Origin of the sequence: Neisseria sp. RH3002v2f, from assembly GCF_014596375.1 — a bacterium.
Classification (GTDB): Bacteria; Pseudomonadota; Gammaproteobacteria; order Burkholderiales; family Neisseriaceae; genus Neisseria; species Neisseria cinerea.
Genome location: NZ_MAYZ01000023.1, coordinates 55,469 through 153,962, shown reverse-complemented (window position 1 = coordinate 153,962; position 98,494 = coordinate 55,469). Strand labels below are relative to the sequence as shown.

Sequence of the window (98,494 nt, the reverse complement as noted above, 5' to 3'; positions counted from 1 at the left end):
GGTGCATAACTGGCTTAAATATAAAGAAGGATTTTCTGAGCAATTAGTTGATTTTTGCTTAGAAAAAATGGAATTGCAAAATAATGCTGTAATTCTTGATCCTTTTGCAGGTTCAGGTACAACAAATTTTGTCTGCCAGACAAAAGGAATTAATTCTGTAGGATTTGATATTTTACCTACTTCAGAATTAGCAATTAAAGTAAAATCAAACATAAAAAATTTCAATATTACAGAATTAAAAGCAATATTATACGAGTTAGAAAGTTTAAGGATACCTTACAACTTCAAAAATTACTTAGAATACATTCCAATCACAGATGGAGCTTACCCTAGAAAAACTAATATAGAATTGGCATTTATAAATAAATGGATTTCGGAAAATAAATATTCTGAACTATCTAACAGTTTATTACAATTATGTATTGTTAACTCACTAGAAGATATAAGCTATACAAAAAAAGATGGACAATATTTACGATGGGATTACCGATCAACAAAAGTTAAAAACCAAAATGCATTACGCATAAAAAAAGGGAAAGAGCAATTAAAAACAAAATTAGACAAAGGAGAATTACCCTCTGCTTTTGAAAGAATTAAAATAGAATTTTTAAAAAAAATAGATGATATATATAACCATCAGAAATCTGATAACAAATATGGTAATATTCTGTTTTTACGAAAGAATGTGTTATTTGAACTTCCTAAATTCATGGAAAATTCATTAGATGGTGTAATCACCTCCCCGCCATATTGTAATAGATATGATTACACAAGGAGTTATGCCCTTGAATTAGTTTACTTAGGTTTAAATAATTCCGAAATTAAAAATCTAAGGCAAAACTTATTAACATGTACTGTTGAAAATAAATCAAAAGAGAATGATTTACATAATATATATAAAGACATAGGAGCACTAGATAGATATGAATTTGTAAAATCAATTTTACTATCTAATAAAGCTTATAGTGAAATTATTGAAGCTTTAAATTCAAGAAAAAATAATAATGACTTAAATAACAATAATATTATATCAATGGTTAAAAACTATATTTTTGAACTAGCTATTTTATATTCAGAAATATTCAGAGTATGTAAAAATGGGGCAAAAGTATATTTTGTTAATGATAATGTAAGATATGGAGGAGAGGTAATTCCTATTGATTTTTTATCATCTGAAATTGCAGAAAATTTAGGATTTAAGGTTTCCAAAATATTCTGTATCAAACAGCAGAAAGGAAATAGTAGTCAACAGATGAAAAAATTTGGAAGAGTTCCTCTAAGAAAAAGTATCACTGAATGGATTGTACAAAAATCGTAATACATACAATTAAACCGAGCAAGCTGTAGCCTGCATATCCAACCAACCGCATGCGTGGCCTTCGCCACACACCCTACCTATAAAAGGGAACCTCAAAACCAACACGTAGGGTGTGTGCAGTACGCACGCATGCGGTTGCTTGATTGACGGTTTGCCATTTCAACTTTTAACTTCGTTGAAGCTAGCGCTTTCAGACGACCTCAAAGGTCGTCTGAAAGCGTCAAATTTAACAAAGTTAAAACCTTAAACAACAAACCATTCCTTCTCCAACACCCAAACCACAAACAAAAATCCTATGGCGCGTTATCGCAGAAACTTCATTGCCGGCGGCACATTCTTTTTCACCCTAAAACTCGCTGATCTATATCGGTATAAGATTGTCTAATATATCCGATCCTTACCTATCGTAAAATCATACGCCGATGTTTAAACGGTTCAACCGGACATGCCTGAATAACAGGGTTGATTGGCCAATATAAAACTGCACTTCGGAAACCGGAGTGCAGTTTTATTTGCTTAGTTTATATTTGACGGTTTAATGCGAGGCGTCAGTATGAACGGTCAGTTTTCCATTCATAGCATCATCAAGTTTATCCTTGTCTAAGGATTTCTCCCAACGGGCAACCACAATGGTAGCACAAGCATTACCCACCAGGTTGGTCAGCGCCCTACATTCGGACATAAAGCGGTCGATACCCAAAATCAGCGCCATTCCTTCTACCGGCAAGCTGGGGACAACAGACAGTGTTGCCGCCAAGGTAATAAAACCTGCACCGGTTACACCTGCCGCACCTTTTGAACTGAGCATTGCCACCAACAACAAAGTAATCTGTTGAGTGATAGTCAAATCGGTATTGGTGGCCTGTGCAATAAACAATGCGGCCATGGTCATATAAATATTGGTACCGTCAAGGTTAAAGGAATATCCTGTAGGGATAACGAGACCGACCACAGACTTCTTACAACCTGCTGCTTCCATTTTTTGCATCAATGTCGGCAGTGCGGCTTCTGAAGAGGAAGTTCCCAGTACCAGCCACATTTCTTCTTTAATATAACGGATCATTTTTAAGATGGAGAACCCGTTGTAACGTGCCACCGCACCAAGGACAAAAACGACAAACAATAATGATGTTAGATAGAAAGTGGCCACCAAAAGAATCAGATTACTGATGGAATGCAGACCATATTTCCCAACGGTGAACGCCATAGCACCTAATGCCCCCAACGGTGCGGCCTTCATCAATATAGAAACCACTTTGAACATCGGGGTTGTTGCCGCCAGAAGCAAGTCAGTGATAGGACGCGCTTTCTCGCCTACGGAAGCAAGAGAAATACCGAATAAGACGGAAACGAATAAGACTTGCAGAATATTACCTTCCGTCAGGGGGCTGACCACCGTAGTCGGAATAATATTCATCAAAAAACCAACCAAGGTGCTGTCATGTGCTTTCTCAACATATTCCGAAACCTTTTCGGAATGCAATGTAGCGGGGTCAATATTGAGTCCTGCCCCAGGTTGGACAATATTGGCGACTATCAGGCCAATAACCAATGCAAGAGTCGAAAAGGTAAGGAAATAAAGCATTGCTTTACCCGCAACGCGACCAACCGACTTCATATCATTCATACCGGCAATACCGGTAACAACGGTCAGGAAAATAACCGGTGCAATAATCATCTTGACCAGCTTGATGAACGCTTCCCCTAAAGGCTTCAAGCTTTCCCCGAAATGAGGAAAGAAATTGCCAAGTATAATACCGATAATGATGGCAACGATAACTTGGAAATACAGGCTGTGATAAAATTTCGGCCGGCCTTGCGGGAGTTCTGGCGTATCTGGAGCAGTATGCAGCATAGTGTGTCCTCTCTTAATATTCAGTTCTAATTTGAAATAAAATGTAATTTACCCACTAATTTAAAAAATACAACACAATTTAAAAAAATACAACATAATTCAAACGATACTTTATATCTTTATGAGTTTAAATATATAAAAATTTAAAATTGTTAACGATATGGGAAATTTTGATATTTTCCTCCCTTCCAAACAGCAATGAAAAGCAAGACGTAACCTGCCTCTCCAAGCCGCCTTACCATGCCGTACCTTATATTTCGGTAACGACCCGCTTGAAACTTTATGCCGCTCAAACCTATTAAACATATGCTGAATCAAGATAAACCAAATGCCGCCTAAAACCAGATTTCCGGTTTCAGACGGCATTTAATCTTTAATCAATCAGATGATTGATTTACACCAAACCTTTTGCTTTCAACACTTCCAGCATGGTAGTGCCCAACTCGGCAGGGCTGCGGGTGTAAGCGATACCGGCTTTTTCGAAAGCGGCGAATTTTTCCTCGGCAGTACCTTTACCGCCGGAGATAATCGCACCGGCGTGGCCCATGCGTTTGCCTTTAGGAGCGGTAACACCAGCAATGTAACCTACAACAGGTTTGGTTACGTTGGATTGGATGTATTCGGCTGCTTCTTCTTCCGCAGTACCGCCGATTTCACCGATCATGATGATGGCGTCGGTATCCGGGTCTTCTTGGAAAAGTTTCAGTGCGTCGATTTGGTTCATACCCGGAATCGGGTCGCCACCGATACCGATACAGGTTGATTGACCCAAGCCCAGTTTGGTGGTTTGTGCCACGGCTTCGTAAGTCAATGTACCGGAACGGGAAATAATACCGATGCGGCCCGGAGTGTGGATGTGGCCCGGCATAATACCGATTTTGCACTCACCCGGAGTAATCACGCCCGGGCAGTTAGGGCCGACCAAGCGGGTACCGTTGCCGTTGGTTTCCAAGTAACGTTTGGCTTTGAGCATGTCCAAAGTAGGCACGCCTTCGGTAATCACAACGACCAAGCCTACGCCTGAATCAACTGCTTCAACGATAGAGTCCAAAACAAACGGAGCGGGAACGTAAATTACAGATGCATCCGCGCCAGTTTCTTTAACGGCTTCTTTCATGGTGTTGAATACAGGCAGGTTCAGGTGGGTTTGACCGCCTTTGCCCGGGGTAACGCCGCCGACAACTTTAGTGCCATAAGCCAGAGCTTGTTCGGAGTGGAAAGTACCGTTTTTACCGGTGAAACCTTGAACCAATACTTTGGTGTCTTTATTAATCAATACGCTCATTCTTTTCTCCTTAGGCGTTTACGGCTGCAACAATTTTTTCGGCTGCGTCATTCAGGCCGTCTGCAGAAGTCAGTTTCAGACCTGATTCGTTCAGGATTTTCGCGCCGAGTTCGGCGTTGTTACCTTCCAAACGAACAACGACAGGAACGTTGACGTTGATTTCTTTAACGGCTGCCACGATGGCTTCCGCAATCATGTCGCAACGTACGATACCGCCGAAGATGTTGATCAATACGCCTTTAACGGATTTGTCTTCCAAAATCAGTTTGAACGCTTCAACCACGCGGTCTTTGGTTGCGCCACCGCCAACGTCCAAGAAGTTGGCAGGTTGGCCGCCTTTGAGTTTGATGATGTCCATAGTAGCCATCGCCAAACCGGCACCGTTAACCATACAGCCGATATTGCCTTCCAGGGCAACATAGTTCAGGTCGAATTCGGAAGCTTTCAGCTCACGTTCGTTTTCTTGAGATTTGTCGCGCAATTCAGCGATTTTTGGCAGGCGGTAGAGCGCGTTGCTGTCGATGCCGATTTTGCCATCCACGCAGGCGAGCGCGCCGTTTTCGCGAACTGCCAGTGGGTTTACTTCAAACAGGGCGAAGTCGTTTTCGATAAACGCTTTGTACGCGCCAGTCATCAGTTTGACAAACTCGTTGATTTGTTTGTCTCTCAAGCCCAGTTGGAAGGCAACTTCGCGAGCTTGGCAAGGTTGCAGACCGACCAGCGGATCAACGGTTACTTTGAAGATTTTTTCTGGAGTTTCGGCAGCAACTTTTTCGATTTCCACGCCGCCTTCGGTAGAAGCCATGAATGTAACGCGGCGGGTAGAACGGTCAACCACTGCGCCCAAGTACAGCTCGGTTTGAACAGGATACATGTCTTCGCAAACCAAAACGCTGTTGACAGGTTGACCGTTGGCATCGGTTTGGTAAGTTACCAAGTTGGTGCCAATCAGGCTTTCAGCCACTTCTTTGGCTTCTTCGCGGCTTTTAACGACTTTTACGCCGCCCGCTTTACCGCGGCCGCCGGCATGTACTTGTGCTTTGACAACAGCGAATTTGCCGCCCAATTTGTCGTAAGCTGCAGCGGCTTCTTCGCCGTTGTGCGCCAAAATACCGCCTTGTACGGGCAAACCGTAGCTAGCCAGCAGTTCTTTAGCCTGATACTCGTGTAGATTCATGGATTTCTCCTTAAGGTGAGTGGGTTTTAGGAATCGCCCTGCGGACAATCCTATATTTTCAGACGGCACTATTGTTTACTGAAAGGCAGCCACATCCGCGCCAACAAATACATAACCGCGCCGCCTACTCCGAGAATAAAAAAGACGATGCCTTTTTTACGCGAATTCGGGCAGAGCAGGTAAACGGCAAGGCTGAAACTGATAAACAACAATGCCACGCGCCAAACCAATTCTTTATCTTTGAAACGGTTGAGCGTATAAGTTTCGGTCATCATCACATACATCTGCCACAATGCGGCCATACACATGCTGATGATGCCCATCGGTATAAACAGGATACCGATTACTTCTTTATTCATAATTAAATGCTGTCTGTGAATTTAATCTTAAAAAATCAAATCATATAGTAGATTAGAATACTATTTTTTAACACAGACTTTATTCCAAATTTTTGAGAATTCACTACTTTTCATATTCTCCCCTTCAAGAGCAATTAAATTCTCATTTACAACAATGTACCGAGTAAATCCAGTATAACCACCAAAACCATTTTTAGAATTTACTTCCCCACACTGTCCATCTTGATTCTTAAATTCAGCCGAATCGGGGTCTTTTAAACTATTACGCACCAAAGATTGTGATATCACTGTAATTTTTTGATGTTTCTCAAATTCTTCTCGTTCTTTATCTTTTCTTGCTTCTTCGGCATTTTTTTCAGCCCTAACTTTAGCTATTTCTGCCTGCTCTTCCGGTGTTAATTCTTTTTTCGGGATTGAACACATAGCAACAACAAATAATACAAAAACTCCAACACCTATTACTTTAATTTTTTTCTTTCTTTCGGTCTTAATTTTATCTTCAATTTTACGTTGATGGTAAAGTTTTGTTCTTTCTTCATCATTCTCTGGTTCATCATATAAAGCTGTTTTAATAGTCTTCAAAAAAGAATCGCTTTTTTCAATGAGCATTTTCCTACCATCGAACAGCTTGATTTCGATAACATCACCATCTGTCACTTCATAAGATTGAATATCGAGTAGCGCAATTTTTCCTATTTTAGGTATTGTAATGAAATTTTTATCAAATCTAGCTTTACAAGACTGAAAACTTCCCGCGAGTATATTAATATATGCCATAAATATCTTTCATCAATAAAAATTAACCTATGAAATTTCACTTCAAATACAACAATAATTTATACCAAAGAATAGAATCTATCAAAAGTCTAATTTAAATCAAAAATATTTTCCGAATATTCATCTTTCCGAAAAGGTCGTCTGAAACTTTTTCAGACGACCTTTTATGCTTTACTTGACCTGATTAGCCATGCAAAGCGCGTTTGTCGGCCGCCAATGCAGCTTCGTGAACCACTTCGGACAAGGTTGGGTGGGCATAGATAATGCGGGCGATGTCTTCGCTGCTGGCGAAGAATTCGAGCGCAGTCACGCCTTCGGTAACCAATTCGCTGACAACCGGGCCAATCATATGTACGCCCAAGATGCGGTCGGTTTTGGCATCTGCCAACACTTTAACCGTACCCTTGGCTTTGCCCATTGCCAATGCGCGACCGTTTGCACCGAAACCTGAAGTACCTTTTTTGTACTCCACGCCTTCGGCTTTGAGCTGCTCTTCGGTTTTACCCACCCAAGCGATTTCAGGATCGGTGTAAATAACAAACGGTACGTTGTTGAAGTCGATATGCGGTTTTTGACCGGCAATGCGCTCGGCAACGGCAACGCCTTCGTCGCTGGCTTTGTGTGCCAACATCGGGCCGCGAACCACGTCGCCGATTGCCCATACGTTAGGCAGGTTGGTACGGCATTCGCCATCTACTTTGATAAAGCCGCGTTCGTCTTTTTCTAAGCCTACGGCTTCGGCGTTCAGGCCTTTGGTGTTTGGAATACGGCCGATGGCAACAATCAGTTTGTCGAATACTTCGGTTTTGGCTTCGCCGGCAGCAGTTTCGTAAGCAACGGAAACGCCTTTGCCTTCAGATTTGATGTCGCCGATTTTCACGCCCAATTCAATGCTCAAGCCTTGCTCTTTGGTGAAGTATTTGAAGGCTTCTTTGGCGATTTGTTGGTCGGCGGCAGCCAGGAAGGTCGGCGCAGCTTCAAGAATGGTAACTTCTGCACCCACGCGGTTCCATACGGAACCCATTTCTAAACCAATCACGCCTGAACCGATCACGCCGAGTTTGGCAGGCACTTCGGTCAGGTTCAATGCGCCTTCGTTGTCCAATACGTTCACGTTGTCGATAGCGACTTGTGGCAGCGGACGCGGTACGGAACCGGTCGCTACGATGACGTGTTTGGCTTCGATAACGGTTTTCTCGCCTTTGTTATCGACTTCGATTTGGTAAGCATCGCCATTTTTACCGGCAAAGGAAGCCGTACCGAACAGGCTGGTTACTTTGTTTTTTTGGAACAGGAATTTCACGCCGCCGGTCAGTTTGGTCACGATGGCATCTTTGCGCTCAATCATTTTGGCCGCGTCGAATTTTACGTCGCCGACAGTGATACCGTGTTCGGCAAATTCGTGTTGCGCAGCGTGGAAATGTTCGCTGGATTGCAACAGGGCTTTAGAAGGGATACAACCTACGTTCAAGCAAGTACCGCCCAATGCAGGGGCATTGCCTGCTTTGTTAACGCCTGCGTCAACGCAAGCGGTTTTGAAACCCAGTTGCGCGGCACGGATAGCGGCAACGTATCCGCCCGGGCCTGCACCAATCACTACTACATCATATTGAGACATTGTGTCATCCTTTGCTTTTGCAGTATCTCAAAATAAAAACGATACTTTTTGTTTCTTTTTTATTTTGAATGACTGCGTTTTGATGGTTTTAAGAAAAGGCCGTCTGAAAGTCCATATCTGTCGATTCATTCAAATCAAATGTTTCAGACGGCCTCAATCGTTCGTTGAGCCTATTGTAGCACGATACTACATTACGCTACATCTAAATAAAAATTCAGACGGCCTTTTCATTAACAAATAAAAGGCCGTCTGAAACGATTACAGATCCAACAACAGGCGGGCTGGGTCTTCCAACGCGTCTTTAATGGCTACCAAGGTCAATACAGCTTCGCGGCCGTCGATGATCCGGTGGTCGTAAGACAGAGCCAGATACATCATTGGACGGACAACAACTTGGCCGTTTTCAACCACAGCGCGCTCTTTAGTGGCGTGCATACCCAAAATTGCAGATTGAGGCGGGTTGATGATTGGAGTAGACATCATAGAACCGAAGGTACCGCCGTTGGTAATACTGAATGTACCGCCGGTCAGATCTTCGATAGCGATTTTGCCGTCTTTGGCTTTTTTCGCGTAATCAACAATTGCTTGTTCGATGTCGGCAATGCTCATTTGGTCGGCATCGCGCAGGATTGGCACAACCAAACCGCGTGGGCTGCCAATTGCGATACCGATGTCGAAGTAGCCGTGGTAAACGATGTCTTTGCCGTCAACAGAAGCATTCACAACCGGGTATTTTTTCAGGGCGGCAACAGCGGCTTTAACGAAGAAGGACATAAAGCCCAATTTCACGCCGTGTTCTTTCTCGAATTTTTCTTTGTACTTCGCACGCAAGTCCATGATTGGTTTCATGTTGACTTCGTTGAATGTAGTCAGAATGGCGTTTTCTTGTTGAGAAGCCAAGAGGCGTTCTGCAACACGGGCACGCAGGCGGCTCATTGGTACGCGTTCTTCAGGACGTGCGCCGGCAGGAAGTGCAACAGCAGGAGCAGCGGCTACGGCAGGTTTGGCAGCGGCATTTTGTACGTCTTCTTTCAATACGCGACCGTCACGGCCGGAACCTTGCAATGCGTTCACGTCAACACCGGTCTCGGCAGCCAGTTTCGCAGCGGCAGGCATAGCGGCGTTGTTTTGTGCAGCAGCAGGAGCGGCAGCCGGGGCTGCTTCTGCAGGAGCGGCTGCAGGTGCTTCAGCAGCGGCAGTAGCAGCTGTATCGATACGAGCCAAAACTTGGTCGGCAACAACGGTTTCACCGTCTTGCGCTACGATTTCAACCAATACGCCGGCTTGTGGAGAAGGGACTTCCAAAACCACTTTGTCAGTTTCGATATCGATCAGGATTTCGTCACGGGCAACTGCTTCACCAACTTTTTTCTTCCATTCCAAGAGCGTGCCTTCAGATACGCTTTCAGACAGCATAGGTACTTTTACATCAATAATCATTTTGTGTCTCCAATGGCCCTTTCAGACGGCCTGTTGTGTGTTTTTAATTCTGCATATGGGCATTCCGCCTGATCAGCCTCAGACGGAATGCTACTTGGTTTATAACGCCAAAGCGTCTTCAACCAATTGTTTCAATTGAGCAATGTGTTTGCTTGAGTAACCCACTGCAGGCGATGCACTGCTTGGACGACCGGCATAAGACAGTTTTTGCTCTTCGCTGATAACGTCTTCGATGCGGTGGCGGATTTGGTAGAACGCGCCTTGGTTTTTCGGCTCTTCTTGCGCCCAAACCACAGATTTTGCATTCGGATATTTCGCCAGTTCAGCTTTAACCTCTTCGTATGGGAACGGATACAGCTGCTCAACGCGAACAATCGCAACATCATCTTCCAGTTTACGCTCGACACGACCGGCTTCCAAGTCATAGTAAACCTGACCGGCACACAATACCACACGTTTCACGCTGTCGTTGCTTGCGCGTTCGGCAGTATCGCCGATAACCGGACGGAAAGTCGAACCTTCGGTGAAGTTTTCCAGCGGGCTCATTGCACCTTTGAAGCGCAACAGGCGTTTGGACATGAAAATCACCAGCGGTTTACGGTATGAACCCAAGACTTGACGTTGCAAGAGGTGGAACATTTGCGACGCTTCAGACGGCATGATGACTTGCATATTGTTCTCAGAACACAGTTGCAGCCAACGTTCTACGCGTGCAGAAGAGTGCTCAGGGCCTTGACCGTCGTAACCGTGCGGCAGGATGGTGGTCAGACCGCACAAACGACCCCATTTGGTTTCGCCTGAAGACAGGAATTGGTCAATAGTCACTTGCGCGCCGTTGGCGAAGTCACCGAATTGAGCTTCCCAAATGGTCAGCTTATCAGGAGCGGAGCAGGCAAAGCCGTACTCGAACGCCATCACGGCCTCTTCGTTCAAAATGGAGTCGATAACCAGGAACTCGCCCATGCCTTCGCCCATATGGCGCAGAGGAACATAAGTACCGTCGTCCCATTTTTCGCGTTTTTGATCGTGCAATACTGCATGACGGTGTGAGAATGTACCGCGGCCGGAGTCCTCACCGGAGATACGTACGCCATGACCTTTGGTTACAAGGCTTGCGTATGCCAAGGTTTCGGCCATACCCCAGTCGATGGCTTGTTTACCAGATGCCATGGCTTTACGCGCTTCAATCACACGTTTCGCAGTCGGATGCAGGGCAAAGCCTTCCGGCACGGCGGTAAATTTCTCGGTAAGACGCTCAATATCTGCGGCAGGCAAACCGGTTTCGATGTGTTCGCGCCAATCTTTGCCTTGGTATTTGCTCCAATCGATTTGTGTACGTTGGAAGTTGCTCAACGTTGTTTGCTCAACGTGTTCGCCTTTGTCCAAAGCATCGCGGTAGGCTTGGATGTAAGCGTCAGCCTCAGCTTGGGTTACCACGCCTTCGGCAATCAGTTGCTCGGTGTACAAAGCACGCGCACCCGGGTGTTGCGATACTTTTTTGTACATCATCGGTTGGGTCAAGGTCGGATCATCGCCCTCGTTGTGGCCCCATTTACGGTAGCAGACAACGTCGATCACGATGTCTTTATGGAATTTTTTGCGGTAATCCAAAGCGGCTTGGATGGCAAAGCAAACGCGTTCAGGATCATCGCCGTTCACATGGATAACCGGAGCGGAAACCATTTTCGCGATATCGGTACAGTGTACGGTTGAACGGGTATCGCGGATATCAGAAGTGGTAAAGCCGATTTGATTGTTGATCACGATGTGAACCGTACCGCCGGTGGTATAACCGCGTGTTTTAGACAGGTTGAATGTTGCTTGGTTAACACCCAAACCAATAAATGCGGAGTCACCGTGAATCAATACCGGCAAGACTTTATCGCGTCCGTTTTCGCCCAAACGTTTTTGTTTGGCGCGTGCAGAACCTTCCACTACCGGGTTAACAATTTCCAAGTGGGATGGGTTAAATGCCAAAGAAACGTGCATCGGACCATGCGGAGTGGCGATGTCGGAGCTGAAGCCCATGTGGTATTTTACGTCGCCGCTAGGCAATTTGATTTCGGCACGGCCTTCAAACTCAGCGAACAAATCGCCGGGTTTTTTGCCCAAAATGTTAACCAAAACATTCAGACGACCACGGTGTGCCATACCGATGATGACTTCTTCCACACCGTCTTTACCGGCGTTTTGAATCAGGTAGTTCAAACCGGCAATCGCACTTTCGCCGCCTTCTACACCAAAGCGTTTTTGACCGACATATTTGGTATGCAGGTAGCGCTCCAGAGTTTCGGCAGCAGTCATTTCTTTCAAGATACGGCGTTTTTGTTCAACGTTGTAGCTTGGCGTAGACAGCACGCTTTCAAAATAATTGCGAACCCAGCGGCGCTCTTCGGTATTTGGGATGTAGATGTACTCTACCGCGATATGACCGCAGTAGGTTTGTTTGAGGTTGCTGATGATTTTGGAAAGAGGCAGTTTGCCCTGACCGGAAAAATCGCCCTCGCCCATATTGAATTGAACCGCCATATCGGCATCTGACAAACCATGGAACTTAGGATCGAGAGCTTCGATATTTTGAGGTGGGATACGTTTGAGCGGATCAAGTTGGGCTGCACCCACGCCTTGTATACGATAGGCAGAAATCAGACGCAGAACGCTGACTTGCTTTTTCATCATTGCCTCGTCCACACCGCCCGCAACGGCTGCGGCAATTTTCTTTTTAGCCAAAGTGGCAAATGATTCACGAATCGGTATGTGGGCAACATCGACAGCGGCTGCACCGGGCTGCTTGCTCAAATCGGTAAAATACTGCTTCCATTTCTCATCCACCGAATCGGGATTTTCCAAAAAACTCTCGTACAACTCCTCAATATAGGGTGCATTCGAGCCAAACAGATAAGAGAAATTGAGTTTTTCATCCATCATGGCGTGCGCTCTTTTCTTTAAAATATAAACAAAGGGTAGAAGTCCGCGTCCTGACGGCGGAACTTATGCCGTCTGAAAAGACACTTCATTCTACCCTATTTCAAACCGGATTGCTTGCATTAGTTTCATCCGACTACAACGACACTAACCCGACAAACAATCCGACTTTCCGATATTTCTTATCCAACAATATATTAATATAAACTATCTATCATTTACAGATACATAATCCCGACGCGCCGAACCGGTATAAAGCTGACGCGGACGACCGATTTTTAGTGCCGGATCGCTAATCATTTCATGCCAATGCGAAATCCAACCCACGCTGCGCGACAGGGCGAAGATAACGGTAAACATTTCAGTCGGGATTCCCAATGCGGACAGGACAATGCCGGAATAGAAGTCGACGTTTGGATACAGCTTGCGCTCTACGAAGAACGGATCTTTAAGGGCAATTTGTTCCAATTCCATTGCCAGCTTGAATTTCGGGCTATCTTCCAAACCCAATTCTTTCAGTACTTCGTAACAGGTTTCACGCATGATACTGGCGCGCGGATCCATGTTGCGATACACGCGGTGACCAAAGCCCATCAAACGGTATTTGCGTTGTTTCACACCTTCCATGTATTCGGCAACATTAGCTACATCGCCGATTTCGTCCAGCATCTTCAACACAGCTTCGTTTGCACCTCCATGTGAAGCACCCCACAGGCAGGCAATACCGGCAGCAATGCAGGCAAACGGGTTTGCACCCGAAGAACCTGCCAGACGGACGGTGGAAGTCGATGCATTTTGCTCATGGTCTGCATGGAGGATAAAGATGCGGTCGAGCGCGCGCGCCAAAACTGGGTTGGGTTTATAATCTTCACACGGTGTAGCAAACATCATGTGAAGGAAGTTTTCAGAGTAAGAGAGATTGTTTTTCGGATAATTGAACGGCAAACCGTTGGAGTAGCGGTAACACATTGCCGCGATTGTCGGAATTTTGGAAATCAAACGGTAAATTGCGATTTTTCGGTGTTCGGGATTGGTAATATCCAGACTGTCTTGATAGAACGCAGACAGTGCGCCGACCACACCGACCATCATCGCCATCGGATGCGCGTCACGTCGGAAACCACGGAAGAACCAAGTCAGCTGTTCATGTACCATCGTATGGCGGCTGACAGTGGTATCAAATTCTTTTTTCTGCTCAGCTGTAGGCAGTTCGCCGTAAATCAACAGATAGCAAACTTCCAAATAATCGGATTTTTCGGCCAGCTGCTCGATAGGATAACCACGGTAATACAACAGACCTTCATCACCATCAATATAAGTGATTTTGGATTCGCAACTTGCAGTTGACACGAACCCGGGGTCGAATGAAAACAGACCTGTATTTTTAGTCAACGTACGGATATCAACCACATCATGGCCGATACTTGCTTCCAATACCGGCAGCTCCAAAGCCTCTTGAGTTGAGGTAGTAAGTTTGACAGATTTAGACATTCTTAAAACTCCTTTGTAAGTTGGGGCTTTCGTTGCCGCATAAGCGACACGGTCTTTTTTCAGACGGCCTCCGTATGGAAAGGGCTTGTTCGGATCGGTATCGCAAACAAGCCCTATAATACATTATGCCTGTCTGATTTTTTCAAGCATAGGAATCAGGTGCTTCCTGTCCGTTGCCGAATGCCCGTTAATCAAGGCAAGTAATTCTTGATCTTGAAATTCAAGGATTTCGCAAAATTCAGATAACTCCTGATCACTCAAGTGCTCAAATTCTTTTTCCATAAACCTGCCGAAAATCAAATCTAATTCCAACAATCCACGGCGGGTTTGAAAACGGATTTTCCGTTTGGCAATATCGTCAAAAACCATCATTTCTTAAACGGCTCGTTTCAACATAATCTCTTTAATCTTACCGATGGCTCGGGTCGGATTCAAGTGTTTAGGACATACGTCTACGCAGTTCATAATGGTATGGCAACGGAACAGGCGGTATGGGTCGTTCAGATTATCCAAACGCTCATTAGTGATGGTATCACGGCTATCCGCAATGAAACGGTAAGCATTCAGCAAACCGGACGGACCAACAAATTTATCAGGATTCCACCAGAATGACGGGCAGGCAGTCGAACAGCAGGCGCACAAAATACATTCGTACAAACCGTCTAACTCTTTACGCTCTTCCTGAGTTTGCAGACGCTCTTTATCAGCATCAATCGGGTTATCGTTGACAACATAAGGTTTGATGGAGTGATACTGTTTGAAGAATTGGGTCATATCCACAATTAGGTCACGGATAACAGGCAGACCTGGCAGAGGACGGATTTTAACCGGCTGTTTCAAGCCACGCAGATCGGTCAAACACGCCAAGCCGTTTTTGCCGTTGATGTTCATACCGTCAGAACCGCAAATACCTTCGCGGCAAGAACGGCGGAAAGACAATGTATCATCTTGCGCTTTCAGGCGCACCAAAGCATCCAAAAGTTTAACGTCGGTCGGTTCCAATTCCAATTCGTAACGTTGCATATAAGGTTTAGCATCAACGTCCGGATTGTAACGGTAAATTTCAAAACTCATTTTTTCCATGAGAAGTGTTCCTTTCTCATAAACTGTCCAATAATTTTGTATTATGGATTCAGACAGTTCAATGTGGGTATCGTCAGGTTTCAGACGGCCTCTAAGATAAAGGCCGTCTGAAAACACATCAATAAACGCGTTTGGCCGGTTTGATATATTCCACGCTCAAAGGCTTGGTATGTACCGGTTTATAAGACAAAGTATTGGTGTCCGAATGATACAGGGTATGTTTCATCCAGTTTTCGTCATCGCGCTCAGGATGGTCATCCGAAGCGTGCGCGCCGCGTGATTCTTTACGTGCTTCAGCAGATACCAAAGTCGCCTTCGCCACTTCAATCAGGTTATCCAATTCCAAAGCTTCGATACGCGCGGTATTCCACACTTTGCTCTTGTCTTTGATTTCAGTACGTTTTACACGCTCGGCAATCGCCATAACCTGTTTCACACCCTCTGCTAAAATCGCATCGGTACGGAACACGCCGGCGTGCAATTGTACAGAGCGTTGCAGCTCACGACGCAATGCATCAACGTTTTCACCATCGGTTTGGCTGTCCAAACGCTCGATACGTTGGCGGGTCAACTCACCGGCATTAGCAGGCAGAGGTTTCCAGTCGCTTTGCTCTTTGATGAATTTAATCATGCTGTCGCCGGCAGCTTTACCGAATACCACCAAGTCTAACAAAGAGTTAGTACCCAAGCGGTTTGCACCGTGTACGGAAGCACATGCACACTCACCTGCTGCATACAGACCTTTTACAGGCACTTCGTAATCTTCACCTTGCGGAACAACAACTTCACCGTGATAGTTGGTCGGAATACCGCCCATCATGTAGTGGGTAGTCGGCACAACAGGAATTGGGTCTTTAATCGGGTCAATACCGGCAAACTGGATGGAAATCTCGCGGATGCCTGGCAGTTTTTCCATAATTTTTTCTGCGCCGATATGGTCGATTTTCAGCAATACGTGGTCTTTATTTTTACCGCAACCGCGACCTTCGTAGATTTCCATTGCCATCGCACGGGAAACCACGTCACGGGAAGCCAAGTCTTTTACAGTCGGAGCGTAACGTTCCATAAAGCGTTCGCCATCGGCATTCAACAAAATACCACCCTCACCGCGCACACCCTCGGTAATCAATACACCGGCACCGGCTACACCGGTCGGGTGGAATTGCCAGAATTCCATGTCTTCCAACGGAATACCTGCACGGGCACAAATGCCCAAACCATCACCGGTATTCATATAAGCATTGGTAGAAGAAGCATAAATACGACCGCCACCACCGGTAGCAAACATCACAGCTTTAGCGTGGAAAATATAAACTTCGCCGGTTTCCATTTCCATGGCAGTTACACCGACTACGTCGCCGTTTTCATCACGAATCAAATCTTGTGCTGTCCATTCCACAAAGAATTGTGTATTGGCACGGACGTTTTGTTGGTACAAAGTATGCAACATCGCATGGCCGGTACGGTCGGCAACTGCACATGCACGTTCTACCGCACGTTTACCGTGTTCGGCAGTATGACCGCCGAAAGGACGTTGGTAGATTTTACCGCTTTCCACACGGTCAAAAGGCATACCCATGTGCTCCAACTCAATTACGGCTTCAGGCGCAGCGCGACACATAAACTCAATCGCATCTTGGTCACCCAACCAGTCGGAACCTTTTACGGTATCGTACATATGCCAATCCCAACGGTCTTCCTGCACATTACCCAATGAAGCAGAAATACCGCCTTGAGCCGCTACAGTATGAGAACGGGTTGGGAATACTTTAGACAAAACAGCACAATTCAGGCCGGATTTAGACAATTGGAGGGCTGCGCGTAAACCTGCACCACCACCGCCAACAATCACGGCATCAAACTTGCGAACAGGAAAACTCATATTTACCCCCAGATTACTTTAACTGAATATACCAAGCAGCCGACCAACCAAACGATGGTGGCAACTTGTAAAAACAAACGCACGCCGAAAGGCTTAATGTAGTCCATCCACAAATCGCGGATACCTACCCATGCATGCAGGAATACGGCCAAAAAGCTCACTTGGGTAAAGACTTTCACCCAAGTTTGATTGAAAAACGCCTGCCATGCCGAATATTCTTTAGGCAACGTGAACAGAACAACCAATAGAACTACGGTGTATATCAACATGATGACCGCAGTTGCACGCTGCATTGCCCAATCGCGCAAACCGTAATGCGCGCCTGTCAATTTACGTTCTACCATAATAAAGCTCCCAAAACGACAGTCAAAACCAATGCAGAAGCAAATACGGCTTTAGCGGTATTACGTGCAGTATTCAGCTCCAAGCCTTTATGCGCATCCAAAAACAGAAAACGGATACCGGCAAAGAAATGGTGCAAATACGCCCACAGCACGCCGAGTAAGATTAATTTGACCAAGGGATGGGAAATAATGGAACGGTAAGTCTCAAATGCGGATTCTTGGCTTAAGGTACCTGACAGGAAATAAAGTAGGAAGGGCAGCATGATAAACAACCCGACACCACTGATACGGTGAAGAATGGAAACTATCCCGGGTATCGGCAGACGGATTTTCGGTAAATCCAGATAAACAGGACGTGATTTGACAGACATAGTCAATTCCTCTGTAGTTATGATATCAACTCAAAAACCGTAAACCCAGTGCTACACTGGGTTACATAAACGTTAATTTACCTGTTTTATCTCATTTTGAACAGCGTATTTTAAAAACAAACTAATAAATTTTAACAAACACACATGAAAACAGTAAATTAAAGAACAAATTTCTAATTTGCACTATTTGCTTTATCAGGGACATCAACATCAAATTCAATTACTGGGAAATAAAATGCCGTCTGAGAAATTTCAGACGGCATCCTTCATGTATCAATCAAATTTTTAATTTAGCGTCGGCATCACGCAATGCAGTACGCAAACCTTCCTCGATAACAGGATGGTAGAACGGCATATCCAGCATTTGTGGAACGGTCATCTTCATTTGATGCGCCCATGCCAACAGGTGCGCCAAATGTTCAGCGGCAGGGCCTACGATTTCCGCACCGATGAAGCGGCCGGTTGCTTTTTCGGCATACAGGCGCATATGGCCCTTGTTTACCAGCATCACGCGGCTGCGACCTTGGTTTTTAAACGATACTTCGCCGATGACAAATTCGTCTGGCTGGTATTGCGCGGCAACCTGCGCGTATTTCAAACCGACAAAGCCGATTTGCGGACTGGTGAACACCACGCCGATGGTGCTGCGGCGCAAACCGCCGCCGATATTCGGATAGCGGCCCGCGTTGTCGCCGGCAATCTTGCCTTGGTCGGCAGCTTCGTGCAGCAAAGGCAATTGATTGGACGCATCGCCCGCGATGAAAATATGCGGAATACTGGTTTGCATGGTCAACCGATCGGCAACAGGTACGCCGCGCGCGTCTTTATCGATATTGATGTTTTCCAAACCGATATTGTCAACGTTCGGACGGCGGCCTACGGCTGCCAGCATATATTCGGCAACAAATACGCCTTTTTCGCCGTCTTGCTCCCAATGTACTTCTACATTGCCGTCTGCATCGAGCCTGACCTCGGTTTTAGCATCCAAATGCAGTTTCAATTCTTCGCCGAACACGGTTTTCGCCTCGTCTGAAACGACAGGGTCGGAAATACCGCCGATGATGCCGCCCAACCCGAAAATCTCGACTTTCACGCCCAAACGGTGCAATGCCTGACCCAGTTCCAAACCGATAACGCCCGGTCCGAACACGGCAACGCTCTTAGGCAGCGTATCCCATGAGAAAACGTCGTCGTTGATAATCAAACGGTCACCCAAAGACTGCCACTGCGGCAGGATAACGGGACGCGAGCCGGTAGCAATCACGAAACTTTTTGCCGTGATTTGGGTATGGTCGTCGATTTGGACGGTATGCTCGTCGATAAATTTAGCCGAACCCATAATGCGTTTGTCGGCAGGCCATTCTTCCACATCGGCAACGACAAAGCCGACAAAACGGTCGCGCTCGGATTTAACGCGCTGCATCACTTCTTCGCCATTGACGATGATACTGTCTTTGTCCAAATGCACGCCGAACGGGTCGGTATGCAATGCGTGATGACGCGCCTCTGCGGCGGCAATCAAGAGTTTGGAAGGCATACAGCCCACGCGCGCGCAGGTTGTGCCGAACACATTGTTTTCAATCAGGTAAACATTATCCGAATGTAAACGGGCATTGCGAAACGCACCCATGCCGGCAGTACCGCCGCCGATCACGACTACATCTGCTTGAATTTTTTTCATATCCTGTCCTTCCAATTTTGCCTGAAACGCCAATGGCACAAGGCATATCAGCTTCAAATACGTTTAAATTTTCTAAATTAATAGCGTAAACCAGGCAAACAAAGGATAATTCCTTTTAAATACAATAATATTCAAATCCACCTGTAAATATAGAGTTATCCGGAACAGTAGTGTAGGACCGCCCGAATAACTCTATTCAGCATATCAGACAGTTTTAATCGAACTGCCTTAGCGTAAAACAGCTATTAGTTTTTAGCCAAGTAAGCTTCCAAATCTTCGCTGCCGCCGATGTATTTACCGCCAATGAAGACTTGAGGAGCAGTCATCTTGCCGGTAATGGCGCGTACGGAAGTAACGGTTGCATCTTTGCCCAATACGATTTCTTCGTATGACAAACCTTTGTCTTGTAAAGCTTGTTTGGCTTTAGCACAGAATTGGCAACCTGGTTTGGTGAAAATTGCCACAGACTCTTGAGCTTTCCAGTCAGGAGCAATGTATTTCAACATAGTGTCAGCGTCAGACACTTTGAAAGGATCGCCTGGTTCTTCAGGTTCGATAAACATTTTTTCAACCACGCCGTCGTTAACCAGCATGGAGTAACGCCAAGAACGTTTACCGAAGCCCAAGTCTTCTTTGCCGACCAGCATGCCCATGCCTTCGGTGAATTCGCCGTTGCCATCAGGAATCATGTAGATGTTGTCAGATTCTTCTTCGGCAGCCCAAGCGTTCATCACGAAAGTATCGTTTACAGATACGCAGTAGATTGCATCAACGCCGTTTTCTTTGAACGCGCCGAACAATTCATTGTAACGCGGCAAATGGGAAGAAGAGCAAGTCGGAGTAAATGCGCCGGGCAGAGAGAATACGACTACTTTTTTGCCTTTGAACAAATCGTCAGTAGACACATCTTTCCAAGTGTCACCGACGCGGGTGCGGAATACTACGGAAGGTACTTTTTGACCGGTACGATCTTGCAAAGCCATTTTGAGCTCCTTAATAGATAGGTTTAAGAAATGATTGTGAATTGATTTGGGCATTCTACCCCGAATAAGTTGATTTGTATAATTTATAGTTCAAATAATATTAATTATTCAAAACTATTAATTACCGACCTCGACCAACTTCTTACAGTATATAAAGCCATGCCTAAAAAAAACAAGTCTTATTTGAGAAAAATTCTTAAAAACTCCCCTACGCTCATTTGAAAACAGAAATGCCGTCTGAAAAGTATTCAGACGGCATCCGATTACGTTATTCCTGCTTATTTAGCTAGTTCGGCACGCAGTTTGTGGGTTACGTTCATCATCACTTGGAGTTGTTCCAGAGTTTCTTTCCAACCGCGTGTTTTCAGACCGCAGTCTGGGTTCACCCACAGGCGTTCAACTGGCACAACCTCGATGGCTTTGCGCAACAGGTGCTCAACTTCAGCTTCAGTCGGTACGCGTGGGCTGTGGATGTCGTAAACACCCGGGCCAATGTCGTTCGGGTATTTGAATTCGCCGAACGCGGTCAAGAGCTCCATGTCGGAACGTGAAGTTTCGATGGTGATGACATCGGCGTCCATAGCGGCGATGGCAGGCAGGATGTCGTTGAACTCGGAGTAGCACATATGGGTGTGGATTTGTGTGCTGTCTTCGCAACCGGTAGAGGACAGGCGGAAGGATTCGCCGGCCCAGTTCAGGTAGGCATCCCAATCGGCGCGTTTCAAAGGCAGACCTTCACGGATGGCAGGTTCGTCGATTTGGATGACTTTGATGCCTGCTTTTTCCAGATCCAATACTTCATCGTTCAGGGCCAGTGCGATTTGTTTGCACACGGTAGAGCGAGGAATATCGTTGCGAACGAAAGACCATTGCAGAATGGTTACAGGGCCGGTCAACATACCTTTCATCGGGCGTTTGGTCAGGCTTTGTGCGTAAGTAGACCAAGCCACGGTCATGGCTTCAGGACGGCTTACGTCACCGAAGATGATAGGTGGTTTAACGCAGCGTGAGCCGTAGCTTTGTACCCAGCCGTATTGGGTGAATGCAAAACCGCTCAACAATTCGCCGAAGTATTCAACCATGTCGTTACGCTCGGCTTCGCCGTGTACCAGTACGTCCAAGTCCAGTTTTTCTTGCTCTTCAACCACCAAGGCGATTTCTTTTTTCATCGCAGCTTCGTAATCGGCGGCAGACAGTTCGCCTTTTTTGAAGGCTGCACGTGCTTGGCGGATTTCGGTAGTTTGCGGGAAAGAACCGATGTTGGTAGTCGGCAGCAGAGGCAGGTTCAACCATGCTTGTTGCGCTTTGATACGGTCGGCAAATGGAGATTTGCGTTGGTCTGCGTTGGCAGGCAAATCGGCCAAGCGTTTGGCAACGTCTGCACGGTGGATTTCGCTGCTGTTGGCACGGGAGTCGGCAGCAGCTTGGCTGGCGGCCAGTTCTTCGGCAACAGAATCACGGCCTTCGTTCAATGCGGCTTTCAGAACGCGCAATTCTTGGGTTTTTTGCAGGGTGAATGCCAACCAAGAGTACAGATCAGGTTTGTTGGCTTTCAGTTTTTCTTCAACTGACAAGTCAAATGGAGTGTGCAGCAGAGAGCAAGAACTGGAAATCCACAAACGGTCGCCCAGTTTGGCTTGCAGAGGCTCGACAGTTTCCAAAACTTTGTTCAGGTTGGCGCGCCAAATGTTGCGGCCGTCGATAACACCGGCAGACAGAACTTTGTCGTAGTCGGCAAATGCGTCCAGTTGCTCAGGAGCGCGTACCAAGTCGATATGCAGGCCGTCAACAGGCAGGGATTTCAACAATGCGGCGTGTTCGGCAACAGAACCGAAGTAAGTGCTCAGCAGGATTTTGGCGCTTACTTTGCTCAAAGTGGCATAAACGTCTTTGTATGCTTCTACCCATTCTTTAGGCAGGTCAACAGTCAAAGCAGGCTCGTCGATTTGAATCCACTCTGCACCGGCTTCAACCAAAGCAGTCAGGATTTCAACGTAAACAGGTAACAGTTTAGGCAACAGGCTCAGACGGTCGAATTCAACAGCGCCTTTTTCTTTACCCACCCACAGGAAAGTCAGAGGACCAACAACGGTCGGTTTGGCTTTCAGGCCCAAAGCTTGGGCTTCTTGCAGTTGTTGAACGTAGTGTTTGGCGTTGGCTTTGAATTCGGTATCGGCGTGGAATTCAGGCACCAAGTAGTGGTAGTTGGTGTCGAACCATTTGGTCATTTCGATAGCGAATTGATCTTTGTTACCACGGGCCAGTTGGAAGAATTGTTCCAAAGACAGGTTTTGGCTGTCGAAGCCGAAGCGGGCAGGGATGGCACCGGTAGCAACTTGCAGGTCGAGGATGTGGTCGTAGAAAGTGAAATCGCCTGCGGCAACGTAATCAGCGTTGGCAGCAGCTTGGTGTTTCCAGTTTTTCTCGCGCAAGTCTTTAGCAACAGCCAGCAATTCTTGCTCGCTGATTTCTTTGCGCCAGTATTTTTCTTGGGCGAATTTCAATTCGCGGAAGGCGCCGACACGCGGGAAGCCTGAGAAATGTAATGTTGTCATGTTGAACTCTCCAGTTGGATTTTGTAAGGACCGGTTCAATCCGAATCGGCCGGTATTGTAAATCAGAATGGCTTGGATGGGGCGGTGTTTTGCTTTTTTAGATACCTTAGATGCCGTCTGAAACTGTTTGATACGGCTTTAAGGGCGCACGCCTAAAATATGGCAGATGGCGTAAGTCAGCTCGCTGCGGTTAAGCGTATAGAAGTGGAAATCTTTCACGCCTTCGCGGGACAGGACTTTGACCATATCAATGGCGATACTTGCCGCCACCAGATTGCGCGTACCTTGGTCATCGTCCAAACCTTCATACATTTGCGACAGCCATTTCGGGATTTTGACATTGGTTACCTGCGCCATTTTGCCGAGCTGCTTGAAGTTGGTAACAGGCAGGATGCCGGGGACGATTTCCACATCGATACCCAACATCACGCAGCGGTCGCGGAAGCGCAGGTAGCGCTCTACATCGAAGAAGAATTGGGTGATGACGTGGTTTGCGCCCGCATCGATTTTGCGTTTCAGATTAATCAGGTCGGCTTGTGCGGATTTCGCTTCGGGATGTACTTCGGGGTATGCTGCTACGGAAATGTCGAAGTCGGCGACGGAGCGTAATAGCTTAACCAAGTCTTCGGCGTAAAACGGTTTTTTCTCATAACCGGCCGGCTCGTCTCCGCGCAGGGCGACAACCCGGCGGATGCCGCTGTCCCAATAATCTTTGGCAATTTGGCGCAATTCGTCGGGAGAAGCGTCGATACCGGTCAGGTGCGGGGCTGCTTCCAAGCCGGTTTCTTGCTTAATGCGTTTGACGATGCCGTGTGTGCGGTCGCGTTCGCCGGAGTTGGCGCCGTAGGTTACGGATACGAACTTGGGATGCAGGGTTTGCAGACGGTGGATGGAGTCCCACAGCATGGTTTCCATTTGCTCGTTTTTCGGCGGAAAAAATTCAAACGAAACGTTGATGTCGCCTTTCAAATCGGAAAGGCTGTTATTTAACGCATTGATTTCTTTTGCGTAATTCATGGCCGCGTACCTTTTATTATCTTTTATATGATATTTCAGCCAACATAATAAAGTTGCTCCAAACATGAGTCAATTTCAAAATTTTCAGACTTATCATGAAAATTTCTAATATATTACAAAAATAGTTAAATTTCCTTGTACAGACCTTCTAAACTATGCTAGAGTTTGTTATGTTATAACACTCCAAGCAAGGCAATATATGAAACCGAATATTCATCCTGACAATTATCGAACCGTTCTTTTTTTCGACAGCAGCGCCAATGAAGGCTGGCTGATTCGTTCTTGCGCCGAAACACACGGAAAAACGATGGTTTGGACAGACGGCAAAGAATATCCGCTCTTTTCCTTAGATACTTCCTCTTCCTCACATCCCGTCTATACCGGCAAACAGCGTAACGTCAATACTGAAGGCCGTGCCAGCAAATTCAACCAACGTTTCCAATCCGTAATGTCATCGTTTAGAAAGGACAAATAATGCAGGTTCTGTCTTCACTCAAAACCGCCAAACAACGCCACCGCGACTGTCAGATTGTCAGACGTAAAGGCAAAGTTTACGTTATCTGCAAAAGTAATCCGCGTTTTAAAGCACGCCAACGCTGACCCCCTACCCTTCCTGCTTCGGTTGTAAAGCCCCTCCTACCGCAAGCCCTTTTCAAATATGCCGTCTGAAACATGAAAATAGCGTTTCAGACGGCATATTTTCCGTCAATACGAATCCGGAATGTGTTTGAAATACAGCATGACCAAATACCAAAACAGCGTCGCGGCGGCTGCGCCAAGCAGTACCCATGCGCTGATTTTGGCGACATCGCGCAGGGCGCGTTTTTGCTTGCGGCTGAAGAGGCGGTTGATAATCAGCGCGGCAAGTGCGAAAAAGAAAAAAATACGGAAAAGTCTGCCTATCATATCGGGAAGCGGGGGAGGTCGTCTGAAAAAGTATGGTTCGGGCACGGCGGCATGGGGACGGATGTTTGAGCGCGTCAGGCTGCTTGTCCGACCGTGTCAAAAAGTCATGCCGTTTGCTATATAATAACGCTTTTCGCCGCATTTGTTGGAACAGGATATGAGTCAAAATGCCTCGGTGGGCATTGTAACGCCCCAAAAAATTCCGTTTGAGATGCCGCTGGTTTTGGAAAACGGTAAAACTTTGCCGCGTTTCGATCTGATGATTGAAACCTACGGCGAGCTGAATGCCGAAAAAAACAACGCGGTTTTAATCTGCCATGCGCTGTCGGGCAACCATCATGTTGCGGGCAGGCATTCGGCGGAGGATAAATATACGGGCTGGTGGGACAATATGGTCGGACCCGGCAAACCGATTGATACAGAACGTTTTTTCGTGGTCGGTTTGAACAATCTGGGCGGCTGCGACGGCAGCAGCGGACCTTTGTCGATCAATCCTGAAACGGGTAGGGAATACGGCGCGGATTTTCCTGTGGTTACGGTGAAGGACTGGGTAAAATCCCAAGCCGCGCTTGCCGATTATCTCGGCATCGAACAATGGGCAGCGATTGTCGGCGGCAGCTTGGGCGGTATGCAGGCTTTGCAGTGGACGATTTCCTATCCCGAGCGCGTGCGCCATGCTTTAGTGATTGCGTCTGCGCCGAAGCTGTCCACGCAAAATATCGCGTTTAACGATGTGGCGCGTCAGGCGATTTTGACTGACCCCGATTTTAACGAAGGACATTACCGCAGCTACAATACCGTTCCCGCACGGGGCTTGCGGATTGCTCGCATGATGGGACACATTACGTATCTTGCCGAAGACGGCTTGGGCAAAAAATTCGGACGCGACTTGCGTTCCAACGGTTATCAATACGGCTTTGGCGTTGAATTTGAAGTGGAATCCTATCTGCGCTATCAGGGCGACAAATTCGTCGGACGGTTCGACGCCAACACTTACCTGCTTATGACCAAGGCTTTGGACTATTTCGATCCGGCGGCGGATTTCGGCGACAGCCTGACCCGCGCCCTGCAAAATGTGAAAGCGAAATTTTTTGTCGCCAGCTTCAGTACCGACTGGCGTTTTTCGCCCGCGCGTTCCAAAGAGCTGGTGAAAGCGCTGATTGCCGCGCACAAGCCGGTGCAGTATATCGAAGTAAAATCCAACCACGGCCATGACGCCTTTTTGATGGAAGACGAAGCCTATATGCGCGCCGTAGCGGCTTATATGAACAATGTGGACAAGGATTGCCGATCATGAACTTGCGCGACGATTTACAGTTGATTTACGACTGGATTCCCGAAGGCAGCCGCGTCTTGGACTTAGGCTGCGGCGACGGCGAATTGCTGGCGGCTTTGGTGGAACACAAAAAATGCAGCGGCTACGGCATCGAAATCGATACCGACAGCGTCATCGCCGCCATGTCGCGCGGCGTGAACGTCATTCAAGCCGATTTGGAGCAGGGTTTGGCGGAATTTGGCGACCAGACCTTTGACGTTATCGTTTTGAGCCAAACCATCCAAGCCATGCAGAATACCGAGAAAATCCTGCGCTGCCTCATGCGCGTGGCAAAACAGGCGATTGTCAGCTTCCCGAATTTCGGCTACTGGCGCAACCGTTTCCAAATCGCCATCGGCGGCCATATGCCCGTCTCCGAACGCATGCCCTACCATTGGTACGACACGCCGAATATCCATTGGTGTACGCTCAAAGACTTTGATTTATTGTGCGCCAAAAACAAAATCCGCGTCCTCGAACGCGCCGTCATGGCGGGCAACAAACAGGTCAAACATTTCCCCAACCTTTTGGGCAGCTTGGCGTTTTACCGCGTTGGGTAAGATAGGCTGAGAACCTTGTTGGTATAGTGGATTAAATTTAAACCAGTACGGTGTTGCCTCGCCTTGCCGTACTATTTGTACTGTCTGCGGCTTCGTCGCCTTGTCCTGATTTAAATTTAATCCACTATAATAACGAGGTTCTTCCGTTGTACTAACAAGAGGCCGTCTGAAAAATGAAATATCAGATTTTCAGACGGCCTCTTTAATGTTGGAAACAATAGAATGAAAAACAAAACTCCATCACTTTTCTTATTGGTTGCGGCAATCATGCTGACCGCATGTTCTCCGAGCAAAGAAGATAAAACCAAAGAAGTCGGCGTATACGCTGCTTCGTCCTCCGCGTCATCAGCTCCTTCCCAAACCGATTTGCAACCGACCGCATCCGACCCTGATAACGTCAAGCAGGCAGAAAGCACGCCTCCTTCAAATTGCACCGGCCTGCATCAGATTAGCGGCATTGATGATTTTGTCAGCCAGGTTGCCGAGAATATCGATTCCAGTTGTTTGTTTGAACGCAGCCCTAAAGAACTGGCGGCGATTTGGGGCATCCCCGGCGGAGATGATCCCCTGAAGCAGGCAATTTTCCCCGATATGGATACGGACGATCCTCAAAACGCCGATAAATTAATGGAGGTAATCGATCAGATGGCAAAAGGAGGACAGGGCTATAATCAGCAGGCGGTAGTATCGGCGATACAAAAAATGGAAGCACTCAGGCAGCGGGATACACTGGTTTTATCAACAGGTAAGGGAACAATCCAAGGCACGGACCAGCCGCCCAGGACAACGCGCCATTTCGGCATAGAAGCAACGCCGGCATATCTTGAGAAACACGGCGGCGGTTTTGGCGGCAATTTCCAAAACATCAGCCAACTGCCCGGATACTTGAGGATTCGCGGGAAAATTTTGGAGGATCAACGGATATTCCGCCTGTTCAACCGCGACCGTGACCCTGATAAGCCTTATCTGGAAATGACGTTTGACGAAAACGGGAAAATCACGCAGATTACCGTATATGAAAATGTTGCCAATCCGATAAGCGGCATTCATTTGATGTAACACCCTAAAGCCCGTACACCGCGTCTGCCCGATGGCGGACGGTACGGGTTTCTTTCAATCCTGTACGGCTTTGTCTTGTTCTGAAAACAACCCGGGATAGAGACGGCCGTTGATGTAAAAATGCCGTCTGAAAACCTTTCAGACGGCATTTTTCAAGTAGGATATCAGGCGCGTTTGCGGAATTCGCCGGTACGGGTATCGATTTCGATTTTGTCGCCGTTTTCGATGTAAGACATCACTTGGATTTCAGTGCCGCCGACCAGACGTGCAGTTTTCATCACTTTGCCGGAAGTATCGCCTTTAACGGCAGGCTCGGTGTATTCGACTTCGCGTACGATGATGGTAGGCAATTCTACGGAGATAGGGTTGCCTTCGTAGAAGGTCACTTCGCATTGGTCTTCCATGCCGTCAACGATGAATTTCAACGCGTCGCCGATGTTGTCGGCTTCGATTTCGTATTGGTTGAATTCTTCGTCCATGAAGACGTACATAGGATCGGCAAAATAGCTGTAAGTACAGTTTTTGCGGGACAGGATGACGACGTCGAATTTATCGTCGGCTTTGTAAATGGTTTCGGAAGCGGCACCGGTCAGCAGGTTTTTCAGTTTCATGCTGACTTTGGCGGAAGAGCGGCCGCCTTTGATGTATTCGGTTTTTTGAACGACCATAGGATCGTTGCCGACCATGAATACGTTGCCGGCGCGCAGTTCTTGTGCTGTTTTCATTGTGATTTCCAATCAAATCGGTTGTAAATAAACGCGCTATTTTAGCTTATTTTTTTATGCTTTGAAATAAAGGCGGCGAGTTTTTCAGGAGCTGACGGCTGATCGAAAAGATAACGGCTCCACTCCTCTGCGCCTTGCCGCCAGTCGTTTTGATGTTGATGCAGGGTTTGCCAACATTCGAGGCGTTGTGTTGCGGATAATGCCTCTCCGCCGTTGAGGTCGTTTGAAAGGCGGCGGTGTGCCGATGCGGTTTCGGGCGAGTAGAAACCATGCGCCCTATCCCAAAAGGCGTGGAGTTTGTCGAGATGGACATGCTCGTCTTGCGGGTAGATGTGCCAAAAGAAAGGTTTGCCGGCAAGCTGCGCGCGGACGAAACTGTCTTCGCCGCGTATCACGGCACAGTCGGCAAGGTGCAGCAGTTGGTCGAAATCCTGTTGCGGCACGAAAGGGATTTTGACGAGGCGGACAGAGGTCGTCTGAAAAACATCGCCGTCGTTTTGCAGGGCGTTTTGCGGAATGACGCCGCTTTGTTTGAGGCAGTCGATGATTTGCGTCCCCGCCAGCAGCAGGGTCATCGGGCTGCCTGCCTGTTGCCACATGTCCAGCCACTTCGCCCAAATATCGCTCCGATAGCCGAAAAGCAGCCATTCGGGGGCATTTTTTTCAGGAAGCATCAGTCGCTCTCGCAGGGCTTCGGTATCAAAACGGACGGCATCACGATAATCGCGTTCGCGTATCAGTCCGCCGCTTTTTTCGCTGAAACCCATAAACCAAAAATATTTTTGAACACCCTCCTGCGGCGAAGGCATCAGGTGCAGCCTTTCGTTGCTTTCTTCCGCGCTCAAATATTCCCAATTCAGCCAAAGCGGTTTGTGTTGGCGGATAATGTTCAACAAATTTTCAGGCAGGTCGCAGGCAAAAGTTTCGATGACGACATCGGGAATAGGCGCTGTATCAATGTCCGCCGCTTCGGGATGCCAAGTGCGGACATGAATATCCTGATGAACACAGGGGATATCGGACAAATCGGGGCAAAGCGCACGCAAGGCGGACACATCGTCCGTCCACAAATGCACCTGCCAACCGAGTTCACGATGCAAAACACGGGCAAGCCGCAGGGAAACGCCGATGTCGCCGAAATTGTCGATGACGTTGCAAAAAATCCAACAAACAGGAAAAGCGTATGTATTCATAAAAGACTTGAGGCCGTCTGAAATCCGTTTCAGACGGCCTTTTCAAAACTAAAACGCGCCGAAATAGTGGAACAAATACACAATCAGCAAAATGATCGGAATAAACAGCAACATGGTTTGACGTTTCAAATCAAACTCTTGCTTCAAATGATGCTTGATGGTTTCAAAGAGGATAAATTTAAACAGAAACGTTGCTTCGCAGGCAAGAATGATGCCGTTGATTAAGTGTTGCGCCGCGTCGTCGGGCGGATTGGCGGCGAAAACGGCAAGCGTCGCCAAGGGTATCAGGCAGACGGCAAGCCAGCGGACAAGCAGGTTTCGGAACATCGCAAGGCTTCCAAACAAAAAAAGCAAAACGCCATTATCGCCTCAAGAACGTACCTTGTCTAACGGCAGCATCGGGCATAGACTGTCGGCAATGCCGTCTGAAATGCGCATCAAAAGGAGAAATACATGAACAAAACCAAACAGGACATTTTTGAATACAACCTCCGCTGGGCAGAAGAACAGTTGCGGCACAACCCTCATTTTTTCGAGACGCTCTCCGCAAATCAAACACCTGACTACCTCTACATCGGCTGTTCCGACAGCCGCGTTACTGCCGAAGAAATGATGGGCATGAAGCCGGGCGAGGTATTCGTCCACCGCAACATCGCCAATATGGTCAACCCTCTGGACATCAATGCTGCCAGCGTGGTCGGCTACGCGGTCGATCATTTGAAAGTCAAGCACATTGTCGTCTGCGGACACTACAACTGCGGCGGCATCAAAGCCGCCATGCAACCCTGCGACTACGGCGCGTTGAACCCGTGGCTGCGCAACATCCGCGACGTGTACCGGCTGCACCGCGAAGAGCTGGACGCGATTGACGACGAAAACATACGCTACGACCGTTTGGTCGAACTGAACGTTCAGGAACAATGTATCAACATCATCAAAATGGCGGAAGTCCAAAAACGCTATCTGAACGAGCATTATCCTACCGTCCACGGCTGGGTGTTCGATATCTGCTCCGGCAGGCTGAAAGACCTGGGTATAGATTTCGAACGAATTTTGAAAGACATACAAAAAATCTACGACCTCACCGACAGACAATGGGCAGTTCCGCAAACCAAAATATAACGTCGGCACGCTTTCCGCTATAATCCGCATTTTCGCAACCCTGAAACATCATGCCGATTCCAAAAGCCTTTGCCCTCTTGGGCCCGACCGCCGGAGGAAAAACCGCGCTCGCCCTCAAAATCGCCGAAACCCTGCCGGTCGAAATCATCAGCCTCGATTCCGCACTGGTCTATACCGGTATGGACATCGGCACGGCGAAACCGTCTCATGCCGAGCTCTCCTTTGTACCGCACCACCTTATCGACATCATCCCGCCTACCGAATCATACAGCGCCGCCCGCTTTGTCGAAGACTGCACGCGCTTGGTCGGGGAAATTTCCTCACGCAGCAGGTTTGCCCTTATTGTCGGCGGTACGATGATGTATTTCCGCACCCTGACCCAAGGTTTGAACGATTTGCCCGAGGCCGATGCCTGCCTGCGTGCCGACTTGGACGAACAAAAACAGATGTACGGCTTGGATTTTCTCTACCGCACCCTGCAAAAAGTCGACCCTGAAACAGCATGCCGTCTGAAACCGAACGATAGCCAGCGTATCGGACGCGCTTTGGAAGTTTATTACTTAACCGGCAAACCGATGAGTGCGCACCTTGGCAGCCCAACCTCCCATACGCTCCCTTTTGATTTGCATACCACCGCCCTGATTCCCGAAAACCGCGCCCGCCTGCATGAAAACATCGCCCAGCGTTTCCACCTGATGCTTGAACAGGGCTTTATCGGCGAAGTAGAAAACCTGCGCCTACTCTATCCCAGCCTGACCGCCGACTCCCCTGCCATACGCTGCGTCGGCTACCGTCAGGCATGGGAATATCTGGACGGAAAAACCGATTTCCCGGCATTTGTCGAGAAAGGCATTGCCGCCACGCGCCAACTTGCCAAACGCCAACTGACTTGGTTGCGCAAAACACCTTTAGACTGCGTTGCCGACCCGTTTTCAGACGGCACTTCATGCACACGCCTGATTGAGGCGGCAAAACGGTTTTTCGGCGCATAAACCATGCTGACCACACCGCCGCTCGCCCCAAAAACCCTTGCAGCCCTCCACCGTCTGGGCATACGCACGCTTGCCGACCTGCGTCAGACCGGTGCGGTTCAAACCTTCTTGTTATTGAAGGCATCGGGTTTGACCCTCACGAAAAGCACGCTGTGGCAGCTTGAGTCGCTGCTGAACGGCACACTCCCGCAAGAAATCACGCAACACGACAAAACCCGCCTGCTTACCGAGTTGAAAAACCATCCGCCCGTCGCCGCCTTTCCCCCGCAAGGCGAAATGGCGCATTTCATGGGTTTGGCATTGGAACAGGCGAAACTGTCCGCATTAATGGGCGAAATACCCGTCGGGGCAGTCATCGTTTCCGACGGCAAAATCATCGCATCGGCACACAACACCTGCATTGCCGACTGCAATGTCAGCCGACACGCCGAAATCAACGCCTTGGCACAGGCAGGCAGCGAAATGCAAAACTACCGCCTTGACGGATGCGACATATATATCACCCTCGAACCCTGCGCCATGTGCGCGTCCGCACTGATACAGGCACGAATCAAGCGCGTGATATACGGTGCGGTAGAACCCAAAACTGGCGCAGCAGGCAGCATCGTCAACCTGTTTGCCGACAAACGCCTCAATACGCACACCGCCATACGGGGCGGAATCCTGCAAGAAGAATGCCGCTCCGTATTAAGCTGTTTTTTTCAGAACAAAAGAAAAGGTTGAACCTATGACCGCCTTGCTCGTCATCCTCGCACTCGCCCTGATAGCCGTCGGTACGGCGGGCATCGTTTACCCCGCCCTCCCCGGATTAGCATTGATGTTTGCCGGAACATGGCTGCTTGCCTATGCCGGCGGATACCAAATCTACGGCGCAGGCATCCTGTGGCTGGTCGGACTCATCAGCCTTGCCGGCATACTGACGGACTATGTGGCAGGTATATGGGGAACAAAATATACCGGAGCGGGCAAGCTCGCCGTTCGCGGTGCATTGATCGGCAGCATCATCGGCATGTTTTTCTCCCTTCCCGGCCTTGTACTCGGCCCGCTAATCGGTGCGGCTGCAGGAGAGCTCATCAGCTGCCGCAACATGATACAGGCAGGTAAAGCGGGCTTAGGTACGCTGTTGGGGCTTGTCGTCGGAACGGCCTTCAAAATCGGCTGCGCCGTATCCATCTTGTTTATCCTGTTGGTGAAATACATCACCTACCTGTTTTAACCCCTTCAGACGGCATCAGGATAAATTGCTATAATGCCGTCTGAAATTTCCGACAAAGCACCATCATGGCAAACCAAAGACCCATCTACGGCTTCCACGCCGTCAATGCCCGATTGTGGCAAAACCCCAAATCCATCGTCGAACTCTACATCCAAGAAGGCAAATCAGACGCACGCACGCGCGAAGTGTTGGAGAAGGCGGCAAACGAAAACATCCGCGTATATTTTGCCGATGCCGACCGCCTCAACGCCATCAGCAAAGGCGCGCGCCATCAAGGGGTGGTCGGATTTATCGATGCCTCCAAAAACCACGTCCACCTCGAAGACGTATTGGAAAACCTCAGCGAACCGCCGCTGTTGCTGATACTCGACGGCATCACCGACCCGCACAACCTCGGCGCATGCCTGCGTACCGCCGACGCAATGGGCGTACATGCCGTCATCGCACCGAAAGACAAAAGCGCGGGACTGAACGCCACCGTCAGCAAAGTCGCCTGCGGTGCCGCGGAAACCGTCCCCTACATCACCGTAACCAACCTCGCCCGCACCCTGCGCGAGCTGAAAGAATACGGCATCTGGATTATCGGTACCGACATGGGCGGCGACGCCGACCTTTACCATTGCGATCTGCCCGACAGCGCGGCATGGGTGATGGGCAACGAAGGCGACGGTATGCGCCGCCTGACACGCGAACATTGCGACATGCTGGTGTCCATACCCATGTTCGGCACGGTCGAAAGCATGAACGTCTCCGTGTCTGCCGGAATGGTATTAAGTGAAACACGCCGACAACGCGTATTAAAAAACGAAAAAGCGTAAGTCTCAAAAACAATGCCGTCTGAAACAGGGATTCTGTTTCAGACGGCATTCATTTTCAAAATCAGTGTTCCAAGTGGTCGGTATCAAACTTGACCACAGCCTCGGTTTTATCTTCGGGCAAGACCAAATTCAGCAAGACTGCCGTAATACCGCCGGCGGAAATAGAGTTTTGGAACAAGACGGGCAGGTTTTTAAACACTTCCGGCTCAAATGCCACACCCAGGCCCAGACCGACCGAAGTTGCCGCAATCACCGCTTCGCGCCTGCGGATGCCGTGGCTGACCAAAATCCGCACGCCCGCAATCGCAATCAAGCCGAACATCAAAACCATCGCGCCGCCCAACACCGGACTCGGAATCGTCGTAAACGCGCGACCGACAACGGGGAACAGACCCAACAGCACCAAAATCACGGCAATATATTTGCCCACATGGCGCGAAGCCACGCCGGTCATCTGAATCACGCCGTTGTTTTGCGCAAACGTCGTCAGCGGCAGCGAACCCAAAGCCGTCGCAATCACCGACACCAAGCCGTCAGCCAACACGCCGCCGCGCAGGCGTTTGGTGTATTCCTCGCCTTCAATCGGCTGGTCGGACACCATTGCCGTCGCGGTCAAATCGCCGACCGCCTCAAACACGCTCAACAAGAAAATCGCGCCCGCCACAATAAATGCGTGCCAGTCGAAAGCAAAACCGTATTTAAACGGTACGGGCAGCGTAACCAGCGGCAGGTTTTGCAGCGCGGAAAAATCCACCTTGCCCAAAAACAGCGCGACAATGTAGCCGGCAATCAGCCCGACCGCAATGCCGCTCATGCGCAACAGCGGGTTTTTCATACAGTTGAATATCAACACAATCAGCAACACCAGCGACGCCAGCCCCAAGTTTTCCATCGAGCCGAACGTGCCGTCCGCCTTCGCGCCGAAGCCGCCGCCGAAATCAGTAATACCGACGTGTACCAAACTCAAACCAATCAGCATCACGACCACGCCGCTGACCGTCGGCGTAATCACTTTTTTCAAATACGGCAGAAGCCACGCCGAAAAACACACCAAAAACGCGCCGACAAACGATACGCCCAAGAGCGTCGAAATCATCGCATCCTTGGTTAAACCGCCCTCTTTCATCCCCGCGCCGAGCGCAATCATGACGGTAACGAACGAGAAATTCACCGACTGGATGGACAGCATCCCCGAACCGACCGGCCCGAAGCGGTTGACCTGCAAATAAGTGCCGACACCCGACGCAACCATCGCCATCGACACGAGATACGCCGTCATCTCCACCGGCAATTCCAGCGCGCCGCCCACAATCAGCGCGGGCGTAATCATCGGCACAAAAATCGCCAAAAGATGGGTAACGGCACTCAAGAGCGCATTACCGAACGGCGGCCTGTCTTCCAAACCGTACACCAAATCAGGCGAATCCGCCTGTTTTTTCATTGTTTCAGCCATTGGAGTCTTTCTATCCGTTGTCAAACGTTAAAAAATTTTAAGAACGAAATTGTAACGAATCAAAGATTCCTTATCAATTCAAATCCTCATGTGCAAAAAACACCACCGGTTGTCCGAATTCAAATTTCTTTGAATTTCCGCACCGGACAGTCCTTCATTTTCAGAGAGCCTTCATGCGCTTAACACATTTTAATCCTCAACGGCGCATCCACTGCTTAAACCCAATAATTTTATGATTATAAAAAATATTATTTATTAAGATATGATAGAACTTAGGCCTTCGAACCAACCGTGCGGCCGATATGTTTCACACAAACAACAAAGTAAGCTACAATCTGAAGCATAATCGACCTCACTCAATGAATAAAAGGTTTCCGTATGTTACAAGGTAGCTTGGTTGCCCTGATTACCCCGATGAATCAAGACGGCAGCATCCATTACGAACAACTCCGCGATTTGATCGACTGGCATATCGAAAGCGGTACCGACGGCATCGTCGCCGTCGGCACGACAGGCGAATCCGCCACCCTCTCCGTCGAAGAACATTTAAGCGTAATCGAAGAAACGGTCAAACACGTCAACAAGCGCGTCCCCGTCATCGCAGGTACCGGCGCCAACAACACCCTCGAAGCCATCGCACTTTCGCAAGCCGCCGAAAAAGCCGGTGCAGATTTCACCTTATCCGTCGTCCCCTATTACAACAAGCCCTCCCAAGAAGGCATTTACCAACATTTCAAAACCATCGCCGAAGCCACTTCGATTCCGATGATTATCTACAACGTGCCCGGCCGTACCGTCGTCAGCATGACTAACGATACCATCCTGCGCCTTTCAGAAATCCCCAATATCGTGGGCGTTAAAGAAGCCAGCGGCAACGTCGGCAGCAACATCGAACTCATCAACCGCGCTCCCGAAGGCTTCGCCGTCCTTTCCGGCGACGACCACACCGCCCTGCCGTTCATGCTGTGCGGCGGGCACGGCGTCGTTACCGTTGCAGCCAACGCCGCCCCGAAACTTTTTGCCGATATGTGCCGCACCGCACTTCAAGGCGATATCGCCCTTGCACGCGAACTCAACGACCGGCTGATTCCGATTTACGACACCATGTTCTGCGAACCCAGCCCCGCCGCACCGAAATGGGCAGTATCCGCCCTGGGCAAATGCGAACCGCACGTCCGTTTGCCGCTCGTTCCGCTGACGGAAAACGGACAAGCAAAAGTCCGTGCCGCCCTGAAAGCCTCAGGACAACTTTAAATATAGCCATGCCGTCTGAAGCGTTCAGACGGCATAACGCAACAAACACTTTAATATCCATGAAACAGGATGACACGATGACCCATATCAAACCTGTAATCTCCGCACTACTCCTCATCGGACTGACTGCCTGCACCGGCAGCACGGCCGGGCAACCCAAACTTGACTATCAAAGCCAGTCGAACCGTTCGGTGAAACTCGAAGTCCCCCCCGACTTAAACAACCCCGACCAAGGCAATCTCTACCGCCTTCCTGCCGGTTCGGGAGCCGTCCGTGCCAGCGATTTGGAAAAACGCCGCACCCCGGCCGTACAACAAGCAGCCGACTCGGAAGTATTGAAAACAGTTAAAGGCGTCCGCCTCGAGCGCGACGGCAGCCAACGCTGGCTCGTTGTCGACGGCAAATCACCGGCAGAAATATGGCCGCTCCTGAAAGCCTTCTGGCAGGAAAACGGCTTCGACATCAAGTCCGAAGAACCTGCCATCGGACAAATGGAAACCGAGTGGGCGGAAAACCGTGCCAAAATCCCCCAAGACGGCTTGCGCCGCCTATTCGACACAGTCGGTTTGGGAGGAATTTATTCCACCGGCGAACGCGATAAATTCATCATCCGTATCGAACAGGGTAAAAACGGCGTTTCCGACATCTTCTTCGCACACAAATCCATGAAAGAAGTGTACGGCGACAAAAACAAAGATACGACCATGTGGCAGCCTTCCGCCTCAGACCCTAATCTCGAAGCCGCATTCTTGGCGCGCTTCATGCAGTATTTGGGCGTTGACGGACAACAGGCGGAAAAGACTTTGGCAAAAAACCTGACCCTGCCCGCCGCAAACGAAATGGCGCGTATCGAAGGTAAAAGCCTGACCGTACTGGGAGACTACGGCAGAAACTGGCGGCGTACCGCCCTTGCCCTCGACCGCATCGGCCTAACCGTTATCGGTCAAAATGTCGAACGCCATGCCTTCCTGGTCAAACAGTCTCCAAATGAAAGCGATGCCGTTGCCAATCAAAAACCGGGGCTGTTTAAACGGTTGCTGGGAAAAGGTAAAGCCGACAAACCTGCCGAACAGCCGGAACTGATTGTCTATGCCGAGCCTGTCGCCAACGGTTCGCGCATCGTCCTGCTCAACAAAGACGGCAGCGCATATGCCGGCAAAGATGCATCCACATTATTGGGCAAACTCTATTCCGAATTGCGTTAAGCCGTTTCATGGCAAAAGCAGCTTCCAAACGGAAGCTGCTTTTTTATGCGGAACTTTTACAAAAGCCGGGGCAAAATATCTTCAACCGCCCCTACCAATGCCTCCGACAACGCACGATCAAACGCGGAATGCCCGGACTGCACCACCCTCAATTCAGCTTCCGGAAACGCTTGCGACAACTCCCACGCACTCTGCATGGGTGTACACAAATCATACCGCCCCTGTACGATAATGGTCGGGATATGCCGTATTTTGCCGATATTGTTCAAAATCGCCTTATCACCCTGCAACCAACCGCCGTTGACAAAATAATGGTTTTCCAAACGCGCAATCGCCAGTGAGGCATAAGCATCTTCATCCACTTCTTCAGGTTCGAAACGAATCAGGTAACTTTCCCAATCCGCCCAAGCCTTGGCCGCGGTTAAACATACTTCTTCATCTTCATGAAACAGCATTTCATGATATGCCTGAATCAACATATGGCGGCTGTTTTCGGCAACCGGCGCAAGGAAACGCCGCCATTGCTCGGGATAAATCTGGCTTACGCCGCCTGCCTCGTTCAGCCAGGCCGTTTCAGACGGCCTGCACAGGAATATACCGCGCAATACCAATCCCTTTACCCGTTCGGGATGAGTTTGGGCATAAGCCAGCGACAAAGTACTGCCCCAAGAACCGCCGAACACCAGCCATTTCCTGATACCCAGCATTTCACGGACTCTTTCGATATCCGCCACCAAATCCCAAGTCGTGTTGTCTTCCACGCATGCATACGGTCGGGAACGTCCGCAACCACGCTGGTCGATAATGATGATACGGAACCGCTCAGGATTGAAAAAACCTCGACAAGCGGCAGAAGCGCCCGCGCCCGGTCCGCCATGCAGAAAAATGACCGGCACACCCTCAGGATTGCCCGACTCTTCCCAATAGATTTCATGAATATCGGATACACGCAGATATCCGCTGTTTAAAGGCTCCCTTATCGGATACATTTTTCCCCCTAAAAATTAAACCGGACAACATCCTTCTCATGCTTTCCGAAAACATCGTACAATAAACGAACTTCAGAGAAACAAGGAAATACCATGCAGCATGAAGAAGACAAACGCCTACATCCCCAAGGCGAGCTACTCCTGCGTACCGTTGCCATGCCGCGCGACACCAATCCCAACCAAGACATTTTCGGCGGCTGGATTATGTCGCAGATGGATTTGGGCGGCGGCATACTGGCGGCAGAAATCGCACAGGGACGCATCGTTACCGTCGCTGTTCAAGAAATGAACTTTATCCGCCCTGTCAAAGTCGGCAACGTCGTCTGCTGCTACGGGCATTGCGTCCGCGTAGGCAACACTTCCCTCCAGCTCAAAATCGAAGTCTGGGTCAAAACCCTGATGAACGATCATGTTACTGAAGAGCGCCATCTCGTAACCGAGGCCGTATTCACTTATGTTGCCATCGATGCAGAAGGCAATCCGCGCCCGATTCCCAAAGACGGCAATCCAAAATTGACCGGCCTGATATAGGCTTCATACAGATGCCGTCCGTTCAGACGGCATCTCCCTCGCTCATTTGAACCAAGACTTAATGCGGGCAAACAGCGACATACTCTGCTTCTCAAAATTTCCACGAACTTCAGGCATATCCTTTTTAATTACCCTCATGCCCGCAAAAGTCTGGGCCACAGGCATAATTTCAATTGTATTCACATTCATGTGGGCAGGACGCCGGTACAGCCACAATGCCGTATCCGCAATATCTTCGGGGCGTATAAATGCCACACCTTCATACACGCCTGCCGCACGCGCATCATCACCTTTAAACCGCACGTTGGAAAACTCCGTATTGCCGCACAAACCCGGCTCGATATTGGTAACACGGATATTTTTGTCTGCCAATTCGGCACGGAGATTCAGGCTGAACTGACGTACAAACGCTTTAGTCGCGCCATAAACATTACTGCCCGGATAGGCATAGCTGCCTGCAACCGAACCTAGGTTCATCACATAACCGCCGCCCCGAGCCACCATGTTCGGCAAAATCTTGCGCGTTAGAAACGTCAGGCCCAACACATTGGTCTGAATCATCGTTTCCCAATCTCCGAAATCCGCCGTATCCGCCGTATCCAAACCCAATGCCAAACCTGCATTGTTGATGAGGCAGTCAATGTCTGCGAACGCTTCCGGAATCACATTTAAGGCGTTTTCTACCGATTCGCGGCTCGACACATCCATTTCCAAAGGATGAAACAGCCCGCCCAACTCATCCGCCAAAACCTGAAGCCTGTCCGTACGGCGTGCTGCACCGATTACGCGGTAACCCGCCCCGACAAACGCACGGCACATCGCCTCGCCAAAACCGGCAGAAGCACCCGTAATCAAAACCGTCATCCGTTTTCCTTTCTTTGCTCGTTTCCCAAACCCGTTTCAGGTATCATTGCGACTTTCAGACGGCATGACCGCCTGATTCAAAACAACCATACCACCACAACAGGACACATTCAACATGAAAACCCAAATCAGCCTTGCTGCCGCCGCCATCACACTGCTCCTTTCCGCCTGCGGAGGCAGCGGAATACCTTCCCAACCCAAAGGTGAAATTTCCGAAAACCGTACTGCCGCGTTCAAATCCATGATGCCCGAATTCACACGCATGGGCAAAATGGTCAAAGACGAAGAACCTTACGATGTCGAAAAATTCAAACAGGCGGCCGCGGCGTTTGCCGAAAGCAGCAAGAAACCGTTCACACTTTTTGAGTCCGATCCGCAAGGCAACGGGCGCGCACTGCCCGCCGTTTGGTCCGATGCTGCAAAATTCAAAGCCGAAGAAGAAAATTTCGCAGCAGCCGTCGAAAAACTCAATGCCGCAGCACAAACCGGCAAACTGGATGAAATCAAAGCCGCCTACAGCGAAACCGGCTCAAGCTGCAAATCCTGCCACGACAGCTTCCGCGCACCGGAATAAAAAACATGCCGTCTGCACCTACTTCAGACGGCATTTTCACATTGTTGAAGGAGTTTTACGGTCAAAACCGCTTTGCACTGGCTGTTGCACAAGGCAAGGTCAAAGTTTCGGGCAAATTCAAGGGCGCACTGATTAACGGCCTCGCCCTGAATACCCTGTTCTTCGGCGCGGAATATGCGACCGGAACAATGAAGGCGCTTTGGGCGGATGTAACGGGTAAAGCAATTCCAGCAAGCGGCGCGTATACCGTTCAGGCAACCGCACCCAATGGCGGTACGTTCGTTGAAGACGCGGGCGTGATGGGAAGTGATGGTACGGCATACATCAAGGTCGCCAGCAATCCGACAGCCGGTCAATACATGGTATCCGCAACAGGCTTGTACACCTTTAACGAGGCGGATAAGGGTAAAACCGTTTATCCGAGCTTTACCTACACCCAAGCCATGCCGTCAGCCAAGAAGCTTGATTTGTCAAACATGGCGATGGGCAACACGCCGACGTTTAAGCTGAGATACCTGACGCAGTTCAAAGGCAAAAAAGCCCTGTTGGAACTGGAAAGCGTAACCAGCGGTAAGTTGGGCTTGTTCTCAACGAAAAACGACGACTTCTCCGTCCCCGAAATCGACTTTACCGCCTCAACCGACGAGGCAGGCTTTAAAGTCGGTACGCTGTGGATTCAGGAGTAACGCCGTATGCCGTCTGAAACGTTCAGACGGCATTAGACGGTAAATTGTGCTTTTCTGACCACATTTTTAGGGCAGCTGCGATGATTTCTGCCTGCGTTTTACCGCTTTGGGCGGAGAGGCTTTCCAACAGGGCGATGTCTTCGAGCTTCATTTTGATGCCTTTGACTTTTACCCCGCGCTTCTCGTCGCTGCGTTTTTGTATTTCCGCTTTCGTCATTGCCATTTTGCGTGTCCTTTGCTATATTTGGGACTGGAGGCGGCGGCTACCGCCCCCAGTTGGTCAGTTTTTAGTAGGCATTAGCACTTGCCAACATGAAAACTGCAACCAAGATGAGAATTTGAAGAGTGCGCTTCATCTTCTTTCTCCCGTTTAACCCCTGCTTCGGTAGGGGTTTTCCCGTTTGTTGAACTACTCAACAGTAATAATTATAGGTTAACCTATAAAATAATTCAAGCTTTTTGTGTACCGCCGTGGATTTTTGTCCACGGCGTTTTGTTTTTTGAAAGCAGGAGTGTTTATATGACCGTACGAATAAACCCTATTCAGACACATATCCCAAGCCTCCAGAAATATGCCATAATAGCCACGCAGCGCGCCTTTTGCGCCGCATTCGAAAAGAAAAACCTAACCTACAAGAGAATATCCCATGACTAGCAAAGCTACCATTATCTACACCCATACCGACGAAGCCCCCGCGCTGGCAACCCAATCCCTGCTGCCAATCGTGCAGGCGTTTACCCGCCACGCCGATATTGATGTCAAAACCAGCGACATTTCTCTCTCCGGCCGTATTTTGGCGGCGTTTCCCGAATACCTGACCGAAGCGCAACGCGTACCTGATGCGCTTGCCGAATTGGGCGAACTGGTGAAACAACCCGATGCAAACGTAATCAAACTGCCGAACATCAGCGCATCCGTACCTCAACTGACTGCCGCGATTAAAGAATTGCAGTCTAAAGGCTTTGCCGTTCCCGACTATCCTGCCGACCCTCAAACCGATGAAGAAAAAGCCGTACGCGAACGCTACGACCGCATCAAAGGCAGTGCGGTAAACCCTGTCCTGCGTGAAGGCAACTCCGACCGTCGCGCGCCTAAAGCAGTGAAAAACTTTGCGAAAAAACATCCGCACAGCATGGGCGCATGGACCAAAGACTCCAAAACCCACGTTGCCACCATGCAAAGCGGCGACTTTTTCCATAACGAACAATCCGTTACCGTACCTGAAGCGACTTCCGTATCCATCGTGTTCACCGACAAACAAGGCAACAAAAAAGAGCTGCGCGAGCCTGTTGTCCTGAAAGCCGGCGAAATCATCGACGCGACCGTGATGAGCAAAAAAGCCCTGCTCGCCTTCCTTGCCGAACAAGTGAAAGACGCAAAAGCTAAAGGCGTATTGTTCTCGCTGCACATGAAAGCCACCATGATGAAAGTGTCCGACCCGATTATCTTCGGACATGCCGTCAAAGTATTCTTCGCGCCTGTCTTTGAAAAATTCGGCGACAAACTGGCTGCCGCAGGCGTCAACGTCAACAACGGCTTCGGCAACCTGCTTGCCAATCTGGACAAACTGGATGCAGATACCCGCGCCGCCGTTGAAGCTGAAATCGCTGCCGTTTACGCTGCCAACCCTGATTTGGCCATGGTTGATTCCGACAAAGGCATCACCAACCTGCACGTTCCTAGCGATGTCATCGTCGATGCCTCTATGCCTGCAATGATTCGTAACTCCGGCCGTATGTGGGATAAAGACGGCAAAGCGCAAGACACCAAAGCCGTCATTCCGGACAGCAGCTATGCCGGCGTTTACCAAGCAACCATCGACTTCTGCCGCGAACACGGCGCATTTGACCCGACAACCATGGGTACCGTTCCTAACGTCGGTCTGATGGCGCAAGCAGCCGAAGAATACGGTTCACACAACAAAACCTTCGAAATCGAAGCTGACGGCCAAGTCCAAGTCATCGATGCAGCAGGTAATGTCCTGATGCAACACGACGTTGAAGCCGGCGACATCTGGCGTATGTGCCAAACCAAAGACGCTCCGGTTAAAGACTGGGTACAACTTGCTGTCAACCGCGCCCGTCTGAGCAACACGCCAGCCGTATTCTGGCTCGATGAAAACCGTCCGCACGACAAGAGCCTGCTCGCCAAGGTTAAAGCTTACCTTGCCGAACTGGATACCGACGGCCTCGACATCCGCGTCCTCGCTCCTGAAGAAGCCGCTAAATTCAGCTTAGGCCGTCTGAAAAACGGCGAAGACACCATCTCCGTAACCGGTAACGTCCTGCGCGACTACCTGACCGACTTATTCCCAATTTTGGAACTGGGTACCAGCGCGAAAATGCTGTCTATCGTTCCATTGATGAATGGCGGCGGTATGTTTGAAACCGGCGCGGGCGGTTCTGCACCGAAACACGTTCAACAATTCCTCGAAGAAAACCACTTGCGTTGGGACTCTTTGGGCGAATTCCTCGCACTCGCCGTATCGTTTGAACATCTGGCGCAAAAAACCAGCAACGCCAAAGCCCAAGTCCTCGCCGACACTTTGGATGCAGCCACCGAAAAACTGCTGTTGAACGACAAATCGCCTAAACGCAAAGCAGGCGAACTCGACAACCGCGGCAGCCATTTCTACCTCACCCTCTACTGGGCGCAAGAATTGGCAGCGCAAGACAAAGATGCCGAACTGAAAGCCGCATTTGCGCCATTGGCAGCCGCCTTGACTGCTGACGAAGCCAAAATCGTTGAAGAACTCTCTGCCGTACAAGGCAAAGCGGTCGACATCGGCGGTTACTACGCAGCCAATCCTGAAAAAGCCGCGCAAGCGATGCGTCCAAGCGTAACCTTTAATCAGGCACTAAACACCTTATAACCATAAAGGTAAAAATGCCGTCTGAACATTTATCGTTCAGACGGCATTAGTTATTCCTATCTGCCTGATTATGATTAAACGCAACACTCATTGATTATAAATAATATAATCTTTAGTTTTTACCCTAGGAAAAGACAATAATATGAAAGCTATTCCAACTATCCTGATCGGCAGCGCTCTTTTAGCAACCATCCTTCCTGCATCTGCACACGGCATGCATAAGAGTAAACCCCTGACTATGGATGAGCTGCCTCCGATTTGCCAACAATATTTCAAACGCGCCGAAACCTGTTACAACAAAGCCGGAAACAAGGCAAATTTTGCACGCAACAACACTAAATTCCTATTCCAAGCCCTACCTGCTGCCGACTTGAATCAGCGCAAGCAACTGTGCCAAATCGCCATGGATTCATTTGCAGAAAAAACCCGAGACCTGAATTGCGAATAAAGCCGCATCAGCAATAGTCATGCCGTCTGAAACAATGATTTCAGACGGTATCTTCACCTCAAAACGTACCGACTTATAAAGCCCGTCTCTCAGCCTCGCACCCCTAACCTATTAGCAGCAAGCGTAGGGAGGCTGTAGCCATTATAGTCATTCCTCAATGCTCTAAAAATTACCATGCACATTACCATTAAAAAAAATCGAACAAAAAAGAATCGGCATGAATGCGCCTGATCTAATTTGACGAGATTTGATAATATAACGTGATGATTTTTTATGGTAATTGACACGACACGAACAAAAAAACCGCCATGACTTCCGGCGGTTAATGTTTTCTGGCGGAAACGGTGGGATTCGACTAAATTTTATTTTATTGATTTAAATACATTTATTTCTTATAAAATTTTAATTTACCATAAAAGCAGCCATAAACAAAAATCTTGGAGGGTCATGTAATATTTTATTAAATCAATATATAAAACCGCCTGATTTTTCAGGCGATTTTTACATAAAACGCTTGATAATTATGTCTATACATAATATAATACATCTATCTGATAAAGAAAAGCCCCGAAGCGGCAACTTCGGGGGCTTATCGGATAGAAAGGAGGCTTGAAGAAATGGCGAAAGTTATTTTATTCCTGTTTCTTTTGTTAGTTTGCTCTCCAGCCTACTAATGAAAAACTGAAATAACAAGGGGTGGCAGAACACCGCGCCCCTTTCGCCAACCTTTCTTCGAGCCATTTTACTACGATGGTTTTAAAAATCAAGGATTACATATGGTTGATGAAAAACTGGCCGAATATCGCAAACGGGCGGCAGCCAAGCGGACGATAAAAAATGTCTCTTTTAACAACGAAGCCGAGAAAGATTTACTTGAGTTTGCAAATAAAGTTGATTTTTCCCAATGGGTTAAAGAGAAAATCCGCGAAGAGATGCAAAAATAGCCCGACCGCCGCCAAGCCGCAAACTTGGCGGCTTCTTTATGCCGTCTGAAGTGTTTTAAGACGGCATTTTTCTTTGATTTTGTTGGTGGAAAGGGTTAATCAAGCTATGAATCAACAAGAATTTGAATTTATGAACGACTTGGCGCGTGCTTTTGAGCGTCGTTACCGTGATACGCGCAGCCTAAATAGATGTTTGAGTATCGAAGGCCGCTATATGGGGGAGGAGGTTTCCCCGCATAAGCCTGAAATCGGCTTGAGATACGGCGAAGATGCCATGTTTCTGACTTTGCAGGCATGGGCGAAGGTGGATGCGCCGCAACAAGAGGCCGTCCGTATTTCGTTCGGCATCGGTGCGAAGTCGCAGGCAGCCTACGAGGAACGTTTGCAGGCTGAAATCAGGCGGCGCGGCGAGAAGCTCCTGCATTCGCAGACGGATTTGGGCTTGGCCGCGTGGTACGGGGCGATACGGCAGGCGGCAGGGGATGATTTTGATTTGCTGTTTGAGAAGATTTGATTTTCTTTTCGGTTGCGCTATGATTGCGAAAATTAACACTTCTTAATGGAGTGGGAATTTGCCCAATCAAATTTAACCAAGGAGATTAACATGAATGCGGCGGCTGTAAGTGCGGTATTTAAAGAACGGATTGCTTCCCATGCGGAACATGTCAAGAAGGTTGCACATATCTGTACTACCGAGGAGACGACAAAACAGGCTTTGATTTTGCCTTTATTGGATATTCTAGGTTTTTCGGCATTCGATCCGAATAAGGTTCGGGCGGAATACCAGGCGGATTTCCCAGGTGCAAAATCAGGGGAGCGGGTCGATTACGCATTGTTTTGCAACGGCGCACCGGTTATGTTTATCGAAGCAAAATCATATACCGAAAATTTGTCCAATCATTGTCCGCAGTTGTCGCGTTACTTCAATGCCACGCCTGAAATAGCCATTTGCGCGATTACCAACGGCCGGGAATGGCGATTTTTTACCGATTTGTCCAACAAGAACATTATGGATTCGGAGCCGTTTTTGACCGTTGATGTTACGATGTTGAATGAAAATGATATGGCGCAACTGTATCAGTTCAGGCACGACAAGTTTCAACCTGATGCATTGCGAAGCCTTGCGGAAGAAAGCATATATCTGACGGCATTTACAGAATCAATTACAGAAAGCTTGAAAGAGGTGGATTTGGATTTCGTCCGTTATGTGGCGGGAAGGGCGAATATTCAACGGCAGTTTACCCAACGATATTTGGAAAGCATCCGTCATATCGTCAAACAGGCTGTTCAAAATACGGTTAGTTCAATGGTTGTATCGGGGCTGAGTGCGCCGAAAGTGCAGGAGGAGGCCGCCCCTGTTGAGAAGGAGCAGGAAGACCCGACCGCGCCGATTATCGACCCCGAAAACAATAAAATCGTTACCACTTATTCAGAAAGAAGGTTGTTTGATTTGGTTAAATCAATTCTTCATGATGATGCGAGTATCGAGGCAAAGGATATGGAAAGCTATTTCGGCGTATTGGTTGATGGTAAAAGTAACAGGTGGATATTACGGTATTTTGACAACAAACAAAGGCCGTCTGTAATCTTCCCTATCGAATTGGAAGAGTCAGATATTTCGAATATCGAACGATGCGGACTTGAGGTATCAGGCAATCAAGTTATTATTGATACGCCTGAAAATCTGCTTCGCGTTGCTTGGTTGGTTATTGATTCTTACCGATTCTGTTGTGATGACGAGAATTTTAAACGCAAACCCAAATAAGGTAACAAAACCCCTTGCATGTGCAGGGGGTTTGTTTTATATTCCCACTCACGAGGCGTCGAAAACCTCTTCCTACACGGCATTCACCCCGTCAGCGTGAATTTTTTACGTCCATAAGTTTTCTTGTTTGGTTGTTTGTTTCGATATATCCGAACTGGTTTCCTATGGCCGCGAGGGCTGCGAATACAATACCTGTTCAACAGGGAATAAGCACGGCTCTTGTAGGGAGTTTTCGAACCTCGCGGCCGCCTATTCGGGCAACTTCGAAAACAACCTACAGGAAACTATCATGAACAATTCAGTTCAAATCTCTAATATCTCTATCCATCAAACCGAAAACGGCTTATTCAGCCTGAATGATTTACACCGCGCTTCAGGCGGAGAAGACAGACACGCACCGCGCCGCTGGCTTCAAAATATACAAACTAATGATTTAATTAAAGAACTTGAAAAAGACGGAAAACCGTCTATTCAATCAAAACAAAGACTTGGTACTTTTGTTTGTCGCGAACTGGTTATTGCCTACGGGATGTGGATTTCACCGAGATTCGCCTTGCAAGTGATTCAAACGTTCTTGGCGGTTTCAGACGGCATAAAAACAGTTACCGCCAAAACCACCGCCGATGACCGCACCGGATTGCGCCAAGCCGTCGCCGCGCTTGTCGGACGCAAAGGCATAGACTACTCCTCCGCGTACAGTATGATACACCAACGCTTCAACGTCGAAGCCATCGAAGACATCCCCGCCGAGAAGCTGCCCGAAGCCGTCGCCTATGCCCACGCGCTGACCCTGCACACAGGCTTGACAGGAGAAATCCTCGACCGCGAACCGTTACCCGCGCCGCAACCTGCCCTGCCCATAAGCGGCAACGCCCTGTACGACCTCGCCGTCGCCGTCAGATACGGCGCGTGGGCCATCCAAATGGGCAGAGACGTTTCCCTGCCGCTCAAGCAGCTCGGCTGCAAACAGGCGGTAACGATGTGGACGGTCTGGGCGGAAACGCGCAGCCGCCTCAAAGCCGCCGCAAACGCCCTTGAAGCCCTAAGCGCACACGCCGACGCGGAACACGCGGCAAAAATCCGCCCGATACTGCCCGAAATCCGCAACCTGTCAGCGGTTTGACGCGCAGGTAACAGCAATGCCGTCTGAATTTCAGACGGCATTTTCTCAGACAAATTTAAAGTCCCGTTTCATCTGTTTCAACAGCTTCGCCAAATCGTTTTTATGGATGAAGTCGCCTCCTGTCGAATTGATGATGATGGTGCTGTCGCTGCCTCCCTGCTGACCCGCCATTTCGCGGATGGTTTGGGCGTGTTCTGCCGGTAAGACCATCTCGTTCTCGTGCAGTTGGGTCAGCGGGTTGATGCCTGCCGGAATGTCCCAGCCGCCTGCTGCCGACGGTATGCGCGTTGTGGTCGTGGAGGTTGAGGAACCGCCGCCGCCACCACCCATCAACCCCATCACCGCCGCCATCATCGCCGCCATTGCTGCAACGGCAAGAATCGGGCCAACATACGGAATAGATGCCTGAGAAGCTGCCGCGCCTGAAGCTGCCTGCGTAGCGTTCGCCCCTACAACAGCCGTTGTCTCGGTTGCTTTAGTTGCCGCCGTCTTAGCTGACGCTGCCGTTTCCAGTGTTTCCCTTGTCCCAAAAATCATCTTATAAATTGCCGATTCCTGAACCATGCGCTGCATCATGCCCATTAAAGGCTTTGTAACCATCTCTTGAATAAAGGTCTGACCCATACTCTTGAAAAAGTTATTCATCGCCGTTCGGAAATTCTGCGTCCTTGTCAGCATAGCGGTGAACGCCTGCCCCATCTGCTGTTGCGCTTCCTGCCAAACGTTCTTGCCGCCGTCTTGCAGCATTTCCATGACGTTGGGCGCGTCTTTTCGGCGTTGGTTTTCGCGTTTGCCCTCGTTCTTCGCCTGCGTCCGCTCGTGCCCCTGCCCCAATTCGCCCATTTGAGCCTTGAGCTTGTCGATTGCCGTCTGACTGTATGTCTGGTCTTGTTCGGCAAGGGCGATACGTTCCTGCAACGCATCATAGGCAATCTGGTAACGGCGGTTTTCAAACTCGATTTCCATATCGAGGCGTTCGAGTTGCGAGATACGCCCGTCTGCCAGAGCTTGGTCTGCCGCGTCTTTCTCCATCTCCAGCTTGTGCTTATCCAGCTTCTCCCATTCAGCCACCTGATTCATCTTCGCTTCGGTAGACTGCTTCGATAACTGGTCTTCAAGCGCCAGGATTTTCGTGCGGATTTCCTTGCCCGTTTTGCCGTTGAAATCCACCGTTGCCAGTTTCGCCCGCCAATATTCCGCCTCACGCGCCAAATCCCATTCTTGGTGTGTGAGCGTTTCGCGCTGCATTTCACGGTGTGCAAGTTTCTGGGCTTTGATTTCCTCTTCCCAAGCCTGCATCGGGTCTTTGGCCGCGCCCGAACCGCCCGAACGGGATTTGCCTCCTTTGCCGCCGCCATGATTTGCGCCCGGCTTTTTCTGAGCGGTTTTGGCGTGTCCTCCGTCGCCGCGTCCCTTGAGGGCATCGGCTTCGTGAATATCGGCGGCACGTTCTCGAACGGCGTTTACCATTGCGCCGGCGCGGTCTTCCTTCAAACTGCCAGCAATACGACCGCCAAGCCCGCCGTCATCCATCCGCCCCATCTGAACCTTGTTCAGCTTTTCAATGCCAGAAATGCCGACCATCGACGCGGCTTTGTTGGCAAAATCAATCATGCTGTTAATCATGCCGACCGCTTTGTTTATCATCCACTCAATCGCAGAGATAAACACGTTGCCGATGGTCTTGCCAAGATTGGCAAAGAACTGAGGCATATTATTGGCGGCTTCTTTAATCAGCATCCAGCCGGTTGCAAACGTGTTGATATAAACGTTCACATACGCACCGATTGCGCTTGAGATGATGCCCATCACACGCTCGAACAACGACGACCAGCCGCCCACGCTCTCACCAAGCCAGCCTGTCAGCCCGTCAAACCACGATTTGACGGTTCCCACCGCTTCCCCGATGGTTTCCGTGATGAGTTGCCAAACCGCCCGAATCACATCGGAAAGATTCGACCATCCGCCGCCGAAGACATCGATTTCATCGCCGAATCTCGCAATCAGCCCGATAACCGTACCGATGGCAACGGCAATAATTCCGAACGGGTTTGCCAGCATGGCAACATTTAAGCCCATGACCTGCGCCGTCGCAGCGGCAACAGCAACCGCGAAGCCTGCCACAATCGGCACAACCAAGGTCAAGTTATCCGCAATAAGCTTGATGATTGACGCGATGCCTGACATCGTGCCGCTGTCGTTCATCAGCTTGGAAACCATGCTTTGCCAGTTGTTCGAGAACGCGTTCAACGCCTTACCCATCGTCATAGGTATTTTCGCCGCCTGTTCGCCTAACTTTTCCGATGCGCCCGATATGGCTTTAAAAATCACATCCGCCGTCAATTGCCCTTCACTGCCCAGCTTTTTGATTTCAGCGCGGGATTTACCCATATATTCCGCAATGGTATCCAGCAGAATAGGTGCGGCTTCGGAAATAGATTTAAACTCGTCGCCCTGCAATACGCCGCTGCCTAAAGCCTGCGATAACTGCATCAGCGCAGCAGCCTGTTGTTGCGCGCCAACGCCGCCGATGGTCATCGCATTGTTGGTCGCCTCGGTAAATTTTAAAATTTCCTGCTGCGTGTAGCCGTAGTCCTTCAAGGCACGGCTTGTGGAAACGTACAGGTTTGCCGTTGATTCAAGCGATGCACCGGTATTGTTTGCCACATCCAATAACTGACGTTGTACGGATAAATATTCCGTTTCAGACGACGTGACCATTCGGACTTTGCTGTTTATCAACTGCATTGCATCGGCAGTATCAAGCACCGATTTTGCGAAGTCTGCGGTTGCGAATCCTGCCAGCAGTTTGGTCAGCCCCGACAAGCTGGAGCCGATTTTGCCCACTTCGGCTCTAGCCTTTTCAGACGCCTGTTGCACCTGATTGCCCACTGCTTCAAACCCCGCTTTCACATCGGCGTGGAAATTGCGTATGGTTTCGTTCATGCTGTCGATTGCAGCTTTAAAACCTTTTGCGGCATTGTCGCCGCTGCCGCGTATCTTTTCCGCCGCCTTATCAGCATCAGCGGCAGCCGAATCAAAACCCTGCTTCGCGTGGTTTTCTACCGTTATTCTGACCTTGGCTTCCAAATCGCTCATTTATAGCCCCAATAATAAAAAAGCCGTCTTTTCAGACGGCATAGCGTTTCAACATTTCCCGATAATTTGCCAATTCCCGTTCGGCAAATTCAAAGGCCTTCAAATCGGCGTTATCGCTTGCCTCTTTGCTTTTGGCTTCCCATTCTGCGATACGCGCTTTCAGAAATTCGATAGAGTTCATTGCCGCTCCTTAGACGTGCAAGCCCGACAAATAGACAGTCTTGCCGTTCTTCTTGGTTGCGGTCATGATTTGGTTACGCATAGGGCTGTTGCGACGGAATCCAATGTGTACCCATGCACCGTCCCCGCGTTCCGGGAACTCAAGAATCAACTGGTCGAACGTGATTTTCCCTTCGTCACGCATTTTGATGATTTCTTTCGCAAACGCCAAAGAAGTTAAGCCGATAGCATCGCAGTCAGCAGCTAAGCCGAAACGGTGGGCGGACGTTGGACTGCCGCCTACGAGCTTGTTCACGCGCTCACTGCGGAAACAGCTTGTAACGATGATTCCACGGCCAACATAGGCGCGGATTTTCTCAAGCTGCTGCGCCGTGTAATAGATGTTGTCCATTTCGGCAGATGATGGCTTGTTCTCAATACCGGCACGGCGTGCAGTTTCGCTGCGCGTCAATTCTTTAAAACTAAAGTGTTCAGTGATTTGCATTTTTTACTTCTCCATTAAAAAGGCCGTCTGATTTCAGACGGCCTGTCATTACTCTTCTTTATCGATAAATTTGTCAGCCGTTTTCTTGACCCACTTTTTCATCAAGCCGGGGCAAGAGTTTTCACGGTATCCATCGCATGGCCTGTCAAAATGCCCCTGATTTCGCCAACGCAGCCAAGTCGTTCGGGGAGAACCGCCAGCCGTCGTCTATGCCCATGACTTTCGCGCAAAACTCGGAGCAGAACCATTTGTTTGCGCTTTGGCGGATTTTCAAAACCGTGCCGATTGCGCCGGCCCAGTCGTATTTTTTACCCCGCGCCGCCTGCCACACTTCCTCAAGGTGCGAGGCGGGCACGGTTTCCAGCGGGATTAAATCCCACTTTTCAGAAGGCAACGGCATCACCTTCATCCTCACGCCGCCATCGCGTATTGAGGACGAGTAACAGGCGTAGCCGCCGCTGGGCAGCGGGTAGGCAATTTCGCAGTGCGAATAAATCCCGCGCGTAATTTTTCTGGTTATCCAATCCCCGAAACGGGCTTTGACCGAGGCAAAGCCCCAGCCCTCACGGTTGCCCTTGTACAGGGCAAGGTACAGCGTTTTTTGCGTCATAATTCCTCCTGATAAATTTTCATCCAACCGCCTGAATAGTCGTAATTCCACGGTTCGGATGACTGCTCCAAAAGCCTTTTGTGCTGCTCTGCGTTGGCAAAGTCTTTCTGCTCGTCCGTGATGAGCTTCAGGCTCAATTCGTCCAACAATGGGCGGGTCAAGTGGACGAAGCTGCCGTCCATCGTTTTCCACATCAAATCGGGCGGCAACGCAGGCAGCGTGCGCATAAAGGTGTATTGCTGCCGTGCTTCGTCTGTTGAGTGAAACCATTTGCCGACCGACTCGACATACACGCCGCCGCGCAGGTTTTCGTGCCGCTTCTGTTTGATTTCTTCCCACTTTTCCGCCGCCGCCCAATAGCGGGCGGTTTCGCGTACCGTTTCGGGCAGCAGCCATTCGCCGCCGTCCCAAACGTGGTAAGGCGTGGGCGGTCGGCGGTCGGGTAATGCTTGGTTCTCTTCCATAAAAACCTCTTAATAAATAAAACCCTGATTCCTCAATATGTCCAAACGCGGCCAAGCCTGGTCGGTCGGGTAGTTGAGGGCGGAAACGCGGATGTCGGGCGTGTCCCGGTCGGTCGGGATGTTCTCTTGGAAACCTAATGCGATAAAATTTGAATCGCTCATGCCGCCCAAATAAATGGTTCCATACAGGCTCGCGCCGTCTTTGTAGATACTGCCCACCAGAGAATCGGCAGAGCGGAAACCCTCTGGAATGCCGCCGGGCGGAATAATTCTCACGCCCTTCTCTTTAAATGCACCATGCCCGGCGAAACCGGGCGCGCCCCGTCTGACGATGCCGAACCAGCCCCACGAGCCGCCGCCGAAGGCGTAGAACACGGTATCGCCGATGCGGCGAATCTTGATAAAGACGTTGCCGAACAGGGAAGCGGTTTTCTTCAATTTGAGCCAGCCAGTATCACCACTGATGACTTTCCAATTCCTGCCGTTACCGGTCTTCAGCCAAAGCACCGCTCCGTCGGTTACGGCGTTGTCTTTATAAAGCGTTCCCTTCGGCTTTCCGTCCATCTCAGGCTTCAAGTCGGGTCTGCCGTCGCCATTCAACACCCCTGCCGCCGCGATTTCGGCGGCAACAAAGCCGGAAAAGCCTTCCAGCACGGTTTTTAAATTGCTCATGTCTTACTCCCCTATGGGGAAGCGCGGGGCTTCCCCGTGAAACCTTAAGCCAGAGCCGCCTTGTAGCTGTTTTTCAAGCCTTCCAGCGTGATTGACTCGATGGCGGTTTTAATCTCATCGGCGGTTTGCTTCGCCTCTGTGATTTTCTGCAACAGCACATCAGGCACGCTGCTGCCGCCCTCTTTCAGGCGATTCAGCTCGTCCGCCAGTTCTTTGAACGTGTCCAAAGATTCAGACGCACCGCCGATAAGCTCGGTTTTCAAGGTGGCTATGGCGGCGGTGTAGCCGCCCTCAATCTCACTTTTTGCCGTGCTGATTTTGGCATCGGCCGCCGTTCCCGCCGCATCGATGGCCTCCGTTTTCGCCGTGCCGATATTGGCGGTCAGGGCGGCTTTCAAAGCCTTGTTCTGTTCGCCAAGAAACTGTGCGAAGCTGTCCAATAAAGATTTCAAATTACCCATTACAAAACTCCCAAGTTGTAGTTAAAAACCAAATCCGCCAAGGTCGGCAGTTCCACAACCACCCCGTCGGGTGGCACAAAAGGCTTGGCGCAAGGCTCAAGCCGTACCGTGATGTCGGGCTTCCGAACCACGGTCACTTTCACTTCACGCTCGGTTTTCACAATTCCTCCTTTCACACTTGGCGCGTGATGTCGTGCAACAGGCGGATGCGCCCGCAGCACAGCGTCTTCACGCGCCCCGTGCCGTCCGTCATCTGCAAGTCGTAGGCGGCGTACTGCCACATCGCGCCGTCCGTCTTGTCGTGCGACACCGTGATTTGCACACTGTTTCCGTCAACCGCGATGCCGTCTGAAAGGCTTAGGTGTATCCGACGGCTACCTCCCATTTCCGGCACGATGTCCATATCGAACGAGCAGCCTGCGAAGTCGACAGGTTCGCCCTCCGACTCAAAAACCAACGTTTCCAACTCGTCATCGCCGCGATACCACTCGAAGTTAATTTTTTCCATCGTCCTTTACCCCCGTTACCTTTTCAGCCAAGCCGCCCAAGTAACCACGCAGAACCTTAGGTGCGAGCGCGCGCACCGTATCGAGCGCATGACCCGTCATAATGCCCACGAACACCCCTGCTGCCGCGCACGTCCACACCTGGTTCAGCGGCACGAAACGTTCGGCCACAGCCGCCGCCGCGATTGCAGAAATAAAAGCCTCCAGAACAGCCTGCATCGGGCGGTCGTGTTCCTGAAGGCTTGCCCACACGCCGCCCAATACACCTCCTGCCGCCGCGAAGAGCAGCCCGAACTGCATAAACCCCATTCAAGCCACCTCATCTTTCCCTTTCGTGAACAAAAACTTCAGCGTATTGTTGCCAGCCAACGCACAGAGGAACGCCAACAGCGGCGGGATAACCATCCCCGTATGTGCAGGCGGGTATGCGCCCCAAAATGCAACGGAAACAAGAAACCAGATAAACCCTGCCAAAGTCAGCAAGTACGCGCTGGCAACATTTGCCCGAAAGCCTCGAAACATCAGCAACGCCGTCTGAAGCAGCCCCACCACGCCGAAGATGACGACCAGCCATATTTCAGGCAGGTTGTGGAATTTGTAGTAAATACGCCATGAATAAATATCGTCGGGAGAGAGCGCGAAAACCGCCGCGTAACCCAACAATCCCAATCCGCTGACCATCTCCAAAGCCCGTGTCCCCGTGCCGAACAACCACGCCTGAAAACGGGAGGGCAGCGACCGCCAATCTAGTAAGAAAGCTAACCTGTTCATAAAACACACCCAAAAAACAAACCGCCGCAAAGCCAAAGCCCTGCGGCGGTCATGCCGTCTGAAAACTTATTCTGCGTAGACCGGTTCGGCATTTGCCGTAACGTAGCCCGATTCCGCCCCTACCGCGCGGCGGTACAGCCAATCGCGGTCAACCGTTTCCATATCCGCGCCGTCAAAGGTCAGCGTGTGGGAACAAAGATAGCGTTTACCGTCCTTGTAGGCTTTCTCAGAGACATAGCCGTTCAGTGTTGCCGAAACCGATTTGAACTTGTAATCGATACTTGCATATTCAATTACATGCCAGGCGGCAACCGCGCCCGTGTCTCCGTCTTCAAACTCAAAGCGCAATGCTTTTACTTTTTTCGATTCGTCCATTTGTTACCTCCATAAAAAAGCCCGCTTTCGCGGGTATGAAAAAGCCGCCCTTTCGAGCGGCGGGATTTACAGCATTACCAGACTTCATCCTTACGGGATTCGGGAATCAGCACGCGGATGTTTCTAAGTTCAACCCACTGCCAGTCTTGTTCGCCTATAAGGTCGATACTTGACATAGTTGATACTGTACTCAGTTCTTGTGTGAACAGTTTGAACTCTCCGTTATGATTGCGACTACTATACTCCTTTATAGTCCTCGCCTCAGGATGATAATTCCAGTATATACCAGTGGCCCAACTGGTATTGGTATCAACTCTATATTCAAAAGACAAACCATAGATATTATTAGGTAGACTCAAACTCGCTGCATATAAGATTGGTCTATTTGTTCCAGGTAATCCTATCCTATTTTTATAGTTTGGGTGGACCCTAAGTGTCAGGCTGTCTTTAAATACCCTCCAGATTTTAGTTCCAGATAAATCCTTGTATTCAGGGTCTGAGGGAGAGAGGTATGAAGTTGTTACACCACCTAATAATTTAATCACTTTATAGGCGTTATCCCTATTTCCCTCTTTCTGGTGTTCCAATCTGATATTAACTGCACCAGTAGGTATGGTAATCCATACTGTTTCCACTAAAATAGTAGAGATACTTGATGTAGTTTTATTTATCGGTTGAGTTACAATTCCTTCAGCTTTTATTTCAATCACATCGTTGTTGATGGTTAGCCTTAGTGTACGTGGGTTGGCTGAATTAGGTACATATACGTGGCGCCTTGCGTTTTCAGACCATTCTAGAATAGCTGGAGCAGGTTCAGCATTTAACAGGATTTCAACCTTAATCATCCTTACCAAGTCATCCGGTGGCAGTGTTAATTCCCAAACGTTCTCTGAAACCTGCCGCATCCTATGAACCTTCATCACATCGCCCTCGATGCGCGAAGCCTTAATCATGCCGTTGAAATAACCCGAATCTGCCTCAATCCGTCCGCGTATCACGGCATCGTTTGCGGTCAATACCCCGTTTTCAGTTACGGAGAATTTTCCGTCGCCGATACTCAGACTGCCACCCGTGATGCTTCCAAGATTGGAAGATACCGCGCTCAAACTGGTAACGTTCATTTTATCGGCAGTAACGGAGTTTGCCCCGATTTCCCGCGCCGTTACGCTTCCGGCTTTCAGGCGGTTAGCGTCCAGCGTGTTTGCCGTGATTTTGTCGCCGTGAATATCCCCGGCGTTCAACTTATCGACAATAGCCTTGCCGTTTACCACCAATTCGCCGTTTACGCCGACACGATTTTTCTGCGTATCCACCACGAACGGGAACACATCCGCCTTCCCAGTCGCACCAATACCGAAACGGTCGGCATTCACAATGAACTTACTTTCAGGCGTACCGTTTTTCGGCGTGGTAGCCAAGCCAAAGCCTGCTACCCTGCCGTTAACGTCAACCTTGACCGTGTACTGCGCCTCCAAGCCGTTGATACTGCGGGCATGGGTTTGTACCGTCGCCTTATTGCCGTCAGCCGTTGATTCCGCTGCCGTGATACGTTCGCCAAGTGATTTGATATCGCCTGTTGCCTGAGTCAGTGTGTGTTGAACCACCTGAACCTTGCCACGAACTTCCTGCAAACCGTCATTGTCTTCAGGTGCCGGTGTCCAATCGGTCGCTACCGTTCCGCGTTCCAGTTTCACATTTAAAACCTTGATGGATTCTGATGTCTGATACCGCGCCTGAACGATGATGCTGCGTAGAGCTTTGACCTCTTTGGCAACCGTGTGTCTGGCAACAAGACGTTGTTTCAGCGTTTTTGTCGTACCGCTAACTGCCTCTCCATACCAGCAGTCGAAATAACCGATAGAGTTGTCGGCATAGGTTACGGAAAATTCCGCACCGATACGCGGGTATGGTTTGCCGTATGGCGATGTAGCGTTTGTCAGCTCGATGTCGCACGAGATAATCAGGCTGTCGCCTTGCTTCAGTTCCAAAGCAGACGAAACGTCGATAGTAACGTTTTTGGTCTGATTGTTCCCGCTGACTCTCAACACTTTTGCTTCGTTACCCGTTGAAAGGGCGTAGTTTCTTCCCCCTACCTCAAACGCATCAAGCCTGGAAGAAAGGGTCTGTACTTCTCTTTTACTGTCCTCCTTCGCGTTTTTGATACGCTCATTGACACTGCCTGTACCGTTGCCGTCAATCAGGTTGATTTTATCGCGCAAAGCCTGATTCAGATTGCTTTCCGACAGGTCGTTTGTCGATACATCGTAAACAGTAAACGATACGCTGCTGCTGACTCTCAAATTATCTTTGCCGAAGCTGTCATAACCCGCTGCGCGCAGATGGTAGGTCTTGTCTTTCTCCAGCGGTTTGCCGTTGCATTTGGCGATGGTTACAAACGTTTCCGCGCCGTCATAGACTTTGTTTGCGTCCGTGGTCGGGACGGCTGCGTTTTCAGAAACCCAAACGATGATGCCGGCGAAATCTTCTTCGGCAGGTTTTTGGCAGGTAAAAAACGCCTGTTTCAAACCGCTGTCGATGGCAATACCCTGCAACGCTTGAATTTGCGGATTTTGCGCCGCGATTTGCGCCCAGTTGCCTGTCTTGCCGGTAACGGCACGACCGCGAACCTTGAAGACAATATCTCGTACCTGACCGCCGTCAGATTTCATATCCGCCTGAGTGTAGGTGTAGCTGTTGTCAACGATACCGCTGACTTCACGCAGACGGCGTTGGCTGTTACCTGCGTAGATTTCCACATCGTAGGTATCCGCTCCGTCCAATTTATCCCAAGCGATGACGGCTTCTTTTCCGTATGCCCAAGATGATGTCAGGCGCAGGTTTTGAATCTGCCCGAGCGGCGCACCTTTGATGGTATAGGAATACGCCGGCACTTCTGCCAAATCTTGAATACCGCCGCTGAAGACATTGTATGAAACCAGTTTGACCCAAACCGTGCGACCAATCCAGTTACGCGGAACGGCGTATTTGAACAATGCTTCATCAATGCGCGCAAACTGGCTGCCTGTCGCGTGTGCATTGATGGCAGAGCCATACGCGCCGCGCGTCAGGTTGCCCAATGTGTAACGACCTACGCCTTTCAGTTCGGCGTTGGCGTATGCCAGAAATTCGCCGTCAACGTAGCACAATGTCAGCAAATCGCGGCTATCCTGCTCCGTACCGCCCGTAAGCTGCCCCGCTGAAATTTCCACGCCTAATGTATTTGTGCGGTCAAAAACCGCGCCATTCGGCAAAGCGGCGGTCAGCGATCCGAAACGCGCCTTATGGTTGACCGCGCCGACACGGGTGTAGCTGTCGCCATCCGTTGACACCCACACTTCAGCACCGCCCCACATATCGCCTCCGGCGGTTGCCAGCCAGATTTGCGGTTCGCCGCCCGTCAGTTGCAACGGGGCTTCGAAAATCACCGGCACATGGGCATTGCCCGGCGAAACGTTGTAGTCAGCCGAATAACCCAGAGACGGCTGCGTCGGATATTCCGATACAGTGTAAACACCAACGGGGTAGTCTTCAGCTTTAACGGACAATACACCCTCTTCATCCTCTTCAATCTCCGTGATTCGGACGGGCGTTTTATTCAAGCCAAGCCCTGCGTCTGTCAGGGTTACGATGTCCATCGGCTCTAGTAGGCAGTATTTCCAACCCAGCTTAAACTCATATTCGTTGCGGACGTACAGGGCGCGTTGCAGCAGTTGTTGTGCCACTTTTTGCGCCACCTTCGCATCACAAATGCCGTGCATCTTGATCGCGTCTTTCGGGCGCAATCCGTACTGCTCGATATTCGCTTGGTCTTTCACTTCCGCGATGGCAACGTTGTAATCGTTGTTCCTGTCAAGGTACTCGACCTGAATCTGATTGAACGCATCGGCATTGGTTTTGCGCTCAACCTTTACAGGGTCTTGCGCGCCCGAAACGATAAAATCGTCATCGGTCAGGTCGTATATGGCTTTGTTGTCGGCAACATACACCGCACCATTCCCCGAATAGCTGCCGTCCCCGTAGGGGATGATTTTCAGACGGCCTTGCGAAAATACCGCCGCGCTGTTGGTCTGCTCCAGCAGCTCGGAAATATTCCGTTGCGCCTCCCCCTGTTCCGTGTAGGCAGGGCTTAGGAAAATACCGACGGCGCGGCAATAATTACTGTATCGGTCGGTATCGCCGATGTTTTGGGACGGGAAACCGCAGCCGTAGCGTTGGTTTGTCAGCAAATCCAATACGATTTCGCGCGGGTTTGCATCGGGGATATTGCCGGAATAGCCCAATTTCCCGATGACCTCGAAATTGTGCTGATATATTTGCGCCGATTTCGTCAGTTCGTAGTTCGGGCTGCACAAATAAGCCGTGCCTGAATAATTCAACGCCTGGTCTTGGTGCTTCGCCTGTTGCAGGTGCGTCCACAACGGTTGCTCATCGCCGCCGCGCATAAGCGTCAGACGCAACTGTGCCAGCGAATCGAATTTCTCCTTTTCGCGCCAAATCCGCCCCACGCCCTGAATTTCACCCTCGCACAAGGCAAGCATAACGGCGGCTTCGTAGGTGTATTTAATGTCTTCCTGCGTTATACCGCCCCCGCCCTTACCGCCCTGCCGCGTCGTGGTTTTATGCTCGATGGTAACGAAATCGCCGTACCAAATCAGATTACCGGCAACGCGCGTCCTGCCGTAGATGACGGGCAGGGTCAGCCCTTGTGATGACTGCTGAACCTGTAACGATAAGATACGCTCTTCCGCTGATGTAATAGTTGACGATTTACCGCCCATGAATGACCTCGAAAATCAAAATGAAAATGTAAAAAACCGCACCTCACGCCCGATAAGTTCGGCTTGGTTGATGTCGTCCAACACCACGCCGCGCCCGATGTAGCTGTGAATAATCTTGCCGTCGCCTGCTAATATGCCGCCGTGCGAAAACGACCGCCCGAAACGCCATACTGCGATGTCGCCCGCCTGCGGCGATTTCGTCTCACGGCAAAATTGCGTGATAAACCCTAAATAACGCTCGGAATCGCGGTGCAAATGCCAATCTTGAGGGTAAGGGCGCGGGTCGAACCCTTCGGGAAGCAATCCGACCGCTCCATAGACGGCGACCAGAATCATGGCGCAATCCACGCCCGCGCCTTTTACCATCGCGTGATGATGGTACGGCGTGCCAAGCCATGACCGCGCTTCTTCGACGATTTGCTTTCTCAAATCTATTTCAGACGGCATATCACACCACCGTATCTGCCGAAGGGATAAATGGGAAGCCGCGAAAATGCACGATGTTGTTAAACTTATCCTTACAGGTATCGCGCCGCTTGTTGCAACCGGGATAAACCTTGAACACATCGCCCGCTTGCGGCGGGAATGGCAGGCGTAGGGCAAACTCGAACGTATTGCCGCTATGCACCTTGACCGTCCTGCTCAAGCCTGCGTTTCGTCCGCTTGTAAACTTAATCACACCTTGCGAGAACCACCCGTCAGGCTGCGTCAGATTGTGTTTCAGCATAGTTCCCGTTTGGCTGTTTTCGGTTACACGCCCGTTTACCGTGAATTTCTCACGGTTGACCTTGCAGCCGTCGTCATAGAGCGTCCTCATGCAGCCGGCCTGATAGATGTTGCGCGGGCTGGAGACGTTCAAAAGCTCGATGTCGGATTTCACATCGACTTTTACAGACGACCTGCTACCCGATACGTCCGACACTCGCCCTGAAAAGATATTCACGGCACCAACGGGGCTAAGTTCGGTAAGAGAACCGTCAACATCGGCGGCAGACCGCAAATCAACGCCCGAAATCCGAATGGAATCGGACGTTTGGTATCGCGCCTGTATAATCAGGCTGCGGATTTCCTTGACCGTTTTGCCTGCCGGTATTGCATGCTTGAATGAAATCCGTTCACTCAGTGTTTTCTTGCTGCCGCTGACTGCCTCTCCATACCAGCAGTCGAAATAACCGACTGAGTTGTCCGTATAGGTTACAGACAGTTCGGCGCCGATTCGCGGATATGGCTTGCCGTAAATTGACGTTGCGTTTTCAAGCGCAATATCACATGACAAGACAAACTCGTTCGGCAAATCGCCGCGAACTTGCAGCGTTTTAGTCTCGGTTCGATTCACGCCCGAAACTTCTAAAACTGCGTCCGCATCTTCGACCATGTTGCCGATATTTGTAGCAGATGGTTTGAAAAACACGCGGTCTATCTTGACCCGCGCGCCGTCCAATACGCCTCCCAAAGCAGCTTCAGCCCATTGCAAGCCCTCAAGCCTGTAATCGGGCGCGGCTGAAATCTGCAAGGTATTGGAATCAACATCCAATCCGACGGCGATACGGGTTGCGCCGCGCTTGATAATCAGCTCGTGCGCCCCGTAGGTCTGACCGTCCCAAACGACGGGCATATCCGCGCCGGTATGTCGTAACACCTGACCGCCCGAAAGCGTGATGGTGTACAAATCCGCCATCTGAAACTCATCGCTGCCGTGCAGCAAATCAATCAGTTCTTTTGTCGCAATCTTCATAATTTGACGCTCGTAAACTCAATCTTTTTAGCCGCCCACAGGCTGCCCAGAACGTTTTCAAAATCTACCGTGTCAGACGTAAATCTCACGCGGAAATAAAAGCCGCCCGTCCATGTAATCGGGCGACCCGGCGTTTGCGGCGTGTTGAAAACCAAAACACCTTTATCGGTAACGGTGTAATCGCGCCCGTACGTCAAAGCCACGCCGCCAACCTTGACGGAGGGTCGTTCCTTGACTGCCAACACAGGCTCGATAAATCCGCCCATAGAGCGGACAAGCTGATAACGTGTAACGCCCTGCACCGTGTTTCCGACAGGCTGGTCGGTTACGGCGTTGTCGGTCGGGTCTTCGTAAAGGAAACTTTCAAAGCTGCCTTTGCGTGCATTGAAGAATCCCGCCAACTGCTCCAACTCGTTCACGGATGCTTTTGTCCGCAATACCTCGAACGACAGCGAAAACCGCCATTGCGGGTAAGTGTAGTAGGCGGTTCGGAACTCACGACCGCTTGCCGATTTCTGCGTGCCGGTACTCCACACCGCCGTCTTCTTTCGCCCCCACTTCAAGCCGGGAAACGTGGGGAAAATCGCATTACCCATTAGATTATTCCTTTCGCTTTCAGCAAGGCGTTAAATTCGTCTTCAGACAGTTCATTACCGCCAAGCATACCGATGGCTTCGGCTTCGTCCGCTTCGCTTTGTGCGACGCTCGACGACGGCTTGATGCCCATGTACGACGCTACCAAGATATGAACGGGCGGATGTTCGCGCCAATACTCGTTCAGGTGTTTGATACGCGGCAAATCCAAGTTGTCGGCGACGTAGTCCCACGTCCAGCCGGTAGAGGCGCAAACGTGGGCAATCATCGCCCCGAAACTTAATCCGCCGCCTGAGCTTCCCCCGCTTGTGCGGCTTCCTGCTCCTTGCGTTTCAGCCCTGAAACGTCCATCACGGCGGTAAACACTTCATTCATGTTGCCGATGTCGATTAAATCAGCCACTTCTTCGCGCGTCATATCAGGGTAATTGCGGCGCATGGCGGCATAGGCGCAATCGATAACGGTAGAAATCTGTTTTGCATCTTGCACATTGCCGTCAAATGCACCAATGTCGCTTTGCAACTGCTCCAACGCGCCAAGTGCGATAGGCGGGATAACGTAATTCGTACCGTTCAGTTCGACGGTTACGCCTTTAATTCGTACGGTCATTTTTCTTTCCTTTTTTGGGGTAAATGAAAAAGGCCGTCATTCTCAGACGGCCTGCATTATTACTCCTGAATCCACAGAGTACCGACTTTAAAGCCTGCCTCGTCGGTTGAGGCGGTAAAGTCGATTTCGGGGACGGAGAAGTCGTCGTTTTTCGTTGAGAACAAGCCCAATTTACCGCTGGTTACGCTTTCCAGTTCCAACAAGGCTTTTTTGCCTTTAAACTGCGTCAGGTATCTCAGCTTAAACGTCGGCGTGTTACCCATCGCCATGTTTGACAAATCAAGCTTCTTGGCTGACGGCATGGTTTGGGTGTAGGTAAAGCTCGGATAAACGGTTTTACCCTTGTCCGCCTCATTGAAGGTGTACAAGCCTGTCGCGGACACCATGTACTGCCCCGCCGTCGGATTGCTGGCGACCTTGATGTAAGCCGTACCGTCCTGACCCATTACGCCCGCGTCTTCAACGAACGTGCCGCCATTGGGCGCGGTTGCCTGAACGGTATAAGCACCGCTTGCAGGGATAGCCTTACCCGTAGTGTCTGCCCAAAGTGCCTTCATCGTGCCGGTTGCATATTCCGCGCCGAAGAACAGGGTATTCAGGGTCAGACCGTTGATTAACGCGCCCTTGAATTTGCCCGAAACTTTGACCTTGCCCTGTGCAACAGCCAGCGCAAAGCGGTTTTGACCGTAAAACTCCTTCAATTCCGCCGATAAATCGACGCTCATTTCTTGCAAGCCCATGATTCGCACGGGCGTTGCGTTCTGTACACGGTTGCCGTAAGCATCCGTAATCATTTCGGCGAACACTTCGCCGCTACCAAACGTCAACTGCATGACATTCCTTTCAAAAAAAGCCGCTTTTCAGACGGCATCCGTTACTAAAATCATCACCGGCACCAAGGCAAAAGCCTGATTGCCAAATAGCCCCTCATCCAGTTCTACATGGCCTTCTATGCGGCAATACACCACGCCTTCTACCGGCAAAGACGGTTGGCCGGTAATCGGAGACGGGGTATTCAAGACGGCAAACAGCTTGTCTAAGCACTCGTTCAGCCGCTCGGACGGCGCGTCTTCCGCATACACATACAGATACACATTTGCCCGCATCAGATAGCGGCTGTCCTGACTGTTTCTCGGTTCGACCGTTTCCGATACCGGCGACAGGAACAGGGCGGGTTGTTCGTAAGCCTCCACCTCGTCCCAATGCCGCAAGCGGCGCGAAAACGTTACGATGCCTTCCACCTGTTTCAACTTCTCGAACAGCGCGGCATAGATTTTTTCGCGATTTACCATCTCAGCCCCCGTTTCGCCGCCGCTTCAAATTCCTGACGGATGAAAGGCAGCATATCGGCAAAGGCGGTACGCATAAACGACCGTTCCGGCAGCCTCACACGTCGCGTATGTGCCGAAACATGGACGTTAATCGGCGTTTTCAGCCGCCGCCCGAAAGCCTGCTTGACCTGCCGCACATGCGCGGGCACGGATACCGCACCCGAAAAGCCGTATTCATGCAGCTTGCCGTACGGCGCCCCCGAAGCAATACCGACCACGCCGACCGTCAGGCCGCCGTCCTGCCAACTGTCGCGGACAATGTTGTCGCGCAGGTTACCCGTGCGGCGGTGTAAAACCTGCCCCAACAGCTTGTGCGTCTTGACCTGCTTTTGCAGGCGCAATACCACAAAAGCCATGCTGCTCTTGATTTCATCGTCTATCTTCTTGCTGCAACCGGCCAAAGCCGCCCGCATTTCCGAATCACCGACCATCTCGAATTTAAGCATCAGCCTTTTCCGCCCGTTTCGGCCGCGCATCAGACGGCTTATCGCCCGCAGGCATGACAAAACCATACTGATGCAGATACTGCACTGCCTCTTCGGCTACCTCTACTATGCCGTTCTCCACGGCATAATTTACCCCGCCGAAGGAAACATCCGTGATTCCTTCGGGAGCTTTTAGTTTTACCAACATACACACCTCCGTTTTTAGGCCGTCTGAAAGACTAGCCGCGTTTAACCCGCACATTGCGGATGGAGCGTCCGACCAGCGGCTTCAACAACTGCCGGACATAGGCAAGCCGTTCCGCATGTTCCGACTTGCCGCCGTAAGATGCCGTCATACCACCTTTAGTCAGGCTCTTCTGCTCCGCCTGCCCGCCGCCTTGAATCAAATTGCCGATTAAAGACAGCTCAGCCACGGCTTTTTGCACGGCTTGCGGTATTTCCCCGATGCCGCGCATCGACGCTATCAAATCAGGCGGCAGGCCGAACATTGCATCCAAATAATCGGATGCCGCCACCAAAAGCCCCGCCTTGCTGTCTCCCGCCGCCTGCCATTTCGCCTTGCTCGGGCGTACTTCGTGATAGGCATCCGCCTCGACAACCGTCAGATAGGAATTACGCATTTACCGCTTTCAGCAAGGCCAACAAATCTGCCTTCTTCGCATTTGCAGGATATTCGACACCTGCCGCATCCAGCATTTCTTTTAGTTTTTCAACCGTCAGTTTGGATAAATCGTCGCCAGGCGGCACATCTTCGGCTTCAGACGGCCTGTACTTCGCATCAATAATACGGAAACCCTCCGCCAACAATTCCGCCTTGCGCTCGCTCGAAACGGGATGCGGCTCATAAACAATTGGACGTCCCATAACACCTCCTCAAAAAAAAGGCGGTCAAAAGCCGCCTATACTTGCAAATTACTTGGTAACCAGCAAAACGCCCGCCGTGTCCTTGTCAGAACTTGCGGTCTTGTCCCAATTTGCACCCGTGCCCAATGCGGCATCGTCGGGCGATTTCCCACCGCTGGCCATATCCCACGCATAGCCCCTCAACGCGATACCATATGACCATTCGGCCTGATAAACCGTGCCCAGGTTTTCTTTTCCGGTAACCTGCTGCATGACTGCGTTAAAATCGCCGTTGTCATTCACGATAACCGCACCTTCGACCAAGCCCAGCGTGTTGTAGGTCGCTTCACCGGAAGAGGACACCAAATCAGGTGCATCCGTAATCACAAACACACGCCCGAACGGGTCGCGTACCACATTGATGCCGTCATAAGCAAACAGACGTTCCGCATTGGTCAGCGCGTTGTCGTACAGATTATGGGCAACAGTAGAGTGCATCACCCAAGCACGCAAGCTGCCCGAACGGTCGCCGAATTTCGCGGCCGCAGCATTCAGCGCGTTAAACGTAGGCTTGGCGGTAGATGCGTCATGCTTCATGCCTGTATTGTTGCCGATTGCCGCAACCGCACAACGCACCGCAGCGTTAAGCATATCGCCCATACGCGCCTTGGCAAGCTGCTCGCCGATACGCACCGCAGCCAATTCTGGGTTACGCAACGTCCATGCATACTGACCCGGCTCAAACTCCACCGGAGCCGTACCGGCCGCCACTTTTACTGCGACATTCAGCATCTCTTTCAAACGTTTTGCCTGTACCGTGCCGTCGCCGTACACATTGCGGCGGCGTACCAAGCCGCCGATGGACTGGAATGCCGACTTAATTGAGAAATCACCGTCAAACGGCTCGTTTGACAATACCAGTGCACCGCCGGAAGCCTCATTAAACTTAGCCACATCTTGCGCGATGGTTTCATTCATTACATCACGCGTTTGCTGGTTAAAAACCTGTAAATCAAAAGCCATAAATTACTCCATAAAATTAACGGCCATATTTAGCCTTTAAGAGAGCGGCTTTCTCCGCCTCCGTCTTACAATCAGATAACGAACCGCCAACCGTTCCACCGCCCGCCGCCGCACCACTGCCGCTCGCGCCGCTGCCTTTCAAGATGCTGTCCTTGTTCGGGTAAGCATCAATCAGGCTTTCCAGTGCCTCGTCAAACCCCGCTTTCGCCCCGGGCGTTACACGGCTGAAAATTTCATTGCCGTTCGTGTCTTTGGCTACGATTTTCCCGTCTTCCGACACGGAAAAATGCCGCCCGAAGAATGCCTGCGCCACATCGGCGGGGATAGCCAGCTTTTCCGCAATCACTTTGGATCGGGCGAAACTGCCGCCCACCAGTTCGGCATGAAATTGGGAACGGATTTTCTCGGCATCGGCGTTGGCGGCGGCCAGCTTCTCTTCGTACAGCTTCACGGTTTCGGCTTTGACCTTCTCCGCCTCACCCGCATCAATCAGCTTCTTGTCGTCCAAGTTTTTGACCGTTTCCAATGCCTTCAAGGCCGCCGCTGCGTCTTCAATGCCGTCAAACACCTTCAACTTCGCTTCCGCCGCCTCTTTGGCTTCGCGGTGCTGCTTGGCTTCGGCATTCAGGCCGCTGATTTTCTGCATCGCGGCAGGCGCGTCAAACGGGATTTCCTTCCCGTCGTCATGCACATACACCGGCTTGCCGTCGGATACCACCACATGACCGTTTTCGTCCAATTTCAATTTCATGTTTCAAAACTCCGTAAAAAAAGCGGCATCCGCCGCAAAACGCCCCGCATATCCATACGGCGGGCAACAAAAAACCGTTTTAACCCCCTGCGATTCAAAGGAATTAAAACGGCCGAAAATAAAAAAACCCTTACTTATACTTACGCTTCAGTTCGGCCAGCGTTACCGATGCCAGCCCGTCTGACCTGACCGCATCGTCCAGCGAAATTTTGCCCTCGTGCAGCATCTGCCCGATGCCGTGCCCGAACTGCTCCTGCAATTGCGGCAACGTGCGGCCTTTTACCCAATCTTCACCCGATACGCCATCAAACGGCGCGTCCAAATCAAACACAAATGCCAGCCGCGAACGGCAATTCGGATGCAGCGGAGGCCGTCTGAACAGGTAGGCATGGCCGACAGGCTGTTTTTTCTTGTCCCACACCAGCCCGTGCCGCGCCGTACACATGCCGCTTGTATGGCCGTCCAACACCGCCACATGCCGCCATCCTTTAACCAGCGGGTTAATGCTGCCGAAAGCGTAATGCACCGACCCCTGGATGCTCCCCGCCCATGTCCGCGTCAGCGTCCGAAGTTGTGCGGCCTGCCGCTTGAACACATCGGCCACATCGTCAAAGGATACCCCGTCTGCCGCCGCCAACCGTACCGTGCGCTTCAAAACATCAAACAGTCCGCGCCGTTGCGCCGTTACCGCCTCGGATAAGGTCAGTCCGCCGACCAGTGCATGCGCGGACAAATCGGCCAGCCTTTCGGCAGGCAACGGCTTTACCGCGCCATCAAGCACATACGCCGCCGACAAGCCGCCCAGCCACCACAACAGCCACTCATGTTCGTCTGCCACCACTTCGGTTTGCGCCTCCTGCACCATCCCGTCAATCAGGCCGTAGTAATGCGCCAGCACCGCGTCGATTTCCGACAACAGCCTTTCCAAATCCCGACGGTTCAATGCAGACAACTCACGGCGGCGCAGGTTCGCTTCAACTTCCTCCTGCATCCTTTCCAACTGCCGCAGCGCATCACGGGCGACAGAACGCTCGAAACGCATCAAATCAATCTGCCGCGTCAGAAGGTCATGTACTGCCTGCTCGTCGATATTCATTCAGACGGCCTTTCTTCGTCCCGCTTGCCGCTAAAGTCCAATCCCGCCGCCGGCTGGCCGTCCAGCCGTGCCGCCTCGTCTTCCCATTTCAAATAATCCGACAGCAGGCCGCGCCGCTTGGCCTCCTCGAACAACGTTTCATTACTCAAAACGCCAGCCGCGTTCATGCGTACCAGCACGTCCACGCTCGATTCGGGGTTGCCGTTGTCGTCTATGCTGCCCGATATTTCCACCGCGCCGCCGCCATCCAACCCTTGCCACGCCGCCATCATGTCCAGCACGCGGCCGATCGCGTCTTCCAACAGGTTTGCGTAATGGCGCAGCAAGCTGATTTCACGCCCCGCCTCATCACGCGCCTGACTTTCAGTCAATGCCAGCTTGGTTCGCGTCAGCAGTTTCGCGCCGGCCGCCTGCATGTCCGTTTCCAGCTTCTCAATTGCCGTAACGCCTGCGGAAATGGCCGCCCCCGAATGCTCGACGTAATTCAACTCGCCGTCTGCACCGACGCTTATCATATTGCCCGCAGCGGCCACCACATTCTGCACATCCTCGCTGCCACGATACTGCAACAGCGGGACACGCACATAATGCACAATATTGTCTTGGTCGGACTGGCTCTGCCAATGCTTCACATTCAAATAGGCAAGCTCCATCAACGGCGGACGGCCTGCAAAAAAGCCCGTCTTTTCCAACACCAAATCAACCACCGGGACAAATCCCAGCGGCTCGCCGTTGCGCGACTGGTCAGCCTCGCTGTGAATCAACCACTTGCCGTCTTTGTCCATGCGGTAACGCCTGACGCGGCCTGCCTCATGTACATTGATTTGCTCTACCGTCCGTTCGCCGAAATCGCCGTCATATTCCGTAACCGCCTGACGGTATCGGAACTGCGTACAGACAGGCCGCCCCTGCCGCATCTCATAACGGAAGCCCAGTACATCAGAATTGCGCACAAAAACCGCATAAGGCCGCAAGCCCAATGCCTTCTCCTCCGCCTTCGTCCTTGCCTTGCCGTCCGGGTAGTCCACCAGCACATAACTGGCACCCTTGGCCAGCGCATCGGCAAACCATGCAGCACAAAACACATTCAGGGCGTTGTTTTGCAGGTCGAAGTTTTGCAGGTAGTCTTTCAGGCCGTCTGAAACCTTGTCCGTGCCTATATCGCGGAAGAAAACTCGCCCGACCATCTGCCCGATGGTTTCCTTCAGAACCGGCAGAAGCGTGGACGTACCCAGCCGCGTCTGATAGCCGTCGTCTTCTTCCTGCGGCCATTGCGGAAGATACATCTTGCCTGCCACCCGCATTGCCTCCGTACCGCCCAACAGCGCATCAATCATCACGCCGTGGCCGTGCATCTTGGCCACAGCGGCGGTTTTACTTGAAACACCCATAAATCACACCTTTCAGACGGCCTCACAGCCTGAAGCCGACACGCGCCAATTCTCCACGCTTGACCATCAATTCGTTAAATGCTCGGCTCAAACAGTCGATTTGGTCGTCATGCTGCCCGTTCGGGAACATCCGCATTTCAGCAATCAGCGCGTCCGTGTCCCATGTGCCGTCATCCAACACCATCACATTGCCGATATTGACCTGTGCCGCGAACGGTTCGGCGCGTGTAACCTTATCGCCTGATTCAGGACTGGCAGATATAGAAAAACCCGCCAGTTGACGGGTTAAATATAAAGTTTGCGATTTACCAGCCTGACCGGGGTCTTGTGGGATAGATATTTTAGTTTTCACACCGTCTTTTTGCGCCGTGTTGCGCAATATCCTGTCCCGCTCATCCGCGCCGTACTGACCGCGCACGATATTGGCGATGATGTACCGACCGTCTTCTGTAACACCAAGCCTGCCGCCTGCCGTGTAGTCGCCGTCGTTCGCTGTTGACGCTAAATCCCACGCGCGAACCCATCTGATATTACCGGCAGGCAACGCCTTAACAAATTGCAGGTTGTCAGGCTTGAACGTACCGCCATCAGGCGGTGCAGGTTTTTGCAAGTACTGACCGGCAAACACATACGGCGCGGCTTGTTCCATTCGGCGCAGTGTTTCAATATCATGCTTTTCAGGCCACAACGCCGTGCCGTCGTCTTGGATAGCAGGCAGGCACAAATGCTCCCACTCTTCGCCGTTGCCGCCGTCAAGCAGCCAGCCCGCCAAATCTTTCTCGTGCAGGCGTTGCATAATCAGAATAATCGGCGTGTCAGGGCTATTCTTCCGAGATTCGACCGTGTTTTGAAACCAGTCAATGACGTTCTGCCGCCTGACCTCACTTCGCGCCTCGTCTGCCTTATGCGGATCGTCAATGATGATGCAGCCGCCGAATCCCTCCCGATGCTTGCCTGCACCGAAACCGGTAATCGTACCGCCTGCGCCTGTTGCGTACATCACGCCGCCTGCTGTCGTCTTCCAATGATGGCTGCTCTCGCTTGCCAACGCGAAATCGGGGAATATCGCCCGATACTCTTCATGCTGGACAAGATTACGAATCTGCACGGAGTTATTGACCGCTAGCGTTGATGAATAACTCGCATGAATAAACTCGCAATCAGGCACACGACCCATCGCCCATGCGATAAAATTCACAACCGCGATTTCCGTTTTTGAGTAACGCGGCGGAATGTTGATAATCAGGCGTTTCGTATCGCCGTTAAAAACACGCTCAAGTGCATCACAGATTAGGGCATGGTGTCTTGCAACAAGCCACGGATATCCGCGACGCGCGTAAAACATATTCAGCGCGAAGCAATACAAATTATTCCGCGACGCCAAGCGCAATGCCTCTTGCCTTTGAGCAACCGTGTATGTCATTTCGCAATTTCTTTCAGTGCTTCCGACAATGCCCCCTGCAAATCTTCTTTTGACATCTCAATCTCTTTCGCTTTGGGTGTCATACTGCCGTCTGAAGATACATTATCAACCACTTGCGTCTCACGCCATCCTGCACGGGTCTTCAGGTAAAAAATCGCAGCCGTCAAATTGCCTTCACGCGCCTGCATCAACAAACTCTGGGCAACAGAACCAATAGCCTTAGCCTGTCCTCTTTTATATCGTTCCATAACTTCAGGCTGTCTTTCAACAACCCGATAAAATGTAGTCTTCCCGATACCAAAGTAATCAGCTATCTGCTCAATAGAAAGAACTGACCCCAGTGCCTCAACTTGCGCGAGCTTTTCCTCATCCATAACAAAAGCAGGGCGTCCACCTTTATTTTTCTCACCTTGTTCACTCATTTCCCCACCGCCTCAATTACCGCGCTGCCGCTGATATAGTGTTCATATTTTGGATAATGCAGCAGCTTCATACACTCTTCCTTCTCTTTCTCGTCCTTGAAAACGATAACAGTGTATATCTCTGCACTATTACGCTCTTTCAATTTCTCGGCGGACTCTTTGCGGTGTTCTTTAATCTCTCGCAGCGCGTCTTTAGTTTCCGATATTTCCGTGTTGTCTTGGAACATTTCGCTAAAACGCGCATCGCCGTCAAACAGTAAATCGACATCAAGCTTATCAAAGCCCATATCGCCAAAATCAACGCCGAAATCTTGGTTTAGTTCTGCCAGCAACTCCGTGTCCCAACCGCCTTGCGCAGACGGGTTATTCAGGAATACCAGCATTTCAAGCTCTTCAGCCTCGCTAATTCTCACAAGCGCGACATCAAGCTCATAATCGTTTTTACCGTCTTTGTAATTCTCTAAGCTGTCCATCACGCCCAAACGTTGATGACCGCCTAAGATATACATCGTACCGTCTTCACGCTGATTGACCGTAATCGGCTGAATCAATCCGACCTGACGCATTTTGTCTTTCAACTTCTTCTTTGCGCCATCTGCGATTACACGCGGATTTTTCGGATGCTCATGCAACTGGCTTCGATGGACAGTTACCATCTCAAACTTTTGCAATGACGTTTTCTTCATGATTCATCTCGTAGTTTCTTACAGCCGCTTCGACAAACGGATACCATTCCGCCACTTTCTTGTAATCAGCAGGATAGTGCTTTTTCAGCAAGGCCATTTCAGACGGTTCAAGCGAACGGAAAGAATGCCCCAATACGGCACTTTCGGGCGAAAGCTTTAATCTGTGATGCTGGATATAGCGCATCACTTCGGCTTTATTCCAATGCGCAACGGGATATATCCGCCCACGTTTATCGTCTATGCTGCCGCTGTTTTTAATCATGGCCCGACGGACAATGCTATCGGCGATGCGCTCACCGGCCGCAATCCACCACATATCGGACGACAAGCGCAAATACTGATAGACATCAAGCGGCTTGACGACAGGGACGGTGTAGTCTCCTTTTCGAAACAAGCCGTACCGCATCCACTCCGAAATCATAAAATGCGGTATGCGTTCAATTTGAATACCGTATCTCGCTTCGTACCAGCGCAAATTAGCCTCTTGGAAACTCAAGCCGGGAACGGAATACATGAACACAACATGAATATGCTTAAAGTAACGGGCGCACAAATCCAGCGTTACTATGCTGTCTTTGCCGCCCGAAAAACACACAATACATTTGTCCGAAATCCTGCTTGCCGTCTTAACTGTTTCAAACAGGAGATTAGACATGGTTAACCGCCCTTACCGCCACCCCCCAAAGCCTTGCGGTTTTGGGTTTGTGCAAATTGACGCTTACGCGCATTACCAGCCGCACCACCAGTGGTGCCGCGAAAACTTGTGCCACTGCCTTTTACTTTTCTAGCCATAATCAAACCTCATAAAAAAACCGCCTTTCGGCGGTCGTTAATCGTAATTTAAAATCAGGCTCGCACTACCGATGCCCTTAGACTGATCGGCCAGCTTATCTGCATGAACAAACCAATCATCATCATCTGACATAAACTCAATTAAATTATCATCTACATCAAACAATCTCAATCGCCCATTTACAGGCTTAAGTATCACATCACGCGGGTTTTCTAAAACCCAGCCCCAAATGCCATGCTCTACATAATCACAACAAGATGCCTTTTGGTAATATGGTGTGTTAAAGCATTTTTTTATATCAACCAAGTCGACAACACACATCATCACACCAACGGGTAAGCGATGCTCACCAACCTCTGTTGACTTTACCCAAGTATCTTTCTCAGACTTGGACGCACAAATCAACAGCTTACCCCTGTAATCAGTCTGCCAACTGCGCAGCTCTATCGTCTTTTCGCCGTTTGCAATTTGAAAAGCATACGGCTGTTTTACACTTAATGCTTTCATAAGTTACCTGTGATATACTATATATAATATTAAATTATACTTAATATAATCATGCAACTCAAAAACACAGACTTTTTAACCTTACTTGAGGCCGCTCAAATTACACAGACCGATTTATCAAGAAGACTCGGAATTACAGCGGCAGCCATCAGCCGCTGGCACAAAATCGGCGTTCCGCAATACGCAGTTGCCTATCTTGAGCTACTGGCAAAATATAACCGTTTAATCGATAAGATTTAAAAAAACCGTCTAACTCTGACCCCTCTCAGAATTAGACGGCAAACACACACTCACCACATGGGAAAAATGGAACGCCCTACACCTGCAAGGCATAGGGCGAAGGGTGCAAGAACCGCTTTATAGTCTGTCTTCGCATGACAACCATTTAGGTCGGGCAAACGCGTTTCACTTGCTCCGCGTTTTTTTTACAGAGACCAACAAGGAGCGTGGGGCGCGACCCCCTGTTTATTGGAAGCGTCCGCGTCATCTTCCTTAGTGCTTTAAGCACCCTTTCAGCCTTTGCCCGTTAAGGCAAACACTCATAGAAACCTGAAACCGGCCGGAGAACCCTCTAACCCAAAATTTCAGGTTATTCAGGCCGTCTGAAAATTCAAACGCCCGAAACCGGCATTCCGCCTATTTGAAAAATTGCGCTATGGCTGCCAAAACAGCGGCGGATCCCGTTAATATGGCAAAAATCAAAGCGGCATTAGCTAAACGTTTGCCGACAACACCTGCATCTTCAACATTCATCCTTCCACCTACCTTTACCTGATGTTTTGGTTTATACTTAATCAAGTTCAAATCCTTTGCGCATGAAAGGGTTTAAAACAGAAACGCCGCGATGTTCCCGCATCACGGCGTTTTGCTATTCCGAAAACGACAAAACCCGCACATTATCATGTACGGGCTTAAAAATTCATATCCTTCGGGCGTGCGAAAAGCCCCGCAAGGGTAACGATTTGAATTATACACCTATTGCCGGAAAAAACAACAGGCCGTCTGAAAAAAGCGAACCCCGCAGGGCGGCCGCCCTGCGGGGGTTTTGCATTAACTTAACGAGACTAAGCTAATGAATGTAGAAGATTATACATCAATTTTTGATAGGGTGATTGAGAGAATGGACAAACTTTCAACGTGGTGGTTCGCCGCCGTATGGCTGATTTTCTTCCTGCCGGCGACGGGTTATTTTTTAAGTGTGATTAAGTGGTGGTAAAGATGAATACTGATTTCGCAGAAATCAGGAAATCAAAAGGGATGCGCCATTTTGCATTCGCACCCGCAGCAGGCGGTGCTGAACTACTTGGCGTGTCGTGGTTAGTATGTGTTAGAATACAGCACATGAAGATTATCCAGCCACAAACTATCGCTTCCTATTTAGGCGAGCAGTTAGATGCAGCCTATTATGCTTCGCATCTAAACTCTTTCAAGCTCAAACGTCTGACTGCTGAGGCAGAAAAATTATTTAATACACCCGAAGCCTATATGGGTTACGTTACCTTAGGCGCATTGGCTGTGTTTGACGATAATTTGACAGATGATGAGAAATTATCGGCAGCAGAGAAAAAGTTTGAGATTGCCCGACAATGCCCGCATGATGCTTATGTGGTGGATGCGTTTCTTTTTAATTCGCTCGTCAGACTGCATCGGCGTGAACAAACTTATGCACTAGCGGAACGCCTTTTCAGTTTGGCCGGTGATACGCCGGAACGGTTATATGCCTGCTTCAACCGCAGCCGTTTTACCGGACAGCTGAACCTGATGGGCAGAATTACTGATCGTTTGGAAAAATTAGGGAAAGATGTAAAAAAAGAACGTGCAATATTCATGGCGTTATCTGAATCCGGGGTTGACGAGGAGCATCTGAAGGGGCTTCTGGTAGAGGCCGGGCGCGTTATGAAGCAATTTAATCTGTTTCATTCCGGCGACAGAATAGATACTGACGATAATATCGCCTACCTAACACTGCTGGCTATTCCTGATTCTGATCCTGAAGCGGTGGCAGATTGCGACATCGCAATCTCGCGCGCCAAAGTGCGCTATGCGCTGGAGCATGGCTTGGATTTATCCAAACTGGTTATCGGCTGTGAATTGGCGGGTGCAAGTTTATGATACAGGCGCAGGATTATCTTGACTTCGCCCGCTCCCTGCCGCGCAATAACGAGACGGATGACCGGGTATGTATCGGCCGCGCCTATTACGCGGCCATGCATAAAGCCTTGGAGTATGCGTTAAAGAGTGGTTACCAATACAACCCTAAAGAAGCAGGTGGTACGCATAGCAATCTGATTTCCTATTTTGAGCGGCAAGGCGGTGAAGCGTTGTTGGTGGTTGCCGATCTGCTGAAGAAACTGAAGCATCAACGTACCCAGGCAGATTACCGTTTGGATTTGAATATTTATTCAGATAAGCCGGTGAAGGCGTTAAAACTTGCCGAAAACATATTCAATGAATTGAAATAACAGGTTCTAACCGATAAAAGCTCCGGGTTCTCGGAGCTTTCTTTATTTGAGTGCAGAACGGGAAGCCATCATGCAGGCAATGCGGAAGCACTTGAATGACGTTGCTGCAATCCCCATCAAACCTGATGCGCAAGGCACGGAATCAGGCCGTCTTCGTACGGGAAAGTGGCGTAGCTGACGATATGGCGCCCGCCCTGCGGTTTCAGACGGCCTCAAACCTTACACGCCTGCGGTTTTCATAATCTGCCGTTGCAGCCATTGGTCTTTCAGGCGCGGCAGGACGGCGGCGCGGACGCGGTTGAAGACAGGCGCGGTGTCGTGAACGTAGCTCCACAATGCGCCGCCCTTGTCGATGCTCAAATTCTCGAAGGCAGGCAGGTAGCGGCGGATGAAGAGGCGGATGTCCTGCGCGTGCAGCAGCAGATGGGCGACGTCGAGGTCGTCGAACGGCGCGGGCAATGGTTCGCGGTCGAGGACTTCGCCTGTCAAGCCTGTGTGCAGGGTCAGCGCGTGGACGTAGGCGACGGCTTCGGGCAGTTTGTCGGCGGGGATGTCTTCGATGGCTTCGACGTTGAAGCGTTGGTGAATCATACTGTACGCTGAGGAGTAGTCTATACCTTTGCGTCCGACAAGCGCGGCAACGGCTTGACGCAATCCGGTACGGTCGTCGGCGGTGGTTTTTTGTCCGATTTGGTAGCCGCCTGTTTTGCGGATGGTGGGCAGGACTTCGGATGTTACCCATTTGCGGAAGGGTTTGACTTCAGGTTTGCGGGATTTAAAAGCGGCGTGATAAAAACCACTTTCGTTGATAACCGATACGTCTTGGTTTCCGCCTAGGGTACTCACATTATGAGTACCCTTTTCATCGTTATCCAAGATACGGGTCATATTGTATGAATCACGGTAGCCCAGCATAGCGGCAACCTCCGAAGCGATAAACCACGCTTCGCCGTTTTTGTTGATGACTTGGATTGCGTTTTGATTGAAGTTGAAATATTGAACTTGATTCATTTTGATAGCCCTTTGGAAGTTTCTTAAATTGCCCTTATGGGCGACCGCGTGGTTAAGAACCCTCCAAAGATGGGCGGACTTATTCCCCTTACGGGTATTGTATTCGTCGCCCACGCGGTCATAGAAACTTCCTGCTGCGCTATCGAAACAAACAACAAGGAAAGAAAACTATAGACATGAAAAAATCACATTGACGGAGTGATTGCCGCTTTGGAGTGGTTCTTACGCCACGAACAGGAATATAAAACAAAACCCCCTGCACATGCAAGGGGTTTCCCAAAAAACCGTAGGCGGAAAACTGAAAGGCCGTCTGAACAGTCAATTCGGTAAAAACTTCATGCTAGAAATCTTGTCTGCTTCCTCTCCATAACTAATTTTATTTCCACGCAAAACAAATACATAATTTTTAAAGCCGACATATCCTCCATGTTGATTCTTTGCATTGATGCGAGCATTAAAGATATGACCAAAATAAAATACCCGATTCAAACATATGCCATATGTTGGCTCAATTTGTGTACATACAGAAACCCATCCTTTGCGTGCTGGCTCTGTATCTATTTCGCGTACATTCATTGAATCAGGGTCAGCAAGAGTGTCCACTGCCCATTCTTTTATAACTTTCCCAAACTCACTTGGTGCAACTGGCTCAGGGAAAGTTGCAGCCGCTAATTGTTGCTGACTTGGTTCATTCATTGCAGCGCATCCGGCGAGAATAAAAGCGGATGTGATAGCCAAAATTAGTTTTTTCATTTGGTAAATCTTTCCTAAGTTCGGTTAAAGGTTGTTCCACAATCATACCGTAACCGTAAAGAAAATCAAATCTTCTCAAACAGCAAATCAAAATCATCCCCTGCCGCCTGCCGTATCGCCCCGTACCACGCGGCCAAGCCCAAATCCGTCTGCGAATGCAGGGGCTGCTCGCCGCGCCGCCTGATTTCAGCCTGCAAACGTTCCTCGTAGGCTGCCTGCGACTTCGCACCGATGCCGAACGAAATACGGACGGCCTCTTGTTGCGGCGCATCCACTTTCGCCCATGCCTGCAAAGTAAGAAACATGGCATCTTCGCCGTACCTCAAGCCGATTTCAGGCTTATGCGGGTAAACTTCCTCCCCCATATAGCGGCCTTCGATACTCAAACATCTATTTAGGCTGCGCGTATCACGGTAACGACGCTCAAAAGCACGCGCCAAGTCGTTCATAAATTCAAATTCTTGTTGATTCATAGCTTGATTAACCCTTTTTCATGCAACAAAACCAAAGTCCGCATTACACCTTCCGCGAAGGCCGTCTGAATTTCCCCTTCCGCACAATCCGCCTTCAACCGCCCATCGGCCAAATCGTGACAGCGCGAACAGGCATACGCGCCCATAAAGTCGGGCGGCTTGATGCCCGTGCCGCAATAGCCCGACAAGCGGTAATGCGCGAAAACCGTCGTTTCTGGGTCATGATTGCAAATGCCCGGGAAACGTATCTGACAACGCTCGCCGCGTGCCGACTGCGTAATCTTGCTCATCTATGCCCCTGTAAATAATTTAAAACATCAGATAATTTTTGCCTTGCCTTCATATAACGCACCAACCTTTTAAAATCTTCATCCTTCAACATTTTTAATCTTGATACGTTTAGGTTGTCGTTTAAATCGGCAATCTTGACTGCCAAAATAATTTTGTCTCTATTTTTCCGTGCATAATTTTTTATACGATCGATGTATTTTTCATACGGCATATCATGCGGCTTGGTCAACATACTGACACGGTTGATAACTGCGTTACTTACGCCAAGCAAGAACAAGTCATCTGCCGTTAAATCGGTATCCTCCAACGTATCATGCAAAAAACCCGTCATATAAGACCCAACCTGAAGTTCTTCCGCCCCATCAGCAACACGGTACAAGTGTTCTATGTATGGATGGCCGCCTTTATCAACCTTATCCCTGAACTTATCTATGACTACTTCAACCAATCTATCCTTCATCCGCCCATCTCCATCATCTCCATAGCCGCCCGTTCTGCGGCCTCCTCTGACTCAAACTTCGACGACAACATCATGTTCCAAGCCACCTGAAAGCAATCCCGGTAAAACCGATTGAACTCCTCCTGACCCATACTGTGGAAGCTGATGCTTTTCGCTTCCTTGCGGTAGCCGTTCGGCGTCTCGTAAACATCGAAATACCCTGCCTCAATCGTCAACCACTTGCGGAAAGCCTCCATGCTTTGCAGCACTGCACCGATTCTTTCGCCCCGCTTTGCCGCCACCATCCGTACAAACTCGTCGGCAAACTCCAAAAACAGCCCGCCGCTCGAATGCATGGCCTCAAGCCGCCGCGCAAAACCGCTGATCAGCTTCTGCTCCCCGTCCGTCACCAGCCCGCCCGACGGCACCCAGTATTCATACGCCAAAGGCAAAAGCCCGCCGAAAAACAGCTTATGGTGCTGATAACTGCGGTTGCCCATCTGCTTAATTTCCACCTTCAACTGCCGGCCGGCGGCGTAATCCCGCAACAGTTCCGCATCGTATGCCGTCGCCGGTGCAAGCGTTCCGACCGGTGTTTTCACCACCGCAACATTGACTGCCATTTCAAATCCTTTCCCGTTCTAATTAGACTGCCGTCCGTTCTAATTAGAATTTCAGACGACCTGTTTACCCTTGCGCCTCATCTTCTTTGCTCGGTTTTTCACAGTATTCAACCGCACCCCGCGACTATTGATTACCCGGTCAATCGCCCGGAAGGCCAACGCCAACTGTCTCAATTCGTCCCTACTCATTTCAACTCCTCTATCTCCACCGCCAAACCGCCGCCTGCTACCGGTTCGCTGCCATATTCGGCGACAATGCGTCTGACCTGCTTGTCGTTTTCGTAGACAACGCCCTGAAGCGAGTCCAGCGTAACCTTTAGGGCATTGTCCAAGTCGATAACCGTTTTGCTTGCACTACCGTCTTTGTTTGCTTTGGGAATCAGCCGCAGGCGCACTGCCACACTGCCTTCAGACGGCATCACGCCCGCTTCTTGCGCGATACGGCGGACGACGGACTTATACGCCGTCGCTTCCGCGCTCCTGACTGCCTTATTGCGCCAAATCCGCCAATAGCGGTTTGCCGATACGGGATAAGGAAGCTTCAGCCTTACCATGCGCCCAACCTTTGGGGTGCGTCTCCCGTCCACAAGCTAAAACCTAGAATCGGGCAGGCTTCACGGGCGGCTTTGATACTTTCAAAAAGATTGATAACTGCGCGGGCTTCTTCTTGAGTCTTAATCGCTGCCGCCAGCGCGAGGGAGGCTGCCTCATCAATCTCCGCTTCCCCTCTCTTGCGGGCGTAATTGGCTGCGTCCCATTCGCGTTTTTTCTTGGCTTTGCATTTCAAGCAAGAGTTTTCGTAATAGGTTTTCCTTTCCAGGTTTCTGTTCGGCTTCCCGTAACATTTTGGGAATTCCTCCTTCAGCGACTTGGTTTCGCCGCAGATTTTGCAGGTTCTCATTTCGCACATTTCAATATCCTTTCATGCCACCAGCAAATCGAACCTGTCTGACATCATCAGGGCAAACATCACCAGCCCCAGTAAAAATATCAGTGCTACCGCCGGTAGGTAGGCCATAGGGCCGAAATCCGTCAAACCTAACAGGTCTGCTCCAATCATCACGAGCGAGGCAAACAGTGCGATGAGCGAAATGATGTAGAGGGCAATGCTAAGCATCTTCTGCCTCCATTTCAGACGGCATTTTCTTCAACAGGTCTTTGACGCAGGCGATTGCCCAGCTGATATTGTCTTCTGTGCAATCTGTGGCGGCATGCAGAATCGCGAGCATCGCCGCGTGGGTGTCATTATCAAAGGGAACCACGCACAACTTGTCGTTTAACTCGTCATAACGTTTGTCTTTGAGTTTTTTGAACTTCGGCGCATCGGCGCGCTGCCGTTCGAGATACCAAATCGCCTTTTCCAAGTCTTCGCGGCCGTTTTTTTCCTTGTGCCTCCAGATGTATTTGAAGGCATTGCCAAGGTTGAAATTGAGGTGCTGCGTAAACTCAATGCACTCGTGGGCGTGTTGCCGGTAGTGGCTCGGGTTGATGTTGTCGGTCATTTTTTTATTTCCTTTCGGTTGGATTTGAATCAGAGGGCGGATCTCCAAATGTTTGCCGCCGCTTTCTTATTTTTGCTTCCGATGCCGTCTGAAACGCGCCGGTCGCGCACGGATTTGTTCGTGGGTAGTGCTTCGCCCGTTCTTCTGCGTTGCGCGCTTTCGCGCATTTCGCAAAACCGCGCATCGGCGTGTCGGCGTTTGCCTTGAAGTCGGCATGGTTGCAATAGAAACAGGTTTCACGCACGGTGGCTCTCCCAGTCGAAACTCAAAATCTCACCGCCGTCTTCCTTCACGCGGTCGGCAATGCGCCTGCCGACAGCCTGCACAAAGCCTGCAACATCCAAATTTGAAATCAAAACGGTAGGCTTCATTTGCTGGTACCGCTCGTTGAACACATCAAACAGCGCGCGGCTTTCCGCCTCTGTCCCGCTCTGCATTCCCACTTCATCGATGATCAGCAGGTCATAACTGGCAAAGTCAGAAATTACTTGGGATTCAGTAAATTCACTGCTGTAAGACTTAGCCTCTCGAACCATTCGATTTAATTCGGCCACACTGGTAAATCTCGCCGTCTTATTCAGGTTTCTCAGTAAGTGGTTTCCGATTGCACAAGCAAGATGCGTTTTCCCTGTTCCGGCGTTTCCAAGTAGTGCAAGGCAACGACCTGAATGCTTTCCGCCAAACTCAACCGCATAAGCCCTGATTCTCTCGACGACGTAGCTTTGTGCTTCATTGCCCTCATCGACCATGTAGCCTTTTACCGTCTTACCGACAAAACGCGGCGGGATTTTTGACGCACCGATACGCCCTTCAATCTGTTTTTGTAAGGCTGCCAGTCTTTCCGCTGCAACTTTCTCAATTTCCTTCTGTTTTCTTTCCGCCTCCACCTCCTCGGCGCATTGCGGACAACCCTTTGTGTAAGTCTTAAAAACCTGCTCAAGGTAATCTAAACCGTGTTTCTCACAATGCTTTTCAGTCTCCGAAATTGGTTTAAAAAACGGGTGCACTTTCAAAAGTTTGTCTAAGTTTTCCATGTCAAAGCACGTCCTTCGCCAAGTAAGCCCCGCCCTTCATCGGTGCGGGAATGTCGTTGATGCGACTCGGCTTTTGTGCCGCGGCGGCACTGCCGAAAGTTTTGTTTTGCAGCCATTCGGCACGGAAACTGCCCCAGCCGTTGCCGATGGCGTATTCCACCGCCTGCAACGCCGTCATCCCGCATTTCTCCGCATCGGCGGCAAGCAGCTTCATCGCCGTTTCCGTCAGCGGCTGCCGTTTTGCTTTGCGGATTGTCAAAAAGTCTTCAGCGATTTGCCCGGCTATCCCATGCTCCGCCAACAGTGCCAAATCAGCTTCATGCTTGGTCGGTTTTTTCGCTGTTTTTTCGTGCGCTGTATTAATATCTACGTTAGTAGATATTTGTTTTTTGTATTTTGTATTTATGTGACCCCCATTTTTTGGGGGTGGTCCTACCCCATTTTTTGGGGGTGGTGTTACCCCTTTTTTCGGGGGTACCCCGTTTTCAGGGGGTACCCCATTTTTTGGGGGTGGTGTTACCCCTTTTTTCGGGTCTGAAGTTAAAAAATATTCGTTCGGCAATCCGATCCTGCTTTGCTTGCCAATCAGCCCTAATTCGACCAGTTCGTTAATGGCTTTCTGAACCGTTTCTTCTTTCCTGATTCCGGTAAATTTTTGAATCTGAGAAATTGAGAGACTGTCATGCGTTTTCTGCCAACCCCTTGTTTTTCGGACAATCAAGACGTAGCATTTCCACGCGTTGCCGCTCATCTTCGACAGGTATTCATCGACAACCGAGTTTGCAATCTGAAAACTGTTTGGGATAAATTCATTCATGGTTCGATTCCTGACCTTGCTATCGAGTAATGGGCGACCGGATTTTTACAGTTGCCGACCTTGAATTTAGGCTTGTTGAAAACAAAGCCCCTGCTTTCCAAGTCGGTTATTCGTGCCGCAAGCTGAGTTACATTCAGATTCTGATAAGCCTCAAAGGATGTGATGTACCCCTTGTTACGGATGTAATCGACAATTTGTTTGCATTGGGTATTTTTATCGTTCATAATCTCGACTCCTTCAACGTGGCTAGAACAGCCACATTTCGCCCGTCATCCCCGACGGGCCTTTCTTTTGCCGTCTGTCCGCTTTGCCTTTCCGCTACAATTGCGTTTCCACACAACAACCGCACGGAATCAAAAATGCTTGCCGACTTTTCAGCCACCCTTGCCGCCTTCAAAACCGCCCTGCAATCCCTAAAAGCCATACAGGAAGCCAAAACGGGCGAACAGGTCAGGATACGCACGGCAGAACTAAATCTCATCGTCCTAGACCTTCAAGAAAAACTATCAACGCTGTATGCGCAGAATCTGACGCTGCAAAGCCGCAATGCGGAGCTTGAACGCAAAATAAGAGACATCGAGCAGCAGCGCGCCCACCTGTCCCGCTACGAACTGCACCGCCATGAAGCGGGAGGACTGGTTTACCGTCATGAGCAAGACATAGGCGACCCGACACCGGCGCATAATATCTGCACACATTGCTACCATCAGGGAATCCAATCGGTTTTGCAGTTCCGCCCCGGCGAAGCCGACAGGCAGTTTTGCCCGCAATGCGGCAACGAATTTGCCGTAACCACCAAAGATGCCTACTATTGATTTCATTTCTATCCTTCGCCCGTCATCCCCGACGGGCTTTTTATTTGGGACAAACCCTGAACTCCGAAATTAATTCAGAAATAGAAACCTTATTCTTTGTCAACAACATAACGTCTTTATAAAGACGCTTTGGCGTTACTGCCCGTCCGTTTTCTATCTGCCATAGAAAAGACAGGGATAAGCCAAGTTTTTTAGCGTATTCCGTTTTTGCACCACGCTGTTCTGACAGCGTTTTAATAAATTCTGAATGAGTCATTCTGTGGTCTCATTGTAAACATTTAACAAGTTTAGCAAACATTAAACGCACAGGCAAGAATATTTAATATTTGTTTGTTTAGCAAAAACTAAATAAAATTAAATCCCAATCTGAATGGAGCGCGAAAATGACTAATAGCGAGCTGAAGGCAATCCGTATCGATAATTTGAAAAGATTCTTTGAAAATAAAACGTTGCCAGTTAAAGACAAAAGCCTTTTATCTCAATTGATGAGCGGTAAAGCATCTTTTGGGGAGAAAGTAAGTAGGCGGCTTGAAGAAGAATATGGAATGGGAGATCTGTACTTAGACTCTATTCCGCACGAACCAATGAAAATGCACGAGACAACTGACAGACTTTTTGAGATAGCCAAAGAGCAGGGAGTTTTAAAGCCGGCCGACATAGCAGAGCGTCTGAATATCAGCCAGCAGGTTTTGAAAAACTGGGAAAGTCGTGGCATAGCGGCAAAGGCGCTGCCTGAAGTAGCAAAAGCATTCGGTGTATCTGAAACATGGCTGAGAACAGGTGAAGGCAGCAGAACAGCGCCCGTCCTTATTGACCCAAACCTACCCCACGAAGTCAAAGACATCCACCGCCCGATGACGTGGAGCAGCAACGACCCACTGCCCGACGATGATTATGTTTTCGTCCCCTACCTCAAAGAGAGCTGCTTCAAAGGCGGAGTAGGCACGTATGAAATCCCCGATTACAACGGCTACCGCCTGCCGTTCGGCAAATCCACGCTTAAACGCAAAGGCATCAATCCCGACAACGTGTTTTGCTGCACCCTGACCGGCGACAGCATGGAGGAGAAAATCGCAGAAGACGCGGCAATCGCCGTAGATACGGGCGAAACCACTATACGGGACGGTAAAATATATGCTTTCGCGCAAGACGGGATGTTCCGCGTCAAATACCTGATACGGCAGCCCGGCAACAACGTGCTGATACGCAGCCACAACAGTAGTTTCTATTCTGACGAAACCGCCCCTTTAGACAGCCTGACCGTTATAGGTAGGGTATTTTGGTGGAGCGTGCTGGATTAAAATACTTGAACAACTGATTTATTACCGCATATTGCGCGGTATAACTAAAAAGATATAATATATAATATATAAAAAGGGCACTCATGGAGCTGACCGTCCACTTTAACGCCGAGCAGGATTTAGACCGCCTCTTTGAAAAAGACGAAGAAGCGGTCGCTTATCTCGATACCGTCATTGAGATGATTCAGGCGGACTCTGCTATTTTTGATGGCTTATACGGAAACAGATACTTCAGAGAATATGGCGAACCCATAGGCCCGATTGACTTGGAAGTGAAACCCATATTGTCATTATGGGAAAAAGACATCAAAGTTTTGCGCGTCCGATTTGACAGCGAAGAAGCCGCCGGATACAGAATAATTTACGCACCATGCCATGAAAAACAGCCAAACGGCACGTATATCCGCCGCATAGATATATTGGCTGTTGTAAACAAGAAGACAGACGAATTTGACTATCAGGCAGAACACCCAATCACAAAACGGATTATCAAAGACTATGAAGAACTGTACTCCAACTAACGGCACATGGTTCAAAATGGGTGCAACACTCACTATTGCCGTGGCCGCCTGCACAGTATCAACACCTACATCCGCCACCCCCATCACCCACGTAAACTGCCTGCGGATAAACGGGCAGATTAAATGCATCAAACCGATAAGCCCCAACACTACCCCTGCCGTAGAGCATATTGAGCATGTGCGGAAAAATCCGCGCCGCAAAGCAGCGATGGACAGGGCGGCAGCAAGAATTGCCGATAAAATAGCCCTCAAAGCAGGTGGGGAAACATTTGTCAGCATGAGGATGAAAAAGAGATTTACCCAATCTGAATTAGCAACCGCCGCAGGATTGCCTCAACCCTATCTGTCCCGCATCGAAAACAGCAAACAATCCCTGCAAGATAAGACTGTACAAAAATTGGCAAACGCATTAGGCGTTTCCCCGCTTGAAGTTCGCGCAGCGTTCGAACGGCAGTACGAATATATGGAGCAGGCATGATTCACTTAAATGTCCACTATTGCGATGAAATTATCCGCCATGCGGAAAATGACAAATACAGTCTGATAGGTATATTCCCCGACATATGCCATATTCCGACACCGCAGGCCATTCTAGGCCGCCTGTGCCTGTCTGTTTCATTTTCTGCCGAAGGCATGGATATACAGACTATGAAAACCGGTCAAATTTTTCTGGAAATCGTCCGCAACGATGATGTAATCTCGGCACTTGAGATTCCATCATATGACGGCAGTAATACAGAAGAAAACGTGTCATTCATGCTACACCAAACAATCAGCGGACTACCCGTTTCAGACAACGACCGCATTTATGTAAGAATGAAAACACACAACCATATTCTCTCCGAGAGCCGTCCTTTGTCTTTTTCTTGGCTTCCTTACCACTCATAACAATACCGAACCGCCCTAGGGCGGTTTTCTTTTTCATGATACACCGCCATTCGGGCGGTTTTTTTGTGCCTGCGAAATCTCAAAAATAAATTCTTTTTAAAATCAAAATGTTCAGTATTTATTAAATAATCACTAAACATTTCACTTGACTAGATGTTAAGTGTTTACTAAACTACACCCATCGAAACAAACAACGACTCAAAGGAAACAAGATGAACGAATTAATCAGCAAAATAAATCGGCTTGGCGCGAAAGAAAAGAATGAGCAAAGCCTTTTATTGAAAGTTGGTGAAATCTGCCGCGACGCAGCAGCGACATTTACCACTAGGAAAAGCGAAAGCATCAGCTACACCGCCTTTACTTTCACAGTGAAAAAAGACGGCTTAAAAGAAAAAGTAATGATTGTTTTGTAAAGAGAACAAACCGCCCGAAAGCTATATCTGCCAAGACGGGGATAGCACAAAGCGATGAAGTATCGAACTTCAAAGTGGGGCAACGGCACGGCGAAACAGTGAATGCTACGGGCGGTTTTCTCAAACAAAAAGGATGAAGTAAATGGGCATTATCGGTTACAGCAGCCCCGATTGGGGAATGGAAAGATATTACGCACAAGCAAACATAAAGCAGCTTTTGGACGATTGGAAAGAGGAAAACCGAAGCCTGCACGAATCTGAGTTGCTTGAGATTGCCAAGAAATCGGCACGGGAATTTATAAGAGATGCTGATGGAGAGCCTTATAAGCAGGAGGATTGGGAAACCTATCTCTTAGAAGATGCCCGTAGTGTCGATAAAGATACAGAGGCAGCGATGAGCTACGCGATAGATGATAGAGACTGGTTCACCCGGGCGGAATATATAGACAGTTTGGCTAATGCCTGATAGCAGCCGCGCCGTTAGTCGGAGAGTGGGCGCGGCGGCGGTTTTGCTGATTTTGCCGCCTATAACCCCGACAGCGCACGGTCTGCCCCATCCTTAGCAGGCGCGGTGCGCACCACACGGAGATATGAAGATGAAGATGATGAATGAAGCAGCATTTGCCGTAATCGCGGGGACGGCAATCGCGGTGGCGACAATTGCAGCGGCTTTTGCCTGCGGTGCAAATACCGGCAGCAAGGCAGCAGAGCTTAAACACGACGAAATTACCGCCATGAGGCTGGAAGCGGCGAAGAAACAGGCAGAGCTTGAAGAGTTGAACGCACTTATCAGCCTGGAGGAACGTCAGCGACTGGCTGAGGAAGAAGCCGATTACCACCGATGGGTACACGGCGATGCGGAAGTGCCGGAGGGGAAAGAATGAAAATCCGGTGTTCATCTATTGCCGACATCATCGGCAAGCCAAAAACCAAAGGCGAAGCCATAACGGAAACCGCCAAATCGAAACTGATTGAAATGGCGAAGCGCGAACTATTCGGCTTCGAGGCTTTCGAGGGAAACGCCTTTACTGAAAAGGGCGACCTGATGGAAGAGACCGCCATCAAATACAGCGGCTTGGTTCGCGGCAAGGAGTACAAAAAAAACATCGAGCGGCGCGTCAACGATTGGCTGACTGGTGAATGTGATGTTTACGATTCAGACGACCGCCTGATTGTTGACACAAAGTGTTCATGGGACATCGGCACGCATCCATTCTTCCACGACGAAGCCGAAAAGAAAGCCGTCAAAGCCGGTTACGACTGGCAAATGCAAGGCTACATGTGGCTGTTCGATTGCGACCGCGCCGATATTGATTTTTGGCTGTTGCCCACGCCCGAAGATTTGCTGAAACCGTGGGAAGACCGTGAGAAATACATCGAGCTTGTGGAAGACATCCCGATTGAGAAGCGCATCACGACCGTAACCGTCATGCGCGATGACGAAAAAATCGACCTAATCAAAGAGCGTGTAACAGCCTGCCAAGCCTATTACGAAACACTTTTAAACCAATACAGATAAGGAATTTAAAAATGAGTATCGCACAAAATCAAGCAGTAGCCCTTGCCAAACAGTTCAACATCCAAGGCGACCCGCAAGAGTTGGTTCAAACGCTCAAAGCCACCGCCTTTAAAGGCAATGCGACAGATGCGCAATTCAACGCCCTGATGATTGTATCGACGCAATACGGCTTGAACCCATTCACAAGAGAGATTTACGCGTTTCCCGATAAAAACAACGGCATCACGCCTGTCGTGGGCGTTGACGGCTGGGCAAGAATCATCAACAGCCATCCGCAATTCGACGGCATGGAGTTTGCTGCCGACGCGGAAAGCTGCACCTGCAAAATCTACCGCAAAGATCGCAACCATCCGACAACCGTAACCGAGTATCTGGAAGAGTGCCGACGCAATACACAACCTTGGAACAGCCACCCGCGCCGTATGCTACGCCATAAGGCAATGATTCAAGCCGCACGGCTGGCGTTCGGTTTCGGCGGCATCTACGACGAGGACGAGGCGCAGCGTATCCAAACAACCGAAACGCACAAGGAGGCAAAGGCAGACCCCGAACAAGACAGGCTGGTTGCCGAAGGCGAAGCGGCGGCAAACAAAGGCATCGAAGAATACAAAAAATGGTTTTCAGAAATCGGCGCGGCAGGCCGTCTGAAGCTGGGCAGCGAAAATCACGAACGGTTTAAACAAATCGCGGCAAACACCATCGAAGCCGAAAATGTAGAAACATCAAAGCCCGCACCGACTGAAGAACAGTTCGCGGCATTGATAGAAGCGGTATCTACCGGCATGAAAGAAGTTGCCGAAGTCTTGGAAGCGTACGCGCTGACCGAAGAACAGGCGGCGGAAATCAACGCCCTGTAAGGAGTCGCCATGTTCGCAGTCTTTGGAAAATGTCGTCTCGAAGAAGAAAAACAGCGGCGGCTTGTTTACAACAAAGATGATTCGACGTGGTACGAAGACCGGCGCAAATGGAAGCGGCTGAGCAACAGTCGCTATCAAATAAGCCCTGAGTATTCAGCCATTGAGACCGCCGAAGAGTTTATCAGGCTGTCTAGCGGCAATCCCGACATCCACATTGTAGGAATCAGGCAGGCGCAGGAAGTGAACGGGTGAACCGTTTGGAAGCCTGTCAAAACAGTTTTAAAAGGAAGCAAAAATGCTGAATAAAGTAATCCTGATTGGACGAATGGGCAAAGACCCTGAGGTTCGCTATATGCCAAATCCTGACCCATCCAAGCGCAGACGGATTATGTGCCTACTTCTATGTGCAGTCAGTAAACCAAAAAAAGCCGCATGACCGCAAAGAATACACCATACAGATTAAATAGGAGATTGAAATGATTACAGCAGAGCAAGCGCGTGAATTGAATCCGAAAGGACGCATTGAAGAGTACAAGACTTTCCTTGAAAAAAGAATACGAGAAGCAGCTTTAAATGGGGAGGATTTTGTTCTCATCCGCGAAGCACCTTATTCAAGCTGGCTTTACAACGAGCAGAAGTTAGATGACAGGGTCGCCGTAGAAGTTTTGAAAGAATTACGTCAGAACGGATTTTCTGTAAATTATTTTCAGTATGATGGTTCGCAATTCTCAGACTATGGAATAGAAATATCTTGGGGCGGAAATGCGCAGACGGCTGAATAACTACCAATGCGACAGACGGCGGAAATACCGCCTAATGAAGATTAGAAAGGCAGGAAGAAGATGAAAAAAACTATATTAGCGGCATCACTTTTAAGCATCATCGGATGCTCAGAAGTAGAAAATTTAAATGATAAATTATCTATTCAGGAAATCTGCATAAAAAGAGAAGCAATCAAAGAAAGACGGGAAGATTATAAAAACGTCTTTTTACAATGCATGAATAGCCCAAAACGTCTGCAAACTGCTACCGATGATGAAGCGGATGTTGTTACAGAATGTAGAATCACTTCGTCTGCCTTATACGATGTTGATTATAAAGAAGATGAATTTATGAAAAAAACAGACATTTATTATCGAGATTGTTTAAAACTCAGACAATAAAAAGGACCGAGAAAATGTCAAAAATGCCAACAGAAACCAGATTAATGCTGATCCACGGCAATACCCACATCCCCCTGGAGACCGTGGCAAAAGAATATTTGAACCTCAGCCCCGAAGTGGCACGCAGAAAAGCAAGTGCACAAAGCTTGCCGTGGCCGGTAATCTCAGCAGATGGAAACAAAAAAAGCCCCAAATTTGTAAGCGTATCAGCCTTAGCTGAATGGCTCGACCAAATCGAAAGCAAGGCGAAAGACGAATGGGCAAGGGTACGAAATTAAAATGCCAATTATGCGGGGAAAGCAGAGTCATGGGGATTCGATCTTAGACGAGTTGCGTGATGTGCTTGATAAAAAAGCAGTAACTTTTAAACGATTTTAGGAGTAAAAAATGCAAGTAGAAGTTTATAAACCAACTAAATTGGATATTCATTCCGTAAGAATAGAAGTTGAATTGCATGATGATGTTTCAGAAAATTTGCCAAAACATTTATTTAATGATGATGGCGAACTTGATTTATTAATCGAAGTTGATACAGGAAAAGTTGTATCTTGGCAAGGAGATGAGCCAGTAGTAATACATGACAATATCTACAATAACGGCATATACACCTTGTTTGACAAATCTGGGAATGTGGTAGGAAAGATTGATAATTATTATGTCCCTTATGATTTAATTCCGGGCAAAAAAGGAGAATATATCAATCTCGATATTAGTGCGGACGGCGTTGTTACAAACTGGCCTGATACGCCTAATGTTTACGAGTTTTTCCCTGAAAAAGACGACTAATCCCCACAGGCAGGCAGCCAAACGCCCAAGCCGTTGAGAGGACGGCATCAAAAAAACGAGAAAACAAAATGCAAACAGTAGCAACAAAACCGACGGCAAGCCAAATACTTGCCGCCAAGCGAGCGACGAAGAAATCAACGCAGCAAGAACGCGCCCTGAAACGCGCGGGAACAGTAAAAAACGTTGACCGAAACCGCCTATCCACCTCATCAAAAGCGCAAAAAGAAAATATCGACGTGATGTTGTCAGGCGAGAAAGTATCAGAAGACGAAGCCCTGACGTGCAGCATTATGATGTGGCTGTCCCTGCAAGATATGCGCTACGCCTGCAATCAGGAGCTAATCAACTTCGCCGAACATATCATCAGGCAGGTTCAACGTCTTAGCCTGTACTGCAACACTGACGACCCAGCAAACGAGAAAAGCGTGCTGTTTGCCTGCCGTGAAGCGTCGCAGGCTGTCGAAAAATGGACTAAGGATTTTGACAATTTAAGCCCGAATCAGCGGCAACTCGTGCTGCGTCCATTGCAAAATCTGTTCGCTGCGTATGAAGAGTTTTTGAGAGATGCGCCTGCACGACTAATAGCCGAAGTATCGACATACTCATTGGCCGTCAGAGTTGCCAAGAAATCCATGACGTTTTTAGAACTTGATGGCGGTTTGATTTCGGCAATTGATAAAGTCATCAACGGCGCGGATTCACGTGCGGAAGCCCGCCGTCTGAAAATGCCCTATGCCGAATTTACAGACCGAATCCTACACGCTGCAAACCTGCTTTACGATGTGGGTGTTCAAGCGGATAAGGAGCTTTCGGCGATGTACGGCAAGCCGCTGAATCCCGTGCGTCCCCAACGAATAAGCGACGTACGACAGCCTATGATGAAAATGCTTGCAGCAAACAAAGGCGGCGCGTTGGTTCAAGCCGTCAAGGACTCAGAAGACATCATCCGACATTGCGACAACGGCACCGGCTTCAGCTGCTTTAATTGGACGAAACATTTTAAACGGGCGGCGAACCTGATCGGATTAATGAAACAGGAAGATTTATTATTAAAGGCTTAATAGCCGTAATCATGATTTTTAAGTGGAATAAAAATGAAAGTACTGGATCCATGTTGCGGTAGTCGCATGATGTATTTTGACAAGCAAGACCAACGAGTTTTATTTGGAGACATAAGGGAAGAACAGCATTACCTTAAAGACCGCGATTCAATTCGGCACTTAGAGATAAAGCCGAATATCAAAATGGACTTTACAAAACTGCCATTTGATGATGAGAGTTTCCGTCTTGTAGTTTTCGACCCGCCGCATTTGGTGCGTGCAGGAAAAAATTCGTGGTTGGCCAAGAAGTACGGGAAGCTTGGTGAAGATTGGCGGAATGATATAAAAAAGGGATTTTACGAATGTTTCCGAGTATTGGAGGATGGTGGAATATTAATTTTTAAATGGAACGAAAATCAAATATCAGTCAAAGAAATTCTATCTTTGACTAACCAAAAACCAATTTTTGGGCATACAACCAGAAAGCACAAGGCAAATCAAACAGCAACACATTGGTTTACATTTATGAAAGAAGTTTAAAAATGAACGAATGGAAGAAATCATCTCAGCTATGGCGTGATTGCCGCCGACATCATCAACCACGAATTGAAAACAGACTTTGACATATTCTTCCCGCTGGAAAGCTTGTTGCAATATAAAAAAATCGTGAAGAAGAAATAAGCAGACAAACGACAGAGCCGTAAAACGGCGCAAGATTAAACCGAACAGGAGAGTAAAAAAATGAACATCAACGAACTGGGCACAAGGATAGACCGCCCGACCATCCGCGAACTGATTGCCTACGCAACCTGCCGTAACCGCCCCATTTCAAACTCGACACTGCTGCGTATGGAAAAAGACGGACGGATACCGTGCCGTCTGAAAACCCCGCTCACATCCCCCGTATGGGACACCCGCGAAGTTTTGGAAGCCCTGGGGTTACAGCAATAAAAAAAAACGCCCGATTAGGGCGTTTTCGCATAATACGAAAATGGCTTTTTTATTTGCGTCTTCGCATTATGCAAAAATGCGCACAAAAAATCATTTTTCATTGTTGACAAGTCTCAAAATATCATTCCCCCACCGCTCCAATGCGTCTTTCCGCTCATCCCAAAGCTCCGAGCGGTTGTAAGCCGTTTGCGTTCTCGTCCCCAACGAATGGGCAAGCAGCTTTTCCGCCACATCATTATCCACCTTCAGAACCTCGCGCAAATAAGTACGCGCAAGCGAGCGCAAACCGTGCGCCGTCGTATCCAGCCCCGCCCGCTGCATCGCCACGCGCGGACTTTCCTTATTGATATGCCCTTGAAAATTCACACTTTCAAACACAAACCGCCCGTTCACATTCAACGCCCGCGCCTGATCCAACACCCACTGCATCGCCTGCGACAGCGGCACATCATGCCCCCGCCGCTCCTTTTTCCGTTCGGCGGGGATACGCCAAACCTCCCCGTCCAACTCCGACCACTCCATCAACGCTGCCTCCTGAATCCGCGTCATTGTCAACAGCAGCCAATAGATACAAAGCCGCGTTACAGGATGGATACGCACCCTGCCCGTATAAACCGCAAATTCATTGCGCTGCTCCAAAAAATCAATCAGGCGCGGCAATTCAGACGGACTCAACGCCGCCATATTCCCCGTTTTCGCCCGTTCAAACACACCCGAACCGATTTGCGCGACAGGGTTGATTTCCATCATTCCCGAACCGACCGCAAACGCAAACACCATCTTTAGACTGTTTTTCGTTTTGCGCAACGTATCAACGATACCGCGTGCCTCCATCACACGCAAGCAGCCGACCACATCCGCCGTCCTTACTTGACGAATATCAAGATTGCCGATAGCCGGAAAAACCCACCGTTCAAAATTTCGCATAACCTGTCCGGCATACTTTTCAGACCGCCCCTTCGACCAACGCACAAACCAATCACGCGCCACCTTCTCAAAAGCAAAATCCGCCCGCACTTTCTTATTGACGACATTTTCCCCGTGCGCCCGTTTTCGGCGCACCTCCTCCCGCCATTCCCGCGCATCGGCCAGCGAGAAATCAGGATACCGCCCCAGAGAAATTGTCTGCTGCCTTCCATCCTGCACAAACGACAGCTTCCAACTCCGCCCGCCCGTCGGGTAGACCCATAAAGCCAGCCCGCCGCCGTCCGACAACTTATACAGCTTATCGCGCGGCTTCGCATTTTTAACCTGATTTGCCGACAGCGGCGTAATGATTTTCGCCATTATGGTAATTTCCCACTTATCCAAAAATTACCATATACATTACCATAAAAAAAATGCAATAAGAAGATGCCGTAAGATTGCAAATGATTTACTTTGACGCGTTTTGATAGGGCAAACCGATGATTTTTATATAGTAATTGACACAACTTGAACAAAAAAGAACCGCCCTGAATCAGGGCGGTTATGTTTTCTGGCGGAAACGGTGGGATTCGAACCCACGGAGGATTTGCACCCTCAGCGGATTTCGAGTCCGCTGCATTCAGCCTCTCTGCCACGTTTCCGATAATGCAGCAAAACCAAATAAAAATACAATATTTGCTACTATTGCATTCTTATTTGGTTCTACTCTCAAGAGATGGCGGAAGCGGTGAGATTCGAACTCACGGAGGGCTATCAACCCTCGACGGTTTTCAAGACCGTTGCATTAAACCGCTCTGCCACGCTTCCGTTTTCTTGAAGCTAGAATAATAATAAAGTTCGTATACTTTGCCAAGTGTTTTTTTCAAAAAATACCTACTTTTTTGTTTTTACTTGATTTGTTCCGACCTCATAAATACCCATTCGTTTTCATTTGAGGCGGCTGCATTAAATGCATAACCTTCATAATTAAAACACTTCAGCATTTCAGGGTCAGTAATATGATGCTCGGCCGCATAGCGCACCATTAATCCGCGTGCGCGCTTGGCATAGAAACTGATGATTTTATATTTACCGTTTTTCTCATCTTTAAATATCGGTGTAATCAGCTGTGCCCGAAGTTTTTTTATATTGACGGACTTGAAATATTCCTGTGAGGCAAGGTTAATAAGCGTATTGCTGCCTGCTTGGGCAAGCGTGTCATTTAAAAGGTTTGTAATGATGTCTCCCCAAAACTCATACAGGTTCTTCCCGCGCGAATTGGCGAAGGGAGTTCCCATTTCCAGGCGGTAGGGCTGCATCAGGTCCAGTGGACGCAGAAGACCATACAACCCCGAAAGCAGACGGACATGGTTTTGCAGATATTGTATTTGATCGGTATTCAATGTGTTTGCATCCATACCTTCGTAAACATCACCGTTGAACATAAAGACTGCCTGTTTGGCGTTTTCCGGCGTAAACGGGATGTGCCACGCTGCATTTCTTTCGGCGTTTAAGAGTGCGATTTTGTCTGAAACGTGCATCAACTCTGCAATTTGTTGAGGGGCAAGTTCCCTCAGTTGGCGCATCAGGATTTCAGATTCTGCCAAAAGATCGGGTTGGGTATATTCGCGAACGGGGGATGGGTCTTTTTCATTAAGGTTTTTCGCAGGGGAAAGGACAAAAAACATAATCTGCTCGGTATAGTGTCAAACGTCGGAATTTTAGATTTAAAAGCATCCTCAGGCAAGCCAATTAATTGTGATGTAAATACCGTTATAATAAATACATCTTAATAGTATTAAAAAATGCCATCAGGAAAAGTCCGGACGGCATTTTTTATTCTTTACCGATATAGGGAAACAATGGTTTCCGCAGCTTTGACACAACTTGCAACATCTGCAACCAAGGCAATACGGACATAACCTTCTCCGGGATTCCCCTGCTCGGTATCCCGCGCCAAGAAACGCCCCGGCAAAACCTGAATGGCGGCTTCTTGCCATAATTTTCGCGCAAATGCCAAATCGTCGCCATCCGGAACCCTCAACCAAATATAAAACGAGGCATCCGGTAATTTGACGTCAAATACCTGTTGCAGGATAGGAATAACCCGTTCAAACTTTTCTTGATACAGGCGGCGGTTGTCAATAACGTGTTGTTCGTCATTCCAGGCGGCAATACTGGCACGCTGCACGGGAATGCTCATTGCGCTGCCGTGATAAGTTCGGTAAAGCAAGAAATTTTTAAGTAATCCCGCATCTCCCGCAACAAATCCGGAACGCAAACCGGGTACGTTGGAACGTTTCGAAAGACTGGTAAACATAACCAGTTTTTCCCGACCCCGTTTCAATTGCGCTGCGGCTTGCAGACATCCTAAAGGTTTGTTGCCGTTAAAATAGATTTCTGAATAACATTCGTCTGATGCAATGATGAAGCCGTATTTATCCTGCAGATCGAAAATTTCTTTCCAATCGTCCAAATTCAGCACACTCCCGCTGGGGTTGTTGGGTGAACAAACAAATACCATCTTGGTGCGGTGCCAAATTTCTTCGGGAACGCTGCCCCAGTCCGGATTAAAAGACGGTGCGGGACAGTTAGCAAAATGAATTTCCCCGCCGCCCAAAACTGCCGCGCCTTCGTAAATTTGATAAAAAGGGTTCGGGCTGACGATGACGGGTTTCATGCCGTCCGAACTGGGATTCAATACGGTTTGGACAAAAGAAAACAGGGCTTCCCTACTGCCTAAAACCGGCAAAATTTCATTATCCGCATCCACCGTCAAACCATCGTAACGGCGTTTCAACCAGTTTGCACACGCCTGACGCAATTCAGGCAAACCGGCCGTCAGCGGATATTTTTCCAACTCGTGCAGTGAGGCGGTCAACGCATCAGTAATGACTTGCGGTGTCGGGTGTTTGGGCTCGCCGATGTGAAGGGGGACGGCTTCCAGACCTTCGGGAGCGGAAATGTCCTGCATCGCTTCACGCAGTCGGGCAAAGGGATATGGTTTGAGTTGATTGAGTAAGGTATTCATAATGTTCTCCGATTACCGGCATATTGGGAAGATATGCCGTCTGAACCTGACGGCACCCATCAGACGACATTT

121 protein-coding genes, 2 tRNA genes and 1 pseudogene are annotated in these 98,494 nt (G+C 49.5%); 43 read left to right on the top strand and 81 right to left on the bottom strand.

Annotated elements, in window-relative coordinates; translation table 11 throughout:
* Window positions 1-1,318: DNA methyltransferase (locus tag BBW69_RS07995; RefSeq protein WP_188210978.1), on the top strand; the 1,318-nt coding region annotated here is incomplete at its 5' end.
* A 535-nt stretch (window positions 1,319-1,853) separates the two neighbouring features.
* Here BBW69_RS07995 and BBW69_RS07990 read toward each other — a convergent pair.
* The 18 genes from BBW69_RS07990 to metF all read right to left on the bottom strand — a co-directional run bounded on the left by BBW69_RS07990 (window position 1,854) and on the right by metF (window position 24,161).
* A complete protein-coding gene (locus tag BBW69_RS07990; protein ID WP_188210977.1) occupies window positions 1,854-3,173 on the bottom strand; it encodes a dicarboxylate/amino acid:cation symporter in 1,320 nt (439 codons plus the stop codon).
* A 394-nt stretch (window positions 3,174-3,567) separates the two neighbouring features.
* Window positions 3,568-4,458 (bottom strand): succinate--CoA ligase subunit alpha, encoded by an 891-nt coding sequence (gene sucD / locus BBW69_RS07985; protein WP_003675100.1) that lies wholly within the window; start codon window positions 4,456-4,458, stop codon window positions 3,568-3,570.
* A gap of 10 nt (window positions 4,459-4,468) precedes the next feature.
* The gene (gene sucC, locus BBW69_RS07980; RefSeq protein ID WP_305080172.1) at window positions 4,469-5,683 is read right to left on the bottom strand and encodes an ADP-forming succinate--CoA ligase subunit beta; all 1,215 of its coding nucleotides are present in this window, start codon (window positions 5,681-5,683) and stop codon (window positions 4,469-4,471) included.
* Window positions 5,684-5,703: 20 nt separating this feature from the next.
* Window positions 5,704-5,994, bottom strand: coding sequence for a hypothetical protein (locus tag BBW69_RS07975; protein WP_188210975.1), 291 nt, complete (start codon window positions 5,992-5,994; stop codon window positions 5,704-5,706).
* A 60-nt stretch (window positions 5,995-6,054) separates the two neighbouring features.
* On the bottom strand, window positions 6,055-6,771 hold the full coding sequence (locus tag BBW69_RS07970) for a hypothetical protein (RefSeq protein ID WP_188210974.1): 717 nt from the start codon (window positions 6,769-6,771) through the stop codon (window positions 6,055-6,057).
* A 184-nt stretch (window positions 6,772-6,955) separates the two neighbouring features.
* Entirely contained in the window at window positions 6,956-8,389 is a 1,434-nt protein-coding gene (gene lpdA, locus BBW69_RS07965) for a dihydrolipoyl dehydrogenase (RefSeq protein WP_188210973.1), read from the bottom strand.
* Window positions 8,390-8,647: 258 nt separating this feature from the next.
* Window positions 8,648-9,829: a 2-oxoglutarate dehydrogenase complex dihydrolipoyllysine-residue succinyltransferase gene (gene odhB / locus BBW69_RS07960; RefSeq protein WP_188210972.1), complete on the bottom strand. Its 1,182-nt coding sequence runs from the start codon at window positions 9,827-9,829 to the stop codon at window positions 8,648-8,650.
* A 99-nt stretch (window positions 9,830-9,928) separates the two neighbouring features.
* Entirely contained in the window at window positions 9,929-12,757 is a 2,829-nt protein-coding gene (locus BBW69_RS07955; RefSeq protein WP_188210971.1) for a 2-oxoglutarate dehydrogenase E1 component, read from the bottom strand.
* A gap of 204 nt (window positions 12,758-12,961) precedes the next feature.
* Window positions 12,962-14,245, bottom strand: coding sequence for a citrate synthase (gene gltA, locus BBW69_RS07950; protein WP_188210970.1), 1,284 nt, complete (start codon window positions 14,243-14,245; stop codon window positions 12,962-12,964).
* Between the two features lie 123 nt (window positions 14,246-14,368).
* Window positions 14,369-14,617, bottom strand: coding sequence for a succinate dehydrogenase assembly factor 2 (locus BBW69_RS07945; RefSeq protein WP_107960359.1), 249 nt, complete (start codon window positions 14,615-14,617; stop codon window positions 14,369-14,371).
* Between the two features lie 3 nt (window positions 14,618-14,620).
* On the bottom strand, window positions 14,621-15,328 hold the full coding sequence (locus tag BBW69_RS07940) for a succinate dehydrogenase iron-sulfur subunit (RefSeq protein WP_002241462.1): 708 nt from the start codon (window positions 15,326-15,328) through the stop codon (window positions 14,621-14,623).
* Between the two features lie 118 nt (window positions 15,329-15,446).
* Entirely contained in the window at window positions 15,447-17,210 is a 1,764-nt protein-coding gene (gene sdhA, locus BBW69_RS07935; protein WP_188210969.1) for a succinate dehydrogenase flavoprotein subunit, read from the bottom strand.
* Window positions 17,211-17,212: 2 nt separating this feature from the next.
* Window positions 17,213-17,554: a succinate dehydrogenase, hydrophobic membrane anchor protein gene (gene sdhD / locus BBW69_RS07930; protein ID WP_003675078.1), complete on the bottom strand. Its 342-nt coding sequence runs from the start codon at window positions 17,552-17,554 to the stop codon at window positions 17,213-17,215.
* Window positions 17,548-17,925 carry a succinate dehydrogenase, cytochrome b556 subunit gene (gene sdhC / locus BBW69_RS07925; protein WP_003675077.1) on the bottom strand — a complete coding sequence of 126 codons (378 nt, stop codon included), beginning with the start codon at window positions 17,923-17,925 and terminating at the stop codon, window positions 17,548-17,550. Before sdhC ends, sdhD begins: the two co-directional genes overlap by 7 nt.
* A gap of 277 nt (window positions 17,926-18,202) precedes the next feature.
* Window positions 18,203-19,606 (bottom strand): dihydrolipoyl dehydrogenase, encoded by a 1,404-nt coding sequence (locus tag BBW69_RS07920; RefSeq protein WP_188210968.1) that lies wholly within the window; start codon window positions 19,604-19,606, stop codon window positions 18,203-18,205.
* A gap of 245 nt (window positions 19,607-19,851) precedes the next feature.
* Complete coding sequence (locus BBW69_RS07915; protein WP_107859909.1) at window positions 19,852-20,589, bottom strand: redoxin family protein; 738 nt, start codon at window positions 20,587-20,589, stop codon at window positions 19,852-19,854.
* Window positions 20,590-20,867: 278 nt separating this feature from the next.
* On the bottom strand, window positions 20,868-23,144 hold the full coding sequence (gene metE, locus BBW69_RS07910) for a 5-methyltetrahydropteroyltriglutamate--homocysteine S-methyltransferase (RefSeq protein WP_107859908.1): 2,277 nt from the start codon (window positions 23,142-23,144) through the stop codon (window positions 20,868-20,870).
* Between the two features lie 138 nt (window positions 23,145-23,282).
* Window positions 23,283-24,161, bottom strand: a complete 879-nt coding sequence (metF, locus tag BBW69_RS07905; RefSeq protein WP_039853940.1) for a methylenetetrahydrofolate reductase — start codon at window positions 24,159-24,161, stop codon at window positions 23,283-23,285.
* A gap of 199 nt (window positions 24,162-24,360) precedes the next feature.
* On the opposite strand from metF, the gene BBW69_RS07900 reads away from it, so the two are divergent.
* Together BBW69_RS07900 and ykgO are read left to right on the top strand one after the other, a co-directional pair.
* Window positions 24,361-24,636 carry a type B 50S ribosomal protein L31 gene (locus BBW69_RS07900; RefSeq protein WP_019271952.1) on the top strand — a complete coding sequence of 92 codons (276 nt, stop codon included), beginning with the start codon at window positions 24,361-24,363 and terminating at the stop codon, window positions 24,634-24,636.
* The gene (ykgO, locus tag BBW69_RS07895) at window positions 24,636-24,761 is read left to right on the top strand and encodes a type B 50S ribosomal protein L36 (protein WP_002222621.1); all 126 of its coding nucleotides are present in this window, start codon (window positions 24,636-24,638) and stop codon (window positions 24,759-24,761) included. The genes BBW69_RS07900 and ykgO overlap by 1 nt, the downstream gene beginning before the upstream one ends.
* Window positions 24,762-24,866: 105 nt before the next feature.
* Here ykgO and BBW69_RS07890 read toward each other — a convergent pair whose 3' ends face one another.
* Window positions 24,867-25,067 carry a hypothetical protein gene (locus tag BBW69_RS07890; RefSeq protein WP_003675061.1) on the bottom strand — a complete coding sequence of 67 codons (201 nt, stop codon included), beginning with the start codon at window positions 25,065-25,067 and terminating at the stop codon, window positions 24,867-24,869.
* 157 nt (window positions 25,068-25,224) lie between these two features.
* Between BBW69_RS07890 and BBW69_RS07885 the strand changes: the two genes are divergently transcribed.
* Both BBW69_RS07885 and metW read left to right on the top strand, forming a co-directional pair.
* A complete protein-coding gene (locus BBW69_RS07885; RefSeq protein WP_188210967.1) occupies window positions 25,225-26,364 on the top strand; it encodes a homoserine O-acetyltransferase in 1,140 nt (379 codons plus the stop codon).
* Complete coding sequence (metW, locus tag BBW69_RS07880; RefSeq protein WP_003675051.1) at window positions 26,361-26,942, top strand: methionine biosynthesis protein MetW; 582 nt, start codon at window positions 26,361-26,363, stop codon at window positions 26,940-26,942. The genes BBW69_RS07885 and metW overlap by 4 nt, the downstream gene beginning before the upstream one ends.
* A 21-nt stretch (window positions 26,943-26,963) precedes the next feature.
* On the opposite strand, the pseudogene BBW69_RS07875 reads toward metW, so the two are convergent.
* Window positions 26,964-27,071 (bottom strand): annotated as a pseudogene (locus BBW69_RS07875) (IS5/IS1182 family transposase); the annotation flags it as partial.
* Between the two features lie 93 nt (window positions 27,072-27,164).
* Between BBW69_RS07875 and BBW69_RS07870 the strand changes: the two are divergent.
* A complete protein-coding gene (locus tag BBW69_RS07870; RefSeq protein WP_188210966.1) occupies window positions 27,165-28,001 on the top strand; it encodes an NMB0938 family lipoprotein in 837 nt (278 codons plus the stop codon).
* 164 nt (window positions 28,002-28,165) lie between these two features.
* Here BBW69_RS07870 and efp read toward each other — a convergent pair whose 3' ends face one another.
* The 3 genes from efp to BBW69_RS07855 are packed head-to-tail and all read right to left on the bottom strand — an operon-like array spanning window position 28,166 to window position 30,246.
* Complete coding sequence (gene efp, locus BBW69_RS07865; RefSeq protein WP_002213793.1) at window positions 28,166-28,726, bottom strand: elongation factor P; 561 nt, start codon at window positions 28,724-28,726, stop codon at window positions 28,166-28,168.
* A 41-nt stretch (window positions 28,727-28,767) separates the two neighbouring features.
* Window positions 28,768-29,919, bottom strand: a complete 1,152-nt coding sequence (gene earP / locus BBW69_RS07860) for an elongation factor P maturation arginine rhamnosyltransferase EarP (RefSeq protein ID WP_188210965.1) — start codon at window positions 29,917-29,919, stop codon at window positions 28,768-28,770.
* A gap of 48 nt (window positions 29,920-29,967) precedes the next feature.
* Complete coding sequence (locus BBW69_RS07855; RefSeq protein ID WP_111727110.1) at window positions 29,968-30,246, bottom strand: hypothetical protein; 279 nt, start codon at window positions 30,244-30,246, stop codon at window positions 29,968-29,970.
* A gap of 126 nt (window positions 30,247-30,372) precedes the next feature.
* On the opposite strand from BBW69_RS07855, the gene BBW69_RS07850 reads away from it, so the two are divergent.
* The 5 genes from BBW69_RS07850 (at window position 30,373) to rlmB (ending at window position 34,067) form a co-directional block, all read left to right on the top strand.
* Entirely contained in the window at window positions 30,373-31,041 is a 669-nt protein-coding gene (locus BBW69_RS07850; protein WP_188210964.1) for a carbonic anhydrase, read from the top strand.
* A 50-nt stretch (window positions 31,042-31,091) separates the two neighbouring features.
* Entirely contained in the window at window positions 31,092-32,033 is a 942-nt protein-coding gene (miaA, locus tag BBW69_RS07845; protein ID WP_188210963.1) for a tRNA (adenosine(37)-N6)-dimethylallyltransferase MiaA, read from the top strand.
* A 3-nt stretch (window positions 32,034-32,036) separates the two neighbouring features.
* On the top strand, window positions 32,037-32,756 hold the full coding sequence (tadA, locus tag BBW69_RS07840; RefSeq protein WP_188210962.1) for a tRNA adenosine(34) deaminase TadA: 720 nt from the start codon (window positions 32,037-32,039) through the stop codon (window positions 32,754-32,756).
* A gap of 4 nt (window positions 32,757-32,760) precedes the next feature.
* A complete protein-coding gene (locus BBW69_RS07835) occupies window positions 32,761-33,249 on the top strand; it encodes a DUF456 domain-containing protein (protein ID WP_188210961.1) in 489 nt (162 codons plus the stop codon).
* 65 nt (window positions 33,250-33,314) lie between these two features.
* Window positions 33,315-34,067 (top strand): 23S rRNA (guanosine(2251)-2'-O)-methyltransferase RlmB, encoded by a 753-nt coding sequence (gene rlmB / locus BBW69_RS07830; RefSeq protein ID WP_003675027.1) that lies wholly within the window; start codon window positions 33,315-33,317, stop codon window positions 34,065-34,067.
* Between the two features lie 61 nt (window positions 34,068-34,128).
* Here the strand turns inward: rlmB and BBW69_RS07825 are convergent, their stop codons facing one another.
* Window positions 34,129-35,520, bottom strand: coding sequence for a nucleobase:cation symporter-2 family protein (locus BBW69_RS07825; RefSeq protein ID WP_107859899.1), 1,392 nt, complete (start codon window positions 35,518-35,520; stop codon window positions 34,129-34,131).
* Window positions 35,521-35,898: 378 nt separating this feature from the next.
* Between BBW69_RS07825 and dapA the strand changes: the two genes are divergently transcribed.
* Both dapA and bamC read left to right on the top strand, forming a co-directional pair.
* Window positions 35,899-36,774, top strand: coding sequence for a 4-hydroxy-tetrahydrodipicolinate synthase (gene dapA, locus BBW69_RS07820; RefSeq protein ID WP_188210960.1), 876 nt, complete (start codon window positions 35,899-35,901; stop codon window positions 36,772-36,774).
* A gap of 8 nt (window positions 36,775-36,782) precedes the next feature.
* Window positions 36,783-37,979, top strand: a complete 1,197-nt coding sequence (bamC, locus tag BBW69_RS07815; RefSeq protein ID WP_188210959.1) for an outer membrane protein assembly factor BamC — start codon at window positions 36,783-36,785, stop codon at window positions 37,977-37,979.
* Between the two features lie 56 nt (window positions 37,980-38,035).
* Here the strand turns inward: bamC and pip are convergent, their stop codons facing one another.
* Window positions 38,036-38,968: a prolyl aminopeptidase gene (pip, locus tag BBW69_RS07810; protein ID WP_188210958.1), complete on the bottom strand. Its 933-nt coding sequence runs from the start codon at window positions 38,966-38,968 to the stop codon at window positions 38,036-38,038.
* Between the two features lie 93 nt (window positions 38,969-39,061).
* Between pip and yciA the strand changes: the two genes are divergently transcribed.
* Window positions 39,062-39,499, top strand: a complete 438-nt coding sequence (gene yciA / locus BBW69_RS07805; RefSeq protein WP_003675015.1) for an acyl-CoA thioester hydrolase YciA — start codon at window positions 39,062-39,064, stop codon at window positions 39,497-39,499.
* 42 nt (window positions 39,500-39,541) lie between these two features.
* On the opposite strand, the gene BBW69_RS07800 is transcribed toward yciA, so the two are convergent.
* Entirely contained in the window at window positions 39,542-40,363 is an 822-nt protein-coding gene (locus tag BBW69_RS07800; protein ID WP_003675013.1) for an SDR family oxidoreductase, read from the bottom strand.
* A gap of 115 nt (window positions 40,364-40,478) precedes the next feature.
* On the opposite strand from BBW69_RS07800, the gene BBW69_RS07795 reads away from it, so the two are divergent.
* Window positions 40,479-40,937 carry a cytochrome c gene (locus BBW69_RS07795; RefSeq protein WP_107960340.1) on the top strand — a complete coding sequence of 153 codons (459 nt, stop codon included), beginning with the start codon at window positions 40,479-40,481 and terminating at the stop codon, window positions 40,935-40,937.
* Between the two features lie 5 nt (window positions 40,938-40,942).
* The gene (locus BBW69_RS07790; protein ID WP_223169982.1) at window positions 40,943-41,623 is read left to right on the top strand and encodes a hypothetical protein; all 681 of its coding nucleotides are present in this window, start codon (window positions 40,943-40,945) and stop codon (window positions 41,621-41,623) included.
* 22 nt (window positions 41,624-41,645) lie between these two features.
* Here BBW69_RS07790 and BBW69_RS07785 read toward each other — a convergent pair whose 3' ends face one another.
* On the bottom strand, window positions 41,646-41,846 hold the full coding sequence (locus BBW69_RS07785; protein ID WP_188210957.1) for a hypothetical protein: 201 nt from the start codon (window positions 41,844-41,846) through the stop codon (window positions 41,646-41,648).
* Between the two features lie 424 nt (window positions 41,847-42,270).
* Between BBW69_RS07785 and BBW69_RS07780 the strand changes: the two genes are divergently transcribed.
* The 6 genes from BBW69_RS07780 (at window position 42,271) to BBW69_RS07755 (ending at window position 48,776) form a co-directional block, all read left to right on the top strand.
* Window positions 42,271-44,496 carry an NADP-dependent isocitrate dehydrogenase gene (locus tag BBW69_RS07780; RefSeq protein WP_188210956.1) on the top strand — a complete coding sequence of 742 codons (2,226 nt, stop codon included), beginning with the start codon at window positions 42,271-42,273 and terminating at the stop codon, window positions 44,494-44,496.
* 142 nt (window positions 44,497-44,638) lie between these two features.
* Window positions 44,639-44,944: a hypothetical protein gene (locus tag BBW69_RS07775; protein WP_107996674.1), complete on the top strand. Its 306-nt coding sequence runs from the start codon at window positions 44,639-44,641 to the stop codon at window positions 44,942-44,944.
* Between the two features lie 776 nt (window positions 44,945-45,720).
* Window positions 45,721-45,888: a hypothetical protein gene (locus BBW69_RS07770; RefSeq protein ID WP_188210955.1), complete on the top strand. Its 168-nt coding sequence runs from the start codon at window positions 45,721-45,723 to the stop codon at window positions 45,886-45,888.
* A gap of 106 nt (window positions 45,889-45,994) precedes the next feature.
* Window positions 45,995-46,402 carry a hypothetical protein gene (locus tag BBW69_RS07765; RefSeq protein ID WP_107860109.1) on the top strand — a complete coding sequence of 136 codons (408 nt, stop codon included), beginning with the start codon at window positions 45,995-45,997 and terminating at the stop codon, window positions 46,400-46,402.
* Between the two features lie 90 nt (window positions 46,403-46,492).
* Window positions 46,493-47,653, top strand: coding sequence for a type I restriction endonuclease (locus BBW69_RS07760; protein ID WP_188210954.1), 1,161 nt, complete (start codon window positions 46,493-46,495; stop codon window positions 47,651-47,653).
* A gap of 289 nt (window positions 47,654-47,942) precedes the next feature.
* Window positions 47,943-48,776: a KilA-N domain-containing protein gene (locus BBW69_RS07755; protein WP_188210953.1), complete on the top strand. Its 834-nt coding sequence runs from the start codon at window positions 47,943-47,945 to the stop codon at window positions 48,774-48,776.
* A 45-nt stretch (window positions 48,777-48,821) separates the two neighbouring features.
* Here the strand turns inward: BBW69_RS07755 and BBW69_RS07750 are convergent, their stop codons facing one another.
* From BBW69_RS07750 to BBW69_RS07585, 34 genes are all read right to left on the bottom strand, one after another.
* Window positions 48,822-51,875 (bottom strand): tape measure protein, encoded by a 3,054-nt coding sequence (locus tag BBW69_RS07750; RefSeq protein WP_188210952.1) that lies wholly within the window; start codon window positions 51,873-51,875, stop codon window positions 48,822-48,824.
* Between the two features lie 31 nt (window positions 51,876-51,906).
* The gene (locus tag BBW69_RS07745; protein ID WP_188210951.1) at window positions 51,907-52,056 is read right to left on the bottom strand and encodes a hypothetical protein; all 150 of its coding nucleotides are present in this window, start codon (window positions 52,054-52,056) and stop codon (window positions 51,907-51,909) included.
* 9 nt (window positions 52,057-52,065) lie between these two features.
* Window positions 52,066-52,539 (bottom strand): D-Ala-D-Ala carboxypeptidase family metallohydrolase, encoded by a 474-nt coding sequence (locus tag BBW69_RS07740; protein WP_107859889.1) that lies wholly within the window; start codon window positions 52,537-52,539, stop codon window positions 52,066-52,068.
* A 145-nt stretch (window positions 52,540-52,684) separates the two neighbouring features.
* Window positions 52,685-53,149: a hypothetical protein gene (locus BBW69_RS07735; RefSeq protein ID WP_188210950.1), complete on the bottom strand. Its 465-nt coding sequence runs from the start codon at window positions 53,147-53,149 to the stop codon at window positions 52,685-52,687.
* Complete coding sequence (locus BBW69_RS07730; protein WP_101045456.1) at window positions 53,146-53,613, bottom strand: DUF4376 domain-containing protein; 468 nt, start codon at window positions 53,611-53,613, stop codon at window positions 53,146-53,148. The genes BBW69_RS07735 and BBW69_RS07730 overlap by 4 nt, the downstream gene beginning before the upstream one ends.
* A gap of 9 nt (window positions 53,614-53,622) precedes the next feature.
* On the bottom strand, window positions 53,623-54,285 hold the full coding sequence (locus tag BBW69_RS07725; protein ID WP_101045458.1) for a hypothetical protein: 663 nt from the start codon (window positions 54,283-54,285) through the stop codon (window positions 53,623-53,625).
* A 44-nt stretch (window positions 54,286-54,329) separates the two neighbouring features.
* Window positions 54,330-54,746 carry a hypothetical protein gene (locus BBW69_RS07720; protein WP_188210949.1) on the bottom strand — a complete coding sequence of 139 codons (417 nt, stop codon included), beginning with the start codon at window positions 54,744-54,746 and terminating at the stop codon, window positions 54,330-54,332.
* Window positions 54,746-54,907: a hypothetical protein gene (locus BBW69_RS07715; RefSeq protein ID WP_188210948.1), complete on the bottom strand. Its 162-nt coding sequence runs from the start codon at window positions 54,905-54,907 to the stop codon at window positions 54,746-54,748. Before BBW69_RS07715 ends, BBW69_RS07720 begins: the two co-directional genes overlap by 1 nt.
* Before the next feature lie 11 nt (window positions 54,908-54,918).
* A complete protein-coding gene (locus BBW69_RS07710) occupies window positions 54,919-55,254 on the bottom strand; it encodes a hypothetical protein (protein WP_188210947.1) in 336 nt (111 codons plus the stop codon).
* Window positions 55,241-55,561 (bottom strand): hypothetical protein, encoded by a 321-nt coding sequence (locus BBW69_RS07705; RefSeq protein WP_188210946.1) that lies wholly within the window; start codon window positions 55,559-55,561, stop codon window positions 55,241-55,243. The genes BBW69_RS07710 and BBW69_RS07705 overlap by 14 nt, the downstream gene beginning before the upstream one ends.
* Complete coding sequence (locus tag BBW69_RS07700) at window positions 55,562-56,023, bottom strand: hypothetical protein (RefSeq protein ID WP_188210945.1); 462 nt, start codon at window positions 56,021-56,023, stop codon at window positions 55,562-55,564.
* A gap of 66 nt (window positions 56,024-56,089) precedes the next feature.
* Window positions 56,090-56,398 (bottom strand): hypothetical protein, encoded by a 309-nt coding sequence (locus BBW69_RS07695; protein WP_188210944.1) that lies wholly within the window; start codon window positions 56,396-56,398, stop codon window positions 56,090-56,092.
* Window positions 56,399-56,472: 74 nt separating this feature from the next.
* A complete protein-coding gene (locus tag BBW69_RS07690) occupies window positions 56,473-61,176 on the bottom strand; it encodes a phage tail protein (protein WP_188210943.1) in 4,704 nt (1,567 codons plus the stop codon).
* A 15-nt stretch (window positions 61,177-61,191) separates the two neighbouring features.
* A complete protein-coding gene (locus tag BBW69_RS07685) occupies window positions 61,192-61,623 on the bottom strand; it encodes an NlpC/P60 family protein (RefSeq protein WP_188210942.1) in 432 nt (143 codons plus the stop codon).
* A 1-nt stretch (window position 61,624) separates the two neighbouring features.
* A complete protein-coding gene (locus BBW69_RS10015; RefSeq protein WP_223169981.1) occupies window positions 61,625-62,911 on the bottom strand; it encodes a DUF2163 domain-containing protein in 1,287 nt (428 codons plus the stop codon).
* Complete coding sequence (locus BBW69_RS07670; protein ID WP_188210941.1) at window positions 62,908-63,507, bottom strand: DUF2460 domain-containing protein; 600 nt, start codon at window positions 63,505-63,507, stop codon at window positions 62,908-62,910. The genes BBW69_RS10015 and BBW69_RS07670 overlap by 4 nt, the downstream gene beginning before the upstream one ends.
* Complete coding sequence (locus BBW69_RS07665) at window positions 63,507-63,773, bottom strand: hypothetical protein (RefSeq protein WP_118898620.1); 267 nt, start codon at window positions 63,771-63,773, stop codon at window positions 63,507-63,509. The genes BBW69_RS07670 and BBW69_RS07665 overlap by 1 nt, the downstream gene beginning before the upstream one ends.
* An 11-nt stretch (window positions 63,774-63,784) precedes the next feature.
* Window positions 63,785-64,114, bottom strand: a complete 330-nt coding sequence (locus tag BBW69_RS07660) for a hypothetical protein (RefSeq protein ID WP_188210940.1) — start codon at window positions 64,112-64,114, stop codon at window positions 63,785-63,787.
* A gap of 59 nt (window positions 64,115-64,173) precedes the next feature.
* Entirely contained in the window at window positions 64,174-64,947 is a 774-nt protein-coding gene (locus BBW69_RS07655; protein WP_188210939.1) for a hypothetical protein, read from the bottom strand.
* 27 nt (window positions 64,948-64,974) lie between these two features.
* A complete protein-coding gene (locus tag BBW69_RS07650) occupies window positions 64,975-65,406 on the bottom strand; it encodes a hypothetical protein (RefSeq protein ID WP_188210938.1) in 432 nt (143 codons plus the stop codon).
* Complete coding sequence (locus BBW69_RS07645) at window positions 65,400-65,891, bottom strand: HK97 gp10 family phage protein (RefSeq protein ID WP_188210937.1); 492 nt, start codon at window positions 65,889-65,891, stop codon at window positions 65,400-65,402. The genes BBW69_RS07650 and BBW69_RS07645 overlap by 7 nt, the downstream gene beginning before the upstream one ends.
* Window positions 65,884-66,078, bottom strand: a complete 195-nt coding sequence (locus BBW69_RS07640) for a hypothetical protein (RefSeq protein WP_188210936.1) — start codon at window positions 66,076-66,078, stop codon at window positions 65,884-65,886. The genes BBW69_RS07645 and BBW69_RS07640 overlap by 8 nt, the downstream gene beginning before the upstream one ends.
* 31 nt (window positions 66,079-66,109) lie before the next feature.
* Entirely contained in the window at window positions 66,110-66,511 is a 402-nt protein-coding gene (locus BBW69_RS07635) for a hypothetical protein (protein ID WP_188210935.1), read from the bottom strand.
* Window positions 66,504-66,755 carry a HeH/LEM domain-containing protein gene (locus BBW69_RS07630; RefSeq protein WP_188210934.1) on the bottom strand — a complete coding sequence of 84 codons (252 nt, stop codon included), beginning with the start codon at window positions 66,753-66,755 and terminating at the stop codon, window positions 66,504-66,506. Before BBW69_RS07630 ends, BBW69_RS07635 begins: the two co-directional genes overlap by 8 nt.
* A gap of 48 nt (window positions 66,756-66,803) precedes the next feature.
* Window positions 66,804-67,757, bottom strand: a complete 954-nt coding sequence (locus tag BBW69_RS07625; RefSeq protein ID WP_188210933.1) for a major capsid protein — start codon at window positions 67,755-67,757, stop codon at window positions 66,804-66,806.
* 16 nt (window positions 67,758-67,773) lie between these two features.
* On the bottom strand, window positions 67,774-68,508 hold the full coding sequence (locus BBW69_RS07620; protein WP_188210932.1) for a DUF6651 domain-containing protein: 735 nt from the start codon (window positions 68,506-68,508) through the stop codon (window positions 67,774-67,776).
* A 130-nt stretch (window positions 68,509-68,638) separates the two neighbouring features.
* Window positions 68,639-69,604 (bottom strand): hypothetical protein, encoded by a 966-nt coding sequence (locus BBW69_RS07615; RefSeq protein WP_188210931.1) that lies wholly within the window; start codon window positions 69,602-69,604, stop codon window positions 68,639-68,641.
* The gene (locus BBW69_RS07610; RefSeq protein WP_188210930.1) at window positions 69,601-70,995 is read right to left on the bottom strand and encodes a DUF4055 domain-containing protein; all 1,395 of its coding nucleotides are present in this window, start codon (window positions 70,993-70,995) and stop codon (window positions 69,601-69,603) included. Before BBW69_RS07610 ends, BBW69_RS07615 begins: the two co-directional genes overlap by 4 nt.
* Window positions 70,996-71,017: 22 nt before the next feature.
* On the bottom strand, window positions 71,018-72,418 hold the full coding sequence (gene terL / locus BBW69_RS07605) for a phage terminase large subunit (RefSeq protein WP_188210929.1): 1,401 nt from the start codon (window positions 72,416-72,418) through the stop codon (window positions 71,018-71,020).
* Window positions 72,415-72,840 carry a helix-turn-helix domain-containing protein gene (locus tag BBW69_RS07600; protein ID WP_188210928.1) on the bottom strand — a complete coding sequence of 142 codons (426 nt, stop codon included), beginning with the start codon at window positions 72,838-72,840 and terminating at the stop codon, window positions 72,415-72,417. The genes terL and BBW69_RS07600 overlap by 4 nt, the downstream gene beginning before the upstream one ends.
* Window positions 72,837-73,526 carry a ParB N-terminal domain-containing protein gene (locus BBW69_RS07595; RefSeq protein WP_107859864.1) on the bottom strand — a complete coding sequence of 230 codons (690 nt, stop codon included), beginning with the start codon at window positions 73,524-73,526 and terminating at the stop codon, window positions 72,837-72,839. Before BBW69_RS07595 ends, BBW69_RS07600 begins: the two co-directional genes overlap by 4 nt.
* Window positions 73,498-74,181 (bottom strand): phosphoadenosine phosphosulfate reductase family protein, encoded by a 684-nt coding sequence (locus BBW69_RS07590; protein ID WP_188210927.1) that lies wholly within the window; start codon window positions 74,179-74,181, stop codon window positions 73,498-73,500. The genes BBW69_RS07595 and BBW69_RS07590 overlap by 29 nt, the downstream gene beginning before the upstream one ends.
* Before the next feature lie 2 nt (window positions 74,182-74,183).
* The gene (locus BBW69_RS10055; RefSeq protein WP_255489361.1) at window positions 74,184-74,318 is read right to left on the bottom strand and encodes a hypothetical protein; all 135 of its coding nucleotides are present in this window, start codon (window positions 74,316-74,318) and stop codon (window positions 74,184-74,186) included.
* A gap of 37 nt (window positions 74,319-74,355) precedes the next feature.
* Window positions 74,356-74,826 carry an ASCH domain-containing protein gene (locus BBW69_RS07585; protein WP_188210926.1) on the bottom strand — a complete coding sequence of 157 codons (471 nt, stop codon included), beginning with the start codon at window positions 74,824-74,826 and terminating at the stop codon, window positions 74,356-74,358.
* A 51-nt stretch (window positions 74,827-74,877) separates the two neighbouring features.
* Between BBW69_RS07585 and BBW69_RS07580 the strand changes: the two genes are divergently transcribed.
* From BBW69_RS07580 to BBW69_RS07570, 3 genes are all read left to right on the top strand, one after another.
* Complete coding sequence (locus BBW69_RS07580; protein WP_188210925.1) at window positions 74,878-75,066, top strand: helix-turn-helix domain-containing protein; 189 nt, start codon at window positions 74,878-74,880, stop codon at window positions 75,064-75,066.
* Window positions 75,067-76,044: 978 nt separating this feature from the next.
* Complete coding sequence (locus tag BBW69_RS07575; RefSeq protein WP_188210924.1) at window positions 76,045-76,938, top strand: hypothetical protein; 894 nt, start codon at window positions 76,045-76,047, stop codon at window positions 76,936-76,938.
* The gene (locus BBW69_RS07570) at window positions 76,935-77,288 is read left to right on the top strand and encodes a hypothetical protein (protein ID WP_188210923.1); all 354 of its coding nucleotides are present in this window, start codon (window positions 76,935-76,937) and stop codon (window positions 77,286-77,288) included. The genes BBW69_RS07575 and BBW69_RS07570 overlap by 4 nt, the downstream gene beginning before the upstream one ends.
* A 219-nt stretch (window positions 77,289-77,507) precedes the next feature.
* Here the strand turns inward: BBW69_RS07570 and BBW69_RS07565 are convergent, their stop codons facing one another.
* The 14 genes from BBW69_RS07565 to BBW69_RS07500 all read right to left on the bottom strand — a co-directional run bounded on the left by BBW69_RS07565 (window position 77,508) and on the right by BBW69_RS07500 (window position 84,455).
* The gene (locus BBW69_RS07565; protein ID WP_223169980.1) at window positions 77,508-78,299 is read right to left on the bottom strand and encodes a BRO family protein; all 792 of its coding nucleotides are present in this window, start codon (window positions 78,297-78,299) and stop codon (window positions 77,508-77,510) included.
* Window positions 78,300-78,617: 318 nt separating this feature from the next.
* A complete protein-coding gene (locus BBW69_RS07560) occupies window positions 78,618-79,052 on the bottom strand; it encodes a membrane lipoprotein lipid attachment site-containing protein (protein WP_188210922.1) in 435 nt (144 codons plus the stop codon).
* A 65-nt stretch (window positions 79,053-79,117) separates the two neighbouring features.
* Window positions 79,118-79,525 carry a hypothetical protein gene (locus BBW69_RS07555; protein WP_188210921.1) on the bottom strand — a complete coding sequence of 136 codons (408 nt, stop codon included), beginning with the start codon at window positions 79,523-79,525 and terminating at the stop codon, window positions 79,118-79,120.
* Window positions 79,522-79,815, bottom strand: coding sequence for a DUF1364 domain-containing protein (locus BBW69_RS07550; RefSeq protein WP_188210920.1), 294 nt, complete (start codon window positions 79,813-79,815; stop codon window positions 79,522-79,524). The genes BBW69_RS07555 and BBW69_RS07550 overlap by 4 nt, the downstream gene beginning before the upstream one ends.
* A complete protein-coding gene (locus BBW69_RS07545) occupies window positions 79,812-80,276 on the bottom strand; it encodes a GTP pyrophosphokinase (protein WP_101129750.1) in 465 nt (154 codons plus the stop codon). Before BBW69_RS07545 ends, BBW69_RS07550 begins: the two co-directional genes overlap by 4 nt.
* A complete protein-coding gene (locus BBW69_RS07540; protein WP_188210919.1) occupies window positions 80,273-80,878 on the bottom strand; it encodes a DUF1367 family protein in 606 nt (201 codons plus the stop codon). Before BBW69_RS07540 ends, BBW69_RS07545 begins: the two co-directional genes overlap by 4 nt.
* A gap of 185 nt (window positions 80,879-81,063) precedes the next feature.
* A complete protein-coding gene (locus BBW69_RS07535) occupies window positions 81,064-81,432 on the bottom strand; it encodes a RusA family crossover junction endodeoxyribonuclease (protein WP_188210918.1) in 369 nt (122 codons plus the stop codon).
* Entirely contained in the window at window positions 81,426-81,788 is a 363-nt protein-coding gene (locus BBW69_RS07530) for a hypothetical protein (RefSeq protein WP_188210917.1), read from the bottom strand. Before BBW69_RS07530 ends, BBW69_RS07535 begins: the two co-directional genes overlap by 7 nt.
* 12 nt (window positions 81,789-81,800) lie before the next feature.
* On the bottom strand, window positions 81,801-81,995 hold the full coding sequence (locus BBW69_RS07525; RefSeq protein ID WP_188210916.1) for a hypothetical protein: 195 nt from the start codon (window positions 81,993-81,995) through the stop codon (window positions 81,801-81,803).
* The gene (locus BBW69_RS07520) at window positions 81,988-82,380 is read right to left on the bottom strand and encodes a DUF3310 domain-containing protein (RefSeq protein ID WP_188210915.1); all 393 of its coding nucleotides are present in this window, start codon (window positions 82,378-82,380) and stop codon (window positions 81,988-81,990) included. Before BBW69_RS07520 ends, BBW69_RS07525 begins: the two co-directional genes overlap by 8 nt.
* A 29-nt stretch (window positions 82,381-82,409) precedes the next feature.
* Window positions 82,410-82,604: a hypothetical protein gene (locus BBW69_RS07515; RefSeq protein ID WP_188210914.1), complete on the bottom strand. Its 195-nt coding sequence runs from the start codon at window positions 82,602-82,604 to the stop codon at window positions 82,410-82,412.
* 12 nt (window positions 82,605-82,616) lie between these two features.
* The gene (locus tag BBW69_RS07510) at window positions 82,617-83,414 is read right to left on the bottom strand and encodes an ATP-binding protein (protein WP_188210913.1); all 798 of its coding nucleotides are present in this window, start codon (window positions 83,412-83,414) and stop codon (window positions 82,617-82,619) included.
* Between the two features lies 1 nt (window position 83,415).
* Window positions 83,416-84,231 carry a replication protein gene (locus BBW69_RS07505; RefSeq protein ID WP_223169979.1) on the bottom strand — a complete coding sequence of 272 codons (816 nt, stop codon included), beginning with the start codon at window positions 84,229-84,231 and terminating at the stop codon, window positions 83,416-83,418.
* Window positions 84,228-84,455, bottom strand: coding sequence for a helix-turn-helix domain-containing protein (locus BBW69_RS07500; RefSeq protein WP_188210912.1), 228 nt, complete (start codon window positions 84,453-84,455; stop codon window positions 84,228-84,230). Before BBW69_RS07500 ends, BBW69_RS07505 begins: the two co-directional genes overlap by 4 nt.
* A gap of 135 nt (window positions 84,456-84,590) precedes the next feature.
* Between BBW69_RS07500 and BBW69_RS07495 the strand changes: the two genes are divergently transcribed.
* Window positions 84,591-85,046, top strand: a complete 456-nt coding sequence (locus tag BBW69_RS07495) for a hypothetical protein (protein WP_188210911.1) — start codon at window positions 84,591-84,593, stop codon at window positions 85,044-85,046.
* Between the two features lie 40 nt (window positions 85,047-85,086).
* Here the strand turns inward: BBW69_RS07495 and BBW69_RS07490 are convergent, their stop codons facing one another.
* A complete protein-coding gene (locus tag BBW69_RS07490; protein WP_223169978.1) occupies window positions 85,087-85,302 on the bottom strand; it encodes a helix-turn-helix transcriptional regulator in 216 nt (71 codons plus the stop codon).
* A gap of 328 nt (window positions 85,303-85,630) precedes the next feature.
* Between BBW69_RS07490 and BBW69_RS07480 the strand changes: the two genes are divergently transcribed.
* The 17 genes from BBW69_RS07480 to BBW69_RS07395 all read left to right on the top strand — a co-directional run bounded on the left by BBW69_RS07480 (window position 85,631) and on the right by BBW69_RS07395 (window position 94,485).
* Entirely contained in the window at window positions 85,631-86,347 is a 717-nt protein-coding gene (locus BBW69_RS07480; RefSeq protein ID WP_188210985.1) for a helix-turn-helix transcriptional regulator, read from the top strand.
* Between the two features lie 83 nt (window positions 86,348-86,430).
* Window positions 86,431-86,868 carry a hypothetical protein gene (locus BBW69_RS07475; RefSeq protein WP_188210910.1) on the top strand — a complete coding sequence of 146 codons (438 nt, stop codon included), beginning with the start codon at window positions 86,431-86,433 and terminating at the stop codon, window positions 86,866-86,868.
* A gap of 16 nt (window positions 86,869-86,884) precedes the next feature.
* Window positions 86,885-87,346, top strand: a complete 462-nt coding sequence (locus BBW69_RS07470; protein WP_188210984.1) for a helix-turn-helix transcriptional regulator — start codon at window positions 86,885-86,887, stop codon at window positions 87,344-87,346.
* A complete protein-coding gene (locus tag BBW69_RS07465; protein ID WP_188210909.1) occupies window positions 87,343-87,756 on the top strand; it encodes a hypothetical protein in 414 nt (137 codons plus the stop codon). The genes BBW69_RS07470 and BBW69_RS07465 overlap by 4 nt, the downstream gene beginning before the upstream one ends.
* A gap of 212 nt (window positions 87,757-87,968) precedes the next feature.
* Window positions 87,969-88,169: a hypothetical protein gene (locus tag BBW69_RS07460; protein ID WP_107859846.1), complete on the top strand. Its 201-nt coding sequence runs from the start codon at window positions 87,969-87,971 to the stop codon at window positions 88,167-88,169.
* A gap of 142 nt (window positions 88,170-88,311) precedes the next feature.
* The gene (locus BBW69_RS07455; RefSeq protein WP_188210908.1) at window positions 88,312-88,635 is read left to right on the top strand and encodes a hypothetical protein; all 324 of its coding nucleotides are present in this window, start codon (window positions 88,312-88,314) and stop codon (window positions 88,633-88,635) included.
* Window positions 88,636-88,765: 130 nt separating this feature from the next.
* Entirely contained in the window at window positions 88,766-89,053 is a 288-nt protein-coding gene (locus BBW69_RS07450; protein ID WP_188210907.1) for an NGO1622 family putative holin, read from the top strand.
* A complete protein-coding gene (locus BBW69_RS07445; protein ID WP_188210906.1) occupies window positions 89,050-89,688 on the top strand; it encodes a translocation protein TolB precursor in 639 nt (212 codons plus the stop codon). Before BBW69_RS07450 ends, BBW69_RS07445 begins: the two co-directional genes overlap by 4 nt.
* Before the next feature lie 11 nt (window positions 89,689-89,699).
* The gene (gene bet / locus BBW69_RS07440) at window positions 89,700-90,545 is read left to right on the top strand and encodes a phage recombination protein Bet (RefSeq protein ID WP_188210905.1); all 846 of its coding nucleotides are present in this window, start codon (window positions 89,700-89,702) and stop codon (window positions 90,543-90,545) included.
* Between the two features lie 9 nt (window positions 90,546-90,554).
* Window positions 90,555-90,797 (top strand): hypothetical protein, encoded by a 243-nt coding sequence (locus BBW69_RS07435; protein ID WP_188210904.1) that lies wholly within the window; start codon window positions 90,555-90,557, stop codon window positions 90,795-90,797.
* A gap of 224 nt (window positions 90,798-91,021) precedes the next feature.
* The gene (locus BBW69_RS07425) at window positions 91,022-91,327 is read left to right on the top strand and encodes a hypothetical protein (RefSeq protein WP_188210903.1); all 306 of its coding nucleotides are present in this window, start codon (window positions 91,022-91,024) and stop codon (window positions 91,325-91,327) included.
* Between the two features lie 60 nt (window positions 91,328-91,387).
* Window positions 91,388-91,708: a hypothetical protein gene (locus BBW69_RS07420; RefSeq protein ID WP_188210902.1), complete on the top strand. Its 321-nt coding sequence runs from the start codon at window positions 91,388-91,390 to the stop codon at window positions 91,706-91,708.
* 14 nt (window positions 91,709-91,722) lie between these two features.
* A complete protein-coding gene (locus BBW69_RS07415) occupies window positions 91,723-91,986 on the top strand; it encodes a pyocin activator PrtN family protein (protein ID WP_111726676.1) in 264 nt (87 codons plus the stop codon).
* 109 nt (window positions 91,987-92,095) lie between these two features.
* Window positions 92,096-92,494, top strand: coding sequence for a hypothetical protein (locus tag BBW69_RS07410; protein ID WP_188210901.1), 399 nt, complete (start codon window positions 92,096-92,098; stop codon window positions 92,492-92,494).
* 68 nt (window positions 92,495-92,562) lie between these two features.
* On the top strand, window positions 92,563-93,555 hold the full coding sequence (locus BBW69_RS07405; protein WP_188210900.1) for a hypothetical protein: 993 nt from the start codon (window positions 92,563-92,565) through the stop codon (window positions 93,553-93,555).
* Between the two features lie 33 nt (window positions 93,556-93,588).
* Window positions 93,589-94,074, top strand: a complete 486-nt coding sequence (locus tag BBW69_RS07400) for a class I SAM-dependent methyltransferase (RefSeq protein WP_223169975.1) — start codon at window positions 93,589-93,591, stop codon at window positions 94,072-94,074.
* 201 nt (window positions 94,075-94,275) lie between these two features.
* Window positions 94,276-94,485, top strand: coding sequence for a lactate dehydrogenase (locus BBW69_RS07395; RefSeq protein ID WP_188210899.1), 210 nt, complete (start codon window positions 94,276-94,278; stop codon window positions 94,483-94,485).
* A gap of 90 nt (window positions 94,486-94,575) precedes the next feature.
* Here the strand turns inward: BBW69_RS07395 and BBW69_RS07390 are convergent, their stop codons facing one another.
* The 5 genes from BBW69_RS07390 to dapC all read right to left on the bottom strand — a co-directional run bounded on the left by BBW69_RS07390 (window position 94,576) and on the right by dapC (window position 98,422).
* Window positions 94,576-95,772 carry an integrase arm-type DNA-binding domain-containing protein gene (locus BBW69_RS07390; RefSeq protein ID WP_188210898.1) on the bottom strand — a complete coding sequence of 399 codons (1,197 nt, stop codon included), beginning with the start codon at window positions 95,770-95,772 and terminating at the stop codon, window positions 94,576-94,578.
* A 191-nt stretch (window positions 95,773-95,963) separates the two neighbouring features.
* A tRNA-Ser gene (locus BBW69_RS07385) sits at window positions 95,964-96,053 on the bottom strand.
* Between the two features lie 75 nt (window positions 96,054-96,128).
* Window positions 96,129-96,219, bottom strand: a tRNA-Ser gene (locus tag BBW69_RS07380).
* A gap of 80 nt (window positions 96,220-96,299) precedes the next feature.
* Window positions 96,300-97,079 (bottom strand): peroxide stress protein YaaA, encoded by a 780-nt coding sequence (gene yaaA / locus BBW69_RS07375; protein ID WP_188210897.1) that lies wholly within the window; start codon window positions 97,077-97,079, stop codon window positions 96,300-96,302.
* Between the two features lie 155 nt (window positions 97,080-97,234).
* Window positions 97,235-98,422, bottom strand: a complete 1,188-nt coding sequence (gene dapC / locus BBW69_RS07370; RefSeq protein WP_188210896.1) for a succinyldiaminopimelate transaminase — start codon at window positions 98,420-98,422, stop codon at window positions 97,235-97,237.
* Window positions 98,423-98,494 lie beyond the last annotated feature (72 nt).

Bases quoted from the DNA above. Each gene is read 5' to 3' on its own strand.
- BBW69_RS07990 (WP_188210977.1), bottom strand. From the start codon at position 3,173: ATGCTGCATACTGCTCCAGATACGCCAGAACTCCCGCAAGGCCGGCCG.
- sucD (WP_003675100.1), bottom strand. From the start codon at position 4,458: ATGAGCGTATTGATTAATAAAGACACCAAAGTATTGGTTCAAGGTTTC.
- BBW69_RS07975 (WP_188210975.1), bottom strand. From the start codon at position 5,994: ATGAATAAAGAAGTAATCGGTATCCTGTTTATACCGATGGGCATCATC.
- BBW69_RS07970 (WP_188210974.1), bottom strand. From the start codon at position 6,771: ATGGCATATATTAATATACTCGCGGGAAGTTTTCAGTCTTGTAAAGCT.
- lpdA (WP_188210973.1), bottom strand. From the start codon at position 8,389: ATGTCTCAATATGATGTAGTAGTGATTGGTGCAGGCCCGGGCGGATAC.
- odhB (WP_188210972.1), bottom strand. From the start codon at position 9,829: ATGATTATTGATGTAAAAGTACCTATGCTGTCTGAAAGCGTATCTGAA.
- BBW69_RS07955 (WP_188210971.1), bottom strand. From the start codon at position 12,757: ATGATGGATGAAAAACTCAATTTCTCTTATCTGTTTGGCTCGAATGCA.
- gltA (WP_188210970.1), bottom strand. From the start codon at position 14,245: ATGTCTAAATCTGTCAAACTTACTACCTCAACTCAAGAGGCTTTGGAG.
- BBW69_RS07945 (WP_107960359.1), bottom strand. From the start codon at position 14,617: ATGATGGTTTTTGACGATATTGCCAAACGGAAAATCCGTTTTCAAACC.
- BBW69_RS07940 (WP_002241462.1), bottom strand. From the start codon at position 15,328: ATGGAAAAAATGAGTTTTGAAATTTACCGTTACAATCCGGACGTTGAT.
- sdhA (WP_188210969.1), bottom strand. From the start codon at position 17,210: ATGAGTTTTCCTGTTCGCAAGTTTGATGCCGTGATTGTTGGCGGTGGT.
- sdhD (WP_003675078.1), bottom strand. From the start codon at position 17,554: ATGGTAGAACGTAAATTGACAGGCGCGCATTACGGTTTGCGCGATTGG.
- sdhC (WP_003675077.1), bottom strand. From the start codon at position 17,925: ATGTCTGTCAAATCACGTCCTGTTTATCTGGATTTACCGAAAATCCGT.
- BBW69_RS07920 (WP_188210968.1), bottom strand. From the start codon at position 19,606: ATGAAAAAAATTCAAGCAGATGTAGTCGTGATCGGCGGCGGTACTGCC.
- BBW69_RS07915 (WP_107859909.1), bottom strand. From the start codon at position 20,589: ATGGCTTTGCAAGATCGTACCGGTCAAAAAGTACCTTCCGTAGTATTC.
- metE (WP_107859908.1), bottom strand. From the start codon at position 23,144: ATGACAACATTACATTTCTCAGGCTTCCCGCGTGTCGGCGCCTTCCGC.
- metF (WP_039853940.1), bottom strand. From the start codon at position 24,161: ATGAATTACGCAAAAGAAATCAATGCGTTAAATAACAGCCTTTCCGAT.
- BBW69_RS07900 (WP_019271952.1), top strand. From the start codon at position 24,361: ATGAAACCGAATATTCATCCTGACAATTATCGAACCGTTCTTTTTTTC.
- ykgO (WP_002222621.1), top strand. From the start codon at position 24,636: ATGCAGGTTCTGTCTTCACTCAAAACCGCCAAACAACGCCACCGCGAC.
- BBW69_RS07890 (WP_003675061.1), bottom strand. From the start codon at position 25,067: ATGATAGGCAGACTTTTCCGTATTTTTTTCTTTTTCGCACTTGCCGCG.
- BBW69_RS07885 (WP_188210967.1), top strand. From the start codon at position 25,225: ATGAGTCAAAATGCCTCGGTGGGCATTGTAACGCCCCAAAAAATTCCG.
- metW (WP_003675051.1), top strand. From the start codon at position 26,361: ATGAACTTGCGCGACGATTTACAGTTGATTTACGACTGGATTCCCGAA.
- BBW69_RS07870 (WP_188210966.1), top strand. From the start codon at position 27,165: ATGAAAAACAAAACTCCATCACTTTTCTTATTGGTTGCGGCAATCATG.
- efp (WP_002213793.1), bottom strand. From the start codon at position 28,726: ATGAAAACAGCACAAGAACTGCGCGCCGGCAACGTATTCATGGTCGGC.
- earP (WP_188210965.1), bottom strand. From the start codon at position 29,919: ATGAATACATACGCTTTTCCTGTTTGTTGGATTTTTTGCAACGTCATC.
- BBW69_RS07855 (WP_111727110.1), bottom strand. From the start codon at position 30,246: ATGTTCCGAAACCTGCTTGTCCGCTGGCTTGCCGTCTGCCTGATACCC.
- BBW69_RS07850 (WP_188210964.1), top strand. From the start codon at position 30,373: ATGAACAAAACCAAACAGGACATTTTTGAATACAACCTCCGCTGGGCA.
- miaA (WP_188210963.1), top strand. From the start codon at position 31,092: ATGCCGATTCCAAAAGCCTTTGCCCTCTTGGGCCCGACCGCCGGAGGA.
- tadA (WP_188210962.1), top strand. From the start codon at position 32,037: ATGCTGACCACACCGCCGCTCGCCCCAAAAACCCTTGCAGCCCTCCAC.
- BBW69_RS07835 (WP_188210961.1), top strand. From the start codon at position 32,761: ATGACCGCCTTGCTCGTCATCCTCGCACTCGCCCTGATAGCCGTCGGT.
- rlmB (WP_003675027.1), top strand. From the start codon at position 33,315: ATGGCAAACCAAAGACCCATCTACGGCTTCCACGCCGTCAATGCCCGA.
- BBW69_RS07825 (WP_107859899.1), bottom strand. From the start codon at position 35,520: ATGGCTGAAACAATGAAAAAACAGGCGGATTCGCCTGATTTGGTGTAC.
- dapA (WP_188210960.1), top strand. From the start codon at position 35,899: ATGTTACAAGGTAGCTTGGTTGCCCTGATTACCCCGATGAATCAAGAC.
- bamC (WP_188210959.1), top strand. From the start codon at position 36,783: ATGCCGTCTGAAGCGTTCAGACGGCATAACGCAACAAACACTTTAATA.
- pip (WP_188210958.1), bottom strand. From the start codon at position 38,968: ATGTATCCGATAAGGGAGCCTTTAAACAGCGGATATCTGCGTGTATCC.
- yciA (WP_003675015.1), top strand. From the start codon at position 39,062: ATGCAGCATGAAGAAGACAAACGCCTACATCCCCAAGGCGAGCTACTC.
- BBW69_RS07800 (WP_003675013.1), bottom strand. From the start codon at position 40,363: ATGACGGTTTTGATTACGGGTGCTTCTGCCGGTTTTGGCGAGGCGATG.
- BBW69_RS07795 (WP_107960340.1), top strand. From the start codon at position 40,479: ATGAAAACCCAAATCAGCCTTGCTGCCGCCGCCATCACACTGCTCCTT.
- BBW69_RS07790 (WP_223169982.1), top strand. From the start codon at position 40,943: ATGCCGTCTGCACCTACTTCAGACGGCATTTTCACATTGTTGAAGGAG.
- BBW69_RS07785 (WP_188210957.1), bottom strand. From the start codon at position 41,846: ATGGCAATGACGAAAGCGGAAATACAAAAACGCAGCGACGAGAAGCGC.
- BBW69_RS07780 (WP_188210956.1), top strand. From the start codon at position 42,271: ATGACTAGCAAAGCTACCATTATCTACACCCATACCGACGAAGCCCCC.
- BBW69_RS07775 (WP_107996674.1), top strand. From the start codon at position 44,639: ATGAAAGCTATTCCAACTATCCTGATCGGCAGCGCTCTTTTAGCAACC.
- BBW69_RS07770 (WP_188210955.1), top strand. From the start codon at position 45,721: ATGGTTGATGAAAAACTGGCCGAATATCGCAAACGGGCGGCAGCCAAG.
- BBW69_RS07765 (WP_107860109.1), top strand. From the start codon at position 45,995: ATGAATCAACAAGAATTTGAATTTATGAACGACTTGGCGCGTGCTTTT.
- BBW69_RS07760 (WP_188210954.1), top strand. From the start codon at position 46,493: ATGAATGCGGCGGCTGTAAGTGCGGTATTTAAAGAACGGATTGCTTCC.
- BBW69_RS07755 (WP_188210953.1), top strand. From the start codon at position 47,943: ATGAACAATTCAGTTCAAATCTCTAATATCTCTATCCATCAAACCGAA.
- BBW69_RS07750 (WP_188210952.1), bottom strand. From the start codon at position 51,875: ATGAGCGATTTGGAAGCCAAGGTCAGAATAACGGTAGAAAACCACGCG.
- BBW69_RS07745 (WP_188210951.1), bottom strand. From the start codon at position 52,056: ATGAACTCTATCGAATTTCTGAAAGCGCGTATCGCAGAATGGGAAGCC.
- BBW69_RS07740 (WP_107859889.1), bottom strand. From the start codon at position 52,539: ATGCAAATCACTGAACACTTTAGTTTTAAAGAATTGACGCGCAGCGAA.
- BBW69_RS07735 (WP_188210950.1), bottom strand. From the start codon at position 53,149: ATGACGCAAAAAACGCTGTACCTTGCCCTGTACAAGGGCAACCGTGAG.
- BBW69_RS07730 (WP_101045456.1), bottom strand. From the start codon at position 53,613: ATGGAAGAGAACCAAGCATTACCCGACCGCCGACCGCCCACGCCTTAC.
- BBW69_RS07725 (WP_101045458.1), bottom strand. From the start codon at position 54,285: ATGAGCAATTTAAAAACCGTGCTGGAAGGCTTTTCCGGCTTTGTTGCC.
- BBW69_RS07720 (WP_188210949.1), bottom strand. From the start codon at position 54,746: ATGGGTAATTTGAAATCTTTATTGGACAGCTTCGCACAGTTTCTTGGC.
- BBW69_RS07710 (WP_188210947.1), bottom strand. From the start codon at position 55,254: ATGGAAAAAATTAACTTCGAGTGGTATCGCGGCGATGACGAGTTGGAA.
- BBW69_RS07705 (WP_188210946.1), bottom strand. From the start codon at position 55,561: ATGGGGTTTATGCAGTTCGGGCTGCTCTTCGCGGCGGCAGGAGGTGTA.
- BBW69_RS07700 (WP_188210945.1), bottom strand. From the start codon at position 56,023: ATGAACAGGTTAGCTTTCTTACTAGATTGGCGGTCGCTGCCCTCCCGT.
- BBW69_RS07695 (WP_188210944.1), bottom strand. From the start codon at position 56,398: ATGGACGAATCGAAAAAAGTAAAAGCATTGCGCTTTGAGTTTGAAGAC.
- BBW69_RS07690 (WP_188210943.1), bottom strand. From the start codon at position 61,176: ATGGGCGGTAAATCGTCAACTATTACATCAGCGGAAGAGCGTATCTTA.
- BBW69_RS07685 (WP_188210942.1), bottom strand. From the start codon at position 61,623: ATGCCGTCTGAAATAGATTTGAGAAAGCAAATCGTCGAAGAAGCGCGG.
- BBW69_RS10015 (WP_223169981.1), bottom strand. From the start codon at position 62,911: ATGAAGATTGCGACAAAAGAACTGATTGATTTGCTGCACGGCAGCGAT.
- BBW69_RS07670 (WP_188210941.1), bottom strand. From the start codon at position 63,507: ATGGGTAATGCGATTTTCCCCACGTTTCCCGGCTTGAAGTGGGGGCGA.
- BBW69_RS07665 (WP_118898620.1), bottom strand. From the start codon at position 63,773: ATGATTGCCCACGTTTGCGCCTCTACCGGCTGGACGTGGGACTACGTC.
- BBW69_RS07660 (WP_188210940.1), bottom strand. From the start codon at position 64,114: ATGACCGTACGAATTAAAGGCGTAACCGTCGAACTGAACGGTACGAAT.
- BBW69_RS07655 (WP_188210939.1), bottom strand. From the start codon at position 64,947: ATGCAGTTGACGTTTGGTAGCGGCGAAGTGTTCGCCGAAATGATTACG.
- BBW69_RS07650 (WP_188210938.1), bottom strand. From the start codon at position 65,406: ATGGTAAATCGCGAAAAAATCTATGCCGCGCTGTTCGAGAAGTTGAAA.
- BBW69_RS07645 (WP_188210937.1), bottom strand. From the start codon at position 65,891: ATGCTTAAATTCGAGATGGTCGGTGATTCGGAAATGCGGGCGGCTTTG.
- BBW69_RS07640 (WP_188210936.1), bottom strand. From the start codon at position 66,078: ATGTTGGTAAAACTAAAAGCTCCCGAAGGAATCACGGATGTTTCCTTC.
- BBW69_RS07635 (WP_188210935.1), bottom strand. From the start codon at position 66,511: ATGCGTAATTCCTATCTGACGGTTGTCGAGGCGGATGCCTATCACGAA.
- BBW69_RS07630 (WP_188210934.1), bottom strand. From the start codon at position 66,755: ATGGGACGTCCAATTGTTTATGAGCCGCATCCCGTTTCGAGCGAGCGC.
- BBW69_RS07625 (WP_188210933.1), bottom strand. From the start codon at position 67,757: ATGGCTTTTGATTTACAGGTTTTTAACCAGCAAACGCGTGATGTAATG.
- BBW69_RS07620 (WP_188210932.1), bottom strand. From the start codon at position 68,508: ATGAAATTGAAATTGGACGAAAACGGTCATGTGGTGGTATCCGACGGC.
- BBW69_RS07615 (WP_188210931.1), bottom strand. From the start codon at position 69,604: ATGAATATCGACGAGCAGGCAGTACATGACCTTCTGACGCGGCAGATT.
- BBW69_RS07610 (WP_188210930.1), bottom strand. From the start codon at position 70,995: ATGGGTGTTTCAAGTAAAACCGCCGCTGTGGCCAAGATGCACGGCCAC.
- terL (WP_188210929.1), bottom strand. From the start codon at position 72,418: ATGACATACACGGTTGCTCAAAGGCAAGAGGCATTGCGCTTGGCGTCG.
- BBW69_RS07600 (WP_188210928.1), bottom strand. From the start codon at position 72,840: ATGAGTGAACAAGGTGAGAAAAATAAAGGTGGACGCCCTGCTTTTGTT.
- BBW69_RS07595 (WP_107859864.1), bottom strand. From the start codon at position 73,526: ATGAAGAAAACGTCATTGCAAAAGTTTGAGATGGTAACTGTCCATCGA.
- BBW69_RS07590 (WP_188210927.1), bottom strand. From the start codon at position 74,181: ATGTCTAATCTCCTGTTTGAAACAGTTAAGACGGCAAGCAGGATTTCG.
- BBW69_RS10055 (WP_255489361.1), bottom strand. From the start codon at position 74,318: ATGGCTAGAAAAGTAAAAGGCAGTGGCACAAGTTTTCGCGGCACCACT.
- BBW69_RS07585 (WP_188210926.1), bottom strand. From the start codon at position 74,826: ATGAAAGCATTAAGTGTAAAACAGCCGTATGCTTTTCAAATTGCAAAC.
- BBW69_RS07580 (WP_188210925.1), top strand. From the start codon at position 74,878: ATGCAACTCAAAAACACAGACTTTTTAACCTTACTTGAGGCCGCTCAA.
- BBW69_RS07575 (WP_188210924.1), top strand. From the start codon at position 76,045: ATGAATACTGATTTCGCAGAAATCAGGAAATCAAAAGGGATGCGCCAT.
- BBW69_RS07570 (WP_188210923.1), top strand. From the start codon at position 76,935: ATGATACAGGCGCAGGATTATCTTGACTTCGCCCGCTCCCTGCCGCGC.
- BBW69_RS07565 (WP_223169980.1), bottom strand. From the start codon at position 78,299: ATGAATCAAGTTCAATATTTCAACTTCAATCAAAACGCAATCCAAGTC.
- BBW69_RS07560 (WP_188210922.1), bottom strand. From the start codon at position 79,052: ATGAAAAAACTAATTTTGGCTATCACATCCGCTTTTATTCTCGCCGGA.
- BBW69_RS07555 (WP_188210921.1), bottom strand. From the start codon at position 79,525: ATGAATCAACAAGAATTTGAATTTATGAACGACTTGGCGCGTGCTTTT.
- BBW69_RS07550 (WP_188210920.1), bottom strand. From the start codon at position 79,815: ATGAGCAAGATTACGCAGTCGGCACGCGGCGAGCGTTGTCAGATACGT.
- BBW69_RS07545 (WP_101129750.1), bottom strand. From the start codon at position 80,276: ATGAAGGATAGATTGGTTGAAGTAGTCATAGATAAGTTCAGGGATAAG.
- BBW69_RS07540 (WP_188210919.1), bottom strand. From the start codon at position 80,878: ATGGCAGTCAATGTTGCGGTGGTGAAAACACCGGTCGGAACGCTTGCA.
- BBW69_RS07535 (WP_188210918.1), bottom strand. From the start codon at position 81,432: ATGGTAAGGCTGAAGCTTCCTTATCCCGTATCGGCAAACCGCTATTGG.
- BBW69_RS07530 (WP_188210917.1), bottom strand. From the start codon at position 81,788: ATGTGCGAAATGAGAACCTGCAAAATCTGCGGCGAAACCAAGTCGCTG.
- BBW69_RS07525 (WP_188210916.1), bottom strand. From the start codon at position 81,995: ATGCTTAGCATTGCCCTCTACATCATTTCGCTCATCGCACTGTTTGCC.
- BBW69_RS07520 (WP_188210915.1), bottom strand. From the start codon at position 82,380: ATGACCGACAACATCAACCCGAGCCACTACCGGCAACACGCCCACGAG.
- BBW69_RS07510 (WP_188210913.1), bottom strand. From the start codon at position 83,414: ATGGAAAACTTAGACAAACTTTTGAAAGTGCACCCGTTTTTTAAACCA.
- BBW69_RS07505 (WP_223169979.1), bottom strand. From the start codon at position 84,231: ATGAATGAATTTATCCCAAACAGTTTTCAGATTGCAAACTCGGTTGTC.
- BBW69_RS07500 (WP_188210912.1), bottom strand. From the start codon at position 84,455: ATGAACGATAAAAATACCCAATGCAAACAAATTGTCGATTACATCCGT.
- BBW69_RS07495 (WP_188210911.1), top strand. From the start codon at position 84,591: ATGCTTGCCGACTTTTCAGCCACCCTTGCCGCCTTCAAAACCGCCCTG.
- BBW69_RS07490 (WP_223169978.1), bottom strand. From the start codon at position 85,302: ATGACTCATTCAGAATTTATTAAAACGCTGTCAGAACAGCGTGGTGCA.
- BBW69_RS07480 (WP_188210985.1), top strand. From the start codon at position 85,631: ATGAAAATGCACGAGACAACTGACAGACTTTTTGAGATAGCCAAAGAG.
- BBW69_RS07475 (WP_188210910.1), top strand. From the start codon at position 86,431: ATGGAGCTGACCGTCCACTTTAACGCCGAGCAGGATTTAGACCGCCTC.
- BBW69_RS07470 (WP_188210984.1), top strand. From the start codon at position 86,885: ATGGGTGCAACACTCACTATTGCCGTGGCCGCCTGCACAGTATCAACA.
- BBW69_RS07465 (WP_188210909.1), top strand. From the start codon at position 87,343: ATGATTCACTTAAATGTCCACTATTGCGATGAAATTATCCGCCATGCG.
- BBW69_RS07460 (WP_107859846.1), top strand. From the start codon at position 87,969: ATGAACGAATTAATCAGCAAAATAAATCGGCTTGGCGCGAAAGAAAAG.
- BBW69_RS07455 (WP_188210908.1), top strand. From the start codon at position 88,312: ATGGGCATTATCGGTTACAGCAGCCCCGATTGGGGAATGGAAAGATAT.
- BBW69_RS07450 (WP_188210907.1), top strand. From the start codon at position 88,766: ATGAAGATGATGAATGAAGCAGCATTTGCCGTAATCGCGGGGACGGCA.
- BBW69_RS07445 (WP_188210906.1), top strand. From the start codon at position 89,050: ATGAAAATCCGGTGTTCATCTATTGCCGACATCATCGGCAAGCCAAAA.
- bet (WP_188210905.1), top strand. From the start codon at position 89,700: ATGAGTATCGCACAAAATCAAGCAGTAGCCCTTGCCAAACAGTTCAAC.
- BBW69_RS07435 (WP_188210904.1), top strand. From the start codon at position 90,555: ATGTTCGCAGTCTTTGGAAAATGTCGTCTCGAAGAAGAAAAACAGCGG.
- BBW69_RS07425 (WP_188210903.1), top strand. From the start codon at position 91,022: ATGATTACAGCAGAGCAAGCGCGTGAATTGAATCCGAAAGGACGCATT.
- BBW69_RS07420 (WP_188210902.1), top strand. From the start codon at position 91,388: ATGAAAAAAACTATATTAGCGGCATCACTTTTAAGCATCATCGGATGC.
- BBW69_RS07415 (WP_111726676.1), top strand. From the start codon at position 91,723: ATGTCAAAAATGCCAACAGAAACCAGATTAATGCTGATCCACGGCAAT.
- BBW69_RS07410 (WP_188210901.1), top strand. From the start codon at position 92,096: ATGCAAGTAGAAGTTTATAAACCAACTAAATTGGATATTCATTCCGTA.
- BBW69_RS07405 (WP_188210900.1), top strand. From the start codon at position 92,563: ATGCAAACAGTAGCAACAAAACCGACGGCAAGCCAAATACTTGCCGCC.
- BBW69_RS07400 (WP_223169975.1), top strand. From the start codon at position 93,589: ATGAAAGTACTGGATCCATGTTGCGGTAGTCGCATGATGTATTTTGAC.
- BBW69_RS07395 (WP_188210899.1), top strand. From the start codon at position 94,276: ATGAACATCAACGAACTGGGCACAAGGATAGACCGCCCGACCATCCGC.
- BBW69_RS07390 (WP_188210898.1), bottom strand. From the start codon at position 95,772: ATGGCGAAAATCATTACGCCGCTGTCGGCAAATCAGGTTAAAAATGCG.
- yaaA (WP_188210897.1), bottom strand. From the start codon at position 97,079: ATGTTTTTTGTCCTTTCCCCTGCGAAAAACCTTAATGAAAAAGACCCA.
- dapC (WP_188210896.1), bottom strand. From the start codon at position 98,422: ATGAATACCTTACTCAATCAACTCAAACCATATCCCTTTGCCCGACTG.